The sequence below is a fragment of the Devosia beringensis genome (assembly GCF_014926585.1).
In the GTDB taxonomy this organism is placed as follows: Bacteria; Pseudomonadota; Alphaproteobacteria; order Rhizobiales; family Devosiaceae; genus Devosia; species Devosia beringensis.
On record NZ_CP045422.1, the window covers coordinates 109,583 to 222,154 of the forward strand.

Annotated in this window: 107 protein-coding genes, 1 tRNA gene and 3 riboswitches (2 of these 111 only partly in view); of the genes, 53 read left to right on the plus strand and 55 right to left on the minus strand. The window is 64.2% G+C overall.

The annotated features are described in order from the left end of the window. Positions 1-454: the 3' portion of an SDR family NAD(P)-dependent oxidoreductase gene (locus GDR53_RS00660; RefSeq protein WP_193336212.1), read on the plus strand. It extends 305 nt beyond the left edge of the window; 454 of the gene's 759 nt are visible here — the last part of the coding sequence; its start codon lies off the left edge, out of view; its stop codon occupies positions 452-454. A 338-nt stretch (positions 455-792) separates the two neighbouring features. Then, positions 793-1,089, plus strand: coding sequence for a PRC-barrel domain-containing protein (locus tag GDR53_RS00665; protein WP_193337898.1), 297 nt, complete (start codon positions 793-795; stop codon positions 1,087-1,089). Between the two features lie 65 nt (positions 1,090-1,154). On the opposite strand, the gene GDR53_RS00670 is transcribed toward GDR53_RS00665, so the two are convergent. The 7 genes from GDR53_RS00670 to GDR53_RS00700 form a co-directional block, all read right to left on the minus strand. Next, on the minus strand, positions 1,155-2,390 hold the full coding sequence (locus GDR53_RS00670) for an SAM-dependent methyltransferase (protein WP_193336213.1): 1,236 nt from the start codon (positions 2,388-2,390) through the stop codon (positions 1,155-1,157). A 25-nt stretch (positions 2,391-2,415) separates the two neighbouring features. After that, positions 2,416-3,189, minus strand: a complete 774-nt coding sequence (locus GDR53_RS00675; RefSeq protein WP_193336214.1) for a DUF1365 domain-containing protein — start codon at positions 3,187-3,189, stop codon at positions 2,416-2,418. Next, positions 3,186-4,520 carry an NAD(P)/FAD-dependent oxidoreductase gene (locus tag GDR53_RS00680; RefSeq protein ID WP_193336215.1) on the minus strand — a complete coding sequence of 445 codons (1,335 nt, stop codon included), beginning with the start codon at positions 4,518-4,520 and terminating at the stop codon, positions 3,186-3,188. The genes GDR53_RS00675 and GDR53_RS00680 overlap by 4 nt, the downstream gene beginning before the upstream one ends. A 78-nt stretch (positions 4,521-4,598) precedes the next feature. Next, on the minus strand, positions 4,599-6,386 hold the full coding sequence (gene recJ / locus GDR53_RS00685; protein WP_193336216.1) for a single-stranded-DNA-specific exonuclease RecJ: 1,788 nt from the start codon (positions 6,384-6,386) through the stop codon (positions 4,599-4,601). Between the two features lie 46 nt (positions 6,387-6,432). Further along, positions 6,433-7,419, minus strand: coding sequence for a class II fructose-bisphosphatase (gene glpX, locus GDR53_RS00690; protein WP_193336217.1), 987 nt, complete (start codon positions 7,417-7,419; stop codon positions 6,433-6,435). Positions 7,420-7,581: 162 nt separating this feature from the next. Next, positions 7,582-8,922 carry a homoserine dehydrogenase gene (locus tag GDR53_RS00695; RefSeq protein ID WP_232846857.1) on the minus strand — a complete coding sequence of 447 codons (1,341 nt, stop codon included), beginning with the start codon at positions 8,920-8,922 and terminating at the stop codon, positions 7,582-7,584. A gap of 282 nt (positions 8,923-9,204) precedes the next feature. Next, positions 9,205-10,416 (minus strand): LL-diaminopimelate aminotransferase, encoded by a 1,212-nt coding sequence (locus GDR53_RS00700; RefSeq protein ID WP_193336219.1) that lies wholly within the window; start codon positions 10,414-10,416, stop codon positions 9,205-9,207. Between the two features lie 408 nt (positions 10,417-10,824). Here GDR53_RS00700 and GDR53_RS00705 point away from each other — a divergent pair, with 408 nt between their 5' ends. Beyond that, on the plus strand, positions 10,825-12,141 hold the full coding sequence (locus tag GDR53_RS00705) for a glycosyltransferase (RefSeq protein WP_193336220.1): 1,317 nt from the start codon (positions 10,825-10,827) through the stop codon (positions 12,139-12,141). Here the strand turns inward: GDR53_RS00705 and GDR53_RS00710 are convergent. The 7 genes from GDR53_RS00710 to GDR53_RS00740 all read right to left on the minus strand — a co-directional run bounded on the left by GDR53_RS00710 (position 12,134) and on the right by GDR53_RS00740 (position 17,653). Beyond that, positions 12,134-12,775 carry an SdpI family protein gene (locus GDR53_RS00710; RefSeq protein WP_193336221.1) on the minus strand — a complete coding sequence of 214 codons (642 nt, stop codon included), beginning with the start codon at positions 12,773-12,775 and terminating at the stop codon, positions 12,134-12,136. The two genes, GDR53_RS00705 and GDR53_RS00710, sit on opposite strands and share 8 nt — an antisense overlap. Further along, the gene (locus GDR53_RS00715; RefSeq protein WP_232846686.1) at positions 12,772-13,041 is read right to left on the minus strand and encodes a metalloregulator ArsR/SmtB family transcription factor; all 270 of its coding nucleotides are present in this window, start codon (positions 13,039-13,041) and stop codon (positions 12,772-12,774) included. The genes GDR53_RS00710 and GDR53_RS00715 overlap by 4 nt, the downstream gene beginning before the upstream one ends. A 128-nt stretch (positions 13,042-13,169) precedes the next feature. Beyond that, on the minus strand, positions 13,170-14,543 hold the full coding sequence (locus GDR53_RS00720; RefSeq protein WP_193336222.1) for a dicarboxylate/amino acid:cation symporter: 1,374 nt from the start codon (positions 14,541-14,543) through the stop codon (positions 13,170-13,172). 177 nt (positions 14,544-14,720) lie between these two features. Then, positions 14,721-15,356: a hypothetical protein gene (locus GDR53_RS00725; RefSeq protein ID WP_193336223.1), complete on the minus strand. Its 636-nt coding sequence runs from the start codon at positions 15,354-15,356 to the stop codon at positions 14,721-14,723. A 109-nt stretch (positions 15,357-15,465) separates the two neighbouring features. Next, positions 15,466-15,948 (minus strand): 30S ribosomal protein S9, encoded by a 483-nt coding sequence (gene rpsI / locus GDR53_RS00730; protein ID WP_193336224.1) that lies wholly within the window; start codon positions 15,946-15,948, stop codon positions 15,466-15,468. Position 15,949: 1 nt separating this feature from the next. Further along, positions 15,950-16,414 (minus strand): 50S ribosomal protein L13, encoded by a 465-nt coding sequence (rplM, locus tag GDR53_RS00735; RefSeq protein WP_193336225.1) that lies wholly within the window; start codon positions 16,412-16,414, stop codon positions 15,950-15,952. 165 nt (positions 16,415-16,579) lie between these two features. Further along, complete coding sequence (locus tag GDR53_RS00740; protein ID WP_232846687.1) at positions 16,580-17,653, minus strand: COX15/CtaA family protein; 1,074 nt, start codon at positions 17,651-17,653, stop codon at positions 16,580-16,582. Positions 17,654-17,731: 78 nt separating this feature from the next. Here GDR53_RS00740 and GDR53_RS00745 point away from each other — a divergent pair, with 78 nt between their 5' ends. After that, positions 17,732-17,938: a DUF2842 domain-containing protein gene (locus tag GDR53_RS00745; RefSeq protein ID WP_193336226.1), complete on the plus strand. Its 207-nt coding sequence runs from the start codon at positions 17,732-17,734 to the stop codon at positions 17,936-17,938. Here the strand turns inward: GDR53_RS00745 and GDR53_RS00750 are convergent, their stop codons facing one another. Next, positions 17,939-18,979 carry a polysaccharide deacetylase family protein gene (locus GDR53_RS00750; RefSeq protein ID WP_193336227.1) on the minus strand — a complete coding sequence of 347 codons (1,041 nt, stop codon included), beginning with the start codon at positions 18,977-18,979 and terminating at the stop codon, positions 17,939-17,941. It abuts the gene before it with no gap. Positions 18,980-18,991: 12 nt separating this feature from the next. Continuing rightward, positions 18,992-21,244 (minus strand): GumC family protein, encoded by a 2,253-nt coding sequence (locus tag GDR53_RS00755; RefSeq protein WP_193336228.1) that lies wholly within the window; start codon positions 21,242-21,244, stop codon positions 18,992-18,994. A 148-nt stretch (positions 21,245-21,392) separates the two neighbouring features. Here GDR53_RS00755 and GDR53_RS00760 point away from each other — a divergent pair, with 148 nt between their 5' ends. The 5 genes from GDR53_RS00760 (at position 21,393) to GDR53_RS00780 (ending at position 27,436) form a co-directional block, all read left to right on the plus strand. Continuing rightward, on the plus strand, positions 21,393-21,944 hold the full coding sequence (locus GDR53_RS00760; protein WP_193336229.1) for a polysaccharide biosynthesis/export family protein: 552 nt from the start codon (positions 21,393-21,395) through the stop codon (positions 21,942-21,944). A gap of 11 nt (positions 21,945-21,955) precedes the next feature. Next, positions 21,956-23,086: a glycosyltransferase family 4 protein gene (locus GDR53_RS00765; protein ID WP_193336230.1), complete on the plus strand. Its 1,131-nt coding sequence runs from the start codon at positions 21,956-21,958 to the stop codon at positions 23,084-23,086. Between the two features lie 72 nt (positions 23,087-23,158). Further along, positions 23,159-24,673 carry an undecaprenyl-phosphate glucose phosphotransferase gene (locus GDR53_RS00770; RefSeq protein ID WP_193336231.1) on the plus strand — a complete coding sequence of 505 codons (1,515 nt, stop codon included), beginning with the start codon at positions 23,159-23,161 and terminating at the stop codon, positions 24,671-24,673. 7 nt (positions 24,674-24,680) lie between these two features. Then, positions 24,681-26,135, plus strand: coding sequence for a hypothetical protein (locus GDR53_RS00775; RefSeq protein WP_193336232.1), 1,455 nt, complete (start codon positions 24,681-24,683; stop codon positions 26,133-26,135). 8 nt (positions 26,136-26,143) lie between these two features. Then, positions 26,144-27,436, plus strand: a complete 1,293-nt coding sequence (locus GDR53_RS00780) for an O-antigen ligase family protein (RefSeq protein ID WP_193336233.1) — start codon at positions 26,144-26,146, stop codon at positions 27,434-27,436. Between the two features lie 7 nt (positions 27,437-27,443). Here GDR53_RS00780 and GDR53_RS00785 read toward each other — a convergent pair whose 3' ends face one another. Together GDR53_RS00785 and GDR53_RS00790 are read right to left on the minus strand one after the other, a co-directional pair. Then, the gene (locus GDR53_RS00785) at positions 27,444-28,421 is read right to left on the minus strand and encodes a phosphotransferase enzyme family protein (protein ID WP_193336234.1); all 978 of its coding nucleotides are present in this window, start codon (positions 28,419-28,421) and stop codon (positions 27,444-27,446) included. Between the two features lie 68 nt (positions 28,422-28,489). Then, positions 28,490-28,566, minus strand: a tRNA-Pro gene (locus tag GDR53_RS00790). 449 nt (positions 28,567-29,015) lie between these two features. On the opposite strand from GDR53_RS00790, the gene GDR53_RS00795 reads away from it, so the two are divergent. Both GDR53_RS00795 and GDR53_RS00800 read left to right on the plus strand, forming a co-directional pair. After that, positions 29,016-29,990 (plus strand): ABC transporter substrate-binding protein, encoded by a 975-nt coding sequence (locus GDR53_RS00795; protein WP_193336235.1) that lies wholly within the window; start codon positions 29,016-29,018, stop codon positions 29,988-29,990. Between the two features lie 78 nt (positions 29,991-30,068). Further along, positions 30,069-31,739, plus strand: coding sequence for an ABC transporter permease (locus GDR53_RS00800; RefSeq protein WP_193336236.1), 1,671 nt, complete (start codon positions 30,069-30,071; stop codon positions 31,737-31,739). On the opposite strand, the gene GDR53_RS00805 is transcribed toward GDR53_RS00800, so the two are convergent. After that, positions 31,740-32,759 carry an ABC transporter ATP-binding protein gene (locus GDR53_RS00805; RefSeq protein ID WP_193336237.1) on the minus strand — a complete coding sequence of 340 codons (1,020 nt, stop codon included), beginning with the start codon at positions 32,757-32,759 and terminating at the stop codon, positions 31,740-31,742. 236 nt (positions 32,760-32,995) lie between these two features. Between GDR53_RS00805 and GDR53_RS00810 the strand changes: the two genes are divergently transcribed. From GDR53_RS00810 to GDR53_RS00845, 8 genes are all read left to right on the plus strand, one after another. Further along, positions 32,996-34,246 carry an ABC transporter substrate-binding protein gene (locus tag GDR53_RS00810; protein WP_193336238.1) on the plus strand — a complete coding sequence of 417 codons (1,251 nt, stop codon included), beginning with the start codon at positions 32,996-32,998 and terminating at the stop codon, positions 34,244-34,246. Between the two features lie 65 nt (positions 34,247-34,311). Beyond that, positions 34,312-35,181: a carbohydrate ABC transporter permease gene (locus GDR53_RS00815; RefSeq protein WP_193336239.1), complete on the plus strand. Its 870-nt coding sequence runs from the start codon at positions 34,312-34,314 to the stop codon at positions 35,179-35,181. Further along, a complete protein-coding gene (locus tag GDR53_RS00820; RefSeq protein ID WP_193336240.1) occupies positions 35,171-35,980 on the plus strand; it encodes a carbohydrate ABC transporter permease in 810 nt (269 codons plus the stop codon). Before GDR53_RS00815 ends, GDR53_RS00820 begins: the two co-directional genes overlap by 11 nt. A gap of 23 nt (positions 35,981-36,003) precedes the next feature. Beyond that, positions 36,004-36,753, plus strand: coding sequence for a glycerophosphodiester phosphodiesterase family protein (locus GDR53_RS00825; protein ID WP_193336241.1), 750 nt, complete (start codon positions 36,004-36,006; stop codon positions 36,751-36,753). Continuing rightward, a complete protein-coding gene (locus GDR53_RS00830; protein ID WP_193336242.1) occupies positions 36,750-37,778 on the plus strand; it encodes an ABC transporter ATP-binding protein in 1,029 nt (342 codons plus the stop codon). The genes GDR53_RS00825 and GDR53_RS00830 overlap by 4 nt, the downstream gene beginning before the upstream one ends. A 44-nt stretch (positions 37,779-37,822) precedes the next feature. Next, complete coding sequence (locus GDR53_RS00835; RefSeq protein ID WP_193336243.1) at positions 37,823-38,710, plus strand: MurR/RpiR family transcriptional regulator; 888 nt, start codon at positions 37,823-37,825, stop codon at positions 38,708-38,710. A 44-nt stretch (positions 38,711-38,754) separates the two neighbouring features. Beyond that, on the plus strand, positions 38,755-39,474 hold the full coding sequence (locus GDR53_RS00840; RefSeq protein WP_193336244.1) for a glycerophosphodiester phosphodiesterase: 720 nt from the start codon (positions 38,755-38,757) through the stop codon (positions 39,472-39,474). Positions 39,475-39,616: 142 nt separating this feature from the next. Then, positions 39,617-40,939, plus strand: a complete 1,323-nt coding sequence (locus GDR53_RS00845; protein ID WP_193336245.1) for an ABC1 kinase family protein — start codon at positions 39,617-39,619, stop codon at positions 40,937-40,939. Positions 40,940-40,951: 12 nt separating this feature from the next. Here the strand turns inward: GDR53_RS00845 and GDR53_RS00850 are convergent, their stop codons facing one another. Both GDR53_RS00850 and GDR53_RS00855 read right to left on the minus strand, forming a co-directional pair. Next, positions 40,952-41,449, minus strand: a complete 498-nt coding sequence (locus tag GDR53_RS00850) for a DUF427 domain-containing protein (protein WP_193336246.1) — start codon at positions 41,447-41,449, stop codon at positions 40,952-40,954. 199 nt (positions 41,450-41,648) lie between these two features. Beyond that, positions 41,649-42,353, minus strand: coding sequence for a GntR family transcriptional regulator (locus tag GDR53_RS00855; protein ID WP_193336247.1), 705 nt, complete (start codon positions 42,351-42,353; stop codon positions 41,649-41,651). 218 nt (positions 42,354-42,571) lie between these two features. Between GDR53_RS00855 and GDR53_RS00860 the strand changes: the two genes are divergently transcribed. The 11 genes from GDR53_RS00860 (at position 42,572) to GDR53_RS00910 (ending at position 53,784) form a co-directional block, all read left to right on the plus strand. Then, complete coding sequence (locus GDR53_RS00860; RefSeq protein WP_193336248.1) at positions 42,572-44,152, plus strand: ABC transporter substrate-binding protein; 1,581 nt, start codon at positions 42,572-42,574, stop codon at positions 44,150-44,152. Positions 44,153-44,156: 4 nt separating this feature from the next. Continuing rightward, positions 44,157-45,143 (plus strand): ABC transporter ATP-binding protein, encoded by a 987-nt coding sequence (locus tag GDR53_RS00865; RefSeq protein WP_193336249.1) that lies wholly within the window; start codon positions 44,157-44,159, stop codon positions 45,141-45,143. After that, positions 45,140-46,153, plus strand: coding sequence for an ABC transporter ATP-binding protein (locus GDR53_RS00870; protein WP_193336250.1), 1,014 nt, complete (start codon positions 45,140-45,142; stop codon positions 46,151-46,153). The genes GDR53_RS00865 and GDR53_RS00870 overlap by 4 nt, the downstream gene beginning before the upstream one ends. Continuing rightward, positions 46,153-47,088: an ABC transporter permease gene (locus tag GDR53_RS00875; RefSeq protein ID WP_193336251.1), complete on the plus strand. Its 936-nt coding sequence runs from the start codon at positions 46,153-46,155 to the stop codon at positions 47,086-47,088. Before GDR53_RS00870 ends, GDR53_RS00875 begins: the two co-directional genes overlap by 1 nt. 124 nt (positions 47,089-47,212) lie before the next feature. After that, the gene (locus tag GDR53_RS00880; RefSeq protein ID WP_232846858.1) at positions 47,213-48,016 is read left to right on the plus strand and encodes an ABC transporter permease; all 804 of its coding nucleotides are present in this window, start codon (positions 47,213-47,215) and stop codon (positions 48,014-48,016) included. 45 nt (positions 48,017-48,061) lie between these two features. Continuing rightward, positions 48,062-48,880 (plus strand): sugar phosphate isomerase/epimerase family protein, encoded by an 819-nt coding sequence (locus GDR53_RS00885; protein WP_193336253.1) that lies wholly within the window; start codon positions 48,062-48,064, stop codon positions 48,878-48,880. Positions 48,881-49,445: 565 nt separating this feature from the next. Beyond that, entirely contained in the window at positions 49,446-50,258 is an 813-nt protein-coding gene (locus GDR53_RS00890; protein ID WP_193336254.1) for a Crp/Fnr family transcriptional regulator, read from the plus strand. Between the two features lie 247 nt (positions 50,259-50,505). After that, positions 50,506-50,617, plus strand: a riboswitch (TPP riboswitch). Next, positions 50,608-51,216, plus strand: a complete 609-nt coding sequence (locus GDR53_RS00895; protein ID WP_193336255.1) for a YkoF family thiamine/hydroxymethylpyrimidine-binding protein — start codon at positions 50,608-50,610, stop codon at positions 51,214-51,216. Its footprint overlaps the riboswitch before it by 10 nt. A gap of 14 nt (positions 51,217-51,230) precedes the next feature. Beyond that, on the plus strand, positions 51,231-52,028 hold the full coding sequence (locus tag GDR53_RS00900) for an ABC transporter permease (RefSeq protein ID WP_193336256.1): 798 nt from the start codon (positions 51,231-51,233) through the stop codon (positions 52,026-52,028). After that, on the plus strand, positions 52,025-52,786 hold the full coding sequence (locus GDR53_RS00905) for an ABC transporter ATP-binding protein (RefSeq protein ID WP_193336257.1): 762 nt from the start codon (positions 52,025-52,027) through the stop codon (positions 52,784-52,786). The genes GDR53_RS00900 and GDR53_RS00905 overlap by 4 nt, the downstream gene beginning before the upstream one ends. Continuing rightward, on the plus strand, positions 52,777-53,784 hold the full coding sequence (locus GDR53_RS00910) for an ABC transporter substrate-binding protein (RefSeq protein WP_193336258.1): 1,008 nt from the start codon (positions 52,777-52,779) through the stop codon (positions 53,782-53,784). The genes GDR53_RS00905 and GDR53_RS00910 overlap by 10 nt, the downstream gene beginning before the upstream one ends. A gap of 19 nt (positions 53,785-53,803) precedes the next feature. Here the strand turns inward: GDR53_RS00910 and GDR53_RS00915 are convergent, their stop codons facing one another. Together GDR53_RS00915 and GDR53_RS00920 are read right to left on the minus strand one after the other, a co-directional pair. Further along, complete coding sequence (locus GDR53_RS00915) at positions 53,804-56,350, minus strand: ABC transporter permease (protein ID WP_193336259.1); 2,547 nt, start codon at positions 56,348-56,350, stop codon at positions 53,804-53,806. Continuing rightward, complete coding sequence (locus GDR53_RS00920) at positions 56,347-57,021, minus strand: ABC transporter ATP-binding protein (RefSeq protein WP_193336260.1); 675 nt, start codon at positions 57,019-57,021, stop codon at positions 56,347-56,349. Before GDR53_RS00920 ends, GDR53_RS00915 begins: the two co-directional genes overlap by 4 nt. 194 nt (positions 57,022-57,215) lie before the next feature. Between GDR53_RS00920 and GDR53_RS00925 the strand changes: the two genes are divergently transcribed. Beyond that, positions 57,216-57,797, plus strand: a complete 582-nt coding sequence (locus tag GDR53_RS00925; protein ID WP_193336261.1) for an arylesterase — start codon at positions 57,216-57,218, stop codon at positions 57,795-57,797. Here GDR53_RS00925 and GDR53_RS00930 read toward each other — a convergent pair. The 4 genes from GDR53_RS00930 to GDR53_RS00945 form a co-directional block, all read right to left on the minus strand. Continuing rightward, the gene (locus GDR53_RS00930; protein ID WP_408639775.1) at positions 57,753-58,982 is read right to left on the minus strand and encodes an MFS transporter; all 1,230 of its coding nucleotides are present in this window, start codon (positions 58,980-58,982) and stop codon (positions 57,753-57,755) included. The genes GDR53_RS00925 and GDR53_RS00930 overlap by 45 nt on opposite strands. Before the next feature lie 90 nt (positions 58,983-59,072). Further along, entirely contained in the window at positions 59,073-60,578 is a 1,506-nt protein-coding gene (locus tag GDR53_RS00935; protein ID WP_193336263.1) for a tripartite tricarboxylate transporter permease, read from the minus strand. Positions 60,579-60,588: 10 nt separating this feature from the next. Then, positions 60,589-61,050 (minus strand): tripartite tricarboxylate transporter TctB family protein, encoded by a 462-nt coding sequence (locus tag GDR53_RS00940; RefSeq protein WP_193336264.1) that lies wholly within the window; start codon positions 61,048-61,050, stop codon positions 60,589-60,591. Between the two features lie 62 nt (positions 61,051-61,112). Beyond that, positions 61,113-62,093, minus strand: a complete 981-nt coding sequence (locus GDR53_RS00945) for a tripartite tricarboxylate transporter substrate-binding protein (RefSeq protein WP_193336265.1) — start codon at positions 62,091-62,093, stop codon at positions 61,113-61,115. A gap of 186 nt (positions 62,094-62,279) precedes the next feature. Between GDR53_RS00945 and GDR53_RS00950 the strand changes: the two genes are divergently transcribed. Both GDR53_RS00950 and GDR53_RS00955 read left to right on the plus strand, forming a co-directional pair. After that, positions 62,280-64,139 carry an ATP-binding protein gene (locus GDR53_RS00950; RefSeq protein WP_193336266.1) on the plus strand — a complete coding sequence of 620 codons (1,860 nt, stop codon included), beginning with the start codon at positions 62,280-62,282 and terminating at the stop codon, positions 64,137-64,139. Beyond that, a complete protein-coding gene (locus tag GDR53_RS00955; protein ID WP_193336267.1) occupies positions 64,136-65,488 on the plus strand; it encodes a sigma-54-dependent transcriptional regulator in 1,353 nt (450 codons plus the stop codon). The genes GDR53_RS00950 and GDR53_RS00955 overlap by 4 nt, the downstream gene beginning before the upstream one ends. 77 nt (positions 65,489-65,565) lie before the next feature. On the opposite strand, the gene GDR53_RS00960 is transcribed toward GDR53_RS00955, so the two are convergent. Together GDR53_RS00960 and GDR53_RS00965 are read right to left on the minus strand one after the other, a co-directional pair. Continuing rightward, a complete protein-coding gene (locus GDR53_RS00960; protein ID WP_193336268.1) occupies positions 65,566-65,880 on the minus strand; it encodes a hypothetical protein in 315 nt (104 codons plus the stop codon). 17 nt (positions 65,881-65,897) lie between these two features. After that, on the minus strand, positions 65,898-66,575 hold the full coding sequence (locus GDR53_RS00965) for a helix-turn-helix domain-containing protein (protein WP_193336269.1): 678 nt from the start codon (positions 66,573-66,575) through the stop codon (positions 65,898-65,900). A gap of 143 nt (positions 66,576-66,718) precedes the next feature. Between GDR53_RS00965 and GDR53_RS00970 the strand changes: the two genes are divergently transcribed. Further along, positions 66,719-67,453 (plus strand): response regulator, encoded by a 735-nt coding sequence (locus GDR53_RS00970; RefSeq protein WP_193336270.1) that lies wholly within the window; start codon positions 66,719-66,721, stop codon positions 67,451-67,453. A gap of 3 nt (positions 67,454-67,456) precedes the next feature. On the opposite strand, the gene GDR53_RS00975 is transcribed toward GDR53_RS00970, so the two are convergent. Further along, a complete protein-coding gene (locus GDR53_RS00975; RefSeq protein ID WP_193336271.1) occupies positions 67,457-69,010 on the minus strand; it encodes a PAS domain S-box protein in 1,554 nt (517 codons plus the stop codon). A gap of 220 nt (positions 69,011-69,230) precedes the next feature. Here GDR53_RS00975 and GDR53_RS00980 point away from each other — a divergent pair, with 220 nt between their 5' ends. Next, entirely contained in the window at positions 69,231-70,523 is a 1,293-nt protein-coding gene (locus GDR53_RS00980; protein ID WP_193336272.1) for an NAD(P)/FAD-dependent oxidoreductase, read from the plus strand. 59 nt (positions 70,524-70,582) lie between these two features. Here the strand turns inward: GDR53_RS00980 and GDR53_RS00985 are convergent, their stop codons facing one another. Continuing rightward, complete coding sequence (locus GDR53_RS00985) at positions 70,583-71,500, minus strand: helix-turn-helix domain-containing protein (protein WP_193336273.1); 918 nt, start codon at positions 71,498-71,500, stop codon at positions 70,583-70,585. 106 nt (positions 71,501-71,606) lie between these two features. On the opposite strand from GDR53_RS00985, the gene GDR53_RS00990 reads away from it, so the two are divergent. From GDR53_RS00990 to GDR53_RS01010, 5 genes are all read left to right on the plus strand, one after another. Then, complete coding sequence (locus GDR53_RS00990) at positions 71,607-72,881, plus strand: ABC transporter substrate-binding protein (RefSeq protein ID WP_193336274.1); 1,275 nt, start codon at positions 71,607-71,609, stop codon at positions 72,879-72,881. A gap of 107 nt (positions 72,882-72,988) precedes the next feature. After that, the gene (locus tag GDR53_RS00995) at positions 72,989-73,885 is read left to right on the plus strand and encodes a carbohydrate ABC transporter permease (protein ID WP_232846688.1); all 897 of its coding nucleotides are present in this window, start codon (positions 72,989-72,991) and stop codon (positions 73,883-73,885) included. A gap of 104 nt (positions 73,886-73,989) precedes the next feature. Further along, entirely contained in the window at positions 73,990-74,763 is a 774-nt protein-coding gene (locus GDR53_RS01000; protein WP_408639793.1) for a carbohydrate ABC transporter permease, read from the plus strand. 11 nt (positions 74,764-74,774) lie between these two features. Next, on the plus strand, positions 74,775-75,863 hold the full coding sequence (locus GDR53_RS01005) for an ABC transporter ATP-binding protein (protein ID WP_193336275.1): 1,089 nt from the start codon (positions 74,775-74,777) through the stop codon (positions 75,861-75,863). 73 nt (positions 75,864-75,936) lie between these two features. Continuing rightward, a complete protein-coding gene (locus GDR53_RS01010; protein WP_193336276.1) occupies positions 75,937-77,940 on the plus strand; it encodes an aldo/keto reductase in 2,004 nt (667 codons plus the stop codon). Between the two features lie 60 nt (positions 77,941-78,000). Here the strand turns inward: GDR53_RS01010 and GDR53_RS01015 are convergent, their stop codons facing one another. The 3 genes from GDR53_RS01015 to GDR53_RS01025 all read right to left on the minus strand — a co-directional run bounded on the left by GDR53_RS01015 (position 78,001) and on the right by GDR53_RS01025 (position 81,435). After that, positions 78,001-78,780 carry an MOSC domain-containing protein gene (locus GDR53_RS01015; RefSeq protein WP_193336277.1) on the minus strand — a complete coding sequence of 260 codons (780 nt, stop codon included), beginning with the start codon at positions 78,778-78,780 and terminating at the stop codon, positions 78,001-78,003. Between the two features lie 37 nt (positions 78,781-78,817). Continuing rightward, complete coding sequence (locus GDR53_RS01020) at positions 78,818-80,401, minus strand: FAD/NAD(P)-binding protein (protein ID WP_193336278.1); 1,584 nt, start codon at positions 80,399-80,401, stop codon at positions 78,818-78,820. 527 nt (positions 80,402-80,928) lie between these two features. Continuing rightward, entirely contained in the window at positions 80,929-81,435 is a 507-nt protein-coding gene (locus GDR53_RS01025) for a class I SAM-dependent methyltransferase (protein WP_193336279.1), read from the minus strand. A gap of 163 nt (positions 81,436-81,598) precedes the next feature. Further along, positions 81,599-81,742, plus strand: a riboswitch (FMN riboswitch). A gap of 102 nt (positions 81,743-81,844) precedes the next feature. Here GDR53_RS01025 and GDR53_RS01030 point away from each other — a divergent pair. The 7 genes from GDR53_RS01030 (at position 81,845) to iolB (ending at position 89,930) form a co-directional block, all read left to right on the plus strand. Further along, positions 81,845-82,822 carry a DMT family transporter gene (locus tag GDR53_RS01030; protein WP_193336280.1) on the plus strand — a complete coding sequence of 326 codons (978 nt, stop codon included), beginning with the start codon at positions 81,845-81,847 and terminating at the stop codon, positions 82,820-82,822. A gap of 119 nt (positions 82,823-82,941) precedes the next feature. Then, positions 82,942-83,784 carry a MurR/RpiR family transcriptional regulator gene (locus GDR53_RS01035; RefSeq protein ID WP_193336281.1) on the plus strand — a complete coding sequence of 281 codons (843 nt, stop codon included), beginning with the start codon at positions 82,942-82,944 and terminating at the stop codon, positions 83,782-83,784. 166 nt (positions 83,785-83,950) lie between these two features. Further along, the gene (locus GDR53_RS01040) at positions 83,951-85,888 is read left to right on the plus strand and encodes a bifunctional 5-dehydro-2-deoxygluconokinase/5-dehydro-2-deoxyphosphogluconate aldolase (RefSeq protein ID WP_232846689.1); all 1,938 of its coding nucleotides are present in this window, start codon (positions 83,951-83,953) and stop codon (positions 85,886-85,888) included. Positions 85,889-85,962: 74 nt separating this feature from the next. Further along, positions 85,963-87,810 (plus strand): 3D-(3,5/4)-trihydroxycyclohexane-1,2-dione acylhydrolase (decyclizing), encoded by a 1,848-nt coding sequence (gene iolD / locus GDR53_RS01045; protein ID WP_193336282.1) that lies wholly within the window; start codon positions 85,963-85,965, stop codon positions 87,808-87,810. 147 nt (positions 87,811-87,957) lie between these two features. Then, positions 87,958-88,875 (plus strand): myo-inosose-2 dehydratase, encoded by a 918-nt coding sequence (gene iolE, locus GDR53_RS01050; protein ID WP_193336283.1) that lies wholly within the window; start codon positions 87,958-87,960, stop codon positions 88,873-88,875. A 61-nt stretch (positions 88,876-88,936) separates the two neighbouring features. Next, on the plus strand, positions 88,937-89,185 hold the full coding sequence (locus tag GDR53_RS01055; RefSeq protein WP_193336284.1) for a hypothetical protein: 249 nt from the start codon (positions 88,937-88,939) through the stop codon (positions 89,183-89,185). Beyond that, on the plus strand, positions 89,127-89,930 hold the full coding sequence (iolB, locus tag GDR53_RS01060; RefSeq protein ID WP_193336285.1) for a 5-deoxy-glucuronate isomerase: 804 nt from the start codon (positions 89,127-89,129) through the stop codon (positions 89,928-89,930). Before GDR53_RS01055 ends, iolB begins: the two co-directional genes overlap by 59 nt. Positions 89,931-90,043: 113 nt before the next feature. On the opposite strand, the gene iolG is transcribed toward iolB, so the two are convergent. The 7 genes from iolG to GDR53_RS01095 all read right to left on the minus strand — a co-directional run bounded on the left by iolG (position 90,044) and on the right by GDR53_RS01095 (position 95,477). Beyond that, positions 90,044-91,081 carry an inositol 2-dehydrogenase gene (gene iolG, locus GDR53_RS01065; RefSeq protein ID WP_193336286.1) on the minus strand — a complete coding sequence of 346 codons (1,038 nt, stop codon included), beginning with the start codon at positions 91,079-91,081 and terminating at the stop codon, positions 90,044-90,046. Between the two features lie 166 nt (positions 91,082-91,247). Continuing rightward, positions 91,248-91,703 carry a MerR family transcriptional regulator gene (locus GDR53_RS01070; RefSeq protein WP_193336287.1) on the minus strand — a complete coding sequence of 152 codons (456 nt, stop codon included), beginning with the start codon at positions 91,701-91,703 and terminating at the stop codon, positions 91,248-91,250. Between the two features lie 24 nt (positions 91,704-91,727). Beyond that, on the minus strand, positions 91,728-92,039 hold the full coding sequence (locus GDR53_RS01075; protein ID WP_193336288.1) for an integration host factor subunit alpha: 312 nt from the start codon (positions 92,037-92,039) through the stop codon (positions 91,728-91,730). A 243-nt stretch (positions 92,040-92,282) separates the two neighbouring features. Beyond that, positions 92,283-93,260, minus strand: coding sequence for a beta-ketoacyl-ACP synthase III (locus GDR53_RS01080; protein ID WP_193336289.1), 978 nt, complete (start codon positions 93,258-93,260; stop codon positions 92,283-92,285). A 4-nt stretch (positions 93,261-93,264) separates the two neighbouring features. Beyond that, a complete protein-coding gene (gene plsX / locus GDR53_RS01085) occupies positions 93,265-94,326 on the minus strand; it encodes a phosphate acyltransferase PlsX (RefSeq protein ID WP_193336290.1) in 1,062 nt (353 codons plus the stop codon). 78 nt (positions 94,327-94,404) lie between these two features. After that, positions 94,405-94,953, minus strand: coding sequence for a YceD family protein (locus tag GDR53_RS01090; protein WP_193336291.1), 549 nt, complete (start codon positions 94,951-94,953; stop codon positions 94,405-94,407). Further along, the gene (locus GDR53_RS01095; protein ID WP_193336292.1) at positions 94,950-95,477 is read right to left on the minus strand and encodes a ubiquinol-cytochrome C chaperone family protein; all 528 of its coding nucleotides are present in this window, start codon (positions 95,475-95,477) and stop codon (positions 94,950-94,952) included. The genes GDR53_RS01090 and GDR53_RS01095 overlap by 4 nt, the downstream gene beginning before the upstream one ends. 167 nt (positions 95,478-95,644) lie before the next feature. Between GDR53_RS01095 and GDR53_RS01100 the strand changes: the two genes are divergently transcribed. Next, positions 95,645-96,094: an outer membrane protein assembly factor BamE gene (locus GDR53_RS01100; protein WP_193336293.1), complete on the plus strand. Its 450-nt coding sequence runs from the start codon at positions 95,645-95,647 to the stop codon at positions 96,092-96,094. Between the two features lie 62 nt (positions 96,095-96,156). Further along, a complete protein-coding gene (locus GDR53_RS01105; protein ID WP_193336294.1) occupies positions 96,157-96,543 on the plus strand; it encodes a putative immunity protein in 387 nt (128 codons plus the stop codon). Between the two features lie 9 nt (positions 96,544-96,552). Here GDR53_RS01105 and nusB read toward each other — a convergent pair whose 3' ends face one another. The 8 genes from nusB to GDR53_RS01145 form a co-directional block, all read right to left on the minus strand. Next, positions 96,553-97,047, minus strand: coding sequence for a transcription antitermination factor NusB (gene nusB / locus GDR53_RS01110; RefSeq protein WP_193336295.1), 495 nt, complete (start codon positions 97,045-97,047; stop codon positions 96,553-96,555). Positions 97,048-97,148: 101 nt separating this feature from the next. Further along, complete coding sequence (gene ribD, locus GDR53_RS01115) at positions 97,149-98,222, minus strand: bifunctional diaminohydroxyphosphoribosylaminopyrimidine deaminase/5-amino-6-(5-phosphoribosylamino)uracil reductase RibD (protein WP_193336296.1); 1,074 nt, start codon at positions 98,220-98,222, stop codon at positions 97,149-97,151. Continuing rightward, positions 98,219-98,695, minus strand: a complete 477-nt coding sequence (nrdR, locus tag GDR53_RS01120; RefSeq protein WP_193336297.1) for a transcriptional regulator NrdR — start codon at positions 98,693-98,695, stop codon at positions 98,219-98,221. Before nrdR ends, ribD begins: the two co-directional genes overlap by 4 nt. Before the next feature lie 9 nt (positions 98,696-98,704). After that, positions 98,705-100,006 carry a serine hydroxymethyltransferase gene (glyA, locus tag GDR53_RS01125; RefSeq protein WP_193336298.1) on the minus strand — a complete coding sequence of 434 codons (1,302 nt, stop codon included), beginning with the start codon at positions 100,004-100,006 and terminating at the stop codon, positions 98,705-98,707. Between the two features lie 119 nt (positions 100,007-100,125). After that, positions 100,126-100,208: riboswitch (ZMP/ZTP riboswitch) on the minus strand. Positions 100,209-100,256: 48 nt separating this feature from the next. After that, positions 100,257-100,469, minus strand: coding sequence for a DUF6898 family protein (locus GDR53_RS01130; protein WP_193336299.1), 213 nt, complete (start codon positions 100,467-100,469; stop codon positions 100,257-100,259). 89 nt (positions 100,470-100,558) lie between these two features. Next, entirely contained in the window at positions 100,559-101,785 is a 1,227-nt protein-coding gene (locus GDR53_RS01135; RefSeq protein WP_193336300.1) for a L,D-transpeptidase family protein, read from the minus strand. Positions 101,786-102,070: 285 nt separating this feature from the next. Continuing rightward, positions 102,071-102,580 carry a transcriptional regulator LdtR gene (gene ldtR, locus GDR53_RS01140; RefSeq protein WP_193336301.1) on the minus strand — a complete coding sequence of 170 codons (510 nt, stop codon included), beginning with the start codon at positions 102,578-102,580 and terminating at the stop codon, positions 102,071-102,073. Positions 102,581-102,790: 210 nt separating this feature from the next. Further along, positions 102,791-103,180 carry a hypothetical protein gene (locus GDR53_RS01145; RefSeq protein WP_193336302.1) on the minus strand — a complete coding sequence of 130 codons (390 nt, stop codon included), beginning with the start codon at positions 103,178-103,180 and terminating at the stop codon, positions 102,791-102,793. A gap of 94 nt (positions 103,181-103,274) precedes the next feature. Here GDR53_RS01145 and hemB point away from each other — a divergent pair, with 94 nt between their 5' ends. From hemB to GDR53_RS01165, 4 genes are all read left to right on the plus strand, one after another. Further along, positions 103,275-104,288, plus strand: a complete 1,014-nt coding sequence (gene hemB / locus GDR53_RS01150) for a porphobilinogen synthase (protein ID WP_232846690.1) — start codon at positions 103,275-103,277, stop codon at positions 104,286-104,288. An 87-nt stretch (positions 104,289-104,375) separates the two neighbouring features. Then, positions 104,376-104,894 carry an RDD family protein gene (locus GDR53_RS01155; RefSeq protein WP_193336303.1) on the plus strand — a complete coding sequence of 173 codons (519 nt, stop codon included), beginning with the start codon at positions 104,376-104,378 and terminating at the stop codon, positions 104,892-104,894. 59 nt (positions 104,895-104,953) lie between these two features. Next, the gene (locus GDR53_RS01160) at positions 104,954-105,682 is read left to right on the plus strand and encodes an arginyltransferase (protein WP_193336304.1); all 729 of its coding nucleotides are present in this window, start codon (positions 104,954-104,956) and stop codon (positions 105,680-105,682) included. Positions 105,683-105,745: 63 nt separating this feature from the next. Further along, on the plus strand, positions 105,746-106,735 hold the full coding sequence (locus tag GDR53_RS01165; protein ID WP_193336305.1) for an endonuclease/exonuclease/phosphatase family protein: 990 nt from the start codon (positions 105,746-105,748) through the stop codon (positions 106,733-106,735). A gap of 19 nt (positions 106,736-106,754) precedes the next feature. Here GDR53_RS01165 and GDR53_RS01170 read toward each other — a convergent pair whose 3' ends face one another. The 6 genes from GDR53_RS01170 to lepB all read right to left on the minus strand — a co-directional run. Then, positions 106,755-107,045 carry a Dabb family protein gene (locus GDR53_RS01170; protein WP_408639776.1) on the minus strand — a complete coding sequence of 97 codons (291 nt, stop codon included), beginning with the start codon at positions 107,043-107,045 and terminating at the stop codon, positions 106,755-106,757. Positions 107,046-107,062: 17 nt separating this feature from the next. Further along, positions 107,063-109,333 (minus strand): DNA topoisomerase IV subunit A, encoded by a 2,271-nt coding sequence (gene parC / locus GDR53_RS01175; protein WP_193336307.1) that lies wholly within the window; start codon positions 109,331-109,333, stop codon positions 107,063-107,065. A 433-nt stretch (positions 109,334-109,766) separates the two neighbouring features. After that, positions 109,767-110,474, minus strand: a complete 708-nt coding sequence (recO, locus tag GDR53_RS01180; RefSeq protein ID WP_193336308.1) for a DNA repair protein RecO — start codon at positions 110,472-110,474, stop codon at positions 109,767-109,769. Positions 110,475-110,483: 9 nt separating this feature from the next. Beyond that, entirely contained in the window at positions 110,484-111,407 is a 924-nt protein-coding gene (era, locus tag GDR53_RS01185) for a GTPase Era (RefSeq protein WP_193336309.1), read from the minus strand. Beyond that, entirely contained in the window at positions 111,404-112,111 is a 708-nt protein-coding gene (gene rnc / locus GDR53_RS01190) for a ribonuclease III (RefSeq protein WP_193336310.1), read from the minus strand. The genes era and rnc overlap by 4 nt, the downstream gene beginning before the upstream one ends. Then, positions 112,108-112,572, minus strand: the 3' portion of a protein-coding gene (gene lepB, locus GDR53_RS01195) for a signal peptidase I (protein ID WP_193336311.1). It continues 330 nt past the right edge of the window; 465 of the gene's 795 nt are visible here — the last part of the coding sequence; its start codon lies off the right edge, out of view — the gene reads right to left on this strand; it ends in the stop codon at positions 112,108-112,110. The genes rnc and lepB overlap by 4 nt, the downstream gene beginning before the upstream one ends.

Genomic DNA, 112,572 nt, shown 5'->3' on the forward strand with positions numbered 1-112,572 from the left:
CGCCAAGATCGTCGACACCAATTATCTCGGCGTGCTGCGCGTGGCCAATCCACTGCTGGCGCAGATGGATCGCCAGGGTGGCGGGCACTTTTCGGTTATCGCGTCGGTAGCCGGCTATTTCGGCCTGCCGCGCTCGGCCGCCTATTCCTCGACCAAGGCCGGTCTGATCAACCTGCTTGAGACAATGCGTACCGAACTGGCGCCCCGCAATATCACCGTACGGATGATCGTGCCGGGTTTCGTCAAATCCGAGCTGACCGACAAGAATGACTTCCCCATGCCCTTCCTGATGGAAACGGCCGACGCGGCGGTGCGGATCGTCGATGGGCTGACGCAGTCGGACCGGTTCGAGATCGCCTTTCCCAAGCGCATGGTCTGGCTGATGAAGACGGTGCGCTGGCTGCCATACCCGGTCTTCTTCTGGCTGACCAGCAAGATGCTGCCCAAGGATTGAACCTTTGGCGAGCTGGACACTTCTCCTTTCAACCAAGGAGACCTGCCATGACCATCCTGCCCGATCCCAGCCTGCGGCAGCCCAAGGGCGATCACAACCGGCGCCTGTCGCTTGAGCTCGAACCTGAAGCATTTGCCGCGGAAGCCGGCGTAACGCCCGAGCAGTTGCGCGACTATGAGCGCACGGCGCCCGACCATACGTTCGATGTCGAGGTGGCGCGCCGGGTGGGCCTGGCCCTCGAGCGGTTGGAGCAGGTCTTGCCCAATTCACAGACCGGACGGAACAGTGCGGCCGCTGCACCGTTGTCTCCGGTGAACCCTCATGCAGGAGACTTTACCATGGACCACAGCAGCCACATTCGCCTGTCGCCCGAAGAGCTGACGCCAGCTGCGCTGGAAGGCGCCACGATCTATGGCGCTGACGATCACAAGGTCGGCCACGTGTCCCACATACACGGCACCGGCATTTCCAGCCGCATCATCATCGATGTCGGTGGTTTCCTCGGCCTGGGCGCGAAGCCGGTCGCCGTTCCCGCCAATGAGCTCGAATTCATGCGCGACGCCGATGGCGACGTCCATGCCGTCACGACCTGGACCAAGGACCAGCTTGAGCAGATGCCCGAGCATCACCACTGATCCTGTCGCGCGCCAATAAAAACCCCCGGACCTCAGGTCCGGGGGTTTTGCTTTTCTACCGACCCTCAGACCGGGCGGCGATACTGGTAGATGCCGACGTCGATCGAGCCTTCGGCAAAGCCGGCCTCGCAATAGCTGAGATAGTAGATCCACTTGCGGCGGAACTCGTCGTCATAGCCAAGCGGGGCGATGACCGGCCAGCGCTCGAGGAAACGCTCGCGCCACAGCTTGAGCGTCTTGGCGTAGGACAGCCGGAACGTGTCGACATTTTCCAGTACCAGGCCGTATTTTTCGCCGAATTCCTTCATCACCGTCTTGGTCAGCAGCATGCCGCCGGGGAAGATGTAGCGCTGGATGAAGTCGGGGCCGCTGCGATAGCCGTCAAAATCGGCCTCGTTGATGGTGATGGCCTGGATGGCGGCGGTGCCGCCCGGCTTGAGCCGGTCATGCACGGTCTGGAAATAGCTGTCCCAATTGTCTTCGCCCACGGCCTCGATCATCTCGATCGAGCCGATATGGTCGAACTGACCCTCGGTATGGCGATAGTCCTCAAATACCAGGGTGGCATATTCATCGAGTCCCTGCTTGGCGAGGCGCTCCTTGCCATATTTGAGCTGCTCGGCCGACAGGGTGATGCCGCGCAGATTGGCCTGGTAGTCGCGCGCTACCGTCTCGGCAAAGCCGCCCCAGCCGCAGCCGATCTCGAGCACCGAGGAACCCGGGGTGATGCCGGCAAGGTCGGCGACGCGGCGGTACTTGATGTTCTGGGCTTCCTCGAGGCTCTGATCGCCCGAGGTGAACAGCGCCGAGGAATAGGTCATGGAGGGGTCGAGCCACTGCCCGTAGAAATCATTGCCCAGGTCATAGTGCTCGGCAATGTTCTTCTTGGAGCCCTCGAGCGTGTTGCGGCGCGACAGATGGTAGTGCAGATCGCCGGCGGCGCGGCGGAAGAAGCCCGGATTGGCCTGCTCGAACATGTCGCGGTTCTGCAGGAAGAAGCGCAACAAGGCGGTGAGGTCGTCGACCTCGATATCGCCGTTCATATAGGCCGCGGCAAAGCCGACCGTACCGCGCTGCATGGCTTCGCTGAGCACCCGGAAATTGTTGAGGCGCAGCACGGCGTGTTCGCCGGTCGCCGGATTGCCGATGGTGCGGGTGCGACCATTGGGGAAAATCACCGTCACCGATCCGTGCTGCGGCTTGCCCACCAGCCAGACGCCGATGCGATCAACCGCCCAGGAGACCACACTCGTCCACGGCGTAACGCCGGTATTGCTGTTGTCGATTGCTGTTTTAGTCATTGGCCCCAGAGATCCAACTCGTCCACTAAGCTTGGTGTCCACGCTTGAGGTGGCGCCGCAGTTTCAATGTCAGCGGCATGCCTTTCAGCAGAAGCAGCAGGGCCTCCCAATGTATGCCCAGCACCACTTTAGCGGTCATAAATGGATATGCAAGCAGCAGTTTCAAGAGGATTTTGTCGGTCAGCGGTCGTCGCTTACCCTCGAAATAGGCAGTCAGTATCCCCCCCTCCCCGGTCGACAGGGTAATGCCGACAAAGACCTGTTCGTCCGGTGCACGGACAGAAAAGCGGTAGCTGCCCTCGAGCGTGTTGAAGGGCGACACATAGAAGGCCTTGCGGGCCTCGTGATGCAGCTCCTCTCCGTGGCCGGCCACGGTGGCCTCGTAGAAATGGTGCTCGCCAAAGGTATTGCTGACCTCATAGGCCAGGAACCGCGTCACCCCTTCGGCGTCGTCGCAGAAATAGACGGTGATGGGATTGAAGGCAAAGCCTAGAAGGCGCGGATAGGCCAGCATGCGGATGCGGGCGATCTCGCCTGCACCGGCCGCAGCCGCCTTGCCGCGAATGAAGGCGGCGATGCTGGAGCCGTCGCGCGGGCCGAAGTCGCGGGTGACCAGCGAGACCAGGTTGAAACGGTCGAGCGAGAAGAACCGCAGGCTCCTGTCGAGCGCCTCGAGCTGGTCGAGATCGACCAGCATGGAAAACACGCGATAGCGCAGGGCATGGCGTTTCGGCCGGGCCCGCTTGTGCACTACGTCACCGGCATAGATGGCGCCGAGCATGTCCGTCGTAACGGTCACTCCGCCGCCCGCAGGCTCTGGTCGCCGGCAGTCCAGTTATGGGCGATGCGGTCGCGCTGCTGGCCGACCTGCCAGGGGCGCTGCACAGGGCCGATGCGCTCGGCCACTTCGAGCCCCGCCTGCAGGCCGTCCTCGTGGAAGCCGTAGCCCATCCAGGCACCGGCAAACCAGGTCCCCTGCACGCCCTGGACCTGCCAGAGGTCCTTCTGCGCCGTGATGGCGGCGGCGTCGAACAGGGGATGGGCGTAATCGACCTCGTATTGCACCGTGCCCGGCGCGAAGTCCCGATGCGGATTGAGCGTGACGAAGAGATTGGTCTTGGTGGCCAGCGGCTGCAGGCTGTTCATCCAGTAGGTCAGACTGAGCGCGCTCTCGCCCTTGGCGGCGCGCAGATAGTTCCAGGATGACCAAAGATGCTTGCGGCGCGGCATGAAGCTGGCGTCGGTATGCAGCACGGCGTGATTATTGTTGAAGCGGAAGGCGCCCAGCACGCGGCGCTCGGCCTCGGTTGGCTCGGCCAGCAAAGCCAGCGCCTCATCGGCATGGCAGGCAAAGACGACCTGGTCGAAATGGCGGCGGCTGCCGTCGGCAAAGACCAGATCGGCGCCGTGGGCGTCACGGCGGACCGAGGCGATTTCGGCACCCAGCTCGGTGGCAAATGTGCTCTGCGCGGCCAGGCGCTGCACATATTGGCCGCTGCCGCCCTGGACAGTGCGCCAGAGCGGGCGGTTGTTGACCTGCAGCAGCGAGTGATTGGCGAAGAATTCGATGAAGGTGCGCGCCGGAAAGTCGAGCATGCCTTGGGACGGCGTCGACCAGATGGCGGCGGAAATGGGCAGGATGTGATCCTGGATGAAGATCTTGGAATAGCCGAAGCGTTCGAGGAACTGGCCGATCGAGAGATCATCGCTGCAGGTGGCGATCTGCTGCTCGGCCTTGCGGAAGAAGCGCATGATGTCGCTGACCAGGCGCCAGTGCTGCGGGCGGATGATGTTGCGGCGCTGGCCGAACAGGCCATTGAGATACTCTCCGGAATATTCACGCTGGCCCTCGCCGATGGAGACGGCAAAGCTCATCCAGGAGGCCGCCGTGGGCACGCCGAGATGGGCAAAGAAGGCGGTCAGATTAGGGTAGTTCTGCTCGTTATAGACAATGAAGCCGGTATCGACGGCGACCTGGCCCTCGGGGGTGGTGGCCATGAAGGTATTGGCATGGCCGCCCAGCCGCGACTGGCGCTCGAAAACGGTGACATCCTGGGACTTGGAGAGCAGCCAAGCGGCTGAAAGGCCTGAGATTCCCGATCCGATAACGGCGATGCGGCTAGCGGTCATGATCGAGGAGTCTCCGTCTTGGCTGTGGGCCTTGTTACGCACGCAGTTACGGAGTGGATCAGCACAAAGTTTCTGATTTCACTTGGGTTTTGCCAGATCGGTCAGGCGGAACTGCACCTGTTCGCGACCCTGATAGTGATCGATGCTGAGGCTGCCGGCGAAGTGAAAGGCCCCCTCATTGCCGCGCAGCAGGGCATCGCCGATGGCGGTGCTGGCGGCGCGGAAGGCGATGGCCTTGAGCCGGGCGCCGTCCTCGGAGACCAATGCAAAGCTGACATGGCCGCCCTTGCCGACCACCTGGGCGAACTTGGCACGATGGGCGGGAAAGGCGATGACCGGTCCGGGATTGCCCGAACCATAGGGCCCTGCCCGCTCGAGATCCTTGACCAGGTCGATGCTGGCGCCGCGGGCGGTCAGCGCCGCGTCGATCTTGAGGGCGGTGGCGGCACGGGCAATGGCGACGTCGACCGAGAGGGCGTCGGCTAGAAAAGCGCGGAAGGCCCCGAGCTGACCCGGCTTGATGGTGATGCCGGCCGCCATGGCGTGGCCGCCGCCCTTGACGATCAGGCCGGTCTCGACCGCGCGGATCACCGCGCTGCCCAGGTCGACGCCGGGCATGGAGCGGCCCGAGCCGGTGCCGGTGCCGTCGGCATTGAGGGCAATGGCAAAGGCGGGGCGCTCGAAGCGGTCCTTGAGGCGCGAGGCGATGAGGCCGACGACGCCGGGATGCCAGTTGGCCGAGGCCAGGACGAGCACCGGCGGGCCCTCGCCGCTGCCGATCTCGAGCTCGGCCACGGCGACGGCTTCCTCGACCGCCTCGACCTCGATGCGCTGGCGTTCGGTATTGAGGTCGTCGAGCCGGGCGGCGATGGCGAGCGCATGGTGCTCGTCGTCGACGGTCAGCAGTTCGGTGCCCAGCGCGGCATTGCCGATCCGGCCACCGGCATTGATGCGCGGGCCGATGAGAAAGCCCAGGTGATAAGGGTTGAGCGGGCCCGAGACGCGGGCCGCCAGCGCCAGCGCGGCAATGCCGACATTGTCGCCGCGGCGGGCGACCTCGAGGCCACGCACCACAAAGGCGCGGTTGAGCCCGACCAAGGGCACCACATCGCAGACCGTGCCGAGGGCGACGATATCGAGCAGCTTGAGCAGGTCGGGCAGTCCGGTGTCGCCGCGCTGGCGCAGTACGCGGTTGACGGCCACCAGCACCATGAAGGTCACGCCGGCGGCGCAGAGATAGCCCAGGCCAGAAATATCGTCGGGCCGGTTGGGATTGACCAGGGCATTGGCCTCGGGCAGCGCGTGATCGGCCAGATGGTGGTCGATGACCAGCACATCGGCGCCGCGGCTGCGGGCATGGGCAATGGGTTTTTCGCTGGTGGTGCCGCAGTCGAGCGTGATGATCAGCGTGGCGCCGGCATCGATCAGCTTGTCCATGGCCGCGATATTGGGACCATAGCCCTCAAAGATGCGGTCCGGGATATGCACCTGCGGCTCGAGGCCAAAGTGGCGGAGGTAGCGCGCCATCAGGGCGCAGGAACAGGCGCCATCGACGTCATAATCGCCAAACAGGGCCACCGATTCATTGTCGGCAACGGCCTTGGCCAGCCGGTCGGCCAGGCCATCCATGGCGGTCAGGGTCGACGGATCGGGCATCAGCCCGCGAATAGTGGGCTCGAGGTATTTTTCGGCGTCATCAAGGGCGATGCCGCGCGCCGCCATGACGCGGGCGAGAATTTCGGACGTGCCATTGCGCTGGGCAATGGCCGTGGCGATGCGGGTAGCGGCTGGATCGAGCCGATCCACCCAGGCGCGGCCCGTGACCGAGCGGGAGACATCAAGAAAAGGGCGCGGCGCATCGAGCATGGCTCAGAGGTAGGCGATTTGGACGCAGCGCGAAAGGACTATCCCCTTACCGCGCATGCCGCGCCTTGATCCAGCGTACCGTCTGGCTCCAGGAGCGCATTACGACAGTGCTGGTCTCGACGCGGTTGCGGCGCAGCCGGACGCCCTCGAGCAGGGTGCCGTCGGTGACGCCGGTGGCCGCCACCAGCACGTCGCCGGCGGCCAGATCGGTAACGTCATAGATACGGTTTGGATCGGTAATGCCCATTTCGCGGGCGCGTTCGCGTTTGGCCGGCGTATCGAGGATCAGCTTGCCCTGCATGTGACCGCCGATGCAGCGCAGGGCCGCCGCGGCCAGCACGCCTTCGGGAGCGCCGCCGGAGCCGAGATAGATATCGATGCCGGTATCCTCGGTGCTGACGGCATGGATGACGCCGGCAATGTCGCCGTCGCTGATCAGCTTGACCGCGACGCCGGTGGCGCGCAGTTCCTCGATCAGCCCGGCATGGCGCGGCCGGTCAAGCACGATGGCGGTGATCTCGTTGAGCGGCACGCCCTTGGCCTTGGCCAAGGCGTTGACGTTCTGGGTGGCAGTCCAGTCGATATGCACCGTGCCTGCCGGATATTCGGCGCCGATGGCGATCTTGTGCATATAGACGTTGCGAGCGACGTTGAGCAGGCCGCCGCGCTCGGCCATGGCCAGCACGACGATGGAATCGGGCTGGTTCTTGGCGCAGAGGGTGACGCCTTCGAGCGGGTCGACGGCAATATCGACCTGCGGACCGCTGCCCAGACCGACCGCCTGGCCGATATAGAGTTCATCGCATTCGTTTTCCTCGCCCTCGCCAATGACGATGCGGCCGGCAATGGCAACGCTGTCCAGTTGCGCCTTCATGGCCTGTACAGCGGCATCATCGGCCGCCTTTTCATTGCCCTTGCCGCGCCATTCGGCGGCGGCAATGGCGGCGGCCTCGGTGACGCGCACCAGTTCGAGCGCCAGGCTGCGGTGCAGGTTGGCGGGGCTCTTGCCGCCCTCGACTTTGCTCAGCTTCATGTGTCCTCCCTCAAGGCACATCGCGAGAGCGTGATGACGGCCTGCGAATCCAGGTTCTCTCCGCTCCGGTGCTCACGTGCAGAACGCACGCTGCGCGCCGGTTCTCGATAACCCGTCTTCTCGACTCGTCCTGACGCACTCTCAATGCACCTTGCCGGTGATCTAGAGCGTTTCGATCCGGATCAATTGCGGTTGTCCGACGATAAACCCGTCGGCGGCGATCTGCGCAAGCGATTCACGCACGGCCGATTCCAAAGTCTGTTGAGTGATCATCACCACCGTGCGGGTCGGCGAGCCATCGGGTGCGATGGCCTTAGCGCTCAAATCGGACCGCTGGATGACAGAATCGATGGAAATGCCGCGCTCGCCCATGCGGGTGGCGATGGCGGCGAGCGCCCCGGGCACATCCTTGGCGCTGAGGCGGATGTAGTAGCCGCCATCATGCGGCCGCATGGCGGCCTCGCGATAGGGCAGCAATTCATCGGAGGGCACGCCAAGCGGCGGCACGCGCGTGCCGCGGGCAATGTCGAGAATGTCCGACAGCACCGAGGAAGCCGTGGGCGGACCGCCCGCGCCGGGGCCGGCCAGCAGCAGTTCGTGTACGTGGTCGGTTTCCAGTGCCACGGCATTCATCACCCCGTCGACGCCGGCAATGGCGCTGCCCTTGGGCACGAAGGTGGGATGGACGCGCTGCTCGATGCCGTCATCGGTGCGCTGGGCAATGCCGAGCAGCTTGATCTTGTAGCCAAGGTCGGCGGCCACCTGGATATCGTGCTGGGTGATGCCGGTAATGCCCTCGACCCGGATCTTGTCGGGGGCCAGTTCATAGCCGAAGCAGAGCGTGGCCAGGATGGCCAGCTTGTGGGCGGTGTCATAACCGTCGACGTCAAAGCTCGGATCGGCCTCGGCATAGCCCAGCGCCTGGGCGTCCTTGAGGCAATCGGCAAAGGAGATGTCCTCGTTGCCCATGCGGGTGAGGATATAGTTGCAGGTGCCGTTCATGATGCCGAAGACCTTGGCGATGCGGGCCGAGCCCAGCCCCTCGCGCAGGGTCTTGACCACCGGAATGCCGCCAGCGACCGCCGCTTCAAAGCCCAGCTGGGCGCCGGTATCCTCGGCCAGCTTGGCCAGTTCGGTGCCATGCTTGGCCAGCAGCGCCTTGTTGGCGGTGACCACGGGGCGGCCGATTTCCAGCGCCGCCTTGACGGCGGCCAACGCCGGGCCGTCTTCGCCGCCGATCAGCTCGACGAACAGGTCGATGCCATCGGACTTGGCCAAAGCCACCGGATCGTCGAACCAGTCCAGCTCCGAGATGTCGATGCCGCGATCGCGCGAGCGCGACCGGGCGGCCACAGCGGTCACGACGAGCTGGCGTCCGAGCTTTTTGGTCAGCTCTGCACCGTCCTTTTGCAGGATGCGCACCAGGGTGGCGCCGACATTGCCCAGGCCCGCCACGCCGACCCGCAACGGCGGCAGCGCCGTGCCGTCGCCGAATTCCTGCATCGCCTTGAGGATGCGGGTGCGGGTGTCGGAACGCGGCTCACGCCCCTCGCGCAGGTCGAAGACGAAGAGCGGATCGCCCGCCACGGTCCGGCCGAACCGGGTCGGCGTCCACCCGCGGGCGGAGATAAAGGTTTCAACGGCTTGGCGGAAAGACTGGATATCGCTCATGGTGGCGACATCTGCATAGGAATATGCCTAGTCGTCAATAGGAGTTCACCGAAAACCCTTGCAGATCTGGGCCATGCCTACCGATTGGTCGACATGGCCAAATCTGCGCGCCGATCAGCCAGCCAGCGGCACGACGTTGCCGGCGCCGGCCTTGCCGCCGAGCAGTTTCTTGACGTTGCGCGCGGCCTGGCGGATGCGCTGCTCGTTCTCGACAAAGGCCAGGCGGATGTACTGGTCGCCATATTCGCCGAAGCCGACGCCCGGCGCGACGCCGACGCCGGTCTCGCGGATCAGCAGCTTGGCAAATTCGAGCGAGCCGAGATGGGCGTATTGCGCCGGAATTGGCGCCCAGGCGAACATGGTTGCCTTGGGCACGGGAATGTCCCAGCCGGAGCGGCCAAAGCTCTCCACCATGACGTCGCGACGATATTTGTAGACCTTGCGGATTTCGTCGATGACGTCGTCCGAGCCATTGAGCGCGGCGGTGGCGGCTACCTGGATCGGCGTGAAGGCGCCGTAATCAAGATAGGACTTCACCCGCGCCAGCGCGGCGATCAGGCGTTCATTGCCGACGGCAAAGCCGACGCGCCAGCCGGGCATGGAATAGGTCTTGGACATCGAGGTGAATTCCACAGCAATGTCGATGGCGCCGGGCACCTGCAGCACGGACGGCGGCGGGTCGATGTCGAAATAGATTTCGGAATAGGCCAGATCGGAGAGGATGAAGATCTCGTGCTCGCGGCAGTACTTGACCACTTCGGTGTAAAAATCGAGCGTGGCGGTATAGGCGGTCGGGTTGGCCGGGTAGTTGAGCACCAATGCAATGGGCTTGGGGATGGAGTGGCGCACGGCCCGGTCGAGCGAGCGCATGAAATCTTCATTGGGGTCGGCCGGCATGGAGCGGACGACGCCGCCGCTCATGATGAAGCCGAAGGAATGAATGGGATAGGTGGGATTGGGCACCAGCACCACGTCGCCGGGCGCAGTGATCGCCTGGGCCATATTGGCGAAGCCCTCCTTGGAGCCCAGCGTCGCGACGATCTGCGTGTCTGGGTTGAGCTTGACGCCAAAACGGCGGCCATAATAGCTGGCCTGGGCCTTCCGCAGGCCGGGAATGCCCTTGGAGCTGGAATAACGGTGCGTGCGCGAATCGAGCACGGTTTCCTGCAGCTTCTTGACGATATGATCGGGCGTTGGCAGGTCGGGATTGCCCATGCCCAGGTCGATGATGTCAACGCCTTCGGCCCGGGCCTTGGCCTTAATCGGGTTGATATGCTCGAAGACATAGGGGGGCAGACGGCGGATGCGATGGAACTCTTCGCTCATGATTTCCTCTGCGGTCCGTTTGAGGACCTGACCTGGGCCGCGACGCGCATAGAGCGCCAAACCCCATTATGGAGCCGATTATCGCGGAATTATGATTGTAAACGGGTTAAAACCCGCAAGGGCGGCCTGGGATATTCGGCTCTTCCCGGCCCGAAAGGGCCATGCGGGAAGAGCTAGCGGGCGTTTGCCGCTGCCGCCATAGGCGCAGGCGCGGCCACTGCACTGCCGGCGAGCGAGGCTCCAACCCTAGCAACAGTGTACAGAGACTGCATGTCCCTTGCCCTTCGGAAGCGTTTTTTGTATTGAAATCAGCTTTAGACAGCCGTTCATAATTCCTCGTCGAGGTATTGTAAATGGCGCAGCGAACGCCATTTCTGGGCTCCACGGCTGCCATATGAGGTGAGACACTTGAAGCGGATTGCCCTTGTCACGATCGGCACGCAGGGCGACGTTCAACCCTATCTTGCTCTGGCGATCGCGCTCAAGGAGCGTGGCTACTCGGTCGTCCTGGGCGCCTCCGAAGAATTCGAGGGCATGGTCGAAGGCTATGGCATCGAGTTCCACACGCTGGGACCCTCGATCCAGTCTTTCCTGAGCCAGCAGCGCTTCGAGAATGCGATGAGCCAGTCCATGCTCATCAACGGCCCCTCCCTGCTCCGCCAGGGCCAGCAGATCGTCGACACGGCGGCCCGCCACGCCTGGAACATGTGCCAGGGCGCCGACATGCTGATCCTGAACATGAATACCAGCTTCGGCATCGACATTGCCGAGGCCCTGCATGTGCCGGCGATCATGGTGGCACTGCAGCCGCTCAATTCGACCAGCGAATTTCCGCTCTGCATGTATTACGGCGCCGATTTCGGGCCGGCCTTCAACAAGCTGAGCTACACCGCCATGACGGTGCAGCAGATCTATTACAACCTGCCGCGCAACAAGCTGCGCCGCGAGCTGATGGGTCTGGATGCGCGCAAGAAGGGCGGCTTTTTCCGCAATACCGACGGCACGCCGCTGACCACCCTCTACCCCTATTCCTCGGTGGTATCGCCGCGGCCGCGCGACTGGCCCAAGAGCGCCATCGTCACCGGTTACTGGCAGCTCAAGGATCGTTCGGACTGGCAGCCCTCGCCGGAATTCCAGAAGTTCCTCTCCGAGGGTGAGGCCCCTGTCTATATCGGATTCGGCTCGATGCCGTTCGGCGCCGAGCGCAATACCAAAATCCTCAAGGAAGCCGTCGCCATGTGGGGCGGCCGCGCCGTGGTGGCCCGCGGCTGGGGCGGGATCAATCCCGAGGACCTGCCGGCGAGCATTTTCGCAATCGAGAAGGCGCCGCACGACAAGCTGTTCAAATATGTCTCATCGGTCGTGCACCACGGCGGCGCCGGCACGACCTCGGCAGGTCTGCATCTGGGACGCCCGACCTTCGTGGTGCCGCAACTGGTCGACCAGCCCTATTGGGGCCGTCGCGTCTATGAGCTGGGCTGCGGCCCCAAGCCGGTGCGGCTGCGCAAGCTGACGTCGGAAATCCTGGCCGGTGCGCTGGCGGACCTGACCACCAATCCCGACTACCGCCGCAACGCCACCGACATTGCCGAAAAACTGCATGCCGAGGACGGCACCGGCAGTGCGATCAAGGTGATCGAGCGGGTCATGGACAGCTATGTGCCGGCCGTGGTCGGGATCAAAAAACCAAAGAAAATCAAATCGGTACTCAAGAAAGTCAGTTGAGCCGAGCGGCGGCCAGCAGGCCGACGATGATGGGCAGCACGAATGCCGCCCCAATGCCGACCAGCAAGAGCACGGCGTTTGCAGTGACCGCTGCCAGGACGAGCAAGGCGAGGCCGCAGATCATACTGGCGAGCCCGGCCACGCGATGGGTCTTCTGCCAGACCAGCGGGTCGGACAGGGTCCAGGGCAGCCGGATGCCTGCATAGTGGTTGGGCTGCGTCTTGGGCAGGGCATTGCCCATGACGAGCAGCAGGATGCCAAGGCCCGCGGCAATCAGCCGGACCATATCCACCGCGAAGCCGGCGCCGATCAGCACCGTGCCGGTGGCGATGACCACAAAGAGCAGCAGCAGCACCGGCAGCATGGCTGCCAGCAGGTGACGGCCGGACTGCAGCCGGTCGGCAGGGGCATAACGGATCAGCGCGGCGGCGAGCAGCAGCACGGCGGCGGCAAAGCCTGGCGGCAGGAGCAGCGCCGCATTGCGTGGCAGGAAGCGATCTGCCTGCCCGGTAATGCCCCAGTGTACGGGGAGCATGGTCTCGCCCGGGACCACAACAAAGCCAATGCAGGTGACCACAGCCAGGAGGGCCACAATTATAAGTGTGGCTGGGCTGAAGATGTCTTTGAAGGTCATTGGTCCTGCTCCTTGAGCGAGATCACATCCGCCAGTGCCTGTTCGAGCACCGAGGTGTTGAGGTGATAGATCAGGCTGGTCCCCTGCCGCCGCACGGCGACGAGTTCGGCCTGTTTGAGCTTGGCGAAATGGACCGACAGCGTCGGCCGGCTGATGTCGAAATGCGCGGCCAGGTCGCCGGCGCTCATCGGGCCGGACTTGAGCAGGCCGAGCACCTTGCGGCGTACCGGATGCGACAGCGCTTCGAAGACGGTATTGATACCCACACGGCGATCCATATATTTCGTTGCTTCACTAATTAGCGCTCATGCTAATTAGTGTCAAGACGAAATAGAGACGCAAAAAAGGGGAAGGCTCGCGCCCTCCCCTCTAACTTGATCGGCAGAGGGTGGCGCTATTGCGCCGGGACGGCCTCGTTGACGTCGAGCGCGTCGATGCTCTCGCCGCGGTCATAGACGTCCTGGTCAAGGATGCCCTGGCGCTTGGCCACGATGGTGGGCACCAGCGCCTGGCCGGCGACGTTGACCGCGGTGCGGCCCATGTCGAGGATCGGATCGACCGCCAGCAGCAGGCCGACGCCTTCGAGCGGCAGGCCGAGCGTGGAAAGCGTCAGGGTGAGCATGACCACGGCGCCGGTAAGGCCGGCCGTGGCGGCCGAACCCAGCACCGAGACGAAGACGATCAGCAGGTATTCCTGCAGGCCGAGCTGGATGCCAAAGAACTGGGCGACGAAGATGGCCGAGATGGCCGGATAGATGGCGGCGCAGCCGTCCATCTTGGTGGTGGCGCCCAGCGGCACGGCGAAGGCGGCATATTCACGCGGCACGCCCAGATTCTGCTCGGTGATGCGCTCGGTCAGCGGCAATGTGCCGATCGAGGAGCGCGACACGAAGCCCAGCTGAATGGCCGGCCAGGCGCTCTGGAAGTAGCGGATGGGGTTGAGGCCATTGGCCTGCAGCAGCACCGGATAGACCACGAACAGGACCAGGGCCAGGCCGATATAGATGGCGGCCGAGAACCAGCCCAGCTGTGCCAGCGCGTCCCAGCCATAGACGGCCACGGCGTTGCCGAGCAGGCCGATGGTGCCGATCGGCGTCAGGCGGATCACCCACCACAGGATCTTGTGGATGATCTTGAGGAAGGAGCGGTTGAAGGCGAGGAAGCCGTCTGCCGCCGGGCCGACGCGCAGGGCGGCGACGCCCACGGCGATGGCAATGACCAGTATCTGCAGCACGTTGAAGTTGAGGCTGGTGGTGGCCGAGCCGTCGGTGACGCGGGTGGAGGCCTGCAGGCCCAGCATGTTGGACGGGATCAGTCCCTTGAGGAAATCCAGCCAGGAGCCGGAAGACGACGGCAGCTTTGCCGCCTCAGCCGTGACGGCAGTATGCAGGCCGGGCTGGATGATCAGGCCCAGCGCGATGCCGATCGACACGGCGATCAGCGCGGTGATGGCGAACCAGAGCAGGGTCTGCCAGACCAGTTGGGCTGCATTGTTGAGCTCGCGCAGATTGGCGATGGAGGCGACGATGGCGGTGAACACCAGGACCGGCACCAGCGCGCGCAGCAAAGAGACAAAGGTGGAGCCGATGGTGGCCAGCGTCTGGGTCAGCCAGTTGGCATTGCCGGCGACATCGGGACCCATCTGCCGGGCGACAAAGCCCAGGAGCAGGCCGATGACCATGGCGGCAAGGACCTGGAAGCCGAAGCTGCGGTAGAAGGGCTTGGCCGGGCGCGGTGTGGCGGCGGCGGATACGGTAGTGGGCGACATGGCGGACCTATCCATTGGCGAGGCGATGCCCAAAATCTGAGCGAAAAGCCTCATTATTGCGCAGCACCCTACGCCTTTGGTGGCAGGTGCGCGGCGCATGGATTTCCAATTGTGGGTGGCTGGCCGGAATATCCTGCCGCAGCCGGGGCAGTTGCGACAATCGCTGTGCGAAAGCGGCTAACGCCGGCCAAGCAGTGTCGTGAGTCCGGCCACGAGGCCGGGGATGACAATGGCAGACGCAAAGGCCAAAGCCAGCAAGCCGATGCCCACATCAAACCAGGCCAGCGCCAGCAGCCCCATTCCGGCCAGGGAGGTGGCAGTGCCGGTAGCGCGGTGCACCAGCGTCCAGGCGGCGTCGGCAGCAATCGGCCAGGGCATGCGCAAGCCGGCATAGGTGTGCCGCTCGGCCTCGAACAGCACCACGCCCAGCACCAGCAGGACAATGCCCAGGCCAAAGCCGGTGAGGCGGATAATATCGAGGTCCGAGCCGATGCCCGTCAGCAGCAGGCCAAGCTGGGTAGCGGCGATTATGCCCAGCAGCAGGCTCAGCAGCGGATCAAGGATATGCTGGGACTTGGCGAACTGGTTGCGGGTCAGCGCTCGACCCAGGATGAAAAAGCCCAAGAGCAGCAGCAGCGCCAGAATGGGTGCCGCGGCCAAAGCCAGGTTGCGCGGCCACAGCCAGTCGGCCGCGCTGCCTGACCAATGGGCCGGAAAGGCGAAGGTGGCGGGAATCCGCAGCAGCGCCACACCGGTGATGGCGAGCGTCACGGCCAGAAGCAGCAGGTGAAAGCGGGTGACGAGGCTGGGCATGGACCTTACATAGGCATGGATGGCGGCGCTGCCAGGGGCGAGACCGCCGGCCCGTGACAAAGAAAAGGGCCGGTTGCCCGGCCCTTTCCCAAATTTCGACAGTTCCAGCTTAGCGCTTGGAGAACTGGAAGGACTTGCGGGCCTTGGCCTTGCCGTACTTCTTGCGTTCCACGACGCGGCTGTCGCGGGTCAGGAAGCCACCCTTCTTGAGCACTGGGCGCAGGCCCGGCTCGAAGAAGTTCAGCGCCTTGGAGATGCCGTGACGGACAGCACCGGCCTGGCCGGACAGACCGCCGCCGGCGACGGTGACGACAACGTCGTACTGGTCCGTGCGTTCGGTCGCGACGATCGGCTGCTTGACGATCAGCTGCAGCACGGGACGGGCAAAGTAGGCGGCAAATTCACGACCATTGACCGTGACCTTGCCCTTGCCTGGCTTGATCCAGACGCGAGCAACGGCGTTCTTGCGCTTGCCGGTCGCATAGGCACGGCCCTGCGCGTCAAGCTTCTGCACATGCACCGGCGCGGTGTTGATAACAGGCGCGACAGTCGAGGTGCCGAGATCTTCGAGGGAGTTGATGGTTTCGGCCATATTACTTCACCCGCGCATTCTTGGGGTTCATCGCAGCAACGTCCAGCTTGGCCGGGTTCTGCGCTTCGTGGGGATGCTCGGCGCCGGTGTAGACGCGGAGATTCTTGAGCTGCGCACGGGTCAGCGGACCGCCCGGCATCATGCGGCGAACCGCATTCTCAAGCACGCGCTCAGGGAAACGACCTTCGAGGATCTCGCGGGCCGTCCGGTCCTTGATGCCGCCGGGATGGCCGGTGTGCCAATAGAACTTGTGCTGGTCCAGCTTGCGGCCGGTCAGCTTCACCTTGTCGGCATTGATGACAACGATGTTGTCGCCCATGTCCATGTGCGGGGTGAAGGTTGGCTTGTGCTTGCCGCGCAGGCGGCTGGCAATGATCGAAGCAACGCGACCCACGACGAGCCCTTGGGCGTCGATCAGGATCCACTTCTTGTCGATCTCGCTCGGTTTTGCCGAGTAAGTGCTCATGCTTGAATTCCCTAAATTCCTGGAGTGACCGACCTCCCCTGACGGGAAAGCGGCACGTTCGACGGCTCGTTTATGAGGGATTCCACAGCCCGTCAATAGGCTAGATTTTCCCTAGTATAATCAAAGACTTATGCTTACGGTATTATATTACCGCAGATTTGCGCGCTATAGCGTGGTGCGGGCGGCGCGGCGCATATCGGCGATATAGGCCATGGTGACGCCTGCCAGCATGAAGGCCAATGCCTGGTGGCCCACGGCCAGGCTGATCGGCACCGCCATGAGCAGCGTGCCAATGCCCAGGACCACCTGCAGCACGACCAGCAGGCCAAGCCGTGGCAGCCAGCCCTGCAGACCGGCAAAGCCGCCGCTGGCGCGCTGCTGCCAGAGCATGACGCCGACATAGGCGACAATGATATAGGCCAGCGTGCGGTGAATGAACTGCACGGTCAGGGCGTTCTCGAACAGGTTACGCCAGGCCGGCTGCATGGCACCCAGGCCGTCGGGCACCAAGGCGCCATCCATCAGCGGCCAGGTATTGTAGCCCATGCCTGCATCAAGGCCGGCAACGAAGCCCCCTGCCCCGATCTGCAGAATGAGCAGCACCAGCAGCACCACGGCCCAACCCATATTGCGGGTCGGCTCGGGGCCGGTGACCCTGCCGGGTTCCAGCGAGCGCGGCAGATAGACCAGGGCGATGAACAGCAGCGAGGCCGCCGTCAGGTGGGCTGACAGGCGATATTGCGACACCGAGGTGAGTTCGCTGAGGCCCGACGAGACCATCCACCAGCCCAGCGCACCCTGAAAGCCGCCGAGGATGAACAGCCCGAACAGTGGCCAGGCCAGCTGCGGGGTAAAGCGCTTCTGCGCCAGGAAGACCAGAAAGGGCACGAAAAAGGCGACGCCGAGCAGGCGGCCAAGCAGGCGGTGGACGAATTCCCAGAAGAAGATGACCTTGAAGTCATCCACGGTCATCCAGCTATTGTTCACTTCAAACTGCGGGATCTGCTTGTAGGCCTCGAATTCGGCCGCCCACTGCGCGTCGTTAAGCGGCGGAATGGTGCCGGAAATCGGCTTCCAGCTGGTGATCGACAACCCCGACTCGGTGAGACGGGTAATGCCGCCGACGACCACCATCAGCAGCACCATGGCCGCCATGGCATAAAGCCAGATGCGGACGGGCCGCAGACGGTCGCTGGCATAGTGTGTCTCGCTCAGTGCGGCATTGTGAACGGTGGTCACTGCATTTTCCCGGTGTCGATCAACCGGGCCGAGTGGTATGCCCCACCGAGTTCTCCTGCAATAGGCGCGATGCCGCACATGACCCAGCGTAACCGCAAGTTGACCGGTGTCTTCCTCATCCTGGGGTCGATCATCGCCTGGCTGTCGATCTTCACCTCGGTCTATCTGGCCTTTCCGCCCGATCTGCCGATCTGGATCCTGATGCCCTATTTCGTGGTCGCCGGCATGGGCTGGCTTTACCCGGCCATGGCCATCATCCGCTGGATGTCGCGGCCGGACGCCTGATCAGCCGGTGATCCTGCCCAGCAGGGAGAACACCGCTCCGGTCACGAAAACATCGACATAGCGGCGAGACTGAAAGTAGCCGTTGAGGGAAATGCGCGGCAGCGCATAGGGATCGTCCGCATGGCGCGGGTACAGTCCGCCGGGGCGCGTGGTGACGGCCGAGGCAAAGCCGAGTTCCCTGGCGAGAGCGAATTCGCGCGGCCCCGCCGATTGCGGGCCGCCCAGCGGATAGGAAAAGTGCCGCGGGCGCTGCCCGAACTGGGCCAGCAGGATATCGGCGGACTGGGCCATCTCGTCGCGGGCCTGGGCGAGCGGCAGTTTGGCCAGCTCATAGTGATGCACCGTATGGGCGCCGATGGTGCAGAGCGGTTCGGCGGCAAAGTGGCGCAGTTCCGACCAGTCCATGATCAGCGCGCGGCACTGCGCGGCCAGATCATGGCCATAGTCGGCGGCGAACCGGTGCAGCAGCGCAAGACGCTGGTCTTCCGGCAGCTGGCGCATCTGCCCATAGAGCGCCGCGAACACCGACTGCTTCTGGGCCAGGGTTCGCGTGTCGACATAGTCGATTTCAGTGCCGAGTTGCAGAGCCACGGCCTGCTGGCGGGCAATGATGTCCTCGATGGCCTGCCACCACAATTCCCCCACCCCGTCCACCAGGGCGGTCGGGACATAGAGCGTGAACGGCGCCTCGTGCCGCCGCAGGATGGGCAGCGCGTGGTGCAGATTGTCCTTGTAGCCATCGTCAAAGGTCAGCACGACGAAGGGTTTGGTCTTGCCTGGGGCCGCAAGGCGTTCCAGCGCTTCGTCGAGACTGACGATATCGATGCCCAGCGCCCGCACCCGCTCGATGACATAGTCGAGAAAGGCCGGCTCGATCTGCAATATGGCATTGGGAGAGAAGTCGTGCGGAGTCTCCGGCAGCACGCGATGCAGGGTGAAGATCACCCCGCGCGACCGTGACAGGGCGCGCAGCAGGCCCGGCAGGCGGGACAGCCAGATCAGCTCAAAGAGCGCACGGATGGCTGCATATTTGGCCGACATGGCAGCCTCCGATCAGGCCGCGACGCGGACCGGCCCCAGCGTGACGTCGACCGTGCTGAAGCCGGCATCGAGCAATTGGGCGCGGCTGTCTTCGATGCCGGCGCCCTCATCCTGAGGACCGGCAACCAGCACCACCCGGCCATCGAGATCGGCAAACATGGGCAGCGCCGAGTTCATGCCGACGCGGCCGGTCAGCAGCACCACGACCTCATAAATGTCGCCCAGTGCCTCAACCAGGGTCAGCGGCTTGGTGGATTTGCGGGTGATCGAGCGCGCCCGCCCCCAGGGAATCTCGGCAAAGCTGTTATCGGTGGACTTGTGGACCACGTCGCCGAAGCTGGCCGTATCGCCGCTGAGGTCGGAGAGCCCCGGCAGTTCGCTGAGACGGCCGCTGCCGGCATCGACCAGCGCCACGCTGAGGCCACGGGCCTGGGCATCGGCAACCAGTTCGTCGGCCAAAGCCTCACAATCGGCGTTGGTGCGATGGGCAGCCAGCATGACCAGATGGGTCCGGCCCAGCACCAGGTCGGCCGTCAGGTCGGCCAGGCTGATGGCGTCCGGGATGCTTGCCGGCGTGGCACGCGGGGCGGCCGACGGCACGGGCGCCTGGTCATTTGCCGGCTCGCTGTCCAGGGCGGCCAGTTCCTCGATCAACCGGGACTGGGCTGCGAGCGCATCCGCATCGACGACTTGCGAGGACGGGCGCGGTTCAATCGAGGGTTCGGGAGCAGTGAAGAGATCGGGTTCGTCGGCAACTTCCTCCTCGGTCCGGCTGTCGCTTACCGCGGCCTGCTGCTCGGCTTCCAGTTCGGCCGGCGAGAAGGGCACTTCATCGAGTTCATCCTGGGGGCGAACGGCCTCGCGGCCGATGATGATGGCCCGGCCGGACATGAGTTCGGCGAACAGGATCACGCCGATCTGGGCCAGGACGGCGACGATGCCGACCGCGATCAGCACCAGCTGGATCTTGGGCGAGGCCGGGGTCACCGAGGGCGCGGCAAGGCTGACAACACGCACGTCGGGCAGTGCGGAATTGGTCTCGGTGCGGGAAAAGGCCTCGTTGTAGCGCTGCAGGTAGCCTTCGAGCAGGTCGCGCTGCGCCTTGGCCTCGCGCTGCAGCTCATCAAGCGTGACGGTATCCTGGGTGGCGGTGGAGGCGGAGACCTTGGCATTGTCCAGCTCGGCATTGAGCGAGACTTCAAGGTCGGCTTCGATCTGCGCTTCGGCATCGAGCGCACCGGCAACCCGGCGGCCCTCGATGGCAATCTGGTTGTCGAGCTCACGAATCTGGGCGGTGAGTGCGCGAATAGTGGGGTGGCTCGACAGCAAGGTGGCGGAGCGCTGGGCCATTTCGCCCTGCAGCCTGGCCTTGTCCTCGCTCAGCTGCTGGATGACGGCAGAGTCGCGCACATCGGCGACGCCTTCAATGGACTGGCCGCGTTCCAGCATGCCGCGGATCAGGCTGGCACGGGCGAGCGCCGTGCTCTTGCGCTCCTGGGCGGCGCTGATCTGGCTGGCAATGGTGGACAATTGCTGGTCCGCCAGGCCGGTATTGTTGCTGCCGACAAACAGGTCATTGGCAACCTTGAAATTGGCGACAGCGGTTTCGGTCTCATTGACCACCACGCGCAGCCGGTCGATTTCGTCGCGCAGCCAGCCCGACGCCACGGCCGTATCGGAGAGCGAGAGCTGGGCGCGCCGGGCGACATGGGCATTGGCGACCGCATTGGCGATATCGGCAGCGCGCTGGGGATCGGTTGACTGCACCGTCACCGAGATCAGGCGGGAGTCCCGCTCCTGGCTGACGGTGAGACGGCTGTAAAGATTGTTGAGCACGGTTTCATCAATGCTCAGCGGCGTGGCCTGCCTGCCCAGCAGGCGGCCGATAATGGCCACGGGCGAAAAGCCGCCGCCGTCACCGCCGTTGAACTCGGCAACCGAGCGCAGATCGAGCGTGTCGATAACCGTGAGCAAGGTGTCACGCGACTTGAGCAGCTCGATCTGGCTGGAAACGACGCCCGTCTCGCTGCTCGATGAGGAAGGTGCCTGTTCGTTGGCGGCGCGCGTATAGATGCTGCTGCGATCTTCCACGAGAATCGACGCCGAGGACTCATAGAGCCGCGGCATGAACATCAGCACGGCAAAGGCCGCGGCGAGCAGGACCAAAGTGAGCACAATGATGCGCGGCAGCCGCTGCGCTACAGCGCCAAACAGCGCGGCAACGTCGATCCGGTCGTCGCGCATGGCGGGTGACTCATAGGTCATTGCTATTCCTCGTTGATGCCCTGATTTATGGACACGACGTGGTAAGCATTTGGTTAAACCACACAAATCTCGGCAACATGGTCCGGCGCGAAAGGTTTGTTAACCATGGGGAAGCGACACTGCGCCAACTCCAGATGCCGGGAACATAATGCGCTGGCTACCCCTGCTATGTCTTGCCCTGATGCTGCCACTGGCGGCGTGCGCGACCACGCGCTCTGCCACCTATCTGGTAGAGACCAAGGGCCCCTATCAACTCGACACCGGCGACGCCGTGCGGGTGACCGTCTATGGCGATGCCGAACTGACCGGCACCTACAAGATCGATGACAGCGGCGCCGTGGCGTTCCCGCTGGTCGGACCGGTGCAGGTGCGCGGCGCCACCACCAAAATGGCGGCCGGCAACATCGCTGCTGCGCTGGCCAATGGCTATATGCGTAACCCCGACGTTGCGGTTGAAGTGGCCGAGTACCGGCCGTTCTTCATCCAGGGCGAAATCGACAATGCCGGCCAGTTCCCCTATGTCTTCGGCATGACGGTGCGCGCGGCCATCAGCACCGCGGGTGGCTTTACCGACACGGCCGACCGGCAGAGCGCGGTGGTCTATCGCCGCCAGGGCGGGCAGATGGTCAAGGGCAGCGTCAATCTGGACTTCCCGATCTTCCCCGGTGACACGATCGTGGTCCCGGAACGCTGGTTCTGACGGAGCCGACCATGAGCGGGCGCAAGCTGCGAATCCTGCAGATCATGCGAGCGCCGGTGGGCGGATTGTTTCGCCATGTTGCCGATCTTACCCGGGAACTGGCAGGCCATGGCCACAGCGTGGGCCTGGTGGTCGACAGCCTTGCCAATGACGCACAGACGGAAGACCGCCTGACGGCCTTGCTGCCCCATGCCAGCCTGGGGATCCATCGCTTTGCCATGCCACGCGTTCTGGGTGGCGGCGATCTGGTGACCCCGCTGGCTGTTCACAAGCTGCAGCGATCGCTGCATATCGACGTCCTGCACGGCCACGGCGCCAAGGGCGGGTTCTATGCCCGGCTGGCGGCATTTGGCGGCCGTGGGCCCGCAACGGTCTATACCCCCCATGGCGGCGTGCTGCATTTTGAAGCCACATCCGTGTCGGGCCGGATCTTTCACCTGCTGGAGCGCCGCCTGCTCGCCCGGACCGGGGCCATCGTATTCGAGAGCGCCTATGCCCAGTCGACCTATGCCGCGCTGATCGGTCCGCCCACCTGCCCTACCCAGGTCATCCATAACGGACTGGCGCCTGACGAGTTCGTGCCGGTTGTACCTGACAGCGATGCGGCCGATTTTGTCTTTGTCGGCGAGTTGCGCGACCTCAAGGGCGTGCATGTGCTGATCGATGCGCTGGCCGGGGTGACGCGGCCCGATGGCCAGCCGGCGACGCTGGTCATGGTGGGAGATGGCGCCCGACGGGCGGCGCTCGAGGCGCAGATCCAGGCGCTGGGGCTGACCGACCGTGTCACCCTGGCCGGAGCCCAGCCGGCCCGGCCCAGCTTTGCCCGCGGCCGCATCGCCATTGTGCCATCGCTGGCGGAATCCCTGCCCTATGTCGTGCTCGAAGCCGCAGCCGCGCGGCTGCCGGTGATCGCGACGCGGGTGGGCGGCATCCCCGAAATATTTGGTCCGACAGCGGCCAGCCTGGTGCCGTCCGCCAACGTCGAGGCGCTGCGGGCCGCGATGCAGGGTGCGCTCGACGATCCGCAGGCAGCCGCAGCAGAGATGACGGTCAGGGCAGACTATATCGGCGAGCAGTTTTCGCTCGGACGTATGGCCGGCGCGATCGAAGCGCTTTATGCGCGACTGGTGCAGCCAGATTAGGCACCGAGCTTCACCGAACCTAAACTCCTTCTGGGGAACAATAGCGGCGAGAGTTCTGGATCGGTTATTCCCATGTATCGCGTCGACCCCAAACAGGCCCTGGATCACGCTGCCCGGCAAACCGGGGGCAGCGCAGGCGGCCCCCTGTCTCCGGCAGCAGAGGCGGTGATCGCGGCACCCGCAGAGAAGGTCCTATCTGGCGCGGTGGTGGTGGGCGTCGCGCAGATCGTTGAAGCCCTGCTGCTGGCGGCGCTGGGTTACGGCATTTACGAGGTCTATGTCTCCCTTGGGCAGCCGGAATTCTACGTCCCGGTGATCCTGGCGGTGTGCCTCTTGGCCAATGTCGTGCTGAACGCGGCCCGGACGCACCGCATCACGGCCTATCGTACAGTGCTCAACCAGACGGGCCGCGTGCTCGCCAGCTGGACACTGGTCATGGTGGTGCTGGCCGTCGGCATCTTCTTTTTCAAGGGGGGCGACCTGTTCTCCCGGGTATGGCTGGCCAGCTGGTTTGCCGGCGGGGCGGTTCTGCTGGTGGCCTATCGCATGGCTCTGCGCAGCCTGGTGCTGCGCTGGACGCGGCAGGGACGACTGCGCCGGCGCACGGTCATCGTCGGTGGCGGCAGCGATGCCGAGACGCTGATTGACCAGGTCAGGGCCAGCGCCAGCATTGACATTACCCTGCTGGGCCTGTTCGACGACCGTATCGACGTGCGGTCTCCCGATAGCGTTGCCGGCGTGTCCAAGCTGGGCAAGGTCGCCGACCTCATCGATTTCTCCCGGCGGACCGCGGTCGACCTGGTGATCGTGTCGATGCCGCTATCGGCCGAAAAGCGCGTGCTGGACATGCTGACGCAGCTCTGGGTGCTGCCGGTGGACATCCGGCTGTCGGCGCATATGAGCAAACTCAAGTTCACCAACAAGGCCTATTCCTATGTGGGTGACATTGCCGTGTTCGATATGGCCGACCGGCCGATCTCGGACTGGAATCTGGTATTCAAGTGGGTCTTCGACAAGACGGTCGCCCTGACCGCCCTGGTGCTGCTGAGCCCGATCATGCTGGCGACCGCGCTCGCCATCAAGCTCACCAGCCCGGGGCCGGTGTTCTTTCGCCAGAAGCGGCACGGCTTCAACAATGAGCTGATCAATATCTTCAAGTTCCGCTCGATGCGCAGCGACATGGCCGACGCCGGCGCCGCAACGCTGGTGACCAAGGACGATGCCCGCGTCACCGGCATCGGCCGGTTCATTCGCAAGACCTCGATCGACGAGCTGCCGCAACTGTTCAACGTGCTCAAGGGTGAACTGTCCATCGTCGGCCCTCGGCCGCATGCGCTGCAGGCCAAGGCCGACAACCAGCTCTATTACGAGGCCGTGGAGGGTTATTTTGCCCGCCACCGGGTCAAGCCGGGCATGACGGGCTGGGCGCAGATCAATGGCTGGCGCGGCGAGACCGACACGATCGACAAGATCATGCAGCGGGTAAACCACGACCTCTATTATATCGAACACTGGTCGCTGCTGTTCGACCTTTACATCGTGGCGATGACGCCAGTCAGCCTGTTCAATTCCGAAAACGCGTATTGAGGCCGTGATGCGCATTGCCCTGCCCCGAGTCGCCGGAATTGTGGCCCTGGCCATGCTTGGCACTACCGCTTCTGTCGGGGTGGCGCGGGCCGAGAGCGCGCTGTGCATGGATTGCCTGAGCGTCCGGGTCGGGCCACCCTCGGTGGTCCGGGGCCCCTTCCCGGACGAGCTGGACGCGACCTTTACGGCCCTCAAGCTCGCAGACGGATCGTTTCGCGGCTTCAGTGCCAATGGCGCGACCTATGCCATTGACGGCACCAGCCTCTGGGACATGGGCGGCGAGCGGCGTGCTGTCATGCAGCCGGGCGAGCCCGGCAAGGAGAATGAGTGCGGGCGCTGGCTGACCAGCACGACGCGCACCGCCGGGGCGGTGCTCGGCTTCGTGCATCAGGAAAGCATCTGTGACTATGGCCCGCGGGGACAGACCGACAAGACCATGGCCATTGCCAGCTCGTCCGATGAGGGGCTGACCTGGACCGACCTTGGCACCGTCATCAGCGGACCCGATGCGCCGCGCAAGGGGTCCATTTCCGGCGAGGGCGACTGCGCCATGGTCGACGGCATGGACGGCTATCTTTACGCCTATTGCCTGCGCAATTCGGACTGGCAGACCATTGTGGCGCGGGCCCTGGCCGGCGATCCGACGGACTGGCGCAAGTTCCACGCGGGCGGCTGGAGCGAGCCGGGCCTCGACGGCGAGGCGACTGACATCGGCTTTTTCGGCCCGGCCGCCGCCTTTGTGCAGGAGCTCGGCCAGGTTGCCACCGTGACCACCGATCCGTGGTTTGGCGGCGTGCGGCTGTCGCTATCGGCCGACAAGCTGAGCTTCGTCGATCTCGACGAGCCCTTGCTGACCATTGACGGGTCGGACTGGAACCGGCCCGCTGCATCCGATCTGGTCGCCTATGCCACCATGCTCAATCCTGACAATGGCAGCAATATCGTCAACCAGCGCTTCCTGCTCAGCTATGTCTATATCCCGCCCGGCAAGGGCTTCGAGAGCCGCTACCTGGTGCATCAAGAAGTGTCGCTGTCGATTGAGGACGAGCCGCCCTCAGCGCAAGTCGGCATGGCGCTGGCCCGCTGGTCGGACCCCGCGCGGAAGATCTACGTCGCCTCGACCGGACCGTTGACGGGCGACAGGCAGGCCTACCAGCAGGACACCGTGGTGGCGCATATGCTGACGCGCCCGCCCGAGGGCGTTGCCAGCATCAAATTTGCCGAATGCGCCAGCAATGGGCCGGGGCACCTCGACCAGGTGCTGGTCGAGGACGGCTATTGCAGCGAGGGCTATGTCCGGGAACGCACCGCGGGCTGGCTCTATGCCGCCGAGCAGCCAGGCACGGTGCCGGTCTATCGCTGCTATGCCGTGACCGCGCAGACGCATTTCGCCTCGAGCGCCGCGGACTGCGAGGGCCTGGGCGACATGGATTTCCTGCTCGGCTACGGTTTGGCACCATGAGCACGGGCGTGGATACGAGTAGGGAGCTCGGCGCGCCCGGGGTCAGCCTCGACGGATTGCGCTTTGCCGTCTTCAGTACCCGCAACATGGTCTTCCTGATCGCCGTGCTGGCCATGAACTACACGCTGATGCGCCCCTCGCCCGTCGACATGCTATTCATCGGTTCATTCCTGATCACTCTCTTGCATCTGATGCTGTTCCAGCAGCAGGTGGTGACGCGACGGGCCGTGTTTCTGTCGCTGCTGCTGGGCGCGTGGGCGATGTCCTACTTCATCGCGTCGCTGCCACATCTGGGGCAGGAATTCGTGGCTTTCGAGCTCCTCGCCAAGACCTTTGCCATTTCGATCGGCGTGATCGGCGCCTTCGTCTCGATGAGCTGGAACCAGCGCCACTTCGAAACTTTCATGATGGTTTATATCGCCTCCTGCGTCATTGCCTCCCTGCTGGGCACGGTGGGCTTCCTGACCCAGATGGAGCTGCTGACCTGGGACGGCCGCGCCAAGGGGTTGATCGACGACCCCAACATGTATGGCTCCTTCCTCATTCCGGCCGTGGTGTTCTGCGCCTATTTCCTGTCGCGCGGGCAAGGCAGCAAGGTGCTGCTCAGCGGCGCGCTGGCGATTGCGCTCCTGGGCATCCTGCTCTCATTCTCGCGCATCGCCGTGGTCGCCGCGATCGTGTGCCTGACGGCCTATGTCTTCTTTCACAACCGGCGCAATCCGCGTCGACTGGTGCTGATCATTGGCGGCCTCGTGATGACCAGCGTCGTGCTGTTCGTCATTGCGGGCCTGACCTCGGCCGAATTCACCGCCAAGCTCATGGATCGCCTGACCTTTGCCAAGGATTATGACCTGGGCGAGGAAGGGCGCTACCACCGCTACCTGCTGGTGCTGCCGATGATCATGCAGAACCCGATCGGCATCGGCGTGCTGCAGCTCGAAAAGATCTTCCCCGAGCCGATCCACAACATCTGGCTCAGCTCCTTCGTCAATTACGGCTGGGGCGGCGGCATCAGCTATGTCACGCTGGCCGTGGGCAGCGTGGTGGTATCGCTGCGCAATTACCGGCGCACCGGCAACGAACTGCCCATCGTGCTGCTCATTTCGCTGGTCGGCATTATCTTCTGCTCGTCGCTGCATGAGGGCGAGCATTGGCGCCAGAGCTGGCTGTTCTATGGGTTGGTCTGGGGATTGAGCGCCGCCAATATCAGCTCGACCGGGCCGGGCACCAGGGCGCGTCCCCGTCGACTGGCCGAGCCATCCGCGACACCGCCCCGAGCGGCTGCCGGCGTCAAGCGCTGATACCGCGCTAGTCCTGCCAGAGTGTGCCGCGCAGATAGCGCTCGGCCAGGTCGGCCGTGCCATCGGCAAAGCCGGGCGCGTGCAGCTGCGCCAGAGCCGTTTCGGCGTGCGAGCCGATCCAGGCCAGCAGCGACATGCGCCGCAGCATGACCATGGCATTGATGGAATCGATATCCATGCCGTCCAGAGGGCGAATGGCCTGATACCGGTCCAGCCAGGCCACCTTGAGCGCCGGCACGAGCGGATGGGTTTCGTGGAAGGAGATGGCGGCGGCAAAATCGTAGGTGAACCAGCAGAAGCCGCAATCGTCGAAATCGATCAGGGACACCATGTCGCCATGGACCAGCAGGTTGCCCAACCGCATGTCGGCATGGATCAGCCCATAGCGCGACGGGTCGAGGCCATATTCGGCCAGGCGCATCCACAGCGTCGCGTCGAGACGATCGAGGATCGGTCGGTTGTGGGCATTAACGCCCGGCGCCAGGCGCCAGTCGCCCCAGGGGCCATCGGCATCGAGGATCGTCGAGGCCTGCCAGCTCTGGCGGGTGAAGCCGGCGGGGCGCTGCCAGGTGGTGGCATGGCGATGCAGGGTCGCCGCGTAGTGCCCCAGCGTCCCGAACAGGCCGACCAGATCGCTCTGCAGCGTGGGTTCGTCACCGGTGAGGTAATCAAACAGCACGGCCAGATGGATCGTGCCATCGGGCCCGCAGAACTCCTGCAGCAGACGGCCATCGCCGCCGGCAATCGGCTGGGGCACGGGGATGGCGGTGTCCCGCCGCAGGGCCAGCAGCCAGGCCAGTTCGCTGTCGATGGATTGCCCCGACTGATAGCCCTTGCGGTGCATGCGCAGCATGAAGCAGCGGCCATCGAGGCAATCGACGCGGAAAGTCCGGTTCTCGGAGTGATTGACCAGTCGGGCACTGCCCCCCTGCGTCTGGGGCCACAGCGCGAGCGCTGGCGCAATGTCCGGCAGGGTCATGGGCATCGGAAACTCCGACAGTCAGCCGCTGGCAGCAGGGCTGCAGCGGCGAAACCAGGCTGTTGTGAGTGTGATGGTCGGAGCGACAGGATTTGAACCTGCGACCCTTTGTCCCCCAGACAAATGCGCTACCAAGCTGCGCTACGCCCCGACTGCGCGGAGACATAGAGAAGCTCGAGTTTAGGTGCAACCCTCAATTTGAGGAGCGTGTAAACAAAGCGAGATTTTTTCGGTGAAATGGTTCGTCGCGGGACCGAAAGTCCCACGGGCGTTCTCCTCATGTCCACCTAAGTAGCGGCGGCGACGTATAAGGCGAGATTCGTATAACAAGGGACGATCTGGAGCGGCGCGCCAAGTGATCGTATGAAGTGACTCCAGCAAGAATCCATAGCCACACGGATTGCTGAATTCTGGGTCCACCGGGGACAATGCGCCCCATTTCGGCCTTCCCGGTAGCCATTTCGTTTTGCAAAAAGCGGTCAGTCCGGTCATGTCTCGCAAGCCCAAGTATTGCCGCGGCTTGTCACCGCGCTGTCAAACAGTCCGGCTAAAGCCGCTGCACCGCTGGACTTCCCCGCGGCCGCACGACAGGAGTTGCTGATGCGCACCCTTCTCACCGCTGGCCTGATGCTGGCCGCAACGCTTTCCCCGGCCTGGGCGCAGGAGGGCAGACTGGTGCTCTATACCAGCCAGCCCAACACGGATGCGCAGCAGACGGCTGATGCCTTCATGGCCAAGTATCCCGGCATTACCGTGGAATGGGTGCGCGATGGCACGCCCAAGATCATGGCCAAGTTCCGCGCCGAAGCCGAAGCCGGCACGCCGCTGGCCGATGTGCTGCTGATTGCCGATGTGGTGACCATGGAAGGGCTCAAGGCCGAAGGCCTGCTGCTCAACTTCCCCGAAGCCGACACGACCGGGCTCGACGCCAGCCTCTATGACGAGGACGGCGCCTATTTCTCCACCAAGCTGATCACCACCGGCATCGTCTACAATACGGCCGCCACCATGGTGCCGACCAGCTGGCTGGACCTGACCAAGCCCGAAGCCAAGGACCAGCTGGCCATGCCCAGCCCGCTGACCTCGGGCGCAGCGCTGATCCACACGGTGACGCTGACCGACAACCTGGCCGAAGGCTGGGACTATTACACCGCGCTGGCCGCAAACGGCGCCCAGGCCTCGGGCGGCAATGGCGACGTGCTGACGGCCGTTGCTGGCGGCGAAAAGCTCTATGGCATGATCGTCGACTTCCTGCCGATCCGGGAAGCCGCCAAGGGCGCGCCCGTCGCCTTCGTCTTTCCGACAGAGGGCGTTTCGGCCGTGACCGAACCGGCCGCAATCCTGGCTTCCGCGCCCAATGCGGACAATGCCAAGCTGTTCATCGACTTCCTGATTTCCGAGGAAGGCCAGCAGTTGGCCTCGAGCCAGGGCTATATCCCGGCCCGTGACGGCATCGACCTGCCCGCCGGCTATCCGGCGCGCGCCGATATCAAGCTTCTGCCCTATGACGCGGCCGCAGCCCTGGCCAACGAGACTGCCAATAAGGAACGGTTCGGCGAGATCTTCGGCCAGTAGGCCGGCGTGACGCCAGACACCCCATTGATGCGGCCGACCGGGACGGTTCCTCCCTTGCTGGATCCGGACGGCCGCGTCATGAGAGCGGCATGGCTGCTGCCTGCCGTTCTCACTCTTTGTGCCGTCGGACTGATCGCCGTGCTGCCCACCGGCCGGCTGGTCTTGACGGCGCTGTTCGCCGATGGCCAGTTCGACGCGAGCCTGTTGCTCAGCCGGTTGGCGCGCGGCGCCACACAGCGTGCGATCTTCAATACGCTCGATACCGCCCTGTTCGGTGCTCTGCTGGCCCTGCTAATCGGCGCGCCCTTCGCCTTTCTCGTCGCCGCCACCGACATGCCGCTGCGTCGGCTGCAGGGCTTCCTGCTCATCTTGCCGCTGATGATCGCGCCGCAGGTCATGGCGCTGGCCTGGATGCATCTGCTGGGCCCCTCGAGTGCCCTGCTGGGCGCCATCGGCCTTGCACCACCCCCCGGCACGGCCAATCCGCTGCTCGGCCGCAACGGCATTATCCTGCTTTTCGGCGTGCAACATGCGCCCATCGTTTTCATCACCCTGCGCGCCGGCCTGGTGCTGTTGCCGCGCGATTATGTCGAAGCCGCGCGGGCTGCAGGGATGGGACCCGTTCGCGTGGTGACAGGTGTCGTGCTGCCGCTGCTGTGGCCGTACCTGATCGCCGCAAAGGCACTGGCATTCGTGTCCGGCGTCGGCAATTTTGGCATTCCGGCGCTGCTGGGCATGCCCGAGAACTTTCTGACGCTGGCCACGCTGATCTACCAACAGCTCTCCAGCAATGGCCCCAGCGTACTACCCCAGGTGGCCGGGCTCTCCCTGCTGATTTGTCTGATCGCCATTGCTGGGATTGCCGCCCAGAGCCTGGCTTTGCGTCGCGTGCGCTTCGCGCTGACGCGCGGCGCGCCGATGCGGTTTTCGCTTGGACCATTGCGCTGGCCGGTTGCCGCTGCGGGCCTGCTGCTGCTGACGGCGGTGCTGATCCTGCCGGCGGCGGCCCTGCTCGCCACCTCTCTTGTGCCCGCCTATGGCGTGCCGCTGTCGCTGACGACGCTCACGCTCGACAACTATGTCGAGGTGCTGCTCCGGCAGTCGTCAACTGTCCGCGCCTTCGTCAACTCCAGTTATTTGTCGCTGCTGGCCGCCGCCATCCTGGCCATGCTGGCCGTGCCGCTGGCGCTGGGCCTCAACCGCCTCCCGCGCCGCGTCAGCAGGATGGCGCATGGCACGCTCGAATTGCCCTATGCCCTGCCCGGCATCGTGCTGGCCATCGCCTGTATCCTGTTGTTTTTGCGACCACTGCCCGTGCTGGGCAGCCTCTACGCCACGCCGTGGATCATCCTCGTCGCCTATCTCATGCGCTTTGCCGCCTTGGCGCTGAAGCCCGTCGAGGCGGCGCTCGACCAGTTGGCACCCGAGCTTGGTGAAGCCGCCGCTGCCGCCGGAGCCGGCCCGCTGCGGCGCCTGCTGACCATCACCGCGCCACTGGCCGCGCCGGCTGCCTTTGCCGGGGCCCTGCTGGTGTTCATGAGCGCCTTCAACGAGCTGACCGTATCCGCCCTCCTGTGGTCGAGCCGCAACGAGACCATCGGCGTGATCCTGTTCAGTCTCGAAGAATCGGGCCTGTCGCCGCAGGCCTCGGCCGTGGCCATCGTCACCCTGCTGGTGGTTGTCGCGCTGCTGGCCGCGCTCGATCGTCTCGGCCGCATGCTGCCCGCCGGCGTGCTACCTTGGCGCTGATCAGCCCGGCACGATCCAGGCATCGCTGACGGCCAGATGGACCGGCGTGCCGGGAGCCATTCGCTGCGGCATCGACAGCAGCAGGGTCTCGCCGCTGGCCAGAATGGCGGTGGCATCGTAGGCTGCCCCGGTATAGCGCGTGGTCGCAATGGTGGCGGCAATGCCGGTCTCGGCCAGTGTCAGATGCTCCGGCCGCAACAGGAGCAACGGCGTCGCGCTGCCGGCCTGGCCGCGGGTCGGCAGGGTTATCCCGGCGACCTCGACCCGTCCGTCCAGGCGGACGCCCCGCACAGTAACCCCTCTCCCCACAAAGCCGGCAACCATTGCATTGGCCGGCTCTGCGTAAATCTGCTCGGGTGCCCCCGACTGTTGCACGGCCCCCTTGTCCAAAACGACAATACGATCGGCCAGCGCCAACGCCTCTGCCTGGTCATGCGTGACGAAGACGATGGTGGCGCCGGTATCGCGGTGCAGGCGGGCAAAGACATCCAGCATTTCGGCGCGCAGATGCACGTCGAGATTGGCCAAGGGTTCGTCGAGGAGAATAATGTCGGTGCCGGTAACCAGACAGCGTGCCAGAGCGACACGCTGTCGCTGCCCGCCTGACAGTGCGTCGACGCTGCGCGATCCCAGCCCGGTAAGCGATACCATGGCCAGTGCCTTGGCCACCCGCACGGCGATTTCCGCCTTCGCCACGCCCCGCGCCAGCAGGGGATAGGCGACATTGGCTGCGACATCCATATGTGGCCACAAGGCATAGGACTGGAACACGATCCCGAGACTGCGCCGTTCCGGTGGCACGCTGATATGCGGCCCGGCCACCAGACGATCGCCGAGTTGGATCGTGCCGGTACTCGGTCGTTCGAAACCGGCAATCAGCCGCAAGAGGGTGGTCTTTCCGCAGCCAGAGGGCCCCAGCAACGCGGTGAAGGAGCCGGAATCCAGCGCCAGACTGGTGGGCTGGATGGCCGGCACGCCGTCAAAGGTCTTGCCGAGGTCGTCGAGAATAATCGCGGTCATGGCGTCGTCCTAGGCAGGCAAGATGACAGTATGGCGACAATCTGGGGCCAGTTACGCTCCGGACAGTCGGCGCAACAAGCATCCACTTATGCATAATTGCCGCGCGTGATCCCGTTGTAGCCGGGGTTAGCCGCACGGCGGGCTGTCATGCAACTTTCACCATCCTGTTAGCAAACTGAATTGCAGCGTCCCTATGGATATCCTTGCAGTGCAATTCCTGTTGCAGAAGGTGCTCCATGTCGCGCAAATCCATTTCCACTCTCGCGGTCAGCTTGCTGGCCCTCGCCACCTCCATCGGTGCCGCCCAGGCCCAGACCTCCGTCACGTTCTGGCATAGCTTCAACGGCGCCTCGGGCGAAGCGCTCGACGAAATCATCACCAAGTACCAGGCGCAGAACCCCGACGTCGTCATCGCAGCCGAATATGTCGGCAATTACAACGACATCGTCGCCCGGCTCCAGGCGGCGATCCCGGCCAATCGCGGCCCTGATGCCGTCATTCTCGAAGTCACCCGCTATGGCCTGTTCGCCGATGCCGGCGTGCTGGCCGACCTGACGCCCTATTTCGACGCCGATCCGCTCAAGGACGAGCTCTACGACTATGCTCGCGAAATCGGGGTTATCGGCGACAAGGCCTATATCGTGCCGTTCAACTCCTCGACCCCGGTGCTGTACTATAACAAGGCCATCTTCGAGCAGGCCGGCATTGAGGGCGAGCCCGCCCTGGGCACGTTCGACGAGATCCTGACGGCAGCCCAGACGGTCAACGATGCGCTGAGTGCCGACGGCATTTCCGGCATTGCCGCGCCCGGCCAGTTCGCCCGCTGGGGCCTGGTCATGGCCAATGACAGCGATCTCATCGACGCCATGAGCGGGGAAATCCTGCTCGACGCTCCCAACACCATTGAGGCCTATGAATGGATGGCATCGCTGGTGCATGAGCATCAGGTGGCCTCGGCCGACGGTGTTACCGAAGAAGACAATGGCCGCGACGCGTTCCTGGCCGGCCGCGTCGGCATGATGTTCAACTCGACCGGCAATTATGTCGGCGCCCGCGAAGCGATCGGCGATGACCTCGGCGTCTTGCCCATGCCGTGCAACAAGGTGTGCTCTGTGCCGATCGGCGGCGCCGGCATCGGCATCATGGCCACCGCGGCCCAGGACGTACAGGACGCCGCTTACGACTTCGTCAGCTATGCCGCCTCGGCCGAAGCCAATGCCATCTGGTTCGCCGCTACCGGCTATCTGCCGATCAACCGCAATTCGGCCGAACAGCCGGTTGCCGCTCAAGCGCTGGCCAGCCAGCCCGGTATCGACGTCGCCATCAACTCCCTGCCCAATGCCCATGGCCGCGCCCGCACCCCGGTCGTGACCTGGATGCGTACCACCGAATACGACATGTGGCAGGCCATGGCCCTGGGCCAGCGCGAAGTCGAAGAGACCATGGTGCAGTTCGCCGCCGATACGCGCGCCGAAGAAGCCCGCTAACCGGACCAACCCAAGGCGGCGGAGGCAGGTGCCCCCGCCGCGTCTTTCTCGAGGCGATCCCAGCCATGTCACCCAAGTTTACCCCCTATCTGCTGGCGGCGCCGCTGATCGCCTTCATCGCTGTCTTCACCTATGTGCCGATCGTGACGAGCCTTGATCTGAGCTTTCGCAGCTGGAACTTCATGTCGCCCGAGCGCCCCTTTGTCGGCTTCGACAATTACTGGCGGCTGCTCAACTCGGCCAGTTTCTGGAATTCCCTGACCGTCACCAGCGTCTTTGCGGTGATTTCGGTGCCGCTGCGCCTCGCTTTGGCTCTGGCCATTGCCAGCTACCTCAAGCGCGATGCCCTGCCCTCCCGGCTGCTGCGCGGCGCCATCTTCCTACCCACCGTGACCTCGACCGTGTCGATCGCCGTGGTGTTTTCCTGGGTATTTTCCACCGATTACGGCATGGCCAACGGCTTGCTGGTGAATCTGGGGCTGGGGCGCATTCCCTGGCTGCAGGACCCCAAGCTGGCGCTGCTGGTGGTGATTTTCATCAATACCTGGAAGCAGCTCGGCTACGACGTCATCATCTATATCGCGGCGCTTCAGGCGGTGCCCCAGGAGCTCTATGACGCGGCGGCCATCGATGGCGGCAAGCGCAGCCAGGTGTTCCGGCGCATCACCGTGCCGCTGATCATGCCGACCACCTATTTCCTGCTGGTGATCTCGGTCATCGAGGCATTCCAGGTCTTCACCATCATCAATGTGATGACGCGCGGCGGCCCGGCGGGCGCCACCGATATGGTGGTCAACCTGCTCTACCGCACCGGCTTTGTGCTGTTCGACATCGGCGCGGGTTCGGCGCTGGCCGTGCTGCTGTTCATCCTGCTCATTGCGCTGGCTTTGCTCAAGGCGCGGATCGTCGGCCAGAGGATCCATTATGAGGCATGATCTCGCGCTCAAATCGGGGCTGGCGCTGCTGGCCGGCATCATCTTCCTGTCGCCGGTGCTCTATTCGATCTGGATGTCGTTCCAGACCGCCAGTTCCTACTACCAGGGCGGCTTCGTCGCGACGCTGGACAATTACTGGCGGGTGATCAGCGAGTACAATTTCGCCCGCTACCTGTTTAACAGCCTGCTGGTTTCGGGCCTCGTGACCCTGGCCGGCTTGGCCTTTGCCACCATGGCGGCCTTTGCCTTTGCCCGGTTCGATTTCAAGGGGCGCGACCTGCTGTTTGGCCTCACCGTGGCGACGCTGATGATCCCCAGCCACATCACGCTGATCCCCAACTACCTGACCCTGGCTTCGGCTGGCCTGCTCGACAGTTATGCCGGCCTGATCCTGCCCGCCATTTCCAACGGCTTTGCCGCTTTCTTCCTGCGCCAGTATATGCGCGGTATTCCCAGGGCGCTCGACGAGGCCGCCTACATGGATGGCGCCACGCCACTGCAGGTGCTCTGGCGGGTGATCGTGCCGATCTCGCGCCCCGCCATCTTCTCGATGGGCCTCTATATCTTCCTGGCGGAGTGGAACAACTACATCTGGCCGCTGGTCGCCGTCGGCAAAGAGGACCTCTACACGCTCCAGCTCGGGCTGGCCCGGCTCTACAGCATCAATCCGGGCGAGGGCCTGATCGACTGGCCTCTGGTCATGGCCGCCTCAACTCTCACCATCCTGCCCGTCCTGCTCGGCTTCGTGCTGGTGGAACGGCATCTGGTGCGCGGCATCACCATGGGCGCCGTCAAATGACCCATCAAACAAGGACGCTCTCTATGACACGCATCGCGGCCCACCGTGGCGGCACCCTCGAATATGGGGACAGCACGCCGCAAGGCTTTGCGGCAACCGCCACCATGGCGCTCGAACAGGTCGAGTTCGACGTGCATCCCACCAGCGACGGCGCCACCATCGTGCATCACGACGCAACGCTTGACCGCACGACCGATCGGACGGGCGCCATAGCCGCGCTGACCGAAGCGGAAGTGCGCGCCGCCACCATCAATTTTGGGGCCGGAGCCCATCCGCTGACACTGGCGGAACTCTGCGCCGTGTTCCGGCCCAGCCCGGTCGATCTGCGTTGCGAGATCAAGCCGGACGAGCATGGTCGGCCCTACACAAATTTCGTCCCGCGGGTCATCGCCACGCTGGGCGAGCAGGCCATGCTCGAGCGCACCACCTTCACCTCGTTCCTGCTCGAAACGCTGGACGAACTGGCGCCCTTGACCATGCAGCCGCGGCTCTGGCTGGTCAGTCCGCCGGTGCTGCGCCAGCTGGGTATCGGCGCCGTGATCGAGCTGGCGCAAGCGCGGTCGATTGGCGAGATCGGCCTGCATGTCGATGATGCCGACCGGACAGTCAAGACTGCGCTCGAACAGGCCGGCCTCATCTTCGGCTGCTGGGCCGCCCATTCGGTCGAGCAGATGGAAAAAGCCCTGGCGCTGGAGGCGCATGTCTTCACCACCGACCGTCCCAGCCTTGCGATCGAGGTGCGCAACCGCCGTCTGGAAGGGCTGTCAGAATGAGCGCCATCAGCATGCGCAATATCAGCAAGTCCTTCCCCGGCGGCGCGCCGGTGCTGCAGGACGTCTCGATGGACATCGAGAATGGCGAGTTCATCGTCATTGTCGGGCCCTCGGGCTGCGGCAAATCCACCCTGTTGCGGCTGGTCGCCGGGCTTGAGAGGGTCAATGAGGGCACTATCGAGATTGCCGGCAAGCGCGCCAATGACCTGCCGCCGCAGGATCGTGACATCGCCATGATCTTTCAGAACTACGCGCTTTATCCGCATATGAGCGTGCGCGAGAACATCGCTTTCGGTCTCGAGCTGCGCGGCATTGCCAAGGCCGAGCGCAATGCCCGCGCCGAGGCGGTGGCCAAAACCCTGCAGCTGACGCCCTTTCTCGGGCGCAAGCCCGGCGCCCTGTCGGGCGGCCAGCGCCAGCGCGTGGCCATGGGTCGGGCCATGGCGCGCGACTGTTCGATCTATCTGATGGACGAGCCGCTTTCCAATCTCGACAATGCCCTGCGGGTGGCCATGCGCACCGAGATCAAGCAACTGCACCGCCAGCTGGGCGCCACCATGGTCTATGTCACCCATGACCAGACCGAGGCCCTGTCGCTGGCCGACCGGATCGCGGTGATGCAGGATGGCCATCTGCTGCAGTTCGACACGCCCGAGGCCATCTATGATCGGCCGGCGCATAAATTCGTCGCCGGCTTTCTGGGCACGCCGGCCATGAATTTCCTGCCGGCTGCGGCACTGCCGGCCTTTGCCCATCACGCGCATACCACCGTCGGCCTGCGCGCCGAATCCCTGCGCGTGCTGAACGCTGAACCCGCCACACCGGCGCTTCCAGCGCGCGTACTGCTGTCCGAAATGACCGGCGCCACGGTGATCCTGCACTGTGACGGACCAGCCGGCAAATTGACGCTGAACAGCGCCCGCGATGAACTGCCCCGCGATCCGGAACGCTTCTGGATCGGCTACGACCCCGAGCAGGCCATGCTGTTTGACGACCAAAGTGGACTTCGGATCGCAAATCCGTGAAGCTTGTACCTGCTACTGTCTTGGCAAAGTTACCGGAATTCGCAATGGCCCCTGAGCCCACCCCGCCGCGAACCCTGCTCGACCGCGTCAAGAGCAGCCCGAGCCGGCTGACCCCTTCCGATGAACGCCTGCTCGAAGTGCTGCTGGGCGATCCGATGCGCGCGGCCATGGATAATGGCGCGGCGATCTCGTCGCGGGCCGGCGTGCATCCCGCTTCGGCCGTCCGCTTCGCCCGAAGGCTCGGCTTTGCCGGCTATCCCGAACTGCGCAGCTTCATCCAGGAAAGCCTGGTGCAGAGCGAGGGTGACTTTGAAAGCCCGGCGGCACGCATGGCGGCGCGGCTGGCCCGCGCCCCGTCCGGCGGCCTGCTCGATTCCGTCATCGATAGCGAAATTGCCGCTTTGCGCCAGATGCGCCGGGCGGTCAGCGATGACGATATCGCCCACTTTGCCCAGCGCCTGCGCGATTGCCGGCGGATCTTTGTGTTCGGCCGCGGTCATGCCGCCACGCTGTCAGCGCTGATCAGCCTGCGGCTGACGCGCTCGGGCTATGATGCACTCGACCTGGGCGCTCAGATGCATCAGCTGCCCGAGGCGCTCAATGGGCTGACCAACCGGGATGTCGTCTGGCTGTTCGCCTTCCGCAAGGCGCCGGCGCTGGTCGGCGAGATCCAGGCCATAGCCAGCCAGCGGGGCGCTTTGACCCTGGCGATTACCGACCGCCAGGCGGGCCGCTTTGCCAACACGGTTGACCGCCACGTCGTCGTCTCGCGCGGTGCAGCCGGCGAGTCGCAGTCCCTGGTGGTTCCCATGACCATTGCCAACACGATCATCCTCGAGCTCGCCGCCATCGATGACGGCCGCTCCATCCGGGCGCTCGATGCTTTCAAGGCGTTTCGCGCCAGCGGCAAGCTGTCCACCACCCTGCTCTGATCCCCCCTGATTGGCAGCCGCTGCTGCCTGACCACGAGTTTTCCATGAAGATCATCGCCCATCGCGGCTATAGCGCCGATTACGCCGAGAACACACCCCAGAGCTGGGACGCAGCGCTGGCTGCCGGCGCCCATGCCATCGAAACCGATATCCGCTTTTCCAGCGATGGCATTGCGGTCTGCGCCCATGACGACGATCTCGACCGGCTGTTCGGGCGGCCCGAACGGGTGAGCGATGTTGCATGGCCGGAACTGGAAGCGCTGGAGAGTCCAAACGGCGCGCGCATTGCGCGGCTTGCCGATGTGCTGGCTTATGCGGGCAATGGCCATTACGTCCTGCTCGATCTCAAGGATGAAAGCCCGCAGGCGCTCGAACGGATCTGGCAGATCATCGTGGCCGAAGTGCCCGCAGCGCAGCACCCGCTGGTGATCGCAGGGTGCCACGGCCTAGAGGCGGTGCGGTTTTTTGGCGCGCGCGGGGCGACGATCCTGGGCTTTATTCCCGCTCCCGACATGGCCGAGGCGTTCTGGCAGGCCGGCGCGACCACCATCCGCCTGTGGGAAGGCGATGTTTCTCCGGCGCGGGTCACCACCCTGCAGGCGCTTGGCGCCGAGGTCTGGGTGACCAGCGGGGGTGACGGGACTAGTTTTGATGGCGGCGACCATAACGGCACCGATATGGCGGGGCTCGCCGCGATCGGGGTTGGCGGGGTTCTCGTCAATGACGTGGCGCTGGCCGTGCGGCAGGTTGCGAGCCTGGGCTGATCAGACCGGCCTGACATTGCCCATTTTGCGCGATGTTGCGTGTATGGGGCCCGCGGGGCGCTGGGCCACGCCGTTGAGGCCATCGGGCAGTCGTGAACGATCCAGTTCCCGCTGCTGATCGTAGAAGGGCTAGAGGTAGCCCATGTCCGATGATCGAAACAACCGCGCCGTGCCAACCGGAAGGCTGGGACGACTGCTTGGCATGGGCGGCATGGCAGCGTCCATTGGCGCCGGGGTGGCATTTTCATCCGCCCGGCAGCTGTTGAACGGCAGGCCACCGAGCCTGAGCGACCTGCTGCTGGCGCCCGCCAATGCCCTGCGCGTTGCCGACCAACTTTCCCACATGCGCGGCGCCGCGATGAAACTGGGGCAGCTGCTATCTATGGATGCCGGACAAATCCTGCCGGGCGAATGGTCTACTATCCTGGCGCGCCTGCAGGCTGATGCATCGCCCATGCCGCGCTTTCAGCTTGAGCAGCAGCTGGTCCGGCAGTGGGGCCGGGGCTGGCGGGACCGGTTCGACCATTTCGAGATGGCGCCGGTGGCCGCCGCGTCGATTGGCCAGGTGCACCGCGCCACAACCCGTTCGGGCCGCGACCTGGCGATCAAGGTGCAGTATCCGGGCATTGCCGCCAGCATTGACAGCGACATCGACAACGTGGTCGCGCTGCTGCGCCTGTCGCGGCTGATCCCGCCGGGCGTGTCGCTCGATGCCCTGGTGGCAGAGGCCCGCCTTCAGCTGCAGCAGGAAGCCGACTATCTTGGCGAGGCCGACCACCTCACCCGCTATGCCGGCCTGGTTGCCGGCGATCCGACCCTGCTGGTGCCCGAGGTAGACAGCGAGCTGACCGGCCCGGGCGTGCTGGCAATGACCTTTATCGACAGCGAGCCGATCGATTGGGTGATCGGCCGCCCGCAGGCGGAACGAAACCGTATTGCCGAACGCCTCATCCGCCTGACGCTGCAGGAGGTCTTCGACTTCGGTGTCATCCAGACCGACCCCAACTTTGCCAATTTCCGCTACCAGAAGGCCAGCGGGCGCCTGGTCCTGCTCGATTTCGGCGCGACGCGCACCATTCCCGCTGAGCTGACCGAAAAGTTGCGACTTCTGCTGCGGGCGGCGCTGGCGCGCGACAGGGCCGGGCAAACCGATGCCATGGTGGATATCGGCTATTTCGCGCCGGGGCGGCAGCGGCTGGCGCAACTGGCCCTTGACCTTTTGGCCATGGGCATGGACGCGGTCATGGCCGGGCCGATGTTTGATTTTGTGGCGGCAGACCTGCCTCGGCGCGCCCGGGACCGTGCCCTGAGCGCCGGCTTTGGCGCCGACCTCTGGTCGATACCACCCGTCGACACCCTGTTCATCCACCGCAAGATTGGCGGCATGTACCTGCTGGCCAGCCGGCTTGGCGCGACAGTGGATGTCCGCGGCCTGCTGGAAGAGTTTGCCGGGAGCCACTCTTGACCCGTCGACCTGTCACCAGCCGAGCGATCCCGGCTCACCCTTGAACGGCCCGACAATGCCGGGGGTGATCCAGCCACCATAAAAGCCGCCCGGCTGAGGGGTCACGATCTCGCCGCCGACTGCGCACCGGTCCATCGGTCCGGCATAGAAGGCCAGGAAACCAGCGATGGGCGCAAACCGCTCCGTGGGCGCGGCATAGCGCCAGGAGGCCCGCGCCGCGACCCGGCCATTGGCCGCGACATCGAAATAGTCGGCGCGCCCTTTCCATTCACACAGGCTGGAGCCGGCAGCGGGGATCAGGACACCGGCCGCAACAAAATCGGGGGAGATATAGTAGACGGGTGGGTGGCTGGTTTCGAGAACCCGGTAGCATTCGGATGCGTCCACGACAAGGACACCGGCAAAGACAATCTGCACAGGCTTGGCGACATGCTCGAGCCTGGGCGGGCGCGGATAGTCCCAGACGCTTTCCTCGCCTGACCCAGGCTTGATCGGGATTGGAAAATTCACGGTAACGGTCCCCTGACGCTAGACTCTGCGATTGTCTTTGACCCCGGTTCTACGAGCAGGTCTGGGTTCTGGATCTTCTGGCCGGTGGCGCCAGATCAGTAACCGATGCCGAGCGCCCTGGCAGATTTGCGATCAACGCCTGGCCAAAAGCTAGCGGGCCACCTCGTGGACGGCGAAGCGCCGCCTTCTCAGCTGCCGTCTAATCGTTGCGAAACGACAGGCGGACGACCTGGCCGTTCATGACCGCGTTCTGACATTCCAGCAATTGGCCATTGTCGATGCGCCCGGTCGATCCCACGACCAGGATCGGCGCATTGGCCGGGCTTTGCAGCAAGTCTGCTTCGCGGTCGGTCGGCAACCGGGCGCTGACGGTCGTCGAGACGCGCCGCAGTTGCCCCAGCCCCTCGTTGCGGACGATCCGTGTCAGGGAGTCGGTTTCGGCCAGCTTTGCCTGGAGATTATCCACCAGGTCGGCGCGAATGTGACGGACGGTCAGGATAAACGGGATGTCGTTGCCCATGATGAGCCCAGTGACCCGCAACAGCGTTGTATCCGGCGCGACGCCGAGGCTGGTTGCCAGTTCAGTGCCGGCTGGCACCATAACTTGATCAAGCACCTGCATGCTTGATCGCACCCCCTGCCCGTCCAGGACGTCACGAAAGCGCGAGGTCGCGTCAACCTCATAGGTTATGCCGGTCTGCATCACGAAGGAGCCGCGCCCGTTGACGCTGCGGATCAGACCATCCTGCGACAGGGCCAGGTAGGCACGCCGGACCGTGTTGCGACTCACATTGTGGGCGACTGACAGCTCGAATTCGGGCGGCAACTGGCTGCCCGGACGCAATTCTCCCACCATGATCGCCTTGCGCAGCGTGTCATAGACGCGGAACCACTGGGCCGTCATACCGTCGCCTCACCAAATACTTTCAAGCTGTACCTACAGCTGTCATGCACGTTACACAATGCCGTTCTAGACAAGCACCGTCACGGCGAACGCTCCCCTCCGAGCCCGCCCATCACTGAACATAGCAAATCCGCAACCGAAGCGTCGGGCGCCATGCGCATCCGTGTCCGCTGCGGCATGCGCCTTCACAGCCAATTGGCATTCCGAGAGGAGACACCATGACTGATCTCAATCGTCGCACCGTGCTGACCCTGGGGGCTGCGACAGCCGCCGCATTGGCGCTGCCGCGCGCGGCCTTTGCCCAGGCCGACGACCGCCCGGAAGTTACCGTAGCGGTGCAAAAGGTCTCCAATTCCAACACGCTGGAAATGCTGTCGGAACAGTCCAATGTCGGCGCCCGCATCTATACCAGCTATGCCGAGCCACTGATCGGCACCGACTGGATCGGCGACATGTCGCTGCAGCCCTCGATTGCCACCACCTGGACGCGCGTTGACGACTACACGATCGATGTCGAGCTGCGCGATGGCGTCAAATTCCACAATGGCGACCCACTGACTGCAGAAGACGTGGCCTTCACCTTTGGTCCGGACCGCATGTGGGGCGGCGGCACGATTGAAGTGCCTGAGGCCGTCATCGCCGCATCGCGGCGCAGCCTGCCGGCCTTCGAGAGCGTGGAAATCCTGGCGCCCAACAAGGTGCGCTTCCACAATTCCATCATCGATCCGGTAATGGAAGGTCGCCTGGCCAGCGCCATGGGTATGGTCGTGAACAAGCGGGCGTTCCTTGAAACCGGCGACTGGATGACCTGGGCCCGCAAGCCCGTCACCACCGGACCCTATCGCATTGCCGACTTCCAGGCCGATTCCGTGCTCAGCCTTGAAGCCTTTGACGACCATTGGGACGGTCGCCCGCCGCTGGCCAAGCTGCGCTTTGTCGAGACCCCCGAAACCGCCTCGCGCATCAACCTGCTCCTCTCGGGCGGCGCCGACTTTGCGTGTGACATTCCCCCCGATCAGATCGCGACCGTCGAAGCGGACAGCCGTTTCGAGGTCGTCGGCGGCCCGATCAACAACTCGCGCTACACGATCTTCAACAAATCCCACCCCGTGCTGGCCAACCCTCTGATCCGCCAGGCGCTGACCCACTCGGTGGATCGTGACCTGATCGTGGAGGCCCTGTGGAGCGGCCGCACGACCGTACCGCGTGGCCTGCAGTGGGAGTTCTATGGCGACTTCTACATAACGGACCACGAAAACCCCGCCTACGACCCTGACAAGGCCCGCGCCCTGCTGGCCGAAGCAGGCTATGCCGGCGAACCGATCCCCTACCGCGTGCTGAACGACTATTATACCAACCAGACCTCGACCGCCCAGATCAATACCGAAAGCTGGCGCTCCATCGGGCTCAATGTCGAACTGCAGATGGTCGAAAACTGGGGCCAGATCAGCGAAGGCGAGCCAGAAAGCCGCGGCATCCATGACTGGTCGGCCGCTGCCACGCTGCCCGATCCCTGCGTGCAAATGCCCGGCTCCTGGGGCCCGACCAGCAATGGCTGGCGCAATGGCCAGTGGATCAACGAGGAATTCGGTCCGCTGTCAAACGATCTGGAAACCAGCACTGACCACGCCCGTCGCATCGCAATCTGGCGCCGCATGCTCCAGATCATCGAGATCGAAGACCCCGCTTACGTTGTCCTGCACCGCAATGCCTCGTTCACGGCCAAGCGCAAGGACATCCAGTGGACGGCCGCCCAGTCCTTCGTGATGGACTTCAGCCGCCACAACTGGAGCGCGTAAGGCCATGGCCTTCGTCCAGATCCGCGACATGTCGGTGGCCTTCGGCGCCGCTCCGGCATTGCGTGGCATCAGCCTGTCGGTCGAGCGCGGGGAAGCGCTCGGCCTGGTCGGCGAGTCAGGGTGTGGCAAGTCCATCACCTGGCTGGCCGCCCTGGGCCTGTTGCCGCGCTCGGCCAAGGTGGGCGGCTCGGTACTGCTCGACGGTGTCGAACTCATCGGCGCGCCACCGACCGTGCTCGAACCGGTGCGCGGCGGTCGTGTCGCCATGATCTTCCAGGACCCCGCCGCCAGCCTCAATCCGGTGCACCGCATCGGCCGGCAGATCGCCGAGGCCCTCGCCCTGCATCGCGGCCTGACCGGCGCACCGGCCCGCGCCGAAGTCATCCGCCTGCTCGACCAGGTGGGTATTCCCGATGCGAAGAACCGCCTCAACGCCTATCCGCATGAATTGTCGGGCGGCCAGAACCAGCGCGTCATGATCGCCATGGCCCTGGCCGGCGAGCCCGAACTGCTGGTGGCCGACGAGCCCACCACGGCGCTGGATGTCACCATCCAGGCACAGATTCTCGATCTGCTGGGCACGATCCGGCGCGATACGGGCATGGGGCTGGTGCTGATCTCCCATGATCTGGGCGTCGTCTCCGAAACCTGTTCACGCATCGCGGTCATGTATGCCGGCCGCATTGTGGAAGAAGCCGACAGCGCCAGCATTTTTGCCAATCCCAGCCACCCCTATACGCGTGGGCTATTGGGCGCCATGCCCCCGATCAGCGGCCCGCGCCAGAAGCTGGTTTCCATTCCCGGCAGCGTTCCGGAAGCCGCGCGCATGCCAGCAGGCTGTGCCTTCGCGCCGCGCTGCAGCCTGGCCATAGCGGACTGTGGCCGGATCGACCCGGCGGCCGTCAGCGTGGCTGCCGACCATATTGCCGCCTGTATCAGAACCGCGCCTGCCCCTGTGACCGGCCGGACGCCAGAAAGGGTTTTGGCATGACCATCACCGACACGCCGATGCTGAGCGCAAGCGATCTCGCCCGGACCTATAGCGTGCGACGCGGCATGACCGGCCGGGTGACCCATGTGCGGGCGGTCGACGGGGTATCCCTGACCATCGCGCGCGGCGAGACCCTCGGCCTGGTCGGCGAATCGGGCTGTGGCAAATCGACCACCGCGCGGCTGGTGCTGGGCATCGAGCGCCCCGATGAGGGCCAGGTCAGCTTTGACGGCGCCCAGATGCCGCGTTCGGGCAGTCCGGCCTGGGCGGCGCTGCGCCGGCGCATGCAACTGGTGTTCCAGGACCCGCTGAGCGCACTGGACCGGCGCCTGCCGATCGGCATGCAGATCCGCGAACCCCTCGAAATCCACCGCATCGGCACGCCTGCCGAGCAAAACGACCGCGTTGCCGCCGTCATGGCCGAGGTCGGCCTGCAGCCGCACCATGCCAGCCGGCACCCGCATGCCCTGTCGGGTGGACAGCGCCAGCGCGCCGTCATCGCCCGGGCGCTGGTGACCCAGCCGGACCTGCTGGTCTGCGATGAACCGATCAGCGCCCTCGACGTCTCGATCCAGGCGCAGGTGATGAACCTTCTGGTCGATCTGCAGGAGCGGCTGGGCATGGGCATGCTGTTTGTCAGCCACGACCTGCGCGCCGTGCGCCAGATCAGCCACCGCGTCGCGGTGATGTATCTGGGGCGGATCGTAGAGGAAGGAGCGCCCGACGATATCCTGCATGCGCCCGCCCATCCCTATTCGCAGGCCTTGGTCTCGGCCATTCCCCATCCAGGCAAGACCGCCAGGCGCATCGTCCTGCAGGGCGATCCGCCCAATCCAGCCGATCGTCCCGCCGGTTGCGCCTTTCATCCCCGCTGCCGGGTCGCCGCTGCGCGCTGCAGAATCGAGGTGCCGGTGCTCAAGCCACGCCAGACCGATGGGCGCCGCGTGGCCTGTCACGTCGCCCATGGCGAGGTGGCGCCCGGCCATGTTGGCCAATTGGAGTTGAGCTGATGCTGCATTATTTCGGATCGCGCCTGCTCCGGGCAGCCGTCAGCGTGGTGATGGTTGTCACCTTCGTGTTCATCGTGCTGCGCATGTCGGGCGATCCGGCAGTCGTGATCATGGGGGCTGATGCGCCGCCCGAGGCCGTGGATGCCTTCCGCGCGGCCTGGGGTCTCGATCAGCCGATCTGGGTGCAGTACCTGTCCTTCTTCAAGGCGATCTTCAGCGGCGATCTGGGCCAGTCGATGCGCGATGGCCGCGATGCGGTCGCCGTGGTGCTCGAGCGCGTGCCCTCGACCCTGGCGCTGACCGTGCCGGCCTTCCTGCTCAACGTGGGCATCGGCATTCCGGCCGGGGTCTATGCCGCCCTGCACCGCAATACAGCCATCGACCGCTTCGTCATGGTCATGGCCGTTACCGGCTTTGCCATGCCGTCCTTTATCCTGGCCATGCTGCTGGTGCTGGTGTTCTCGGTCAATCTGGGCTGGCTGCCATCGGCCGGACAGGATTCCTGGCACAATGCCATCCTGCCGATAGTCACCATGGGCTTTGGCGGCGCGGCCCTGCTGGCCCGATTCACCCGCAGCGCCATGCTCGAAGTGCTGGGCCAATCCTATATCCGCACGGCCAGCGCCAAGGGACTGTCATGGTCGGCCGTGGTCTGGCGGCATGCGCTGCAGAATGCCGCCATCCCGACCGTCACCATTATCGGCTTCATGCTCGGTGGGCTGGTGGCCGGCGCTGTGGTGGTGGAGAGCGTTTTCTCCTGGCCCGGCGTGGGCCGGCTGTTGGTCGTCTCGGTCTCCAATCGCGATCTGGCGGTGGTGCAGGCCATCGTCCTGATGATTGCGCTGACCATGGTCACCGCCAATCTGGTCGTGGACATCCTCTACGGCCTGCTCGACCCCAAAATGCAGTCGCAGACGCGCGAGGCGCGCGGCTGACCGCGACCTTCATACCAGGAGACAGCACATGGCTGACATTGACGCCACCGAGGGCCCACACACCGATACGATTGCCGCCCGCGGACAGGCCCTGTTCGCCCGACTGGGGCAGTTGCCGGTCCTGATGCTGGTTGCCCTTGCCTGGCTGGGCTTCATGCTGGCCGTCGCGCTGCTGGCCGACCTGTTCACGCCCTATCCCTATACGCAGATGGACCTGCATAACCGGCTGAGTTCGCCGGCCTTCATGGGTGGCACCTGGAGTCATCCGCTGGGCACGGACGAGTTGGGCCGCGACGTGCTGTCCCGGCTGATTGCCTCGATCCGCATGAGCCTGCTGATTGCCTTTGGTGCCACCATTATAGGCGCCGTCATCGGCGTGACGCTGGGTTTCGTGGCGGCGCATTTCCGCGGCTTCATCGAGCAGATCGTCCTGGCGCTAGTCGACTTTTCCGCGGCGATCCCGTTCCTGGTCCTCGCCTTGGCCGTCCTTGCCTTTTTCGGCAATTCGATCACGCTGTTCATCTGCTTGCTCGGCCTGCATGCCTGGGAGCGCTATGCGCGCATCGCGCGGGGCCTGGCCATCAGCGGCAATGCGCAGGGCTATTCGGGGGCGGTCCACCAACTGGGCGCTTCTCCCCTGCGGCTCTATGGTCGCCATATCCTGCCCAATATCGCCTCGACGCTGATCGTCTCGATGACCCTGGCCTTTCCAGAAATCATCCTGCTCGAAAGCGGGTTGTCGTTCCTCGGCCTGGGCGTGCAGCCCCCCAATACATCGCTGGGCAATATGGTCGGCTTTGGCCGGGAATACCTCTCAAGCGCTCCCTGGATCATGCTGGCACCGGCCTTTGTCATCACCATTACCGCGCTGTGCATATCGCTGGTCGGCGACTGGCTGCGCGACAAGCTCGATCCAACCCTCACCTGACACCCCCCATCGGCAGAGCAATGCCGGTTACGAAAGGACGCGACTATGACTGAACTGCCTATCGTTGGCGCCGCCATGACGTTGAAGGACGTCGAAATCAACCGCAACTGGCTGCTGGAAAAGCCCCGCGACCTTGAATTGCAGGATTTCGTGCCGGCCGAAGTGCTGGCTGGCGACTGGCAGAGCGTTGTCGACCACGCCCGGCGCCTGCTCGATGGGCATCAGGGTCGCCTGGGCATGCATGGCCCGTTCATGGGCCTCAATGTCGCCTCGTCCGATCCCGATGTTCAGGCGGTGGTGGCCAAGCGCATGGACCAGGCGCTCGATGTTGCGGCCGCGCTCAACGTGACGCAGATCGTCATCCACAGCCCCTATTCGACCTGGATGCACAACAATCTCGACAACTGGCCCGAGCAGCGCCAGCGCGTGTTCGAGCTCACCCATGCCACCCTTGATGCCGCCGTCAAACGCGCGGAAAACCAGGGCTGCGTCTTCGTGCTGGAAAACATCGAGGACAAGGATCCAGCCGACCGCCGCAAACTGGTGGAAAGCTTCAATTCGTCCGCCTTCGCGCTGTCGATCGATACCGGCCATGCCGCCTATGCCTATGGCTCGACGGGCGCGCCGCCCGTAGACTATTTCGTCCTCGATGCCGGCGAGAAACTGCAGCACGTGCACCTGCAGGATGCCGATGGCTATGCCGACCGCCACTGGCCGCTGGGCCATGGCAATATCAACTGGCGCGCCATTTTCGCCCGCCTGGCCGACATCACCTCGCATCCGCGCCTGATCATCGAAATTCGCGACAAGTCCCAGATCCAGGCCTCCGCGGCCCACCTGGCCGCCCTGGGGCTCGCACAATAGGCCATTGAGCAGATCTGCCGCCCGGACCTCGATCCAAGCGATTGACTGACCCGGGCGGTTTGATTGAACCGAAACGCCTCCTGGACGCTGGCATGCACGATGACCGTGCGTCTCAGCGTCCTCTCAACCAGCGCCCCGCTATTGCTCGACATAAGCGACAACGTAGAATCCGTCCGCTTTTCAGGCCTCCGACACAAAAGCCGTCAGACCGTTATCGGCTCCTTTTCAGACTCAAGTACAGTTCTGGCATTTAGCCATAAAATCTTGGCCATCTACCTAGCTTGCGAGGGGACGGTGCAGTCCCCCCGGTCCGAGAAGTATGGGAGCCTGACGGGTAGCTACTGCTTCAATCACTGGGGGCGAATGCGGGGGAGCCGCCCCCTGTTGACCACTGTTAACGTCGCCGCGGGACCTTCCGCGTCAGCGGAGCGAGCCAGTGGCCGGCCGGATTCTTGTTTATCTGTCGCGTGTCTTCGATGTTACAGCAGGGTTGGTCATGTTCGGGCGCACAGCAGAAATGCGTGGGGCCAGCGCCTGATCGGGCGCTTCTTGAACGATGCCGCAAATGAGCAGCAGCGGCCGCGATCCTGATCACAGTGGCCAGCCGATGACTGCAAGGAAAGGAATTATGATGGGTTTGGCATCGCCATACGAGGGCACGAATCGGCTTTTGCAGTCGCTTTCGGCGGACGACTTTGCCCTGCTGGCGCCAGAGCTGGAGCAGTCATCCCTGCACTTGTTGCAGCCCCTCGAGGTTGCCGATGAGCTGCCGCAGAATTTGTACTTTCCCGAAGGCAGCATTGCTTCGGTTGTTGCGACATTGCGCAGTGGCCGGAATTTTGAAGTCGGACTCATCGGCTGGGAAGGCATGACGGGGACATCGGTGATCTGCGGCGCTCCAAGCCCCTTCGACTGCTACGTCCAGTTCGAGGGTTCGGCGTCGGTCCTGCCGACCGAGGCGCTGGTGCGCGCCATGCGCGCAAGCGAAACGTTGCGCAATGCGCTCAACCTTTATGTCCATGTGCTGTCGATTCAGACTGCCTACACAGCCCTGGCGAGTGCCCATGCCCCTATTCCCGAAAGGCTGGCACGGTGGCTGATGATGATCGACGACCGTGTGGAGGGGAACTCCTTCCCCGTGACGCACGACCTCCTGGCGATCATGCTTGGCGTTCGGCGTGCCGGCGTAACGACAGCGCTGCACGAACTGGAGGGCGAGCATCTGATCAGGTCGACACGTGGACGGATCGACATTCTCGATCGGCCGCGTCTGCAGGCGCGCGCCGGATCCGCCTATGGCGCCACCGAACGCAGTTACGTGGAGCTGATTGACGTCGTGGACCAGCGCCTGGTCAAACTCTGGCGTCATGACCGCTGAAAGCACCAGGCCAGGGCAGAGCGCAGATCCGCGCCTTCACCCCCCCACCCGAAGTGTCACCTCAGTGAGTTTGATGGCCGGTACCAATGCTCGGAGCCGGTAGACGCAAAGCTCATGCCTGCCTTGAGCATCTGCCGGCAAGGACCGCGCCGGCGCACGGCTGATGTGCAGCAAAAGGTCCCGATCTCTGTCTAAACCCCTGATGCGCAAACCCGCTTGCGTTTTCATGCAAGTAGCGCCTATGCTGACACATCCACAGGGGTGCTCCGTAGGTCGGGGCTGAGATGGGGGCGGGAAGCCTTCGGACCCTATAGCTGATCTGGGTAATACCAGCGGAGCGAGGCGGGCGATGTTTTCTGGCGCACAGATTTCCCTTTATCCCATGACCGGCGATTTCGTCGGCGTCATCACCAGCGCCTTGAGCGCGCTCGATCCCTATCGCGAGAGGCTGCGCATCGAGACCGATGATGTCTCGACGCTGCTGGTAGGGCCGCCCGAGGTGCTGTTCCCGGCCATGCGCGACCTGTTCAGTGCGGCGGCCGGAACCGGCGTGCACTGCGTGCTGTCCGCCACCATCTCGCGCGGCTGCCCCGGCGAACCGGACGATGCCATCTGCCAGTCGGGCCAGTTCGAGGGCCCGCTTGCCGCCCTGTCCGAGCGACAGGCCAGTGCCCTCGATGCAGTGCGCACGGCGCCCGACATGGGTGTGTCCTCGGTGGCCCAGTTCTCGCTTTACGTGATGGGCCAGGGCGACCACATGGCGGAGATCTATGGCTGCATCGACTTCCTCAAGCAGTCCGGCACCTTCGAAAAGTCCAAGCACTTCGCCACCAAGCTCAGCGGCGATACGGGGGCGCTGTTCGCCACCCTGGAGCAGGGCTTCTGCCGCTTCGGGCCGCCCGAGGGCCATGTCACGATCGATCTGACGGTTTCGGCCAATAGCCCCAGCGCGCGCTGACGGAAGGTCGTTTCATGTCGAGCCTTCCAGCCTTGCCGCGCCTGCTGGCGCGCCTTTTTCACCTTGCCGGCCCGGCCGTGGCCTCGGTCTCCGGGCTGATCCTCGGCTGGGAAGCCTATGTGCAGCTGTCGGGGATTTCGCCCACCGCCCTGCCCGCCCCGTCGCGCATCCTCACCCAGGCCTTTGAGCACCGGGACGCCCTGGCGCGTCACAGCCAGGCGACGCTGCAGGCCACGCTGTTCGGCTTTGCCGCGTCGCTGACCGCAGCCTTTGTGTTTTCGGTGCTGATCGATTTCTACCGGCCGCTGCGGCGGGCGCTGTTTCCGGTGCTGATCATCACCCAGACGCTGCCGCTGGTGGCGATTGCGCCGCTCATCGTGCTGTGGTTCGGCTTCGGGCTCACTCCCAAGATCGTGCTGGTGGCGCTGGTGACCTTCTTTCCCATGCTGGTGGCCTTGGTCCAGGGCTATGACGCCACCGAGCGCGAGATCACCACGCTGCTGGCCTCGATGGGCGCCTCGCGCTGGCGCATCTTCGTGCTGGCCCGATTGCCATCGGCCCTGCCCTATTTCTTTGCCGGCCTGCGCATTTCGATCACCTATGCCGTGGTCGCGGCGATCTTTGCCGAATATGCGGGGGCGGCGCAGGGGCTGGGCATCTACATCCTCAACGCCAAGAACAATTTCCGGCCCGATCTGGTGCTGGCGGCGGTGCTGGTCAGCTCGACGCTGACCCTGGCGCTGTTTGGCGCCACCGTGCTGCTGCAACGCGCCGCCATGCCCTGGACGCGGCTTTCTGGAGCGCGGCAATGAGCCCGCCGCGCCTGCAGCTGGTCAATCTGCGCAAGAGCTTTGGCGCCGTCGATGTGCTGGCCGATATCAGCCTATCCGTGCAGCCGTGCGAGTTCGTCTCAATCCTGGGCCCGTCAGGGGCGGGCAAGTCGACCATCCTGCAGCTGCTGATCGGGGCCGGCGGTCCCGATGCCGGACAGATGCTGGTCGATGGCGCTCCCCTGTCACCGTCGCGCCACCCCTTTGCCTTCATGCCCCAGGGCGATGCGCTGATGCCGTGGCGCCGGATCATCGACAATGCCACGCTGGGCCTGCAGGTGCAGGGCATGAACCGCCGGGCGGCGCGGGCCCGGGTCACGCCACTCCTGGCCGAGTTCGGCCTGGCCGGGTTTGAGCATCACTATCCGGCGCAGCTGTCCGGCGGCATGCGGCAGCGGGCCGCGCTGCTGCGCACGACGGTGCAGCAGCGGCCCATGCTGCTGCTCGACGAGCCGTTCGGCGCCCTTGATGCCCTGACGCGGGCGCAGATGCAGCGCTGGCTGGCCGGCATGTGGGATCGGCATCGCTGGACCGTGCTGCTCATTACCCACGATGTGCGCGAGGCGGTGCTGCTGTCCGATCGCATCTATGTGCTGTCGCAGCGCCCGGCCCGTATCGCGCGCCAGTTCATTGTGCCGCTGCCCCACCCGCGGCCCGCGCTTGGTTCGCCCGCGCTTGCGGCGATTGAGGCCGATATTCTGCAAACCCTGTTTTATCCGGAGGAAGAACCATGCCGATGATCCGCACGCTTTTGGCCTTGGGCCTGGCGGCCACCCTGGCCACCGCACCTGCGCAGGCTCAGCCTACGCCTGTAACCATGGCGCTCGATTGGACACCCAATACCAACCACATCGGCATCTTCGTCGCCCAGGCCAAGGGCTTTTACGACGAGGCCGGGCTTGATGTGCAGATCCTGCCCTATTCGGATACCTCCGCCGGGACGTTGGTGGCCAACCATGTCGCCGATTTCGGTATTCTAGGCTCCATAAGCCTGCTGACCCAGCGCACGGCCGGCGCGGACCTCGTGGCGACCTATGCCCTGGTCCAGACCGAAACCGGGCGGCTGGTGTTCAAGGCCGACCGGCAGGACATCCAGCGTCCGCGCGACCTCGACGGCAAGATCTATGCCGGCTTCGGCAGCGACTGGGAAAATGCACTGATCGGCACCATGATCCGCCATGACGGGGGCGCCGGCGTGTTCGAGACCGTGACCCTGGGCACCTCGGCCTATGAGGCGCTGGCCAATGGCGCGGTCGACTTCACCCTGGAGGTCTATACCTGGGAGGGCGTCAAGGCCGAGCGCGACGGGCCGGCGCAACGCGCCTTCCGCTATGCCGATTTCGGGATACCGGACCAGCATACCAATTTCATCGGCACCAGCGACGCCTATCTGGCGGAACATCCCGAGACAGCCCGGGACTTTATCGCGGCTACCCAGCGCGGCTACCAATATGCCGTCGCCCATCCCGACGAGGCGGCCGATATCCTGGTTGCTGCCAATGCCGATGCGCTGCTCGACCGGGACTTCGTGCGGGCGTCGCTGCAGGCGCTCATCGACGGCCACTATCTGCAGGGCCCGGATGGCGCCGTGGGCACCATCGACCCGGCCAAGATGGCGGCGGTCGGCAAGTTTGTCTTTGAGGCCGGCATGCTCAAGGACGGCAATGGCGCGCCCCTGACGACCATGCCGGATGTCACCGCCTATTACTCCAATGACTATCTCGGCAACACGCCCTGACCAGAGGTGGGCCTGCCCGCTAGGCGGCGTCCGCGCGCAGCTGGCGGGCGGGCCGCACCGACATCGCCGACCAGGTTGTCACCACACCGGTGGCGATGGTCACCACAACGGCGCCGACAACGACCGCAGCCACCGTCAGCAGATTGGGCGCAAAGGGAATGTCCATGACAAAGGTCAGGATGGCCCAGGCCGCAGACATGCCAAGGGCGGCGCCCATGAGGGCGGCGAGCAGGCCGAGCACGCCATATTCGACGAGGAAGGCGACCACCACGTCGCGGCGGGTGGCGCCCAGCACCTTCATGACCACGGCATCGGCCTCGCGCTGCCGGCGACCGACGGTCATGGCGCCGGCAAGCACCAGCACGCCCGATATCACGGCGAGGCTACCCACCAGGGCAACGGCATTGGCAAGGCTGGACAGGATGTCGTCGATGCGTTGGAGAGCATCGCCCACGGGCAGAAAGCTCAGCTTCGGGAAGGCCTGGCTCAGCCGGCTTTCCACCGCTGGCGCCGCCCCGTCGACAACGTCAATGCTGCCCATGATGGTCTGCGGCGCGCTTTCGACCACGCCGGGAGAGAACAGCAGACGGAAGTTCAGCCCGCCGGCGCGCCAGTCGATGGCCCGGAAACTGGCAATCGTAACTTCGATTGGCCGACCCGCGATGCTGATCGTCAGCTGGTCGCCCACCGACAGGTCCAGCGGTTCGCGCAATTCGGTACTGAGCGATACCAGCGGCGCGCCGGCATAGTCGGATGCCCACCAGGCGCCGTCGGTGACCGTTGACCCCTCCGGCAGGGTGCGGGCCCAGCTCAGGGCCGTGTCGCCCTCGAAGAGGTCGGCAATGTCGTCTGGCACCGGGCCGAGCTCGGCCGTGGGCGTTCCCTTGATCGACTCGATGGTGCCGCGCAGCATGGGGATGGTCGCGAGGGTTTCGATGCCGGGGTCAGCGGCGGCAAAGGCCTCGACCAGCGGCAGTTGCTCGCGGGGCATGTCGAGCAGCACGAAGGCCGGGGCATCGTCGGCGACGGCCCCATCGATCTGGGCGCGCAGGTTCTGGTCGAGCAGCGTGATCATCAGCAGCAGGGCCAGGCCCAGCCCGAGCGACAGTACCACGACGGGGGCCGCTGCACCGGGACGGTGGATCGCCTTGATGGCCTGGCGCAGCGTGGCATTGGGCAGAGGCGGCAGGCGCCGCAACCCCGCCTGCAGCAGCCAGGCGGCCAGGCGCAGCAGGCCAAAGGCGAGTGCGGCGCCCGCCGCATACCAGAGCACCAGACATGGCGCGCCAGTGGTCAAGACTGCCAGGCCGGCAATGGCCGCCAGCGCTGCGGCCAGCGGAACGGCGGTGCGCCACTGGGCCAGGTCGCGCCAGCCCATGGGCGTGTCGGCGCCGGCAGGTGCACGAAACAGTTCGGCCGGCTTGAGCTTTTGCGCGCTGCGCAGCGGCAGCAAGGCGAAGGCAAAGCCGATCAGCAGGCCGAAGCCGGCAGCCGTCAGCAAGGCTACCCCATCAAGGGTCGGCGGCAGGTCGATGGCCAACATGCCCGACAGAACCGGCAGTGCCACAAGGCTGGTCACGGCGCCCAGCAGCACGCCCAGCAGCACGCCGGCCAGCGACAAGACCAAGATCTGGGTGAGGAAATGCACCATGATGCGGGCGCTGGTGGCGCCCAGGCTGCGCATGGTGGCGATCGAGGTCCGCCGCTCGGCAATGTAGGCGGCCACGGCATTGGAGACGCCGACACCCCCCACCAGCAGGGACGAGAGCCCGACCAGCGTCAGGAAGCGGGCGAAGAGGTCGAAGAAGCGCTTGAGATTGGCGGCCGCATCGGCAGGCCGGCGCAGATCCCAGTCGGCGTCGGGGAATTGGGCATCAAGCGCCGTGATGGCAGCATCGGCGTCGCCGTCCTGCAGCATGACCTTGTAGCCATAGCGGCTGAGCACGCCGGCCTGGTTCAGGCCCGCCCCGGCCAGGGCAGAATCGGCGATGATGGCGGGGATGCCGAGCTGAAAGCCCTGCGCCGCCTGGTCAGGCACGCCGAGCAGCGTGGCGCGGATGACAAAATCGGCATTGCCGATGCGCATGGTGTCGCCCAGCGCCAGGTCCAGGCGGTCGAGCGCCCGCGGATCGACCACCGCGCCCGGCAAGCCGTCCCGCATCGCGGTCAGTTCCGCCAGGGCGCTGCCGGTCGCCTCGGGCCCCAGCGTCACCGCGCCCAGCAAGGGGTAGCTGTCGCTGACGGCACGCAGGCTGAGCAGCAGGCTGGCGTCATTGCCGCTGGCGCGGGCATTGAGGTCGAGCACCCGGGCCGTCTGGCCAAGCTCGTCTATCGCGGCGCGCTGTTCGGGGGTGATGTCGGTGCCGCGACTGCGCACCTCGATATCGCCGCCCAGGATCACCCGGGCGTCGCGATCGACGGCCGACTGTAGCGCCGCGCCGACCGACAGGACTGCGGCGATGGCGCCGACGCCCAAAGCGAGGCAGGCCAGCAGAATGATGAACCGCCTCGCATCGCCGCGCAGGTCGAGCAGGGCGATGCGCATCCAGCCCATCAGGCGGCTCATGCCGGGACGCCCTGGATAACCGGAGACAGCCGGCCGTGATTCATGGCCAGCACGCGGTCGGCGCGCCGGGCCAGAGCCGGATCATGGGTGATGAGGAAGACCGCGGTGCCATTGTCCCGCGCCAGGGCGAACATCATGTCAATGACCCGGGCGCCGGTATCCTGGTCGAGATTGCCGGTCGGCTCGTCGGCCAGCAGCAGCTTGGGGCGGTTGACGATGGCGCGGGCCAGCCCGACGCGCTGCTGTTCGCCGCCTGACAGCGCGCTCGGCCGGTGATCGAGGCGGTCGGCGAGCCCGACTGCGCTCAGCGCGGCGGTGGCAGCGGCCATGATCTGGGCATAGGAACGGCCGCTCTCGGCGATCTCGAGCGCCAGCGCCACATTCTCCAGCGCGGTCATGGAGGGAATCAGGTGAAAGTTCTGGAACAGGATGCCCAGGTTCTGCCGGCGGAAAATCGCCAGTTCGTCCTCGCCGCGGCCGGTGACGGCGGTACCGGCGACGGTCACGCTACCGTCAGTTGCCTGTTCGAGCCCGCCCAGTACCATGAGCAGTGAGGTCTTGCCGCTGCCCGACGGGCCGACCACGGCGACGACCTCGCCCGGATCGATGCTGAACTCGATATCCTTGAGGATATGGAGCGGCGTCGCCCCCGACTGCAGGTGCAGGTTCATCCGGAGTCTCGACGACGGGGCTGCGCATGGGCGGCACTTTCTGGCTGGTCAGGTATTACACAGGTATGCGCTCTTGATGGAAAGCACAGTGACGATGAACAAAATTCTCCGTGACAGGCTTCGCGGCCTCGCCTTGGCGGCGGCGTTTGCCCTTGCCGGCGTTGCCGCTGCCCCTTGCCGCCGAGCAGACGCTCATGCTTTATGGCGATTCTCTGATGGCCGGCCTGGGTCTTTCCGAACAGGATGGCTTTGCCGGCCGCCTGCAGGCGGAGCTGGGCGACGAAGTGACCATCGTCAATGCCAGCGTGTCCGGCGATACCTCGGCCGATGGCCTCGCGCGGCTCGACTGGTCGCTGGGCGAGCGACCCGATGCCGTGGTGCTCGAGCTGGGGGCCAATGACATGCTGCAGGGCCTGGACGTGGCTGCGATGCGCCGCAATCTGACGACCATGCTGGAGCGCTTCGCCGCCGAGGGCATTCCCGTGCTGCTGGTGGGCATGCGGGCCAGCCCGAGTCTCGGCAGTGACTATGTGCAGGAATATGAGGCGGTGTTTCCCGAACTGGCCAGGCAGTTCGATACGGCATTTTACCCGTTCTTCCTGGATGGGGTGGTCACCGATGCAAGCCTGAACCAGGCCGACGGCATGCATCCCAATGCGGCCGGCGTCAGCAGAATCGTCCAGTCCATCCTGCCCTCGGTCAGCGCGCTGCTGAAATCTGCCGCTAGTGGCCTAGAGCCCGGCCGGCGGCATTGCGGGCTGTTCGGCCAGCGGTAGCCGGGCCAGGCGGATGAGGCGGAAGGCGACCAGCAGAGCCAGCAGCATGGCGCCGCCGCTGACCAGCATGACGCCATTCCAGCCCCAGGCGGTCCAGGCATAGCCGCCAATGGTGCCCAGGACAGACGAGCCGAGGTAATAGGCAAAGAGATAGATCGCGGTTGCCTGGGCCCGACCGATCACGGCCCGGCGCGCCACCCAGGCGCTGGCAATGCCATGGGCGGCGAAATAGCCGATGGTGGCAATGGCCAGACCCAGGATGATGACGAGTGTCGACGGCACGGCGGTCAGCGCCACGCCCAGGGCCATGATTACCACGGTGGCCCAATAGACCTTGCGCCGCCCCAGGCGCTGCGCCAGCCCACCGGCAAAGGCCGAGCTCAGGCTGCCCAGCAGGTAGACGATGAAGATGGCGGCGATGGCCGAATGGCTGAGCGAAAAGGGCGGCAAAGCCAGCCGGAAGCCGGCATAATTGTAGAGGGTGACGAAACTGCCCATCAGCAGGAATGCCGAGGCGAACAGCCAGGGCAGTCCCGGATCGGTAAACTGCAGGCGGAGCCGCCGGACCAGTTCGCCCACGCGTAGCGGGCTGCGGGAGGAATGGCGCGGCGGCGGCAGCAGCCAGACCACGACCAGGGCCGCGAGAGCCACGGCCACGCCGAGCACGGCCAGAGCGGGCCTCCATCCCAGCCAGTCGGCCAGCACGCCGCTGACCAGGCGCCCGGCCATGCCGCCAATGGCGGTGCCGCCGATATAAAGCCCCATGGAAAAGCCCAAGGCCTCAGGCTCGATTTCCTCGGCCAGATAGACCATGGCCACTGCCGGCAGGCCGGACAGGGTCAGGCCCATCAGGGTGCGGATGGCGATCAGCCACCCCCAATCGGGCGCCCATGGCAGCAGCAATCCCAGCACGGCGGTGAGCAGGACAGCCCAGACCATCAGCGTCTTGCGGCCGATACGGTCCGAGACCCAGCTGGCCAGCAGCAGGGCCACGGCCAGGGTGGCGGTGGTGGCCGACAGGGCCAGCGAGCTCGCCCCGGCATCAAGCCCGAACTCGGTGGCAAAGATCGGCAGCAGGGGCTGCACCGAATAGAGCGAGGCAAAGACCGCAAAAGCCGAGAGAAAAAACGCGATATTGGCGCGCCAGAATGCCGCCGTACCCCGGCGGATCACCAGATCAGACAAGATGGGCATCCCTTGAACGCGGCGGCATGATCAGGGCCAGGGCCCAACTATTGCATGGTGCGCGGCACTTGGCACCGCGCACCCGCTGTCTCAATCCTCTTCGACGAACACTTCCTGGCGCTTCTTGCGAATGCTGGGCAGCACGGCGATGACCACGGCCAACACGGCCAGGCCCAGCAGGGTGGCCGAGATCGGCCGCGTCACGAAGATCGTCGGATCGCCGCGCGAGATGATCATCGCCCGCCGCAGATGCTCTTCCAGCAGAGGCCCGAGCACGAAGCCGAGCAGGAGCGGGGCCGGTTCGCAGCCGAAGCGGATCAGCACGTAGCCGAGGATGCCGAAAAAGGCGATGGCATAGATGTCGAAGATATTCTGGTTGATCGAGAAGCAGCCGATGCAGGCGAACAGCACGATGGCCGGAAACAGCGCCCGATAGGGGATCGAGAGCATCTTCACCCATAGCCCGACCAGCGGCAGGTTGAGCAGCACCAGCATGACATTGCCGATCCACATCGAGGCGATGATGCCCCAGAACAAAGCCGGCTGGTCGTTGATGACATTGGGGCCGGGGGTGATGCCCTGCAGAATGAACGCCCCCACCATAAGCGCCATCACCGGATGGGCGGGAATGCCCAGCGTCATCAGCGGGATGAACGAGGTCTGCGCCGCGGCATTATTGGCCGATTCCGGTCCCGCCACGCCCTCGATGGCGCCCTTGCCGAACTGCTCGGGCGTCTTGCTCAGCCGCTTTTCGGCGGAATAGGAGGCGAACGAGGCCAGGATATGCCCGCCGCCGGGCAGGATGCCCAGCACGGCGCCGAGCCCGGTGCCGCGCAGCACCGGCCCGATGATGCGCCGGAAGTCATCCTTGGTCAGCCAGAGGTTCTTGACCGCCTTGACCATGACGTCGCGGTTCTTCTCGTTCTCGAGATTGCGCAGGATTTCGGCAACGCCGAAAATGCCCACGGCCACCGAAACGAAGTTGAGCCCCGAATAGAGCTCGCGCACCCCGAAGGTGAAGCGCGGCTGGCCGGTATAGATGTCCTGCCCCACCATGCCGAGCAGCAGGCCCAGCACGATCATCGCCAGTGCCTTGAGGATGGAGCCATGGGCCAACGCGATAGAGACCAGCAGGCCCAGCACGATCAGCGCGAAATATTCCGGCGCGCCGAAGTTCAAGGCTGCCCGCGCCAGCGGCGGGGCGAAGAAGGCCAGCAGTAGCGTGCCCACCGTGCCGGCAAAGAACGAGCCGAGCGCGGCGGTTGCGAGGGCCGGCCCGGCCCTGCCCTGCTTGGCCATCTGGTAGCCGTCAATGGCCGTCACCGCCGAGGAGCTTTCCCCCGGCAGGTTGATCAGGATGGCCGTGGTCGAGCCGCCATACTGGGCGCCGTAATAGATGCCGGCCAGCATGATCAGTGCCGTCGATGGTCCCAGCGTAAAGGTGATGGGCAGCAGCATGGCGATGGTGGCGGTCGGCCCGATGCCGGGCAATACGCCCACCAGGGTGCCGAGCAGCACGCCGATGAAACAATAGAGCAGGTTGGTCGGGTCAAGCGCGACCGAAAAGCCAAGGCTCAGCGCGGCAATCATATCCATGGCGTTTCTCCTACAGGCCGAGCCAGGGGCCGAACCAGGGCACCTGGAAGCCGAGCCCGATCTTGAAGATCAGCCCGCACATGACGGTGAGCCCGGTCGCCAGCAAGGCGGCGAACAGGGGCGAATTCATCCGGCTGGCCATGGCCGTGGTGAAGGCGGAAATCACCACCACCGGCACGAAACCCAGGCCGCGAATGGCGACGGCGAAGAAGACGATGACCCCCGAGATCAGGATGATGCCGCGCCAGGCCACCGGGTCGCGCAGCTCGATATCGGGCTTCTTCAGCCCGCTGGCCGCCACGCCGAGGCCCAGCAGCACCAGCACGCCTCCGAGCAGCAAGGGCATGAAGCCAGGCCCCATGCGGAAGGCGGTGCCGACCTCATAGTTGAGCGATTCAGCGACGAAGTAGGCGCCGAAGGCGGCAAACAGCCCACCCGACACGAGCTCCTTGGTCGAAGCATTGATGGCCATCGGGCCCCCCACAAGTTTCTTGCTTGGTGCTCCGCGGCCAGGCCGCGGAGCAGGTTTGCCGATCAGTCCGCGTAAACGCCGGCGGCCTCTATGACGCCCTTCCAGAGCGCAATCTGGCTGGTGAGCGTTTCGGTCAGGGCGGCCGGGGTCGCTTCTGCCGCGGCGACCGGAACGGTGCCGAGTTCGGCAAAGCGGCTGATCACCGTCTCATTGGCCAGGGCCGCCTGCAGGGCGGTCTCAAGCCGGGCAATGATCGCGGCATCGGTGCCGGCCGGCGCATAGAGTCCGTGCCAGACGCCGATCTCGAGCTCAAGGCCGCCTTCGGCCGTGGTGGCCAGGTCGGGCAGATTGCCCAGGCGCTCGGCCGAGGTCACGCCATAGGCTTTGACTTCGCCGGCCTGGATCTGGCTGGTGGTATTGGTGGTCTGGTCGCAGATCAGGTCCACCTGGCCGCCGATGATGTCGGTCATGGCTGGGCCCGAGCCCTGATAGGGCACCGTGGTCATCTGCGCATCCACCGCATCCATGAACAGCATGCCGCAGAGCTGGCTGGCCGAACCGATGCCGGCATGGGCATAGGTGATGTTCTCGCCTTCCGCCTGCACATAGGCGATCAGCTCGGCCATCGTCGACGGCTCGAAATCCTTGCGGGCAACCAGCGTCATCGGCACCGAGGTGACGAGACCGATAGTGGCAAAATCCACGGTCGGATCGTAAGGCAGGCTGCGATAGAGCGTCGGCGCCGTGGACATACCGATATGGTGCAGCAGCAGCGTATAGCCGTCATTGCTGGCCGTCGCGACCTGGCCGGCACCCAGCGTGCCGCCGGCGCCGCCGACATTCTGGATCACCACCTGCTGGCCGAGGTCCTGGCTCATCACTTCGGCGACGAGGCGGGCCACTGTATCGGTGGGACCGCCGGCGGCGAAGGGGACCACCACGGTGATGGGTTTGCTGGGGTAATCCTGCGCTATGGCCGTGCCGGCAAAGGTCATGCCCGCAAGCGCGACGCCCGTGGCCAGGGTGAGTAGGGTCTTTTTCATTATTGGTCCTCCCAAATTGCAGGGTGCGGGCTCCCCGCCGCACCTCTGCCCTCTCCCTAGCAAGACGCGTGCCACGGCGAAAATGCAAGGCAGGTATGCAATTCCCCTGTCTCGTGCTAGCAGCATGAGCAAGAACTTGCCTAACGACGGGCGAGGTTTCGGCAATTTCTTGCCCAAGGAGCATGCTTGGCCAGTCGCTTCGGCTTTCGTGACCTGCTCAATCGCCGCCAGCTGATCCTGGCCTTCGTGGCGCTGGCTGCCATTATGCTGACCGGCTGGGCCGCCTTCGAAATCGCCCTGGCCGGCGCCATTGCCAATGCGGGCCAGCAATCGGACCGGCGGCTGGCCCTGTTCGACCGCACGCTCGAGGCCATCATCGAGCGCTTTCACTACCTGCCCTCAAGCATCGCGCTGGCCGAAGAGGCGCGCTCCGTCCTCGAAGACCCGGCGGACCCGGACCGGCGCGAGGCCGCCAATGGCTTTCTGTCCAAGCTCAACGAAACGGCGGGCGCTGGCGAGCTCTTCATCATGGACCCCGACGGCGCCGTGGTGGCTGCCTCCAACTGGTGGGCCTATGACAGCTTTGTCGGAGAGAACCTGAGCTATCGCCCCTATTTCGAGGAGGCGATCGTCGATGGTGACGCCAAATTCTATGCCGTGGGCTCGGTGACCGGGGTCGCCGGCTATTTCCTCGCCCGCCGCATCGACGGGCCCGATGGTCCGCTTGGTGTCGCGGTGACAAAGATCAATCTCGGCGAGATCGAAGCCAATTGGTGGCGCTCGGGCGAGCTGATTGTCATCGTCGACGTCAACAATGTCACCATCCTGTCGACCCGGCCGGACTGGCGCTATCGTCCGCTCGCCACGCTCGATCCGGGGGCGGCCAGCCGCATTGCCGACCAGCGGCGCTATGGCCAAGCCGGCATGATCGCCGCCCCCGTGGCCACCGCTGTCTGGCCGTCGCGCGGCACCCAGTTCGCCCTGCTCACCGGCGAGGACAGCGAGACCTCGGGCTATTTCATCCTCGACGAACTGCGCCTGCCCACCCATCAATGGCGCATCGTCGCCTTCACGCCGACCGGACCGCTGTTCCGCGCCGCCTGGACGGCCGCGGCAGCGGCGGCGCTTGCCGCGGCGGCCAGCCTGCTCATCGTGCTGCTGCTGGTGCAGCGGCGGCGCATCGTCGCCCAGCGCCTGGCCGAGCATGACCGGCTGGAGCTGCGGGTGGCCGAGCGCACCGAAGACCTGCACATTGCCAATGAGGCACTGCGCGAGGAAATCGCCGACCGCATCCGCGCCGAAAAGGCCGAGCGGGCGGCCCAGCATGGCCTGGTGCAGGCGGCCAAGCTGGCCAGCCTGGGCCAGGCCCTGGCTGGGGTGGCGCACGAGGTCAGCCAGCCGATCGCCGCCCTGCGCATGCAGACCGCCAGCGCCAAGCTGCTGGCCCGCGGCAAGGGGCCCGAGCTGCTGGACTTGCTGGGCGCCATGGAAGGCGTGCTCGGTCGGCTGACCGCGCTGACGGGGCATCTGAAAACCTTTGCCCGGCGGGAAACCGAGATATCGATCCGCAGCGATGTCGTTCATATCGTGCACAATGCCGTGGAACTGGCAGGCCATCTGACCGAGGCGGGGCAGATCGTCATCGCGCTGGACGCGCCGGACGCCCCGCTGCTGGTCATCGGCAATCCGGTGCATATCGAGCAGGTGCTGATCAATCTCATCAGCAATGCGGCCGATGCCATGGAGGGGGTCGATCATCCGCTCCTCACCATTGCCGTCGCGCAGCGCGAGCAGAGCGTGGTGCTCAGCCTCAGCGATGTCGGCACAGGCATCGATCCGGCCGTCGTCGAGACGCTGTTCGACCCCTTCGTCACCACCAAGCAGCCGGGCAAGGGCCTGGGCCTGGGCCTGTCGATTTCCTGGGGCCTGATCCGGGACATGGGTGGCCGCATCCTTGTCGAGAGCACACCCGGCGCCGGCACCACCTTCACCGTGGTGCTGCCGCTGGCGCCGAGCGAAACACGTCTGGAGTTCGAACCCGCATGACGCCAACGGCCGTACTGATCGTCGATGACGAGGGCATTGTCCGCAATGCCCTCAACCAGTGGCTCAGCCTCTCCGGCTTTGCCGTGAGCGCCGCGGCCAATGCGCGCGAGGCCATGGCCAAGGTCGTGGAAACCCGCCCGCTGGTGGTGATCTCGGATGTGCGCATGCCGTTCCAGAGCGGCCTCGAGCTGCTTACCGCGATCAAGGAGCAGGATCCCACCATCGCCGTCATCCTGATCACCGGGCATGGCGATGTGCCCATGGCGGTCAAGGCCATGCGGGACGGCGCCTTCGACTTCCTGCAAAAGCCCTATGAGCCCGAGCAACTGGTCAGCGTCATCGAGCGCGCCGCCAACCAGGCCCGGCTGCAGCGCGAACTGCTAGACCTGCGCCGGCGCCTCGACGGCGGCAGCGAACAGCTGGCCGGCCGGCTGATCGGCCCGTCGCGGGCGATGGAGGAGGTGCGCAATCTGCTGCTCGACATCGCCGCCATCGACACCGATGTCATCATCCAGGGCGAGACCGGCACCGGCAAGGAGGTGGTGGCACGCTGCCTGCACGACTTTTCCAGCCGGGCCCAGGGCCCCTTCGTGGCCGTCAACTGCGCCGCCATTCCCGCCGAACTGATCGAATCCGAGCTGTTTGGCCATGAATCGGGCGCGTTCACCGGCAGCGCGGGTGTGCGGATCGGCAAGTTCGAATTCGCCAATCACGGCACCCTGCTGCTCGACGAGATCGAGGGCATGCCGCTGCTGGCCCAGGCCAAGGTGCTGCGGGTGATCCAGGAGCGGATGGTGGAAAGGGTCGGCTCCAACCGGCAGATTCCGCTCGACCTGCGGATCATCGCCGCCACCAAGGTCAATCTGGAGCGCGAGGCCAATGCCGGGCGTTTTCGCGCCGATCTCTATTTCCGGCTCAATACCGCCACCGTGGACCTGCCGCCCCTGCGCGAGCGGGGCGACGATGCCCTCTTCCTGTTCCAGCACTTCCTCGCGCTGGCACAGCGGCGCTTCAACAAGCCTGAACTGCCCCTCCATCCGGCCGATATCGGTTCAATCCTCGCCCATGAGTGGCCGGGCAATGTCCGCGAACTGAAGGCGGCGGCGGACCGCTTTGCCATGGGTCTGTCGCGGCGCGAGCAGTCGATGAGCGCACTGCTGGGAGCCAATGACCCCATCGAGCCGGGCCTGGCCGAACGCGTCGCCAGCTATGAGCGGGGCATCATCGAGGAAGAGCTGCGGCGCCAGAACAATTCGATTGCCGCGGTCTGTCTCGCCCTTGGCGTGCCGCGCCGCACCCTGACGGAAAAGATGACCCGGCTCGGCGTCACCAGGAGCGGATCGGGCTGACGCGACGGGGCCAGGTGAAATCGTCTGCGGATGCGGCGCATACGAAATGCTGGTGCGACCGTCGAGGCCGATGGCGCTCAGAGATCGTGCAGCTGAACGCTTTGCGCGGCGCTGGCCAGCAGGGTGCGGGCGACCAGGGCTTCTTCCTTGGCGCCGCCGGTCAGATCCACTTGCAGCATGAAGGCGTCGGGGTAGCGGGCCTGCAGGTCCCCCAGCAGGGATGAATTGAGCAGCGGGAACGGGCCGACCTGCTGGATGCCGGCCGCAGCCGAGCCGACGTCCAATGCCACGCAGCGGTCGACGCCCTGGCTGCGCAGTTTGGAGGTAACGGCGTCCAGATCAGCGGCGGTGTTAAAGATGCCGATCGCGGCGCGGCGACGTACCTCAGGCATGGGAGCTCTCTGCGCGATCAGTGGCTGTTGCCGTCACATTCGGCAAGTTGGCGGAGACGCTCAAGGCTGCGCACCTGGAAGCTGCCGCGGTCGGGAAGATCAATGATGCGCAAGGAGCGCAGCCGGGTCATGTTGCGGCTGACGGTTTCAATGGTCAGGCCGAGATAGTCGGCAATGTCGGCCCGGCACATGGGCAGCGGCAGGCGCTCGCCCGAGGCGGGATCGGCCGATTTGCGCGCCATGGTCAACAGGAAGCTGGCAATGCGCTCGATGGCCGTCTTGCGGCATAGCAGCAGCGACAGGTCCTGCAGCGTCTCGACTTCGCCGCGCGCCACTTCGAGCAGCTTTTCGGCCAGTTCGGGGCGATCGCGCATGGCGCGCAGCAGCGACAGCTTGTGGATGACGCGCACCCGTGTGGTGGTCAGGGAGTCGCAGTCAAAGCGGTAGGTATCGCCGTGGCCGAAGCCGACAATGTCGCCGGGAAAGGCAAAGGCGACGATCTGGCGGCGGCCGTCGGGAAAGATCTTGTAGGCGCGCACGGCGCCGCTGAGGATTTCATAGAAGGCGACGGTGTCATCGCCTTCGCGAAACAGGGCGTCATAGGGGGCCAGCAGGCGTACGGCGCCGGTACCGGTGCCCTCGCTTGGCCAGAGCGTTTGAGTCTGCAATGGGGATACATTATCAGAGAGCTGCATGATGAATCTTCCAAACCGCAAATCATCGTGGATGTGATCTATATGCGCCTGGCCGTGTAAGCGCCGTGCGGTGCCTTTGTCGTGATTTGTAACCCAATGTAACGGGCGCCCTGCCCTTGCATGCGAGATGCCGAGCCAGACCCATGAGCGATCGCCAGCATCACATTCTGATCGTCGATGACGACGCCCAGATTCGCCGCATGCTGCGGCGCTGCTTCGAGGATGAGGGCTATCGCGTCAGCGAAGCCATGGGGCAGGCCGGCGTCGATGCGGCACTGGCGACCGGGGTGGACCTGATCACCCTCGATCTCAACCTGGACGGGACCGATGGACTCTCGATCGCCCGCGCCATCAGGCAGAACTGGGACCTGCCGATCATCATGATCACCGGCAAGGGCGACATGATCGACCGTATCGTGGGGCTGGAGATCGGCGCCGACGACTATATCGCCAAGCCCTTCCATTTGCGCGAAGTGCTGGCCCGCGTGCGCTCGGTGCTGCGCCGCACGCAGCCGCGTCCGGCCCCGCTCGCCACGGCCTCAGCGTCCGCGCCGGCCAAGGCGGCCCGGGTGAGTTTCGATGGCTTTGTGCTCGATCTGGATCGCCGCGATCTGCGCGGACCGGACGGGGAGATCCGCCTGACCAGCGGCGAGTTCGACCTGCTGGCGCTGTTCGCCCGGCACCCGCACCGTGTGCTCAGCCGCGATCAGATCATGGATCTGCTCAAGGGGCATGACTGGAGCCCCAATGACCGCAGCATCGACAATCAGGTGGCCCGGTTGCGCAAGCTGATCGAGCCGGACGCCCGCGCGCCCCGGCTCCTCAAGACTGTGCGTGGCGCCGGCTACAGCTTTACCCCGCAGTCGCTGCAGTCCTGAAGGTCAGGACTTGAGCGCGTCGTCGATGGCGGCGGCGAGCTCGGCCAGGCGATAGGGCTTGTTGAGGATCTTGAGGGGGCCATCCCCGACCGCGCCGCCCTCGCGCGACAGTTCCTCGGCATAGCCCGAGGTCAGCAGTACCGGCATGTTGGGATAGAGCGCCTGCACCTTGGCGCGCAGCTCGAAGCCGCTCATCCCGCCGGGCATGACCACATCGGAGAACAGCAGGTCCACCGGCCTGCCGCCCGCCAGAATGTCGATGGCCTCGGCGCCGCTGCCCGCCGCCAGGACGGTGTAACCGAGCTGCGTCAAACGGGTCACGGTCAGCTTGCGGACCCGTTCGTCATCCTCGACGGCCAGGATGGTCTGCCCTGCCCCGACCAGCGTCGAGCCGCCAAGGTCGGCGTCGACGACGAGCGTGGGTTCGACCCGGTGGCGCGGCAGATAGATCGCGACGATGGTGCCCTTGCCGGGGGCGCTGTCAATGGTGGCCAGGCCGCCCGACTGCTTGGCAAAGCCATAGATCATCGACAGGCCCAGGCCGGTCCCGCGTCCCATCTCCTTGGTGGTGAAAAACGGCTCGAAGGCGCGCTCGCGCACGGCGCTGCTCATGCCTTCGCCGGTATCGGAAACGGTCAATTTGACATAGTCGCCCGCATGCAGCGTATCGAGCCGGCTGGCCATATCGTCGCTGACGGCCACATTGGACGTCTCGATCACCAGCCGTCCACCATTGGGCATGGCATCGCGGGCGTTGACGGCAAGGTTGACGATGGCGCTCTCGACCTGGGACGGGTCGACGCGCACCGGCCACAGGCTGGGCGTGAGGGCACTAGAGAGATAGACGGTTTCCCCCAGGGTGCGGTGCAGCATGTCGGTGAGACCGAGCACGAAACTGTTGAGGTTGATGCTCTCGGGCTCGAGATGGGAGCGGCGGGCAAAGGCCAGCAGGCGGGCGGTGAGGCGGGCGCCGAGATCGGCGGCGTCGAGCGCCTCGGTGGTCAGCTCGCGCTGCAGCGGCGTGGTGAGCTTGCCTTCAAGCATTTCCAGATTGCCGATGATGACGGTCAGCAGATTGTTGAAATCGTGCGCAATGCCGCCGGTCAGCTGCCCCATGGCCTCCATCTTCTGGGCCTGCCGCAGCGCGATCTCGGTGGCCTTGTGGGCCGACAGATCGTGAATGATTCCGGTAAAGAAGGTGCGGCCGTCCATTTCAAATTCGCTGACGGCCAGGTGCATGGGAAAGACCGTGCCATCGCGGCGCCTGCCGCTGACTTCCCGGCCGATGCCGATGATCCGCCGGCGGCCGCTGGAGCGGTAATTGTGCAGGTAGCCGTCGTGCTCGGCATGGTAGGGCGCGGGCATCAGGAAATGCACGTTGCGGCCCAGAAACTCTTCCTGATCATAGCCGAACAGGCGCGCTGCTGCCGGATTGACCGTAGTAATGGCGCCGTGATCATCAATGGTGATGATGCCGTCCACCGCCGATTCCAGGATCGACTGAAGCTTGCGCGCCTGGCCGAGCAGGGAGGCATTCAGTTCTTTATCATCGGACACTGCTGGCACATCCTGGTTTTGACCCGCTGAGTCCTAACCGGCCCACCTCCCCCGCACAAACGAAAAGGTCCCCGATACAGGCCTCCCCAATCGCTTCTGATCTTGATGCAGGTCAAATCACGGCAGCCAGCGCCTTGGTAGCCTGCGGTATCGGCGGGCTGAGTCTGGCAGCGTGATCCACACCTCCAGATGCGTCTGTTGCTCGCCAGGGAGGAAACCAATGGCACATATCGTCGTACTCGGCGCCGGACTTGGTGGCACCATCATGGCCTATGAACTGCGTGATGCCCTGGGGGCGGAGCACCAGGTCAGCGTGATCAACAAGGGCCCGGAATATTCGTTCGTGCCCTCCAATCCGTGGGTGGCCGTGGGCTGGCGTGATCGCGAGGCCGTAACGGTTGATCTGGGGCCGGTCTTTGCCAAGCGCAAAATCGGCTTTCACCCCGAGGGCGCCAAGCGACTGCATCCAGCCGAGAAGCGCGTCGAACTGACCGACGGCCGGAGCGTCAGCTATGACTATCTTGCCATCTCGACGGGGCCGGAACTGGCCTTTGACGAAATCCCGGGCTTCGGGCCGGAGCACTTTACCCAGTCGGTCTGCCAGATCGATCACGCCCTGGCGGCCAAGCCGGCCTTTGATGCGCTGGTGGCCAATCCGGGGCCGGTGATCATCGGCGCGGTGCAAGGCGCGTCCTGCTTCGGGCCGGCCTACGAGTTCGCCTTCATTCTCGAAAAAGCCCTGCGCGATGCCAAGGTGCGCGACCGCGTGCCGATGACCTTTGTCACCGCCGAACCCTATATCGGCCATCTCGGTCTCGATGGCGTGGGCGATACCAAGGGCATGCTCGAAAGCGCCATGCGCAACCGGCACATCAAGTGGATCTGCAATGCCAAGGTCGACAAGGTCGAGGCCGGCAAGCTCAGCGTATCGGAAATCGCCGAGGATGGTTCGGTCAAGCAGGCGCATGAGCTGCCCTTTGCCTATTCGATGATGCTGCCCGCCTTCCGCGGGGTGGCTGCCGTACGCGATATCGAGGGGCTGACCAATCCGCGCGGCTTCATCCTGGCCGACAAGTATCAGCGTAACCCCGCCTTCCCGGAAATCTTCTCGGTGGGTGTCTGCGTGGCGATCCCGCCCCTGGCCAAGACGCCGGTGCCCGTGGGCGTGCCCAAGACCGGCTTCATGATCGAATCCATGGTCACCGCCACGGTGCAGAACATCGCCCGGCTGGTGGCGGGCGAGCAGCCCAATGCCATTCCCACCTGGAACGCCATCTGCCTCGCCGACTTCGGCGATTCCGGCATTGCCTTCGTGGCGCAGCCGCAATTGCCGCCGCGCAATGTGAACTGGTCGGCCGAGGGCAAGTGGGTGCACCTGGCCAAGATCGGCTTTGAAAAGTATTTCCTGGGCAAGATCCGCTCGGGCAAGTCAGAGCCCTTCTACGAGCATCTTGCCCTGCAGGTCCTGGGCATCGACAAGCTCAAGGCGGTCAAGACCGAGCCGGCCGAATAGCGGTCGGCAGACACCCCGCGCAGAGCAATGGCGCCTGAAGGCGCCATTGTTGACGGATATCAGTTCACGGCGCCGCGGGAATTGGCGCGCAGCGGTGTTGCCGCAGGGGGGCGGCAGCGCACATCCCGGCGGAAGTCGGTGGGCGACATGCCGGCGATCTTGCGGAACGACTTGTTGAAGGCACTGAGTGAACCAAAGCCGCTATCCATGGCCACCTGCAGCACATTGGCCTCTTCCTGCATCAGCAGGGCCTGGGCATAGCTGAGCCGCATCAGGTTGACATAGTCGTTGAGGGTCATGCCGGTGGACTTCTTGAAGACCGTCATGGCGTATTTGGGATGAATGTCGGCGGCCGCGGCAATGTCGGCGGAATCGATGTCCTCACGGAAATTGTCGGCGATGAAATCGCAGATGCGCACCACGATCGGCGATGAGTGGTGATCGAGTCCGTCCACCGCGCTGACCACATCGGCCGGTCCCGGCAGCAGGTCATAGGCGTCGAAGCGCACCCGTTCGATGCGCAGCAGCAGCTCATCGACGGCCATGCTGGCCTTCATCGGGTCACCGGAGCGCGCATAGTCGTTCCATCGCGCGAAATTGACCGGGTCTGAGGCGTCGGTGGCGCGGGTCACCAGGGTGGCCCCCTGCATCAGCTTTGACTGCACGTTCTGCGGCAGCCGCAGACGAAAGAAATGCACCAGCGGCAGGTGCCCGCCGGCATAGATCAGGTCGTCGGAGGCATCGTCGAGCCAGTGCGGCAGACCGCCCCAGAACAGGGCCATATCCCCAGCATTGAAGCGCACATCATGCCCGCTCATGCGGTAATGCGCCCAGCCGCGAACGATAAAATTCACCTCGACCTGGGCGTGCCAGTGGGCCGCGCGCATGACCAGGGGCGATGCATGAAACATCTGCAGCTCGGTGGGCAGCCGCTCCACGCCATTGGCCTCGGGCACATAATAGGCTCGGGGCGCCATCTTACTTTCCGCCAACTCTACATACCTTTTGGCATAGACGTATTGCACCAGAAGCATAGCTTAGGAAGGGCTCGCGCTAAGAGCAAATGAAAAGGGAGGATCTTTCATGAACCGCATCGCATCACGGTGGCACCAGAAGCTCGCCGTCGCCCTCGCCGGCATCAGCCTGCTCACCGTCGCCGCCGCATCGGCCGGCGAAATCTCGGTCTGGGTCTGGGACAAGGCCTTCAATGGCGACACCATGCGCGAGGCCGGCGCTCTCTACACAGCCGAACATCCCGACGTCACCTTCAACGTCGATGACACCGCAAGCCAGGACGATATCCGCGCCAAGCTGCAGACGCAGCTGCTGGCCGGCAGCACCGAAGGTCTGCCCGATATCGTGCTGATCCAGGACGACATTGCCCAGAAATACCTGCAGTCCTTCCCGGGCGCCTTTGAGCCGCTGTCGGACTCGATCGATATGTCGGTGTTTGCGCCCTACAAGGTCGCCGCCGCCACGCTGGACGGCAAATCCTATTCCGTGCCCTTCGATTCGGGCGTAACGGGCCTGTTCTACCGCTCCGACTATCTCGAGGAAGCCGGCTTCACCGCGGCCGACCTCGACAATATCACCTGGGATCGCCTGGTCGAAATCGGCACCGAGATCAAGGCCAAGACCGGCCATCTGCTGCTCGACCTCGACCTCAACGATACCGGCCTGATCCGCATGATGATGCAGTCGGCCGGCCAGTGGTACTTCAACGCGGACGGCAGCCTGAACATCGTCGACAATGCAGCGCTCAAGAAGGCGCTCGAGACCTATGCCAAGTTCTACCAGGCCGACCTGGTCAAGCCGGTCTCCGGCTGGGCCGAATATACCGGCGCCTTCACCTCGGGCGAAGTCGCCATGGTTCCGGTCGGCGTCTGGATCACTGCCACCATCAAGGCCAATGCCGATCAGTCCGGCATGTGGGGCGTCGCCCCCACGCCGCGCATGGACCTCGAAGGCTCGGTCAATGCCTCCAACCAGGGCGGTTCGAGCTGGTTTGTCCTGTCCTCGTCGGACAACAAGGAAGAGACCATCGACTTCCTCAACACCGTCTGGGCCGGCAATAGCCAGTTCTACCAGGACATCCTGATCAAGCGCGGCGCCGTGGGCTCGCTGCTCGCTGCGCGTGAAGGCGATGCCTTCAAGGCCTCCGACGACTTCTTCGGCGGCGCGCCCGTCTGGCAGAACTTCTCCGATTGGCTCGGCCAGATCCCGAGCGTGGACTACGGCACCTTCACCGCCGAAGTCGATGCGGCCGTGCAGGCCCAGCTGCCCACGATCATCGAGGGCGGCGACATCGACGCGGCGCTGCGGGCGATCAACGACCAGGCCACCCAGCAGATGCAATAGGCTGACTGACGGGGCGGGCTTCGGCTCGCCCCATTGGGTCGGGTGCCGCCTTGCGGTGCCCGGCCGCTATCGGCCGTATGGCGTTGCACTATCAGGGAGGCTGACAATTGGCACAGGCGCGACTGGATCGCCGCGAGCAGATCACGGGCTGGGCATTCATCGCCCCTGCCCTCGTGCTGCTCGGACTGTTCATGATCTATCCCATCGTCTGGTCGCTCTGGATGAGCTTCCAGGTCGGCAAGGGGATGAATCTGAGTTTTGGCGGCTTCACCAATATCATGCGGCTGACCAAGGATACGGTGTTCCTGCGGGCGCTGGGCAATACCTTCACCTTCTTCATAATTCAGGTGCCCATCATGATCACCCTGGCGCTGCTGTTCGCGGTGGCGCTCAATGATGCGACCCTGAAATTCCGCGGCCTGTTCCGCACGGCGATCTTTTTGCCCTGCGTGACCTCGCTAATCGCCTATTCGACGCTGTTCAAGTCGATGTTCGCCACCGACGGCGTGGTCAACCAGGCGCTGATGGCCATCCACGCCATTTCGGGGCCGATCTCCTGGTTCGGCGACCCCTTCTGGGCCAAGGTCGTGGTCATCATCGCCATCACCTGGCGCTGGACCGGCTACAACATGATCTTCTACCTGGCGGCGCTGCAGAATATCGACCGCTCGATCTACGAGGCCGCCCGCATTGACGGCGTGCCGGCCTGGGCGCGCTTCCGCTACCTGACCATTCCCATGCTCAAGCCGGTGATCCTGTTCACCACGGTAATCTCCACCATCGGCACGCTGCAGCTGTTCGACGAGGTCTACAACTTCACCGCCGGCACCGGCGGCCCCTCGGATTCGACGCTGACCCTGTCGCTCTACATCTACAACCTGACCTTCAAGTTCATGCCCAGCTTCGGCTATTCGGCCACTGCCTCCTGGGTCATCGTCATCGTGGTCGCCATTCTGAGCTTCCTGCAGTTCCTTGTCGCCCGCGACCGGAGGGTCAAGCCATGACCGTTTCGCCGACGACCGACATGGCTGCCGACCGGGCCGTGGCGACGCGCTCCTTCATGCCGGGCAATGCCTGGGCCCTGGTGCGCCGTGGCCTCGTCTATCTGATGCTCAGCGTGGCCGCCTTCATCTCGGTCTTCCCGTTCTTCTGGATGATCGTGGGCGCCACCAACAGCTCGGCCGACATCATCAAGGGCAAGGCCAGTTTCGGCGATGCCCTGTTCACCAATGCCGCCACATTCTTCACCCAGGTCGATGCGCTGCGGGTGTTCTGGAATTCCGGCTTCATCGCGGTGGTCGCCACCGCGCTGACGCTGGTGATCTCCTCGCTGGCCGGCTACGGCTTCGAGATGTTCCGGTCGCGCATTCGCGAGCGCATCTTCAGCCTCTTGCTGCTGCTGCTGTCGATCCCGTTTGCGGCGATGATGGTGCCGCTGTTCGTGATGTTTGCCCAGGCCAAGCTGGTCAACACCTATGTGGCAGTGATCCTGCCCACGGTGGCCTCGATCTTCATCATTTTCTACTTCCGCCAGGCGACCAAGGCCTTCCCGAGCGAATTGCGCGACGCGGCCAAGATCGACGGGCTCAAGGAATGGCAGATTTTCCTGTTCGTCTACATGCCGGTGATGCGCTCGACCTATGCGGCGGCCACCATCATCATCTTCATGACCAACTGGAACAACTATCTCTGGCCGCTGATCGTGCTGCAGACGGCCGAGAACAAGACCATCACCCTGATCCTCTCCGCCCTCACCTCGGCCTATACCCCCGATTACGGTATGCTGCTGTTCGGGACAGTGCTCGCCACCCTGCCCACCCTCGTCATTTTCTTCCTGCTCCAGCGCCGCTTCGTCGAAGGCATGCTGGGCGCGGTCAAATAGGTGCAATCAACATGAGCAGCTTGAAACTCACGGGCGTGCGCAAGTCCTACGGCAATCTTGAGGTCATCAAGGGCGTGGACCTCGAAATCAAGAGCAAGGAATTCGTCGTCTTTGTCGGCCCCTCGGGCTGCGGCAAGTCCACCCTGCTGCGCATGATCGCCGGCCTCGAACATATCAGTGCCGGCGATCTCGAAATCGGCGGCCAGCGCATCAACGAGGTTGATCCGAGTAAGCGCGGCATTGCCATGGTGTTCCAGTCCTATGCGCTCTATCCGCATATGACGGTGCGCGAGAATATGGGCTTTGCCCTGCGCTTTGCCGGCGTGGCCAAGGACCAGATCGCCATCCAGGTGCAGGAAGCCGCGCGCATCCTGGCGCTCGAGCCGCTGCTCGACCGCGTGCCCAAGGAACTCTCGGGCGGCCAGCGCCAGCGCGTCGCCATCGGGCGGGCCATTGTGCGCAATCCGCAGGTCTTCCTGTTCGACGAGCCGCTGAGCAACCTCGATGCCGAGCTGCGCGTGCATATGCGCATCGAGATTGCCCGGCTGCACAAGGAGCTGCAGACCACCATCGTCTATGTCACGCATGACCAGGTTGAGGCCATGACCCTGGCCGACACCATCGTGGTGCTGCGCGACGGCCGCATCGAACAGGTGGGCCGGCCGCTCGACCTCTATGACAACCCGGCCAATCTCTTCGTTGCCGGCTTTATCGGCTCGCCGCGGATGAACTTCATGGCCGGCCGTGTCACCGCCTCAGGCCAAGGCTCGATCACTGTCGAGCTGACCCATCAAGGCAAGGCTCAGGTCACCCTGCCCGTTGCCGGCACGGCCCCCGCTATCGGCGACGCCGTAACGGTTGGCCTGCGGGCAGAGCATTTCGGGGCTGCTGGTGCCGGTGGCGCCGACATTCATCTCGATATCGATGTGGCCGAGCATCTCGGCTCGACCAGCTATATCTACGCCAATACCAAGACCGGCGAGCAGATCATCATCGAACGCGAGGAATCGCGCAACGAGCTCGATCGCGAAAGCATCACCGTCTCGATCGATCCGGACCGGGCCTATCTGTTCGACGCCCAGGGCCTGCGCATCCAGTAGCGCTGGCCGTCCAGCACTTCCATCAACCGGCCGGTTGGCCGGACCTCTATTTTTGACGAAAAGGACCATTTTCATGGCTGAGAAAATTCGCTGGGGCATTATCGGACCCGGCAGCATCGCCAAGGCGTTTTTTGGCGGTGTCGCCGATTCCAGGCATGGCGTGATCGCGGCCATTGCCACCCGCAATCCGGACAAGCCGAACCTGGTCACCGACTTCCCCGGCGTGCGCGTCGTCAAGGGTTATGAGGCCCTGCTGGCCGATCCCGAGATCGACGCCGTCTATATCGCCGTGCCCCATACCGGCCATGCCGAATGGGCCATCAAGGCCGCCGAGGCCGGCAAGCATGTGCTGGTGGAAAAGCCCTTTGCGCTATCCTCGTTTGAAATCAGCGCCGTGCTGCATGCGCACAAGAAGGCCGGCACCTTTGCCGGCGAAGCCTTCATGTATCGCCTGCATCCGCAGACCGCCAAGCTGATCGAACTGATCCAGTCCGGCGTGATCGGCGAGGTCCGCATGATCCAGTCGAGCTTTGGCTTCTCGATGGGCAAGTTCCAGCCCGAGCATCGCCTGTTCGCCTCCGCCCTGGCCGGCGGCGGCATTCTCGATGTCGGCGGCTATCCCGTCTCGATGGCCCGGCTCATCGCCGGCGCCGCCATGGGCAAGCCCTTTGCCGATCCGGTCAAGGTATCGGGCACCGCCAAGCTCAATGCCGAAGGCACCGATGACTGGGCCGCGGCAGTGCTGACCTTCGAGAACGGCATTGTCGCCCAGGTCTCCTGCGCCGTCATGGCCAATCTCGACAATGTGCTGCGCATCCACGGCGCCGATGGCCGCATCGAGGTGCCCGATTTCTGGTTTGCCGGTGGCGACCGCACCAAGGGCGAAGGCCGGATCGATATCATCAAGCAGGGCAAGACCGAGACGATCAGCGTCGGCGAACAGCGCCACGTCTATTCCTTCGAGGCCGATGCCGCCGCCGAGGCGATCATGGCCAAGCGGCAGGAACTGGCCGCGCCCGGCATGGGCTGGGACGACAGCCTGGGCAATGCCCGCGTGCTCGACCAATGGCGCCGCGACGCCGGGATCGAATTCTCAGTCGAAAAGCCGGCCAACCGCCGCACGACCCTGGACAACCGCACGCTCGGCGCCAACAACGGCGTCATCCCCAAGCGCTCCATTCCGGGCCTTGGCAAGCAGGCTTCGGCCGTGGCCTTGGGTTTTGAGGATTTCCGCAGCTTTGCCTCGGGCGCCATCCTGCTCGACGCCTTCTGGGAAAAGGGCGGCAATATCTTCGACACCGCCTTTGTCTATGGCAATGGCTATACCGAAAAGCTGTTCGGCGAATGGCACACCAATCGCGGCACCCGCGAGGGCGCCGTCCTGATCGGCAAGGGCGCGCATAGTCCCCTGGTCTATCCAGACGTTATCGCCAAGCAGCTGACCCAGTCGCTTGACCGGCTGCAGACCGACTATGTCGACGTCTACTTCATGCACCGCGACAATCCGGAGGTGCCGGTCGGCGAGTTCGTCGATGCCATGGATGCCGAGGTCAAGGCTGGCCGCATTCGTGGTCCCTTTGGCGGCTCCAACTGGACCATGGAGCGTTTCGACGCCGCCGTGGAATATGCCGAGCGTACCGGTAAGGCCAAGCCGATGGCGCTTTCCAACAACTTCGCCCTCAGCGAAATGCTGGTGCCGATCTGGGATGGCTGCGTCACCTCGGCTTCGGACGAATGGAAGAAGTGGCTGACCGATACCCAGACCACCAATTTCTCCTGGTCCAGCCAGGGCCGCGGCTTCTTTACCGACCGCGCCGGTCGCGACAAGACCGACAATGAGGAACTGGTGCGCTGCTGGTACAATGACAAGAACTTTGCCCGCCGCGACCGCGCCATCGAGCTGGCCAAACAGATCGGCCATAATCCCATCCATGTGGCTCTCGCTTTCGTCCTGGCCCAGCCCTTCCCGTCCATCCCGCTGATCGGGCCCCGGACCCTGGGCGAGTTGGACGACAGCCTCAAGGCCTTCGAGATCAAGCTGACGCCAGAGCAGGTCGCCTGGCTCGACCACGGCTAGGAAAGTTGAAAGGGCCCCGTGGGGCCCTTTCTTTTGGTCGTTTGGTCTCCTCGGCACGACCTAGTCGTTCAGGTGCGCGGACATGCCCACCCGGAGGGATGTGCCGCGGGCTGTGCAGTAGGTGCCAAAAGACGCTGGTCGCGCCGCCGGGCGTTCGCGGCTCATGGCGCCAATCAGCTTGAGCGGCTGCTTGCCGCGGCTTGCGTCCTCGAGGCTGATATTGGGCAGTTCACAACGCACGCAAGGCTCGCGCAGGCAAAGCGATGTCTGGTCGAACCGCAGTTCGGTTGCCGTTTCCTCGGCAAAGGCGGCGTGGGTACCGGACAGCACGATATTGGGCCGGAAGCGCTCCACCACTATCGCCGCTTCGCCCCGCCCTGCCAGGCGGGCATTGAGCGCCGACAGCGAGACGGTGGACACCGCGTGAATGGGGTTCAGGCCTGCCCAAAGGTGCGCCTGCTCGCCGACGCGGACGAGGCGGCAGGGCGATCCCAGCCGTTCGGTGAGCCAGTTGGCGACGGCATCGCCCTGATCCCGCCCGGCAAGGCGATAGCCTTCCTGTTCCACCATGACGGACGTGTCCGACGCATCCACTGGCAGCGGCCCAAGCGCGCCGTCGTGATCCCGCAATACGAGACTGCCCCCGTCGAGCCTGGCCGACAGCAGGGCCATGCGCGGGATATCGCCCTGCCAGAGCAGGCTGCCGTCCGGTCGCGTGACGATCCATTCCCGGTCGCCCCGCAAAGACCCGCTTGGCGTGATTTCGGCCTCGGGGACCGCCATCCCGGCCAGCGATTTGACGGGATAGATGGAAATCTGGTCGATGCGAAAGGTGCTCATGACGATCCCTGCTGGCGCGACGACCCCATAGCCGACCTCATATCGCCGTCGCCACCGCTTCGGCGGCTTCCGAGCAGGCAACAAGGCCCTGCGCGAAAGGATAGCGCTCCATCATTACCGGGATGGACAGGCAGAATATGTCGGCCTGCGATCGGCCATCCAGGCGCAGGCGAAACTGATCGTCTTCACTCTGGCCATTGCTGCGCTTGAGCGGGTCGGCGGTGGCGAGCGCCTGGTCGAGCTGGTTGAAACCCAGGTCCGATATCGACGCCGCTTTCTGCCCGCGGGCATCGATCAGCGTGCCGAAGGTCTCCTCCCGCCCGCTGGCCGTCAGCGTGAATTCCCCCGCGCCATAGCGGATCGTGCCACCGTCGCCCAGCGCCACGATGTCGAGGCATCCGGCGCGATGGAGGGCGAGCAGGCGCAGGATGGACAGGTGCGGCACGCAGCCATAGGCGTCAGCAAAGACCGGCGCGACATGGCTTCTGAACCGGGCGAGATCGCGTCGATCAAGGAAAGGCACGATCTCGCTGAAAACCTCATGGGCGCGCATCATTGTGTAGCGCCACATCACCACGCGGCGGTCGCGATAGTCGCGCCGCGATTCATCGAGGTTTTCCGCCACGGCATCAAAGCCCTGGCGCGTCTTGCGCAGGGCGAAATAGGCCCTGGCAAAGCCTTCAGGCGTGAAGCGCGCCAAGCCCAGACTGTCGACGAAGGCGGGATCAGCGGACACCATCTGCTGTTTGAAGAGCTTCCAGGCCCTGCCCAGCAGGCCCTTCTGGCCTTCGTGGCGCAGCATGTCGAGCCGCGCCGGCGTAAAGATCATCAACGGCTCTTCGGGGATCGGGTAATAGAAGTCGGCATCGGGGACGGTGCCCTTGCGCGACGCCATGACCAGACGCAGCTTTTGCTTGGAGAGGGGCCTAAACGACAGGGCATTCTCGTCGCCGACGAAATTGCCATAACGGCTCGCCAGGCCGACAACGGCGTCGATCGCGCTGAGCGAAGACCCCAATATCAGCGCCGCCCGATCGCTGCCCAGCGCGAGATCGTGCACGGGATAGGGGGAGCGGAACAGCCCCGGCAATGGCGCGGGCTTTTCCACCTCCGTAAGATGACCGGTGGCCATGACCACGGCGTCGAAGCGGCGTCGGGCCCTGCCGCTGCGCCGCTCGATGAAGAGCGTAAACCCCGCGCCATCCGGCTTGACGTCCAGCACGCGGGTCTGGGTCTCGATGACGACGGTCTGCCAAGGGGCGCAGGCCTGCACCAGGCGCGTGAGCTGGTCGGTGTAATAGGCGCCGATCAGCACGCGCGGATAAAAGTCGCGATCGACGACCTGCTCGCGGTCGATACCAAACTTTTTCAGCAAAGGGCCGTCCGCCGAGCGGACCCAGTCGGACAGCGATACCAGGACCGGCGGAATCTCGACGGAGGTGATGTTGGCCATCATGTCCGCCGTATTGTGCTCCTCCGAATAGGGAATGCCGCAGCCGGCCACCTGTCCGGCTTCAAAAATCGTTATGTGCAGCCGGTCTGACTTTTGCAGGAGATTTTTGAGCGTATAAACGGCCGTTGGTCCGCCGCCGACCAGGGCGATCCGCTTGATTTGTGACATGTGCTCGGTACCAGAATACTGCAACGCAAGGGGTAATGCGCGACACGCCCAAAGGGATGTCGGTGAACCGCATTGTGATGATAAAAGTTCATGCCGCCGCCGCCCAGACGTTGATCAAGGGCGGCACAGGGTCGGTTCTGTCCGTCCCGTCGGCTCTTTCCCGCGATCGACATTCTTTGCCAGGCATTGGAAAAACTTATCCCCGCCCCCTAAACCTTCCTGCATACTTGCTCCATTCCCGCCATTCACGCGGCCCCGACGCAGGGTCGGGCGGGGAGGATCGGATGGAGAGGGCGCTCTCCTGCGTGGGCAGAAAGTTGGCAGCCGGACCTGCAATATTGGTACCGCCTGATACCAGACCCCCTAAGCAAGCCGATACCGTGATGGGCGGCCCTTGGCTCCCCGAGTTAGTAACTGGATTGAGTCAAAGGCCGCCCATTACCCGTGACACCGCAAGCGCAAGCCGGGCGGCGTTTCGGCGCGTCCGGTTATTACGCCCATCGACCCCGCTCAGATGCCCGGTACGATCAGGCAGCGACCGGTTTGCGCAGCACGCCCCATTGCGACAGGAAGGCCTTTTGCAGCAGCGATACCGGCTCGAACAACGGAATTTTGTCGAAATAGACGAGGTTGGAATGCGGGCTGGTGCGTTGCTGATTGAGGCCGAGCCGCTCGAGCAGCTTCATCGCCCAGTCCATGTGCGGCACCGGCGAGGTCAGCAGCAGCTGCCCGCCCGGCTTGAGCAGGTCATAGGCCTGCTGCACCAGGTCGACATGTTCAATCACTTCAAAGGCGATGACGACGTCAAAGGAAGCCGGTTGCAGGCCCAGCTGACGCCACTCGCGGATGTCGCCGACAATATCGGCCGGCGCCACCAGATCGGCCCCGACATAGTGCTGCCAGCCATTGGCGCGCAGATAGTCGCCGACCCAGCGCGAACCGCAGCCGATTTCGAGGATCCGGGCATGCTTGGGAATGGGCAGCAAGAAATGCTCGATCTTGCGGCGCTGCGCGTAGTCACTGAGTGCGGGCACCACGGTCTCCCCTTTGGTCCTGGGCAAGTGTTGGCCCCAATGTGGTTAAGATCGGCTGAATCGGCGACCTTTGCGTTTCGGGTAGCCCGGTTACGCTTTTGTGGCTGCTTGCAGGCGGTATCGCCCTGACCTATGTTCATCGTCGCGGGACGATAGAGCCCCGCAATGTTCTCAGGGCGGGGTGCGATTCCCCACCGGCGGTAAAGGCAGCAATGCTCAAGCCCGCGAGCGCTCCGCGAAGGCGGAGGTCAGCAGATCCGGTGTGACTCCGGAGCCGACGGTATAGTCCGGATGAAAGAGAACGGGACCAACGCTGGCACGCCGCGCATCCGCACCCTTTTTGGGCCGGTCGAGGCACCGGCGAGACTTCCCGTAACCCTGAGGAAACTGGTTACGGAAAGGACTTTTTATGAACCACGTTTCCTCGACTCCCCAAAATGGTGCCACGACAGGCGCCCTGTTCATGGTGGTGGCAAGCCTCGCTTTCGCCGGCACCAACCTGCTGCAATCGTCACTGCCCACCCCGGTGGAATATGGCGGCTATGGCATGAGCTCGACCGGCATGGCTTTCTGGCAATATCTCATCGCCTCGGTGCTGGCGCTGCCGCTAATCGCGCGCATCGGCATCGACAAGCTGCGCACCACACGCCCGCTGGCGCATGAAATCCGCGCCTTCGTCTCGGCGCTGGGCGTGCATGTCTTTGTCTATGGCTTCGCCTCGGGCGTGCCGATCTGGCAGATGGTCACTTTGCTGGCCACCGGCCCGCTCTTCATCATCCTCGGCTCGACGCTGTTCCTGGGCGAGCGCGCCTCCACGGCCCGGATCCTGGCGGGCCTTGTCGGCTTTGTCGGCGCCATCATCATTTCGGGCGTCGGCAGCGAGGGCCTCAGCCTGACCACACTGATTCCTGTCGCCGCCGCAGCGCTGTGGGCCACGACCGACGTGCTGACCAAATATCTGGCCCGCGAGGAATCGCCGGAAACCCTCACTATCTCGCTGCTGGTGCTGGTAACGCCCAATCACCTGCTGATCCTGCTGGCCGTCAACGCCTTTGCCTTCCTGGCGCCCGGTGCCGTGCCGGCGGGCCTCGCCACCGGCTTCCCATTCGCCCTGCCCTCGGGCAATGCGTTGTGGCTGCTGCTGCTGCTTGGTGCTCTCACCGCGGCCGCACAGTATCTGCTCAGCTATGCCTACAAGGTGGCCGACGCCACCTATCTGCAGCCCTTTGGCGACCTCAAGGTGCCGCTGAGCGGCTTGCTGGGCTGGATCGTGCTGAGCCAGATGCCCTCGGTCTGGTTCTGGCCCGGCTCGCTGCTGATCCTGGCGGCCTCGACCTTCATCCTGTGGGCGGAAACGCAGAATCGGCAGAAACTCAGTCTGGCCTGATCGACCCCGGGTCGCCGTCCGCGGCGGCCCGATTGTTCTGCTGGTGGAACGGGCGTTCGAGAAAACTTGATCCCGGCCGCGGTTTGGGGACTATGCTGGGCGCAAGACGAGAGCCCGCCATGACCCAGACCGACACCAGAGACCTTCCGCCCGAGGATTTCGAGACGCTGCGCGCCGTCATTCTCGAGCGCAGGGGCGAATTGCCCAAGCGACTGACCCAGGTGGCCGCCTATGCGCTGGACCATCCCGACGAAATCGCCTTTGGCACCGCGGCCAGCATTGCCACCTCGGCGCAGGTGCAGCCCTCGACGCTGGTGCGCTTTGCCCAGCATTTCGGCTTTGACGGCTTTTCAGGACTGCAATTGCTGTTCCGTGCCCGGCTGCGCGGCCGCACCTCATCCTATGAGGAGCGGCTGAAGACGCTGGAACAGGACGGCGCGGCTTTGGCCGAGAGCACCACGCTCTTCAACGGCTTCGTCGCCGCGGCGCACCGGTCCATCGATGTCCTCGCGGCGGCGGTCGATCCCGATGCCCTGGAACGAGCGGTGACGCTGCTGGCCCAGGCCGATACCATCTACCTGATTGCCAAGCGCCGCTCCTACCCCATCACCAGCTACATGGCCTATGCCTTTGGCAAGCTGCGGGTGAAGTGCCACCTGGTAGGCACCTCGGCCGGCATCGATGACGATATCCTCGCCATGGCCACACCGCGCGACGCGGCCTTTGCCATCAGCTTTGCCCCCTATGCCTCCGAGAGCGCGGCCCAGGCCCGGGCTTTGGCCCTGCGTGACATTCCGGTGGTGTCGCTCACCGATTCGGCGTTTTCGCCGCTGGCAGCCTGCTCGCGCGAGTGGTTCGAAGTGGTCGAGGCGGACCATGCCGGCTTCCGCTCGCTGTCGGCCAGCATGGCCTTTGCCATGGCGCTGACCGTCTCGATTGCCGAGCATAGACGGCGCAGCTAGCCGCCATTTGGTCACGAGCCTGAACGCATGATGACTGGCGGCGGCAGCAAATTCCATTGATGGAACGGGCATTCCATATTGACGCAGAGCCGGAACCTATGTTTCATCGCAGGTAACAGTCTTCCGGATCAAACCGGCAGGTCGTGGATGGAATGGGAGGACAAGAGTGAGCACTGCGCAAGCCGGTACCGGCGCAAAGACCCTCGACGTCATCACCATCGGCCGCGCCTCGGTCGACCTTTATGGCCAGCAGATCGGCACGCGGCTGGAAGACATTGGCAGCTTCGCCAAATCGGTCGGCGGTTGCCCGGCCAATATCGCCGTCGGCACGGCGCGGCTGGGGCTCAAATCGGCACTGATCACCCGGGTCGGCCATGAGCAGATGGGCCGCTTCATCGTCGAGCAGCTGGCGCGCGAAGGCGTCGAGACGGCCGGCATCGCCACCGATCCGGAGCGGCTGACGGCGCTGGTGCTGCTGTCGGTGGAAGCCGAAGGCGTCTCGCCGATGATCTTTTATCGCACCGACTGCGCCGACATGGCGCTGTCGGAAGTCGATATCGACCCGGACCTGATCGCCTCGGCTCGCGCCATTGTGGTCACCGGCACGCATTTCTCGCGGCCGCATAGTGAGGCGGCGCAGAAAAAGGCGATTGCCCTGGCCAAGGCCAATGGCGCCCGAGTCGCCTTCGATATCGACTATCGCCCCAATCTCTGGGGCCTGGCCGGCCATGATGCCGGCTTCGAACGCTATGTCGCCTCCGACATGGTCTCGCAGAAATACCAGTCGGTGCTGCCCGACTGCGACCTGATCGTCGGCACCGAGGAGGAGATCCTTATCGCCTCCGGCGCGGCCGACCTGCTCTCCGCGCTCAGGACGATCCGCTCGTTGTCCTCCGGCACGATCGTCCTGAAGCGCGGGCCCATGGGCTGCATTGTCTATGACGGCGCCATTCCCGACGATCTCGAAGCCGGCATCGTCGGCAAGGGTTTTCCCATCGAGGTCTATAATGTGCTGGGCGCGGGCGACGCCTTCATGAGCGGCTGGCTGCGCGGCTGGCTGACGGGCGAAAGCCATGCCACCAGCGCCACCTGGGCCAATGCCTGCGGCGCCTTTGCCGTGTCGCGGCTGATGTGCTCGCCGGAATATCCGAGCTGGACCGAGCTGAGCCATTTTCTGGCCAAGGGCAGCTCCGAACGCGCCCTGCGCAAGGACCCCGTTCTCAACCATCTGCACTGGGCGACCAATCGCCGGCGTGCCATTCCCGGCCTGATGGCCCTGGCCATCGACCATCGCAGCCAGCTCGAAGACATGGCGGCGGGCGATGCGCAGAAACTGGCGCGCATTCCCGCCTTCAAGGCGCTGGCGGTCAAGGCCGCGGTGCAGGTCGCCAATGGTCGGCCGGGCTTTGGCATGCTGCTTGATGACAAATATGGGCGCGATGCGCTCTTCGCCACGTCCGCCCTGCCCGATTTCTGGATCGGCAGGCCGATCGAGCTGCCCGGCAGCCGGCCGCTGCAGTTCGAGTTCAGCCAGGACCTCGGCTCGCGGCTGGTGGACTGGCCGGTCGACCACTGCATCAAGGTGCTGTGCTTCTATCATCCCGACGATGCGGCCGCGCTCAAGCAGCAGCAGGTCGAAAAACTCCGCACCGCCTATGACGCCGCCCGCAAGGTCGGCCGCGACCTGCTGGTGGAAATCATTGCCAGCAAGCACGGCGCGGTGGGCGATGACACCATTGCCCGGGCCATGGGCGAGATCTACTATGCGGGTATCCTGCCCGACTGGTGGAAGCTCGAGCCGCAGGCCTCGGCAGCGGCCTGGGCGGCGATCGATGCCGTGATCGACAGCCGCGACCCGCATTGCCGCGGCATTGTGCTGCTGGGGCTGGAAGCCAGCCATGCGGCGCTGGAAGCCGGCTTTGCGCTGGCGCGGCAGTCGCGGCAAGTCAAAGGCTTCGCCGTGGGACGGACCATCTTTGCCGCCGCCGCCAAGGCGTGGCTGGCCGGCAGCCTCAGCGATGAGGATGCCGTGGCGGACATGGCAAGTCGCTTTGGCGCGCTGGTGGCGGTCTGGGAAAAGCTGGGTACGGGCAACGCGGCCTGAGGATCGGGCCGCGCCGGTTCACGGTGATGAAACGAATACAGGCGCCCGTGGCGCCAATGACGAGGAACAGGGCGATGAGCCAGAACACCGTGCGACTGACAATGGCCCAGGCCGTGGCGCGCTTCATGACCATGCAGAAGACCGAGATCGACGGGGAGATCGTGCCGATCTTTGGTGGCGTCTTCGCCATTTTCGGCCATGGCAATGTCGCCGGCATCGGCGAGGCGCTGCATGGCGTCAAGGATACGCTGCCCACCTATCGGGCGCAGAACGAGCAGGGCATGGCCCATGCCGCCATTGCCTTTGCCAAGGCCAGCTTCCGACGCCGCTTCATGGCCTGCACCAGTTCCATTGGCCCGGGCGCGCTCAATATGGTCACCGCTGCCGCCCTGGCCCATGTGAACCGCCTGCCCGTGCTGCTGCTGCCTGGCGATGTCTTCGCCAACCGCCTGCCCGATCCGGTGCTGCAACAGGTCGAGGACTGGGGCGATGGTAGCGTCACCGCCAATGACTGCTTCAAGCCGGTCAGCCGCTATTTCGACCGCATTACCCGGCCCGAGCAGATCATGCCGGCTTTGCGCCGCGCCATGGCGGTGCTGACCGACCCGGCCGAATGCGGCCCGGTGACGCTCAGCCTCTGCCAGGACGTGCAGGCCGAGGCCTATGATTATCCCGAGAGCTTTTTTGCCGAGACGGTCTGGCGCGTGCGCCGGCCGATGCCGGATGGCGATGAATTCGCCCATGCTGCGGCGGCGCTGATCCGGGCCAAGAAGCCGGTGATCATCGCAGGCGGCGGCGTGCTTTATTCAGAGGCGACAGCGGCGCTGCGCAGCTTCGCCGAACGATATGGCGTGCCGGTGATGGAGACCCAGGCCGGCAAATCCAGTCTGCCGCATGACCACGACCTCAATATGGGTTCGGTCGGGGTTACCGGTACGGCAGCGGCCAATGCCCTGGCGGAAGAGGCCGATGTGGTGCTGGCGATCGGCACAAGGTTGCAGGATTTCACCACCGGCTCCTGGGCGCTGTTCAAGAACGATCATCTCAAGATCGTTGGACTGAACGTGCAGCCCTTCGACGCGCACAAGCATAGTGCCCTGCCCCTGGTCGCCGATGCCCGCGCCGGGCTCGAGGCGCTCAATGCGGCGCTGACCGGCTGGCAGGCCGACCCCGACTGGACCGACCGGGCCAAGTCCGGCAAGGACGACTGGCTGACCGCCGCCGACAAGGCGACTGCCTCGAGCAATGCCGAACTGCCCTCGGACGCCCAGGTGATCGGCGCGGTGCAGCGCGCGCGCGACAATGCCATCGTCGTTTGCGCTGCCGGCGGCCTGCCGGGCGAGTTGCACAAGCTGTGGAAGGCCAAGGGGCCGGGCAGCTACCATATGGAATACGGTTTCTCGACCATGGGCTACGAGATTGCCGGGGGGCTCGGCGTCAAGCTGGCGCGGCCGGATGCCGACGTCGTCGTCATGGTAGGCGATGGCAGCTATATGATGGCCAATTCCGAGATGGTCAGCGCCATCATGCTGGGCGCCAAGCTCACCATCGTGCTGCTCGACAATGCGGGCTATGGCTGCATCAACCGGCTGCAAATGGCCACGGGCGGCGCCAACTTCAACAATCTGTTGAAGGATACCAGCAATGTCACTCTGCCTGGAATCGATTTTGCCGCGCATGCCGCCGCCATGGGCGCGGTGTCGCGCAAGGTGGCCTCGCTGGGGGAGCTCGAGACTGCGCTGCAGGAAACTGAAAGCAGCGACCGGACCACGGTCATCGTCATCGACACCGATCCGCTGATTTCCACCGATGCCGGCGGGCATTGGTGGGATGTGGCGGTGCCCGAGGTCAGTGACCGGCCGCAGGTCAACGCGGCGCGAGAAGCATATGTGACGGCGCTCAAGGCACAGCGGGCGGGCTGAGGGCCTAAGCAGGGATACCCCCACCTAACCTCCCCCTGAAGGGGGAGGGACCGTGCGGTGGGTGTGACGAAATCTATCAAAGCCCCCCTATCTGTCCCTCCCCCTTCAGGGGGAGGCTAGGTGGGGGTGTACGGGAGGAGCAAAAGCATGAAAGCCAAACTCGGCATGTCGCCCATCGCGTGGTGGAACGACGATCTGGTTGAACTCAGCGATGACGTGTCGCTGGAAGAGTGCCTGCGCCAGTCGCGCTCGGCGGGCTTTACCGGCATGGAAAAGGGCCGCCGCTTCCCCGATGATCCGGAAGTGATGCTGCCCATCCTCAAGGCGGCCGATGTGACGCTATGCGGCGGCTGGTTCTCCGGCACGCTGGTGGATGAGGACCTCGCCACCAACAAGGCGCGCATTGCGCCGATGATCGAACTGTTCAAGGCCGTGAACGCCCCCTGCATCGTCTATGGCGAGGTCGGCCGCTCGGTACAGGGCGATCGCAGCAAGCCGCTGGCCACCAAGCCCAAGCTCGGCGACGACGAGATGAAGGCCTATGCAAGCAAGGTCACGGCCTTTGGCGAATGGTGCGCGGAACAGGGCATGCCCCTCTCCTATCACCACCATATGGCTGCCGTGGTCGAGACCGAGCCCGAGCTCGACGCTTTCATGAACCATTCCGGCGCTGGCATTCCGCTGCTGCTCGATGCCGGCCACTTGGCCTTTGCCGGCGGCGATGTGCTGCGCGCCATCGACAACCACCATGCAAGGATCAACCACGTGCATGTCAAAGACGTGCGCATGGAGGTGATCAACAAGCTCGATCGCTCCAAGCAGTCTTTCCTCGACGCCGTGGCCCTGGGCGCCTTTACCGTGCCGGGCGATGGGTCGCTCGATTTCGGAGCCATCGTGCAGAAATTTGCCGACTATGGCTATGAGGGCTGGTTCGTTGTCGAGGCCGAGCAGGATCCCAAGGCCAATCCACCGTTGCGCATGGCGCAGGTGGGGCACAAGGAACTGATGCGCGTCATGTCGGCGGCGGGCTACACGGTCGAGACAATGGGCTTTCCCAAGGGGTGAAACCGAGGGCCCGCCTGTGCTAAGCAGGGTGCAGTGCAGCGCAAACTGAAGGCGAATTGGCTTGAAAGAAAATGAAGTAAGCTGGTTCCGGCCGCTCTGGCGCCGGGTCGCGGTCACCGTGTTCCTGGCCATCTGGCTCGCCTGGGAGCTGATCTGGACGCAGGACCAGTTCTGGGCCTTCCTGGTGGGCGCGGCGCTGCTCTATTCGCTCTACAATTTCTTCTACGCCTTTCCCAAGGAGGAGCCCGTCAATGTCCAGCCACCTGAAGCTGCGCCAACGCCCGACAGCAAAGACGGGCCAGGTTCATAATATCACGCCGGCTTCGGCTGGCTGGCGCCATGTCGGCTTTGCCCTGCACAAGCTGGCATTGGGCGAGGCGGCCGATGGCGATGCCGGGATCAACGAGCTCTGCCTCGTGCTGGTCAGCGGCAAGGCAAAGATCAGCGTCGACGGCGTGGAGCTCGGCGAGATCGGCGAACGCATGAGCCCGTTCGAGGGCGCGCCCTGGGCGGTCTATGTGCCAATGGGCAGCGAATGGGAGGCCGAGGCCACCACGGCGCTGGAACTGGCCGTCTGTGCCGCGCCCGGCGGCGGCAGCCACACCGCGCAGGTCATTCCGCCTGACCGGCATAAGCAGATCACCCGTGGCAAGGGCGCCAATGTGCGCCACGTGCACAATATCATGCCCGAGGACGACGGCGCGGCCAATGCGCTACTGGTCGTGGAAGTCATCACCCCGCAGGGCAATACCTCCTCCTATCCGCCGCACAAGCATGACCAGGACAACCTGCCCCATGAGAGCGAACTGGAAGAGACCTATTACCACCGGCTGAACCCGCCACAGGGCTTTGCCATGCAACGGGTCTACACCGATGACCGGAGCCTTGATGAGGCGCTGGTGATCGAGGATGGCGACGTGACGCTGGTGCCGAAGGGCTATCACCCTGTCGCCACCGTGGCCGGCTATGACCTCTATTATCTCAACGTGATGGCCGGCCCAAAACGAGTGTGGAAATTCCACAATGCGGCCGAGCATGAGTGGCTGCTGAAATAACCAGCCCCCACCCGGCCTCCCCCTGAAGGGGGAGGGGCTGCCTGGTGCTTGTATTCGATCACACCAAAGCCTCGATGCGGTCCCTCCCCCTTCAGGAGGAGGATAGCTGGGGGTCACCGCCCCTGAAACACGCTCTTGTCGGCCAGGGCGCCGGTGATTTCGCTGACCTTGACGGTGCGGCTTTCCTTGACCGACTTGAGTGCGGCTTCGGCCAAAGCCAGGGCGATCAGGCCGTCGATGCCGCTCGGCGAGGCCGGAGATTTTGATTCCACAAAGTCGATGAAGCTGCTGATTTCGTGGGCATAAGCGTCGAGGTAGCGGGTCATGAAGAAGTCATGCAGCGGCGGGCGGGTATAGCCGCTGGCATTGGCGACCTCGATGGAGACCGGGCGCTGGTTCTCGGCCGAGACGGCGCCCTTTGAGCCGTGCACCTCGATACGCTGGTCATAGCCATAGGTGGCGCGGCGCGAATTGGAGATGGTGGCGTGCTTGCCCGTGGCGGTCTGCAGCATGACCGAGACGCTGTCATAGTCGCCGGCCGTGCCGATGGCGGGATCGATCAGCACCGAGGCCTGGGCGGTGACCGACTCGATCTCCTCGCCCAGCAGGAAACGCGCCATGTCGAAATCGTGGATGGTCATGTCGCGGAAAATGCCGCCCGAGCGCTTGATGTAATCCACCGGCGGGGCGCCGGGGTCGCGCGAGACGATGGTGACCATTTCGACGGTGCCGATCTCGCCCCGGTCGATGACATCGCGCACGGCCATGAAATGGGGATCAAAGCGGCGGTTGAAGCCGACCATCAGCGTGCCGGCTTCGGCGTCGACGACCTTGAGGCAGGACTTGACCCGCTCGACGTCCAGATCGATGGGCTTCTCGCAGAAGATGGCCTTGCCGGCCCGGGCGAACTGCTCGATCAGATCGGCATGGGTGTCGGTCGGGGTGCAGATGACGACGGCGTCTATGTCGGAGGCTGCCAGGATCTCGGCAACGCTGCGCACCTGGCAGCCATACTGGCTGGCGAGGTCGCTGGCGGCCTGGTCAAAGGCGTCAGCCACGGCAACCAGGGTCGCGCGGGGATTGGACGACACGGCCTTGGCATGCACCTTACCGATGCGACCGGCGCCGAGCAGGCCGAAACGAACAGTCATGGAAAGTCTCCTCAAGATAGAGCGCGATGCAACACGTGCACCGGCGTGGTGTCAATATGGAACGTACGTTCTATTTGCGCGGAGGCTTCGTGCCATGCGGGCGTAGCCCTTATGGCCTTGAACGCTCAAATCGCTGCACTGCAGCGATTTGCCCTGCGGGACGCGTTCAAGTCTCGCGGGCGCGCTCGAGGATGCGCTTGCACTCGAGCAGTTCGCGCATGACGTCGGAGAGCTTGTTGCGGGAGTCGAGGTCGAGGTTGGGGCTGGCCAGCATGATGGCGTCTTCGAGCTCGGCGGCGTCGCCGGCGGCCTCGGCCTCTTCGATCATGGGCAGGATATCATCGATCGACTTGCCCTCGCCCACGGCAATGACATAGCGGCTGCCCTGATCCTTGAGGATGCGCTGCACGCCCTTGATGGTAAAGCCCTGATCATAGAGCAGATGGCGGATGCCGCGCAGCAGCAGGACATCGTCGGGACGGTAATAACGCCGGCCGCCGCCGCGCTTGAGCGGCTTGATGGTGGCAAAGCGGGTCTCCCAGAAACGCAGGACGTGCTGGGGCAGGTCCAGTTCCTCGGCAGCTTCGGATATGGTTCGGAAGGCGTCTGGCGACTTGTCCACGAAGGCTGAGACTCGCTGGATAGCTTATTTCCCAGAGACAACCATAGATTTGTTGATCTTGGACTTCAACACGTTGGACGGTTTGAACACAAGAACCTGTCGCGGCAGGATGGGCACCTCTTCGCCGGTCTTGGGATTGCGGCCGATGCGCTCGTTCTTGGAGCGAACCTGGAAGGAGCCGAAGGAAGAGAGCTTCACATTGGCACCGGTGATCAACGCATCCCCGATCAGTTCAAGAACCCGCTCGACCAATTCGGCCGATTCAGTTCTGGACAGCCCGACCGTGCCATAGACCACTTCGGCAAGATCTGCCCGCGTTACCGTCTTTTGCGTCATTCGAAACCCCGTGTTGTCCGCAGAGCCGCGTTTCCCATGACGCCAGCGTCCATGACACCGCCGCGCAAGAGTGCCGGAAGCGCAATCCTGGTTGAGATCGCGCTAATCAGCAGAAACCCGTCAATCCGGTCAGCACCGTGGACTGCACAAACCCCTCATACAGCCCGTTGCGGCGCCTTATCCTCCACCAGAAAACGACACTAACGCCTTGAAACACCTAAGGTCAACACGCTCAGACCCTGCCTACCAGCGGATCAGGGAGGCGCCCCAGGTGAAGCCGCCGCCCATGGCCTCAAGCATGACGAGATCGCCCTTCTTGATCCGGCCGTCGGCCACGGCCACGCTCAGCGCCAGGGGGACGGAGGCGGCCGATGTATTGGCATGCTCGCTGACGGTCATGATGACCTTTTCGGGCGGCAGGCCGAGCTTGGCCCCTGCCCCTTCGATAATGCGCTTGTTGGCCTGGTGCGGCACGAACCAATCGAGGTCGGCCACGGTGTAGCCGGTCTTTTCGAGCGTGGCATAGACCACATCGGTGATCTTGCCCACGGCGTGGCGGAACACTTCAGGCCCCTGCATATGCACATGGCCAGTGGTGCCCGTGGTCGATGGGCCGCCATCGACATAGAGCTTTTGCCAGTGGTGACCATCCGAGCGCAGCGCGGAGGCCAGGATGCCCTGTTCGGGCGCGTCGTCATCGAGCTCAAGCTTTTCCAGCACCACGGCGCCGGCGCCGTCGCCAAACAGGACGCAGGTGGTGCGGTCGGTCCAGTCGAGCAGGCGCGAGAAGGTCTCGGCGCCGATCACCAAAGCGCGGGTGGCGAGGCCGTTCTTGATATAGCTGTCAGCCGTGGCCATGCCATAGACGAAGCCCGAACAGACGGCCTGGAGGTCGAAGGCCATGCCGTGATGCATGCCCAGCTTCATCTGCACCAGCGTGGCGGCAGCCGGGAACGTATAATCGGGGGTGGTGGTGGCGACGATGATCAGGTCGATGTCGTCGGGGGTGACACCCGCATCGGCCATGGCCCGTTTGGCGGCCTCGACAGCCAGGTCGGAGGTGAACTGCCCCTCGGCGGCAATATGGCGCTCCTTGATGCCGACCCGTTGCTGGATCCACTCATCGGAAGTGTCGACCATGGTGGCCAGTTCAGCATTGGTGAGTATCTTTTCAGGCAGATAGCCACCGACACCACGGATAATGGAACGCGTCTTGGTCACGCCGTTACGCCTCGGATTCTGAGTCAATGGCGGCAGGGGCCGCCTTGATGGGGAATTGCTTCATGGTATCGTTGATCTTCTCGATCAGATTGCTGCGGGCCATTTCGTAACCCAGCGACAGCGCGCTCTTGTAACCGACTTCATCAGTACCGCCATGCGATTTGATGACGATGCCGTTGAGGCCCATGAACACGCCGCCATTGACGGTGCGCGGGTCCATGCGGCGGCGCAGCGCATTGAGCGCTGAGGTGGCAAACAGGGCGCCGATGCGGCTCATCAGGTTGGATTTGAGCGCCGTGCGCAGGTAGGAGCCGACCTGACGGGCTGTGCCTTCGGCTGTCTTGAGCGCGATATTGCCGACAAAACCCTCGGTAACGACGACGTCGACCGTCCCCTTGCCGATGTCATCGCCTTCGACAAAGCCATGATAGGTAAAGCCGGCGCCGCTGGCCTCGGTCAGCATGCGCCCGGCTTCCTTGATCGATTCAAGGCCTTTGACTTCCTCGGTGCCGACATTGAGCAGGCCAACTGTGGGCGAGGCATGATTGAAGAGGCACCGCGCCAGCGCCGAGCCCAGAATGGCATAGTCGACCAGCTGGCGCGCATCGGCGCCAATGGTGGCGCCCATGTCGAGCACGACGATGTCGCTGCGCAGGGTGGGCCAGATGGCGGCGATGCCCGGGCGGGAAATGCCCTCCATGGGGCGCAGGCAGAAGGTGGCCATGGCCATCAGCGCCCCGGTATTGCCGCCGGAAACGGCGACGCCCGCTTCGCCATCCTTGACGGCCTGGATGGCCATCCACATCGATGAGGTGCCCCGGCCCTTGCGCAAGGCCTGGCTGGGCTTTTCATCCATCGCGATCACCGTCTCGCAGTGGCGCACCGTCGAAACCGGCTTGAGGGCCGGATATTCTTCGAGCAGCGGGGCGATCAGTTCCTGGCGTCCATGAAAGAGGAAGCAGGCATTCTTGTGCTGCTGGAACAGCAGGTGGGCGCCGTGGACGACCGCGCGGGGAGCATTGTCGCCGCCCATGGCATCCACTGATAGTGTAACTGTTTCGGTCATTTCAGCCCGTTTTCCGCCTGATCGGCCGGCATGCGAACATAGCCCATCGCGGACTCGGTGCAAGCCCCGGCACTGTTGCTACCGGTCAATGTCGGTGGACTTCTTGAGTTTCGTCAGGGCGGCGAAGGGCCCCGAGGGCTCGCCATCGTCGTTGAGGCCCAATGACTCCAGGCTTTCGCCGGGCCGACGTGGATAGGGATCGATGGCCAGAGCAATGGTTTCGATCAGCAGCGCGCTGAGATCGACTTCAGGACCGTCGATGTGGTCGGGGAAATCGTCGTCCTCGAGGTCGACGAAGATCTCCGAGCCCGGCGTGGGCACGTTCTCGGTGCTGGCCGGGAGAAACACACGGTCCACCACCTCGTCAATGTCCTGCACCACCGGTTCAAAGGACACCACAGATGCCTGTACGATGCGGGCCGTCAGATGGCCGAGCGCCCGGATACCACCACGTAGAGGCGTGACGGTCAGCGATGCCTGCATGGCTTCGACCGCCTGGACATTGAGAATTTTGGCCAGTTCGGCCCGAGCGGCCGCGTCCGGCGCCACGTCAACCGAACGGCCGGCGGATGGCAGGCGGTCCACACGCACGATGGCGTCAATAATGGGGGTATCGGACTGGCTCATAGCGGGCTCACAAACTCAATGGTGCCATCGGTGATGGCCTCGGCGGATTGACGGGCAATGGCCGCGTCCTGGCGCAGCAGATATTCAGCCATGGCGCTGACTTCGGCCTCCTGGCTGTCGGCAAAGACGTTGCGCGCCAAAACCGCCTGAAGTGCGGCTGGATCGTTGCGATCCATGGCTTCGGACAAGGCTGCCAGCAGCCCGAAAAACACATTGCCCATCTTCTGGATGCGCTTGGGGACTCCGAGGTCTCCCACCCCCATCTCGCGCAGGGAACGATCCATATCCTTGAAGAACAGGTCGAATACCGCCTGGCTGAAATCCTTGCCGGCGCCGGGCTCGCTGCGCAGCCGGCGGAACAGCAGCGCCATGTGCAGGCTGATCATGTCAAACCGGCCGGTCACCGTATCGGGCACGTGCCAATCAGCATAGAAATGGGGTTGCCGGGATTGCGCCACAATGGCGCTATAGACGGCGTAAACCGGTTCAGTTGCTGTATTCTTGCGGAACAGGTTCATTATCATGGGGTTGCGCTCAGCTTCGTGATCGGCCTAACACAAGGGCACAACGGCCCTTGGGACCATTGCCGGCTTGCCAGACAGGCAGGTTGGCAGCTACACATTCCGGCGGTTGAAGCATTGCCGCCTTGCAGTCGTGCCTATAGTCGAGAGCCATCGGGAAAGTCAAATTCATGCCACTGCGTACCGTTCACGGTTCACTCGCGCCCCTCGCCGCTGCTGTCGTTCTCGCGGTCGCCCTGGGCGCCTGCAGCAGCAGCACATCGCTGATCAATGCGCGGACACAGGGCTACGAAATTTCCGACAGTGCCCAGGCGCAGATACGCAACGGCCAAAGCCAGGAACTGGTGACGCTGGTGCTGGGCTCCCCGCAGTCGACCAATACATTCGGTGACCAGACCGCCTGGTACTATGTCGAGACCAAGGTACGCCAGACCGCGTTCGGCCTGACGATGATCGATTCGCGTACCGTGCTGGCGATCTATTTTGACAAGAACGGCAAGGTGGTCGACAAGGCCGTCTATTCGCTCAAGGACGGCAAGACGGTCACCATCGAAACGCGGCGCACCCCGTCGTTCGGCGAAGATCGGACCTTTATCGACCAGATCCTGCAGTCCTTCTAGGCCGCAGACCCATACAATTTTGAAGCCCCGGGAAACCGGGGCTTTTTGCTTTTGGAGACCCGATGCAACACAACACAAAGCAGCACAAAGCCATTGCCAGCTGGGCAGCGGACTGCGCCGAACGCGTCCTGCCGCTCTTCGAGGCCGCCAAGCCGGGCGACTCGCGCGTCAAGGCCGCGATCTCGGCAGCGCGCCGCTGGGCCAATGGCAAGATTACCCTGGCCGACGCCCGCAAGGCAGCCATTGCCGCCCATACGGCGGCACGTGAAGCTGGCACCCCGGCGGCGCGAGAGGCGGCACGGTCAGCCGCGCACGCTGCAGCGACAGCGCATATTCCAGGCCATGCGCGCAACGCGGCCAATGCCGCCGTCAAGGCTGTGGCGGCTGCAGGCGGCGATGATGTGGCAGAAGAGAGCTGGCAGGACGAAAACGTACCGATGCCCGATTAGGCGAGACGCTCAGCGCGTCTCTTTGAGATCGGAGCCAGCTTCGCGGGCAATGGCATCGAGCGTGCCATTGACCAGGCCCGATGCGTCGTCCTCGTAAAAGGCCTTGGCGATGTCGACATATTCGGTGATCACCACGCGCGGCGGGATATCCTGGCGGCGCAGCAGCTCAAAGGCGGCCGCCCGCAGAATGGCGCGAAGCGTCGCGTCGACCCGCTCTACCGGCCAGCCATCGGCCAGGGCCCGGTCGACTGCGGGATCAATTTCAAGCTGATGCTTGGTGACGCCTGACACGATCTGGCGAAAGAAATCGGCATCGGCGGGCAGGTATTGCTCGCCCTCGATCTCGCGGCCCAGATGAAAGCTGCCAAACTGGGCCAGCGTATCCTCGAGCGAGGCGCGGCCAATGTCCATCTGGTAGAGCGCCTGCACAGCCGCCAGGCGGGCAGCGCCGCGCTGGTTGGCCGGCTTGTCACTCTGGGGATTGCGCTTGGGGGCATCAGCCATGGAATGTCACTCTGTTCGTTCCGGGATGCAGACGCCGGGCGGGAAGGGCCAACCCCATAGTCGCCCCGGACGGGAACATCAATAGAATTGGCTGGCAGCTTCTATTCGGGACGTCGAAAAAAGGTGAGCGTATCGGTGCCGTGGGTCTGTTGGCCACGCTCAACCAGGCCGGCGGCCTGGATAAGGTCGGCAATCTTGCCGCTGCTGGCCGCTGCCGGACCGGTATTCGGAGCTGCGCTGCTCCTGATCAGGCCGAAACAATCAATCAGGCCGGCGAACAGCAGGGCGGCCGTGAGGCGGGCACCCGGTTCGACCAGCAGGTTTTGAATGCCCTTGCTGGCCAGGGCGCCCAGGCTGGCGGCCAGGTCGGGACGCCCCCTTGAACCCTTGACGCGCAGCACCTCAACCGAGACCGGGGCGTCGACGCTGGCGTCGTTTTCCGCAATGATTGCCGTGCGATGGCCGGAAAACCTGCCAATCAGATTCACGCTACGATCGGCGCCTTGTGCGCCCGCCAGCACGACGCGCAGGGGTGTGCGTGCCGTCAGTCCCGGGAGGGCAACAGCCAGTTGCGCCTGCTGGGCACGGGCAGTGGCCGCACCGACCAGCACCGCGCTGGAGCGGGACCGCTGCAGGTCGATCCAGTCACGCGCCATGCCGGTGGTGGCCGTGACAATCTTTTCCTCGGGCGAGACGACGAGCATCGCCGTCACATAGGGCCGCGCCTTGATGTGCTGGCGCAAATGGCCGGCATGCAGGGCGGCGGAGGGAGCATGGCTGGCCAGGACCACTTCGATGCCTGCAGATTCGAGGCGCTCGATGCCGGCTTTGGCTGCGCGGGGGTCCGGATCGACAACACCAATGACGACCCGCATCACGCCGGAGCGGACAATGGCATCGGCGCAGGGCGGCGTGCGGCCCCAATGGTGGCAGGGCTCCAGCGTGACATAGAGGGTGGCTCCGGCGGCTTCGAAGCCGGCGCTTTCCAGCGCCAGGGCTTCAGGATGCGGGCGGCCGCCCCGCGCGGTGACGGCGCGGGCGATCAGGGTCTGGCTGCGCGGTTCGACGACCAGGGCCGCGGCGCAGGGATTGTCGGCGGTGGTGCCCAGAAACGGCGTCGCATACCGCACGGCAGCATCGAGCCAGCGCAGGTCTTCAGCGGTTGCCTGGGTCAATCGTCATCGCGCAGGGTACCCTGCCCTTCCGCCAGCTCGGCCAGAAAATTGCGGAAGTCATCGGCAGCGGAAAAATTCTTGTAGACCGAGGCGAAGCGGACAAAGGCGACGTCATCGAGGCCCTTGAGGCCGTCCATGACATATTCGCCGATCTGGTCGGAGGTCACCTCCACGTCACCCAGGCTCTCGAGCTGGCGGACGATGCCCGATATCATGCGCTCGATGCGATCGGGTTCAACAGCCCGCTTGCGCAGGGCGGTATAGACCGAGCGCGCCAGCTTTTCGCGATCGAAGGGCACCTTGCGGCCGCTCTTCTTGACCACGGTCAGATCGCGCAACTGCACCCGCTCGAAGGTGGTGAAGCGGCCGCCGCAGCCATTACAGACGCGGCGGCGGCGGATGGCCCCGGAATCCTCGGTGGGCCGGCTGTCCTTGACCTGCGTGTCGTCATTGCCGCAATAGGGACAGCGCATGGTTTTCCCTTACAGACCGTAGATCGGGAAGCGGTCGGTGAGGCTTTTCACCTTGGCACGCACCTGCGCTTCAACGGCACCGTTATTGTCGTCGCCGTTTTCCTTGAGGCCATCGAGTACTTCGATGATCAGCTCGCCAATCAGCTTGAACTCGGCTTCGCCGAAGCCGCGCGTCGTACCGGCAGGCGTGCCAAGACGAATGCCTGAGGTGATGGCCGGTTTTTCCGGATCGAAGGGCACGGCGTTCTTGTTGCAGGTAATATGGGCGCGTTCGAGTGCCTGCTCGGTTGCCTTACCGGTGAGACCCTTGGGCCGAAGGTCGACCAGCATCAGGTGATTGTCTGTGCCCTGGCTGACGATATCGACACCGCCCTTGACCAGTGTTTCGGCCAGCACCTTGGCATTGGCGACAACCTGGCGGGCATAGGCCTTGAAATCGGGCTGCAAGGCTTCCTTGAAGGCCACTGCCTTGGCCGCGATCACATGCATCAACGGACCGCCCTGGATGCCCGGGAAAATGGCCGAGTTGATCTTCTTGGCAATGGCTTCGTCATTGGTCAGGATCAGACCGCCGCGCGGGCCGCGCAGCGTCTTGTGGGTGGTGGTGGTGGCGACATGGGCATGCGGGAACGGGCTGGGATAGACGCCACCAGCGACGAGACCGGCCACATGGGCCATGTCGACGAACAGAATGGCGCCGACCTCATCGGCGATGGCGCGGAAGGCGGCCCAGTCCATGATGCGCGAATAGGCGGAGAAGCCGGCGATGATCATCTTGGGCTGATGCTCAAGGGCGAGGCTGCGCACCTGTTCCATATCGACCAGGCCGTCCTGCTTGCGCAGGCCGTACTGGATGGCGTTGAACCACTTGCCCGACTGATTGGGCTTGGCGCCGTGGGTCAGGTGACCGCCAGCGTCGAGCGACATGCCCAGAATAGTGTCACCGGGCTGGATCAGCGCCTGGTAGACGCCCTGATTGGCCTGCGAGCCGGAATTGGGCTGCACATTGGCATAGTCGACGCCGAACAGCTGCTTGGCGCGCTCGATGGCCAGGGTTTCGGCAACGTCGACATACTGGCAGCCGCCATAATAGCGGCGGCCGGGATAGCCCTCGGCATATTTGTTGGTGAGTACCGAGCCCTGGGCTTCAAGCACAGCCCGGGAAACGATGTTCTCCGAGGCGATCAGCTCGATTTCGCCCTGCTGGCGCGCCAGCTCGTCGCGCATGGCGGCAGCCAGTTCAGGATCGGTCTGATTGACCGAGCTGGTGAAAAAGTCCGGAAAGAGCGGAAGTGCGGTGGCGGCGCTCATGGAACAAGTACCTCGAAACGGACGAAAAATGCGGGCGTGATGCAGCCTTTATCACGGGGCGAAGTGCGATTCCAAGGCCGGGAAAACTGAGATCGGTGCATGCGGGCTCCCTGTGTGCAAATGGGTGCCCAGGCGAGCGGCTCTACAAGGTTCGCGTTCCCCGATGGTTCCCCATCTCTTCTCGCCAGTCGCGCGAACAGCCCAACTATGCCGCAGAAGCGCCGTGAGCGAAAGAGACTTTGCGTTGGGCTCAAGCGAGTTTTCCAGCGGGCCGAGCCGGCGGCGGCGGGGTGGTGCCGAGCTTTTTGAGCAGCTTGGCCAGCGCCAGTTGCTGCATCTGCATTTTGGTAGCGGATACCGGCGTGATGACAATGACCTCGATACCGGTATCGGCATCGATGGCCGCAACCCGCATCTGCCGGCCGACCTGCGAGAATTCAAAATAGACTTCGCCCTGCCCCATACCGGCACGATAGCAAGATTCGGCGGGCCGCCAACAGAAAAGCGCCCTCCGTTGGGAGGGCGCTCAATGTCGCGGCGAAGACAAGGGGCTCAGGCTTCTTCGAAGCTGACCTTGCCCTGCTCGTCGAATTTGTAGACGTCGTCGCGGAAGCTGACGGTGCCCTGGCGATTGGCCCAGGCCGTAATGTAGGTGGTGTGCAACGGCACGCGGGCCTTGCACTCGACATCGAGGCGCTGGTTGGATTCGAACTGGGCATCGACCTTGGTGATGTCCCAGTCGCCATTGTCACGCAGCAGCCAGTTTACCAGCTGATTCACGCCTTCAACGCGGACGCAACCGGACGAGTGGAAGCGGGCATTCTCGTCGAACAGGGCCTTGGACGGCGTGTCGTGCAGGTAGCAATCATAGGGATTGAAGAAGTTGATCTTGCAGTGGCCCATGGAATTTTCGGCGCCGGGCTCCTGGCGATACATGTAGTTGATGGCGTTGCCCAGATTGTTCCAGTCGATGGTGGCGGGCGAGATTTCGGCGCCGCTGCCGTCATAGATATGGATGTTCTGCTTGGCCAGATATTCGGGATCTTCTTTCATGTACTTGGTCAGGTCGCGTTCGACGAGCGACTTGGGCACATGCCAGTAGGGGTTGAAGTTGATCTGGCTGACCTTGCTGGCCATGATCGGGGTGGCGCGATCGACGCGGCCCACCACGGCAGTATGGCGCTGCTCGACCATGCCGTCACTGACGGCTTCGATGGTGGCGGCCGGAATATTGACCACGACATAACGCGGGTTCAGCTTGGGGGCGAGCGCCTGAACGCGTGTGTAATTGAGATAGAGCTGCTGCAGGCGCTGCTGAGCGGGGACGGCCATGGCGTACCAAGTGGCTTCATCCACCTGGCCGGTGATGTTGAGACCGTGGCGGGCTTGGAACTTGCGGACGCCGGCATCGGTGGCCGCGTCGAAGACGTCGTTGACGTTCTCGACCATGGCCATATCGCCCGAGGAAATCAGGCGGCGCTTGAGGGCAATCACGGCCTTGGTGGAATTGCCCAAGGTGAGGGTATAGGCCTCCTGGGGAATCTCTTCCCAACCGCCGGCGGCGACAAAAGGCTCGTACTGGGCGATGGCCATCTGCAGATTGTAGACCGTATCGAACGACAGGATCGGCTCATTGGTAGCGATCAGCGCTTCGGCGGCCATGGTATTGCCGCCCTTGTCGGCGTCCCGCAGCACGCGATTGCGATCGAACAAGTCGAATATCGACTCGCCCTCTTGCGCGCGCAGGGCAGTTGGCAGGGCCAGACTAGCCCCGGCCATGGCCGTGTACCGGAGGAGAGAACGTCGATTGAGCCGCATTAATTCACCCGATTCTGTCTGATGGCCGAAGCAGAAGCACTTTTACCATTCCGCTCCAACTGTCACAACGCGCTCAAACGCATGTGAACCAGGTCAGCTGTTAGTTTCTCTGGCGACGCGGGAAATGGTTGTTGAACCACCTACCCCGATTTGCTTGAGTTTGCGGCAGAAATGAGAACGCCGGCCCATGGGACCGGCGTTTGCAAATCAATGTGGCAGGCCAGCAACAGGTGCTGCTGCGCGAGCCTAGAGCTTGTAGAGGATCTGATCGACCCAGAAGCGTTCCAGACGGGCCAGCGCCTTGTTGAGGCCGTCGAATTCGTCGTCGCCAAGACCACCGACCTTATCGATGGACTTGAGGTGGCGATCGTAGAGCTCGTCGATAACTTCAGCCACTTCTTCGCCCTTTGGGGTCAGCTTGATGCGGACCGAACGGCGGTCGGAACGCGAGCGCTCCTGGAAGATGTAACCGGTCTCGACCAGCTTCTTGAGGTTGTAGGACACGTTGGAGCCAAGATAGTAGCCCCGCGAACGCAGCTCGCCAGCCGTCAGCTCGGCATCACCGATGTTGAACATCAGCAGTGCCTGGACCGGGTTGATGTCGTCCCAGCCCATGCGGTCGAACTCGTCCTTTATCAGGTCGAGCAGGCGGCGGTGCAGGCGCTCGACCCGGGAAACAGCCTCCATATAGAGCGGCTTCAAGCTCTTGGAGCCTTCTGGGGTCAGGGCCTCAGCTGCGTTGGATTTGAATGCCATGGTAGCCTCACTGTTTGCAGTCTGCGCGATTTTTCGCATCTCATGAGCCTAAACTACCGTGGCCTTTCTAAGATCGCCCTAAGCAGCGTGATTAAGAGCATCTTACTGGAATGCAATGAGAATTTGGCTTTATTCTTCGTTACACCGGTAGAGGATTCTGTAACCTTACGGGGGTGTGAACGCGTTTGAAGCAATTGCAGCCATGGTCGTTCAGTCGGCTGCGCCAGCCCGGCGAATGCGGATGCTGAGGACGAAAATAATGATGATCGAGGCTAGCAATACCAGCCGCACGGCAAAGCCGATGGCACTCATGTCGACGTCGCTGCTGCCCATCAGATAGAGCGCCAGTTCGACACTGGTGGCGCCCACCAGCAGCACTGCACCCCAACTGGCCTTGATCCAGAGGCCGACCGCCGCGAACAGGCGCGCCAGGGCAAAGATGGCCAGATAGACAAAGCCTGTCATGCCCATCGTCGTGATGGGACTGACGGAACCGAGATTGACGCCGAGCAGACGGGCGGCATCGTTGAGCCCCAGCATCAGGCTGATGATGGCGACGATGCGGATATAGATGCCGATTGGGGAAGCGTTGAAATCCATCGTGGTTTTCTATCCGTCCGGAGGGGTTGCGACAAGCCGGTGCTTGGAGTGGCCGCAGGCCCCTGATAAACCCCCTGCAATACAGGAGACGATGATGGCCGAGCAGTGGCAGAAGCACGACATGGATTTTCTCGGCGGGCAGCGGCTGCGCCGCACGCGGCGGACGGCGTGGAGCCGGGCCATGGTGCGCGAAACCACATTGACGCCGTCCGACCTGATCTGGCCGCTCTTTGTCATCGAGGGGCATAACGAGAAGACCGCCATCCGCACCATGCCCGGCGTACAGCGGCTGAGTGTCGATCTCTGTGTCGAGGCAGCGCGGCAGGCGCGCGATGCCGGCATTCCGGCGCTGGCGCTGTTTCCCAACACGCCTGACCATCTGCGCAGCGAGAACGGCGCCGAGGCCTACAATCCGGATAATCTGATGTGCCGGGCGCTCAGCGCCATCAAGAGCGCGGTGCCCGAGATCGGACTGATCGCCGATGTGGCGCTGGATGAGTATTCCAGCGATGGCCAGGACGGGCTGGTGCGGGACGGCGAAATCCTCAATGACGAGACCGTTGCGGTGATGATCAAGTCGGCTTTGGTGCAGTCCAAGGCCGGTGCCGATATCATTGCGCCCTCCGACATGATGGACGGCCGAGTCGGCGCCATCCGCGCAGCACTCGACGACAATGGCTTCGAGCAGACCCAGATCATGGCCTATGCCGCCAAATATGCGTCGTACTTCTATGGACCGTTCCGCGAAGCGGTCGGTTCGGGCAGCCGACTCCAGGGCGACAAGCGCACCTATCAGATGGACTATGCCAATTCCGATGAGGCCATGCGCGAGATCGAGCAGGACATTGCCGAGGGCGCCGACAGCATCATGGTCAAGCCCGGGCTGCCCTATCTGGACATCGTCCGCCGCGCCAGGGACAGCTTCAACATTCCCATCTACGCCTATCAGGTGAGCGGGGAATTCGCGATGATCGAGCTGGCCGCCGCCGCAGGGGCGATCGATCGCAAGGGCTCGATCCTGGAAAGCCTGCATGCCTTCAAGCGGGCGGGCGCCAATGGCGTGCTGAGCTATTTTGCGCTCGAGGTCGCCCGCGACCTGGGCAAATAAGCGGCATAGGCGTCGGGGCCGGATAACCGGGCAGGATTTTACATCCGGCCTCTTGCGCTGGCCCCTTGCCATGACAATGTTTTGATCATGAACCAGACCGATACGCTCCGCCCTGCCCTGCCCGACCCGCAAAGCGCCCCCGAACTGTTCGAGGGCCTACTGACCCGGCGCGTTGCCGCATTCTGCGTCGACCTCCTGGTGATGGGCGCCATGATCCTGGCCTTTTCCCTGGTGGGGCTGATTGCCGGCTTCCTGACCTTCGGCTTGGCATGGCTAGCCCTGACCCTGGTCGTACCGGCGACCATCGTGCTCTATTATGGCATTACGCTGGGCTCCCCCAAGCGGGCGACCTGGGGCATGCAGGCCATGGATATCGTGCTGACGCCGACGCGCGGGCAGCCGCTGGATGGCTGGATGGCCATCATCCATGCCGGCGTGTTCTGGATCACGACCTGGATTTCCTGGCCGGTGTCGCTGCTGTTCGCGCTGTTCACGCCGCGCCGGCAAATGCTGCATGACCTGATCACCGGCACACTGATGCTGCGACGGTCGCCGATGGAGCGGCACTGGCGCAATCATTCGGCGCGGACCAACGAGGCATATTGAACCGTTGCCGCGGGTGATCGGGGGGCGTACAATCCCCTGATCGCACTCAAGGGTCTCGGATGACCGACCAGACGCCCGACACCACCCAGCTGTTCCTGACTGCGGCCATGCCCTGCCCCTATCTGCCGGGCAAGCAGGAGCGCAAGCTGTTCACGCACCTGACCGGAAGGCGGGCGGCACACCTGCATCACCTGCTCAGCGAGAACGGCTTCCGGCGCAGCCAGAACCTGATCTACCGGCCGGCCTGCGAAGGCTGCAATGCCTGCCAGTCGGTGCGGATCGTGGCAGATGCCTTTGAGCCGTCCAAGCGCTATCGCCGGGTGCTGCGGACCAATGAAGACATCAGCATCGAGGTGCGCCCCACCGTGGCCACCAGCGAACAATATGAGCTGTTCAAACGCTATCTGGAGTCGCGCCATGCCGGCGGCGGCATGACGCAGATGAGCTTTGTCGACTACGAATACATGGTGGAAGACACGCCGGTGCAATCGGTGCTGATCGAATACCGGCTGCGCGACGACCCCGAGCAGAGGCTGGTGGCGGTGGCCCTGACCGATGTCATGCCGGACGGGCTTTCCATGGTCTATTCCTTCTACGATCCCGACCTGGCGCACCGCAGCCTGGGCACCTTTCTCATTCTCGACCACATTGCCCAGGTGCGTTCGGCGGCGCTCGACTATGTCTATCTTGGCTATTGGGTGAAGGATTCGCCCAAGATGGCCTACAAGGTGCAGTTCGCGCCGCTGCAGGTGCAACGCGGTCCGCTCGGCTGGTGCCTGCTGGACTGACGGCGCCATCTTTGCGCCACACCTCTCCCCGAGAGCGGTTCCACCATTCTCACGGGATTGCCCATGCCCCTGTTGCTGCAGACGATCCGGTTTTGCCTCGTGCTTGGGGCATTGCTGGCGGCGTCCCTGGCCATCGCCGCGCTGTTCGGCTTTGCCGTACCGGTTTTCGACCTTCTCAATCACGCGCAGATCCTGCTGTTCCCGGCGACCCTGGCGGGGCTGCTGATCGTCGCGCTCGCGCTGCGCGGCAAGGTCCGCGAGATTGCTGTCATCTATGCCTTCATGGGGTTGGCGGCATCGGCCAATGTGATGGTTCCGGAATTTATTGCCGGACTACAGCCCCGCCCGCCGGCGACGACGTCCGATACCGTGACGGTGATGACGCATAACCTGTTTGGCCTCAACTACGATATGGAACAGGTCATGGCGGCGATCCGGGCGGAGAATCCCGACATCATCGTGCTGCAGGAATATTTTGGCGAGCAGGCGACGGACCTGCATCCGTTGCTGCTGGCCAGCTATCCGTTCTTCGCGCGGTGCCTGGGCGGCAAACGCGCCAATCTGGGGCTCTATTCCCGCCTGCCGTTCGACCAGGCACAGGACGGGGCCTGCCCCAACAATGCCTATGTGACCGACCGGACCGGGCATATTCTGGCACAGTTCAGCACGCCCGGGGGTAAGTCGTTTTCGCTGCTGACCACGCATATGGACTGGCCCTTGCCAATGGAACGGCAGCGCGATCAGCTGGCGGGGCTATCGGACCTGCTTGCCAGCATCGAGGGGCCGCTTATCGTGGCGGGCGATTTCAACTCGACGGCCTGGTCCTATGCGCTGCGCAATTTCGTGGCGGCCAATGGGCTGGTGCGCGAAACGGTCAACCTGGTGACCTTTCCGATGCGCTTTTATTATTTCGGCGCCTGGCGCGATGCGATCCCGTTCCTGCCGCTCGACCATGTGATGGTGCGGGGCGGCGTGGTGGTGCATGAGCTGCATGCCGGCGGCCGGACCGCCAGCGATCACCTGCCGGTGGTGTTCACCTTTTCGGTGCACTGACGTCGCGGGCCTGGCCTGTTCAGTCGACCTGCAGATCGAAGACCATGATGCCGTCGCGGCCGCCCTGCAGGGCGGCGACAAGGCGAGAGCCGGCGGCCTTGTGGGCCGGATCGACCAGGTAGCGGTCGCGGGCGGCGGCGTCGGCCAGGTCCATGATGAAGCCGTCATTGAAGCCCTGCGACACGCCTTCCGGCGAGATGTTCGGGCCGAAATCGGCGCCCAGCAGACCGGGAATCTGCCCGACCAAGGCGTTGAGGCCGGCATAGATATCGGCCTTCTCGGCCGGGGAGACGTCGGCGCGGAATTTCACGAAAACGCAGTGGCGGATCATCCGACAAACCTGTTGTTGCGAGGGAAGCCGTTGGGCGGCTGGCGGCCGGCGGTGGCACGGTCGCCCAGCCAGTCGGTCAGCTCTTCCATCGGCTTGGTATAGGTGCGGCCCGAGGAATCCATCCAGGTCAGGCCATCGGCGGCGTAGAAGGTCTTGAGGTCGGAAATGCCGCCATCCTTGTACTTCTGCAGCCGCACTCCCTTGCCGCGGCCCATTTCGGCCAGCTGGCTGAGCGGGAAGACCAGCAGCTTGCGGTTCTGGCCGATGACGGCGACGCGGTCACCATTGAGCGGCACCAGCAGCGCAGCCTCGTCCGGCGTGGTGACGTTGAGCACCTGCTTGCCCTTGCGGGTATTGGCGATCATCTCGTCTTCGCTGACGATGAAGCCATAGCCGTTGGACGAGGCAATGACGCGCTTGCGGCCCGGCTTGTAGACGAAGATATCGACGATATCCTGGCCTTCCTCCATGTCGACGATGATGCGCACCGGCTCGCCCTGGCCGCGGCCGCCGGGCAGCTTGTCGCCCCCCAGCGTATAGACCTTGCCGCCGGTGGTGAGCATGAGCAGCTTGTCGGTCGTCTCGCACTTGATGGCCAGCTTGAGCCGGTCGCCGGCCTTGAAGGCCTTGTCGTCGATGTCGTCCGAGTGCCCCTTGGGCGCGCGGATCCAGCCCTTTTCAGACAGGATGACGGTAATCGGCTCGCGCTCGATAAAGGCTTCGGTGACCTCGGAGAGGTCGGCATTGGGCGCATCCATGAGAATGGTGCGGCGGGCGCCCAGCTTATGGGGCGTTATGCCATCGGCCTCGAGTAGCGGATAGGCCTTCTTGAGCGCCTCGATTTCCTTGCTGATTGACGCCCATTGCCGCTTGTCGGAGGCCAGCAGCGCCTCGAGCTGGCCCTGTTCCTTGGTCAGGTTGTCGTGTTCCTTGCGCAGCTCGATTTCCTCGAGCTTGCGCAGGGAGCGCAAGCGCATGTTGAGAATGGCTTCGGCCTGCACGTCGCTGAGCTCGAAGGTCGCCATCAGGCTGGCCTTGGCATCATCCTCCTCGCGGATGATGCGGATCACCTCGTCGAGGTTGAGATAGGCGATGATATAGCCGCCCAGCACTTCGAGGCGGTGGGCAATCTGGCCCAGGCGATAGTTGGAGCGGCGGACCAGGACTTCCTTGCGGTGCTCGAGCCAGGCGCGCAAAGCCTGCGGCAGGCCCATGACCTTGGGCACGGCGCCGCGATCGAGCACATTCAGATTGAGCGGGAAGCGGGTTTCCAGGTCGCTGGTCTTGAACAGCTGCTCCATCAGGATGACGGCGTCGACGGTGCGCGCGCGCGGCTCGAGCACGAGGCGGATATCGTCCGAGCTTTCGTCGCGCACGTCCTTGAGCAAAGGCAGCTTCTTGGCCAGCAGCAATTCGGCGATCTTTTCGACCAGGCGCGACTTCTGGATGCCATAGGGAATTTCGGTGACGACGATCAGATAGACGCCGCGGCCGGTTTCCTCGATTTCCCATTTGGCACGCAGGCGGAACGAGCCGCGGCCGGTGGCATAGGAATGGGCGATGGAGGAGGCACTCTCCACCATGATGCCGCCGGTGGGGAAATCGGGGCCCTTGACGAACTGGGTGAGCTCGAGCGCGGTGGCGTCCGGATTGACGTTGATCAGGTGCAGCGCGGCTTCGCAGAGCTCGTAGACATTGTGCGGCGGGATGGAGGTCGCCATGCCCACGGCAATGCCGGTGGAGCCATTGGCCAGCAGGTTGGGAAAGTTGGAGGGCAGGACGACGGGCTCTTCGTCTTCGCCGTCATAGGTGGCCTTGAAATCGATGGCGTCTTCGGTGATGCCTTCGAGCAGGCGCATGGCCACATCGGTCATGCGGCTTTCGGTGTAGCGCATGGCAGCGGCGTTATCGCCGTCGATATTGCCGAAATTGCCCTGGCCGTCGACCAGGGGATAGCGCAGGGCAAAATCCTGCGCGAGGCGGACCAGGGCGTCATAGATCGACTGGTCGCCATGGGGATGAAACTTACCGATCACGTCACCGACGATACGGGCGGACTTCTTGTAGCCCTGACCCGGATCGAGCTTGAGCAGTCGCATGGCATGGATGATGCGGCGATGCACCGGCTTGAGGCCGTCGCGCACGTCGGGCAGCGCGCGCTGGGTGATGGTGGAGAGGGCGTACGAGAGATACCGCTCCTCAAGCGCCTGCTTGAGGTCGACAACGCGCTGGTCATCGGCAGGCGGCAGGGTATCAGTGTCGGCCATTGGCAAGCATTCCAGCAGAACGAATCAGGAAAGCACTATAGCGGCTGGCGGTGGCTTGTGGACGAAGACGCCAGCTTTTGCACGGGTTTGGACGTGCAAAAGCGCCGCCTGGATCGCGGTTGTCACAGAGGAGCGGACCCCGAGGCGGCAATCGCCTCTGGTAAATTTAAAAATGAGACGACCTTCGCCTCGGGGTGCCGGTTTTTGGAACTGTTCGGCGGCACGGGATCGCTCGTCCTCGCACGGCCGTCTCGGAACCTGTGGGAGAGGCAAAGCCCCCACCCGGCTCACCCCACCACTGTTCGCCTGCAGGCCGCCGCGTGGGGTGATGAGGCATTATGCCATGGCGTGAACAAGCGGGGATAAGCGGGGCAGATAGGCAGCGTCTAATGCGCGCTGAGACATCAGCTGATCGCCACAAGCGACGCGGCTGTCAGTGCTCCCGCGTCAGGGCCGTTACCAGAGCGTCACGGGTGGCCGAAAGCGCCAGGTCGCGGGGACCGAAGACGCGGCTTTGCAAGAAATGGCTGGTGAGGCTCAGCGCGTCGGCGATGTCATGCGGGCTGGCATTGCCGCGGGTGGTCAGGAAGCTGGGCAGTGGCAGCAGGCGATCGAGATAGGGCGCAGCGGCGGCCCGGGAGACCGCCCTGCCCGATTTGGGCGAAACGTGGGTCAGGTCTTCGGTGGTGCCGGTGACGGCGCACTGGGTGAGGTCGAGGCCGAAGCCGAGGTCGTCGAGCACGGCCAGTTCGAACTGGACGAGAGCAACGCCGTCTGGCGGGCTGTCGATCAGGCGCAGGGCCATGCCGAGCAGGCGATCATCGGGATCGCGCTCGGGCAGCAGGCGGAGGTGCTCGCAGACCAGCTGGCTCAGATAGAGCCGGGTGCGATCCACGACCAGTTCGGCGGCGCGGGCGGTCAGCAGCTCGACGATAAACTGGCCGAGCTGGTCCTCCAGACGGGCGCGCCAGGTGATCTGGATGGTATTGCCGGGCTGCAGGACGGGGGCCAAGCGGGTGGAACGGCCGCCGCGCACCAGGCCCAGGCAGCGCCCGCGCCCGGCCACCATGGCCTCGGCAATGACGCTGCTCTCGCCATGGCGGCGAACGCCGATGAGCAGGGCTTCGCCGGTCCACTCCATCGCTGGAGCCTAGTCTTTCCCGTGCGGGTATTCGAGACCCATTTCGCGGTAGCGCTCGGGGTCGTCGCCCCACTTTTCGCGGACCTTGACGAACAGGAAGAGGTGGATCGGCACCTCGTACATTTCCATCAGCTCCTTGCGGGCTTCCTGGCCGATGGCCTTGATGGTCTGGCCGCCGGCGCCGAGCACGATCTTCTTGTGGCTGTCGCGGGTGACATAGACCACCTGATCGATCTTGTAGGAGCCGTTGGGCTGGATCTTGAAGCTCTCGGTCTCGACCGTGCAGTTATAGGGGATCTCGTCATGCACGCGCAGAAAGAGCTTTTCGCGGGTGATTTCGGCCGCGGTGATGGCCATGGTCAGATCGGTGAGGTGATCCTCGGGGAAGTGCCAGGGGCCGGGCGGAATGTGCTTGATGCACCACGCCATGAGATCGGAGACGCCATAGCCCTTGAGGGCCGAGATCATGAAGGTGGCCTCAAAGCGCAGCTTAGCGTTGAGGGTCTGGCTGAGCTCGAGCAGAGCCTCGTTCTTGATGGTGTCGATCTTGTTGAGGATCAGGATCTTGGGATGGTTGATATTGCCCAGGCCCTCGATCATGGATTCCAGATCAGGCGTGATGCCGCGCTCGGCATCGATGATGAAGCCGACAATGTCGGCATCGCCTGCCCCGCCCCAGGCGCTCTGCACCATGGCGCGGTCCAGCCGGCGCTTGGGGGCGAAGATGCCGGGCGTATCGATGAAGATCAGCTGCGCCTGATCCTGGGTGACGACGCCACGCACCTGGCTGCGGGTGGTCTGCGCCTTGTGGGTGACGATGGACACCTTGGTGCCGACCAGGGAATTGAGCAGAGTCGACTTGCCGGCATTGGGGGCGCCGACCAAAGCGATAAAGCCGCAGGACGTATCGGAGAGTTGTTCTGGTGTGTTCATTTGCTTTCCTTCCACACCTTATGGGTGAGCAGGAACAGTTCTGCCGCCTTGTGTTCGGCGATCTTCTTGGAAGGACCGATAGCGCTCAACTGTTCGAAATCGCCCAGGGCAATGGCAATGGTGAATTCGGGGGCATGGTCGGGCCCGGTGCGGGCGACCTGGAGGTAATTGGGGGGCTCAAGACCGCGGGCCTGGGCCCATTCCTGGAGAGCGGTCTTGGCATCGGGCTTGTTGGCCTGGCCGTCGGCGAGAAACTCGGCGAACATGCGCTCGACGAATTCATAGGCCTTGCCCATGCCGCCGTCGCAATAGATGGCGCCGATGACGGCTTCGGTGACGTCGCCCAGAATGGCTTCCTTCTCGGCGCCGCCGGTGCGGGCCTCGCTCTCGCCCAGGATCATCTCGGCGCCCAGATTGAGGGTGCGGGCGATGACGGCGCAGGTCTCCTTGCGCACGAGGGTATTGAGCGTGCGGCTGAGCTCGCCCTCATTGGCCTTGGGATAGCGGCGATAGAGCATGTCGGCGACGACAAGGCCGAGGACGCGATCGCCGAGGAATTCGAGGCGCTGATAGGACTGCTCGATGCGGCGGGCGGGCGAGACGGCGCTGGAATGGGTCAGCGCGCGATCGAGCAGGCCCGGATCGGCAAAGCGATAGCCGAGACGGAACTGCAGTTTTTCATGATCGCGCGCGCCACGGCTCATCGGTCGACGGACTGGAACATGCGATCCCAGCGGACATTGGCGGGCCACTGCCAGATCTGCCATGGCGGAATATTGTCGGTGATCGAGAAGAAGCGGGCCTCGGCCTTGGCGATCAGGTTGATGGCGGGGACATAACCGACCTGGCTGAGCACGCGGCTGTCGGCCGAGCGATCCCGGTTGTCGCCCATCATGAAGTAGTGACCGGCAGGGACGACATAGACCTGGGTATTGTCGAGCGGGCCGGCATCGGAGATTTCCTGGATGGTGTGCGTGGTGCCTTCGGGGAAGGTCTCGCGATAGACGGTAACCTGCACCGACTGGGCCGAGCTGTCGGTATCGGTGGTGGTGCCGATCTCTTCACGCTCGACCATGACGTCGTTGATATAGAGCCGGCCTTCCTTCATCTGGATGCGGTCACCCGGCAGGCCGACGATGCGCTTGATGTATTCGACATCCTGCGG

What these genes read in the sequence shown, in the direction of transcription:
- GDR53_RS01165 (WP_193336305.1), top strand. Translation starts at nt 105,746, where the DNA reads ATGCCCCTGTTGCTGCAGACGATCCGGTTTTGCCTCGTGCTTGGGGCA.
- GDR53_RS00960 (WP_193336268.1), bottom strand. Translation starts at nt 65,880, where the DNA reads ATGCCTGAGGTACGTCGCCGCGCCGCGATCGGCATCTTTAACACCGCC.
- GDR53_RS00665 (WP_193337898.1), top strand. Translation starts at nt 793, where the DNA reads ATGGACCACAGCAGCCACATTCGCCTGTCGCCCGAAGAGCTGACGCCA.
- glyA (WP_193336298.1), bottom strand. Translation starts at nt 100,006, where the DNA reads ATGAGCGCCGCCACCGCACTTCCGCTCTTTCCGGACTTTTTCACCAGC.
- GDR53_RS01030 (WP_193336280.1), top strand. Translation starts at nt 81,845, where the DNA reads ATGAACCACGTTTCCTCGACTCCCCAAAATGGTGCCACGACAGGCGCC.
- GDR53_RS00935 (WP_193336263.1), bottom strand. Translation starts at nt 60,578, where the DNA reads ATGGATATGATTGCCGCGCTGAGCCTTGGCTTTTCGGTCGCGCTTGAC.
- era (WP_193336309.1), bottom strand. Translation starts at nt 111,407, where the DNA reads ATGAACACACCAGAACAACTCTCCGATACGTCCTGCGGCTTTATCGCT.
- GDR53_RS00945 (WP_193336265.1), bottom strand. Translation starts at nt 62,093, where the DNA reads ATGAAAAAGACCCTACTCACCCTGGCCACGGGCGTCGCGCTTGCGGGC.
- parC (WP_193336307.1), bottom strand. Translation starts at nt 109,333, where the DNA reads ATGGCCGACACTGATACCCTGCCGCCTGCCGATGACCAGCGCGTTGTC.
- GDR53_RS00830 (WP_193336242.1), top strand. Translation starts at nt 36,750, where the DNA reads ATGAGCGCCATCAGCATGCGCAATATCAGCAAGTCCTTCCCCGGCGGC.
- GDR53_RS00890 (WP_193336254.1), top strand. Translation starts at nt 49,446, where the DNA reads ATGAGCAGCAGCGGCCGCGATCCTGATCACAGTGGCCAGCCGATGACT.
- GDR53_RS01020 (WP_193336278.1), bottom strand. Translation starts at nt 80,401, where the DNA reads ATGTCACAAATCAAGCGGATCGCCCTGGTCGGCGGCGGACCAACGGCC.
- glpX (WP_193336217.1), bottom strand. Translation starts at nt 7,419, where the DNA reads ATGAAGCTGAGCAAAGTCGAGGGCGGCAAGAGCCCCGCCAACCTGCAC.
- GDR53_RS00925 (WP_193336261.1), top strand. Translation starts at nt 57,216, where the DNA reads ATGCTTTATGGCGATTCTCTGATGGCCGGCCTGGGTCTTTCCGAACAG.
- nrdR (WP_193336297.1), bottom strand. Translation starts at nt 98,695, where the DNA reads ATGCGCTGTCCCTATTGCGGCAATGACGACACGCAGGTCAAGGACAGC.
- GDR53_RS00910 (WP_193336258.1), top strand. Translation starts at nt 52,777, where the DNA reads ATGCCGATGATCCGCACGCTTTTGGCCTTGGGCCTGGCGGCCACCCTG.
- GDR53_RS00990 (WP_193336274.1), top strand. Translation starts at nt 71,607, where the DNA reads ATGAACCGCATCGCATCACGGTGGCACCAGAAGCTCGCCGTCGCCCTC.
- GDR53_RS00800 (WP_193336236.1), top strand. Translation starts at nt 30,069, where the DNA reads ATGAGAGCGGCATGGCTGCTGCCTGCCGTTCTCACTCTTTGTGCCGTC.
- GDR53_RS00680 (WP_193336215.1), bottom strand. Translation starts at nt 4,520, where the DNA reads ATGACCGCTAGCCGCATCGCCGTTATCGGATCGGGAATCTCAGGCCTT.
- GDR53_RS00775 (WP_193336232.1), top strand. Translation starts at nt 24,681, where the DNA reads ATGCGCATTGCCCTGCCCCGAGTCGCCGGAATTGTGGCCCTGGCCATG.
- GDR53_RS01105 (WP_193336294.1), top strand. Translation starts at nt 96,157, where the DNA reads ATGCAACACAACACAAAGCAGCACAAAGCCATTGCCAGCTGGGCAGCG.
- GDR53_RS00810 (WP_193336238.1), top strand. Translation starts at nt 32,996, where the DNA reads ATGTCGCGCAAATCCATTTCCACTCTCGCGGTCAGCTTGCTGGCCCTC.
- GDR53_RS00700 (WP_193336219.1), bottom strand. Translation starts at nt 10,416, where the DNA reads ATGAGCGAAGAGTTCCATCGCATCCGCCGTCTGCCCCCCTATGTCTTC.
- rpsI (WP_193336224.1), bottom strand. Translation starts at nt 15,948, where the DNA reads ATGGCCGAAACCATCAACTCCCTCGAAGATCTCGGCACCTCGACTGTC.
- GDR53_RS01130 (WP_193336299.1), bottom strand. Translation starts at nt 100,469, where the DNA reads ATGGGGCAGGGCGAAGTCTATTTTGAATTCTCGCAGGTCGGCCGGCAG.
- GDR53_RS01000 (WP_408639793.1), top strand. Translation starts at nt 73,990, where the DNA reads ATGCTCAGCGTGGCCGCCTTCATCTCGGTCTTCCCGTTCTTCTGGATG.
- GDR53_RS00980 (WP_193336272.1), top strand. Translation starts at nt 69,231, where the DNA reads ATGGCACATATCGTCGTACTCGGCGCCGGACTTGGTGGCACCATCATG.
- GDR53_RS00985 (WP_193336273.1), bottom strand. Translation starts at nt 71,500, where the DNA reads ATGGCGCCCCGAGCCTATTATGTGCCCGAGGCCAATGGCGTGGAGCGG.
- GDR53_RS00785 (WP_193336234.1), bottom strand. Translation starts at nt 28,421, where the DNA reads ATGCCCATGACCCTGCCGGACATTGCGCCAGCGCTCGCGCTGTGGCCC.
- GDR53_RS00865 (WP_193336249.1), top strand. Translation starts at nt 44,157, where the DNA reads ATGGCCTTCGTCCAGATCCGCGACATGTCGGTGGCCTTCGGCGCCGCT.
- GDR53_RS01035 (WP_193336281.1), top strand. Translation starts at nt 82,942, where the DNA reads ATGACCCAGACCGACACCAGAGACCTTCCGCCCGAGGATTTCGAGACG.
- recJ (WP_193336216.1), bottom strand. Translation starts at nt 6,386, where the DNA reads ATGCTCGATGCGCCGCGCCCTTTTCTTGATGTCTCCCGCTCGGTCACG.
- GDR53_RS00765 (WP_193336230.1), top strand. Translation starts at nt 21,956, where the DNA reads ATGAGCGGGCGCAAGCTGCGAATCCTGCAGATCATGCGAGCGCCGGTG.
- GDR53_RS00915 (WP_193336259.1), bottom strand. Translation starts at nt 56,350, where the DNA reads ATGAGCCGCCTGATGGGCTGGATGCGCATCGCCCTGCTCGACCTGCGC.
- iolG (WP_193336286.1), bottom strand. Translation starts at nt 91,081, where the DNA reads ATGACTGTTCGTTTCGGCCTGCTCGGCGCCGGTCGCATCGGTAAGGTG.
- GDR53_RS00760 (WP_193336229.1), top strand. Translation starts at nt 21,393, where the DNA reads ATGCGCTGGCTACCCCTGCTATGTCTTGCCCTGATGCTGCCACTGGCG.
- GDR53_RS00905 (WP_193336257.1), top strand. Translation starts at nt 52,025, where the DNA reads ATGAGCCCGCCGCGCCTGCAGCTGGTCAATCTGCGCAAGAGCTTTGGC.
- hemB (WP_232846690.1), top strand. Translation starts at nt 103,275, where the DNA reads ATGGCCGAGCAGTGGCAGAAGCACGACATGGATTTTCTCGGCGGGCAG.
- GDR53_RS01160 (WP_193336304.1), top strand. Translation starts at nt 104,954, where the DNA reads ATGACCGACCAGACGCCCGACACCACCCAGCTGTTCCTGACTGCGGCC.
- GDR53_RS00815 (WP_193336239.1), top strand. Translation starts at nt 34,312, where the DNA reads ATGTCACCCAAGTTTACCCCCTATCTGCTGGCGGCGCCGCTGATCGCC.
- GDR53_RS00670 (WP_193336213.1), bottom strand. Translation starts at nt 2,390, where the DNA reads ATGACTAAAACAGCAATCGACAACAGCAATACCGGCGTTACGCCGTGG.
- recO (WP_193336308.1), bottom strand. Translation starts at nt 110,474, where the DNA reads ATGGAGTGGACCGGCGAAGCCCTGCTCATCGGCGTTCGCCGCCATGGC.
- GDR53_RS00770 (WP_193336231.1), top strand. Translation starts at nt 23,159, where the DNA reads ATGTATCGCGTCGACCCCAAACAGGCCCTGGATCACGCTGCCCGGCAA.
- GDR53_RS01100 (WP_193336293.1), top strand. Translation starts at nt 95,645, where the DNA reads ATGCCACTGCGTACCGTTCACGGTTCACTCGCGCCCCTCGCCGCTGCT.
- GDR53_RS00745 (WP_193336226.1), top strand. Translation starts at nt 17,732, where the DNA reads ATGACCCAGCGTAACCGCAAGTTGACCGGTGTCTTCCTCATCCTGGGG.
- GDR53_RS00955 (WP_193336267.1), top strand. Translation starts at nt 64,136, where the DNA reads ATGACGCCAACGGCCGTACTGATCGTCGATGACGAGGGCATTGTCCGC.
- GDR53_RS00835 (WP_193336243.1), top strand. Translation starts at nt 37,823, where the DNA reads ATGGCCCCTGAGCCCACCCCGCCGCGAACCCTGCTCGACCGCGTCAAG.
- GDR53_RS00860 (WP_193336248.1), top strand. Translation starts at nt 42,572, where the DNA reads ATGACTGATCTCAATCGTCGCACCGTGCTGACCCTGGGGGCTGCGACA.
- GDR53_RS00845 (WP_193336245.1), top strand. Translation starts at nt 39,617, where the DNA reads ATGTCCGATGATCGAAACAACCGCGCCGTGCCAACCGGAAGGCTGGGA.
- rnc (WP_193336310.1), bottom strand. Translation starts at nt 112,111, where the DNA reads ATGAGCCGTGGCGCGCGCGATCATGAAAAACTGCAGTTCCGTCTCGGC.
- GDR53_RS00755 (WP_193336228.1), bottom strand. Translation starts at nt 21,244, where the DNA reads ATGACCTATGAGTCACCCGCCATGCGCGACGACCGGATCGACGTTGCC.
- GDR53_RS00805 (WP_193336237.1), bottom strand. Translation starts at nt 32,759, where the DNA reads ATGACCGCGATTATTCTCGACGACCTCGGCAAGACCTTTGACGGCGTG.
- GDR53_RS01155 (WP_193336303.1), top strand. Translation starts at nt 104,376, where the DNA reads ATGAACCAGACCGATACGCTCCGCCCTGCCCTGCCCGACCCGCAAAGC.
- iolD (WP_193336282.1), top strand. Translation starts at nt 85,963, where the DNA reads ATGAGCCAGAACACCGTGCGACTGACAATGGCCCAGGCCGTGGCGCGC.
- GDR53_RS00885 (WP_193336253.1), top strand. Translation starts at nt 48,062, where the DNA reads ATGACTGAACTGCCTATCGTTGGCGCCGCCATGACGTTGAAGGACGTC.
- GDR53_RS00795 (WP_193336235.1), top strand. Translation starts at nt 29,016, where the DNA reads ATGCGCACCCTTCTCACCGCTGGCCTGATGCTGGCCGCAACGCTTTCC.
- GDR53_RS01075 (WP_193336288.1), bottom strand. Translation starts at nt 92,039, where the DNA reads ATGACGCAAAAGACGGTAACGCGGGCAGATCTTGCCGAAGTGGTCTAT.
- GDR53_RS00750 (WP_193336227.1), bottom strand. Translation starts at nt 18,979, where the DNA reads ATGTCGGCCAAATATGCAGCCATCCGTGCGCTCTTTGAGCTGATCTGG.
- GDR53_RS00920 (WP_193336260.1), bottom strand. Translation starts at nt 57,021, where the DNA reads ATGAACCTGCACCTGCAGTCGGGGGCGACGCCGCTCCATATCCTCAAG.
- GDR53_RS00825 (WP_193336241.1), top strand. Translation starts at nt 36,004, where the DNA reads ATGACACGCATCGCGGCCCACCGTGGCGGCACCCTCGAATATGGGGAC.
- GDR53_RS00695 (WP_232846857.1), bottom strand. Translation starts at nt 8,922, where the DNA reads ATGCAGGAATTCGGCGACGGCACGGCGCTGCCGCCGTTGCGGGTCGGC.
- iolE (WP_193336283.1), top strand. Translation starts at nt 87,958, where the DNA reads ATGAAAGCCAAACTCGGCATGTCGCCCATCGCGTGGTGGAACGACGAT.
- GDR53_RS00965 (WP_193336269.1), bottom strand. Translation starts at nt 66,575, where the DNA reads ATGCAGCTCTCTGATAATGTATCCCCATTGCAGACTCAAACGCTCTGG.
- GDR53_RS01090 (WP_193336291.1), bottom strand. Translation starts at nt 94,953, where the DNA reads ATGAGCCAGTCCGATACCCCCATTATTGACGCCATCGTGCGTGTGGAC.
- rplM (WP_193336225.1), bottom strand. Translation starts at nt 16,414, where the DNA reads ATGAGCACTTACTCGGCAAAACCGAGCGAGATCGACAAGAAGTGGATC.
- plsX (WP_193336290.1), bottom strand. Translation starts at nt 94,326, where the DNA reads ATGACCGAAACAGTTACACTATCAGTGGATGCCATGGGCGGCGACAAT.
- GDR53_RS00820 (WP_193336240.1), top strand. Translation starts at nt 35,171, where the DNA reads ATGAGGCATGATCTCGCGCTCAAATCGGGGCTGGCGCTGCTGGCCGGC.
- ldtR (WP_193336301.1), bottom strand. Translation starts at nt 102,580, where the DNA reads ATGGCATTCAAATCCAACGCAGCTGAGGCCCTGACCCCAGAAGGCTCC.
- GDR53_RS01015 (WP_193336277.1), bottom strand. Translation starts at nt 78,780, where the DNA reads ATGAGCACCTTTCGCATCGACCAGATTTCCATCTATCCCGTCAAATCG.
- GDR53_RS01135 (WP_193336300.1), bottom strand. Translation starts at nt 101,785, where the DNA reads ATGGCCGGGGCTAGTCTGGCCCTGCCAACTGCCCTGCGCGCGCAAGAG.
- GDR53_RS01005 (WP_193336275.1), top strand. Translation starts at nt 74,775, where the DNA reads ATGAGCAGCTTGAAACTCACGGGCGTGCGCAAGTCCTACGGCAATCTT.
- GDR53_RS00880 (WP_232846858.1), top strand. Translation starts at nt 47,213, where the DNA reads ATGCTGGTTGCCCTTGCCTGGCTGGGCTTCATGCTGGCCGTCGCGCTG.
- GDR53_RS00870 (WP_193336250.1), top strand. Translation starts at nt 45,140, where the DNA reads ATGACCATCACCGACACGCCGATGCTGAGCGCAAGCGATCTCGCCCGG.
- GDR53_RS01010 (WP_193336276.1), top strand. Translation starts at nt 75,937, where the DNA reads ATGGCTGAGAAAATTCGCTGGGGCATTATCGGACCCGGCAGCATCGCC.
- GDR53_RS00725 (WP_193336223.1), bottom strand. Translation starts at nt 15,356, where the DNA reads ATGCCCAGCCTCGTCACCCGCTTTCACCTGCTGCTTCTGGCCGTGACG.
- GDR53_RS01095 (WP_193336292.1), bottom strand. Translation starts at nt 95,477, where the DNA reads ATGATAATGAACCTGTTCCGCAAGAATACAGCAACTGAACCGGTTTAC.
- GDR53_RS00970 (WP_193336270.1), top strand. Translation starts at nt 66,719, where the DNA reads ATGAGCGATCGCCAGCATCACATTCTGATCGTCGATGACGACGCCCAG.
- GDR53_RS00875 (WP_193336251.1), top strand. Translation starts at nt 46,153, where the DNA reads ATGCTGCATTATTTCGGATCGCGCCTGCTCCGGGCAGCCGTCAGCGTG.
- nusB (WP_193336295.1), bottom strand. Translation starts at nt 97,047, where the DNA reads ATGGCTGATGCCCCCAAGCGCAATCCCCAGAGTGACAAGCCGGCCAAC.
- GDR53_RS00855 (WP_193336247.1), bottom strand. Translation starts at nt 42,353, where the DNA reads ATGACGGCCCAGTGGTTCCGCGTCTATGACACGCTGCGCAAGGCGATC.
- GDR53_RS00840 (WP_193336244.1), top strand. Translation starts at nt 38,755, where the DNA reads ATGAAGATCATCGCCCATCGCGGCTATAGCGCCGATTACGCCGAGAAC.
- GDR53_RS00895 (WP_193336255.1), top strand. Translation starts at nt 50,608, where the DNA reads ATGTTTTCTGGCGCACAGATTTCCCTTTATCCCATGACCGGCGATTTC.
- GDR53_RS00900 (WP_193336256.1), top strand. Translation starts at nt 51,231, where the DNA reads ATGTCGAGCCTTCCAGCCTTGCCGCGCCTGCTGGCGCGCCTTTTTCAC.
- GDR53_RS01145 (WP_193336302.1), bottom strand. Translation starts at nt 103,180, where the DNA reads ATGGATTTCAACGCTTCCCCAATCGGCATCTATATCCGCATCGTCGCC.
- GDR53_RS00720 (WP_193336222.1), bottom strand. Translation starts at nt 14,543, where the DNA reads ATGTCGCCCACTACCGTATCCGCCGCCGCCACACCGCGCCCGGCCAAG.
- GDR53_RS00940 (WP_193336264.1), bottom strand. Translation starts at nt 61,050, where the DNA reads ATGGCCATCAATGCTTCGACCAAGGAGCTCGTGTCGGGTGGGCTGTTT.
- iolB (WP_193336285.1), top strand. Translation starts at nt 89,127, where the DNA reads ATGTCCAGCCACCTGAAGCTGCGCCAACGCCCGACAGCAAAGACGGGC.
- GDR53_RS00710 (WP_193336221.1), bottom strand. Translation starts at nt 12,775, where the DNA reads ATGACCTTCAAAGACATCTTCAGCCCAGCCACACTTATAATTGTGGCC.